The organism is Macrococcus bovicus (genome assembly GCF_030376725.1).
Lineage (GTDB): Bacteria > Bacillota > Bacilli > Staphylococcales > Staphylococcaceae > Macrococcus > Macrococcus bovicus.
The window spans coordinates 690,857-806,199 of the sequence record NZ_CP128470.1; the positions used below are offsets into that span (position 1 = coordinate 690,857).

At 44.6% G+C, this 115,343-nt stretch carries 117 protein-coding genes (2 of these 117 running past the window's edge); 94 read left to right on the plus strand and 23 right to left on the minus strand.

The window, feature by feature from the left end:
- Positions 1 to 207, plus strand: partial view of an ABC transporter ATP-binding protein gene (locus tag QSV55_RS04000; RefSeq protein ID WP_424960675.1) — the end only. 696 nt of this gene lie to the left of the window's left edge; only the last 207 of its 903 coding nucleotides appear in the window; its start codon lies beyond the left edge, outside the window; it ends in the stop codon at positions 205 to 207.
- Between the two features lie 29 nt (positions 208 to 236).
- On the opposite strand, the gene QSV55_RS04005 is transcribed toward QSV55_RS04000, so the two are convergent.
- The gene (locus QSV55_RS04005; RefSeq protein ID WP_289650793.1) at positions 237 to 1,046 is read right to left on the minus strand and encodes a glycosyl transferase; all 810 of its coding nucleotides are present in this window, start codon (positions 1,044 to 1,046) and stop codon (positions 237 to 239) included.
- Between the two features lie 139 nt (positions 1,047 to 1,185).
- Here QSV55_RS04005 and QSV55_RS04010 point away from each other — a divergent pair, with 139 nt between their 5' ends.
- Positions 1,186 to 2,319, plus strand: coding sequence for a YVTN family beta-propeller repeat protein (locus QSV55_RS04010; RefSeq protein ID WP_289650794.1), 1,134 nt, complete (start codon positions 1,186 to 1,188; stop codon positions 2,317 to 2,319).
- 56 nt (positions 2,320 to 2,375) lie between these two features.
- A complete protein-coding gene (locus QSV55_RS04015) occupies positions 2,376 to 3,551 on the plus strand; it encodes a glycosyltransferase family 4 protein (protein WP_289650795.1) in 1,176 nt (391 codons plus the stop codon).
- Between the two features lie 32 nt (positions 3,552 to 3,583).
- Here the strand turns inward: QSV55_RS04015 and galU are convergent, their stop codons facing one another.
- Positions 3,584 to 4,456 carry a UTP--glucose-1-phosphate uridylyltransferase GalU gene (gene galU, locus QSV55_RS04020; protein WP_239035454.1) on the minus strand — a complete coding sequence of 291 codons (873 nt, stop codon included), beginning with the start codon at positions 4,454 to 4,456 and terminating at the stop codon, positions 3,584 to 3,586.
- A gap of 228 nt (positions 4,457 to 4,684) precedes the next feature.
- Here galU and QSV55_RS04025 point away from each other — a divergent pair, with 228 nt between their 5' ends.
- From QSV55_RS04025 to QSV55_RS04075, 11 genes are all read left to right on the plus strand, one after another.
- On the plus strand, positions 4,685 to 5,362 hold the full coding sequence (locus QSV55_RS04025) for a YveK family protein (RefSeq protein ID WP_289650796.1): 678 nt from the start codon (positions 4,685 to 4,687) through the stop codon (positions 5,360 to 5,362).
- A gap of 9 nt (positions 5,363 to 5,371) precedes the next feature.
- Positions 5,372 to 6,046, plus strand: coding sequence for a CpsD/CapB family tyrosine-protein kinase (locus tag QSV55_RS04030; RefSeq protein WP_289650797.1), 675 nt, complete (start codon positions 5,372 to 5,374; stop codon positions 6,044 to 6,046).
- 16 nt (positions 6,047 to 6,062) lie between these two features.
- Complete coding sequence (locus QSV55_RS04035; protein ID WP_289650798.1) at positions 6,063 to 6,992, plus strand: SDR family NAD(P)-dependent oxidoreductase; 930 nt, start codon at positions 6,063 to 6,065, stop codon at positions 6,990 to 6,992.
- Between the two features lie 21 nt (positions 6,993 to 7,013).
- On the plus strand, positions 7,014 to 8,105 hold the full coding sequence (locus QSV55_RS04040) for a glycosyltransferase family 4 protein (protein WP_289650799.1): 1,092 nt from the start codon (positions 7,014 to 7,016) through the stop codon (positions 8,103 to 8,105).
- Positions 8,095 to 9,333, plus strand: a complete 1,239-nt coding sequence (locus QSV55_RS04045; RefSeq protein WP_289650800.1) for an O-antigen ligase family protein — start codon at positions 8,095 to 8,097, stop codon at positions 9,331 to 9,333. The genes QSV55_RS04040 and QSV55_RS04045 overlap by 11 nt, the downstream gene beginning before the upstream one ends.
- Positions 9,330 to 10,754 (plus strand): lipopolysaccharide biosynthesis protein, encoded by a 1,425-nt coding sequence (locus tag QSV55_RS04050; protein ID WP_289650801.1) that lies wholly within the window; start codon positions 9,330 to 9,332, stop codon positions 10,752 to 10,754. Before QSV55_RS04045 ends, QSV55_RS04050 begins: the two co-directional genes overlap by 4 nt.
- A gap of 21 nt (positions 10,755 to 10,775) precedes the next feature.
- A complete protein-coding gene (locus QSV55_RS04055) occupies positions 10,776 to 11,435 on the plus strand; it encodes a sugar transferase (protein ID WP_289650802.1) in 660 nt (219 codons plus the stop codon).
- Between the two features lie 39 nt (positions 11,436 to 11,474).
- Positions 11,475 to 12,269: a glycosyltransferase family 2 protein gene (locus QSV55_RS04060; RefSeq protein WP_289650803.1), complete on the plus strand. Its 795-nt coding sequence runs from the start codon at positions 11,475 to 11,477 to the stop codon at positions 12,267 to 12,269.
- 62 nt (positions 12,270 to 12,331) lie between these two features.
- Entirely contained in the window at positions 12,332 to 13,129 is a 798-nt protein-coding gene (locus QSV55_RS04065) for a tyrosine-protein phosphatase (RefSeq protein WP_289650804.1), read from the plus strand.
- 1 nt (position 13,130) lies between these two features.
- Positions 13,131 to 13,310 (plus strand): hypothetical protein, encoded by a 180-nt coding sequence (locus tag QSV55_RS04070; protein ID WP_289650805.1) that lies wholly within the window; start codon positions 13,131 to 13,133, stop codon positions 13,308 to 13,310.
- A gap of 42 nt (positions 13,311 to 13,352) precedes the next feature.
- Positions 13,353 to 13,703 (plus strand): YdcF family protein, encoded by a 351-nt coding sequence (locus QSV55_RS04075; RefSeq protein ID WP_289650806.1) that lies wholly within the window; start codon positions 13,353 to 13,355, stop codon positions 13,701 to 13,703.
- A gap of 72 nt (positions 13,704 to 13,775) precedes the next feature.
- Here QSV55_RS04075 and QSV55_RS04080 read toward each other — a convergent pair whose 3' ends face one another.
- Complete coding sequence (locus QSV55_RS04080; protein ID WP_289650807.1) at positions 13,776 to 14,600, minus strand: S1 family peptidase; 825 nt, start codon at positions 14,598 to 14,600, stop codon at positions 13,776 to 13,778.
- Between the two features lie 468 nt (positions 14,601 to 15,068).
- Here QSV55_RS04080 and QSV55_RS04085 point away from each other — a divergent pair, with 468 nt between their 5' ends.
- The 7 genes from QSV55_RS04085 (at position 15,069) to QSV55_RS04115 (ending at position 28,042) form a co-directional block, all read left to right on the plus strand.
- A complete protein-coding gene (locus QSV55_RS04085) occupies positions 15,069 to 15,776 on the plus strand; it encodes a WxL domain-containing protein (RefSeq protein WP_289650808.1) in 708 nt (235 codons plus the stop codon).
- A gap of 60 nt (positions 15,777 to 15,836) precedes the next feature.
- Positions 15,837 to 16,817 (plus strand): DUF916 and DUF3324 domain-containing protein, encoded by a 981-nt coding sequence (locus QSV55_RS04090; RefSeq protein WP_289650809.1) that lies wholly within the window; start codon positions 15,837 to 15,839, stop codon positions 16,815 to 16,817.
- Positions 16,818 to 16,823: 6 nt separating this feature from the next.
- Positions 16,824 to 19,646: an Ig-like domain-containing protein gene (locus QSV55_RS04095; RefSeq protein WP_289650810.1), complete on the plus strand. Its 2,823-nt coding sequence runs from the start codon at positions 16,824 to 16,826 to the stop codon at positions 19,644 to 19,646.
- 828 nt (positions 19,647 to 20,474) lie between these two features.
- Complete coding sequence (locus tag QSV55_RS04100) at positions 20,475 to 24,761, plus strand: SpaA isopeptide-forming pilin-related protein (protein ID WP_289650811.1); 4,287 nt, start codon at positions 20,475 to 20,477, stop codon at positions 24,759 to 24,761.
- A 57-nt stretch (positions 24,762 to 24,818) separates the two neighbouring features.
- Positions 24,819 to 26,285 (plus strand): SpaH/EbpB family LPXTG-anchored major pilin, encoded by a 1,467-nt coding sequence (locus QSV55_RS04105; protein ID WP_289650812.1) that lies wholly within the window; start codon positions 24,819 to 24,821, stop codon positions 26,283 to 26,285.
- A gap of 66 nt (positions 26,286 to 26,351) precedes the next feature.
- Positions 26,352 to 27,224: a class C sortase gene (locus tag QSV55_RS04110; protein WP_289650813.1), complete on the plus strand. Its 873-nt coding sequence runs from the start codon at positions 26,352 to 26,354 to the stop codon at positions 27,222 to 27,224.
- The gene (locus tag QSV55_RS04115; protein WP_289650814.1) at positions 27,221 to 28,042 is read left to right on the plus strand and encodes a class C sortase; all 822 of its coding nucleotides are present in this window, start codon (positions 27,221 to 27,223) and stop codon (positions 28,040 to 28,042) included. Before QSV55_RS04110 ends, QSV55_RS04115 begins: the two co-directional genes overlap by 4 nt.
- Before the next feature lie 45 nt (positions 28,043 to 28,087).
- Here QSV55_RS04115 and QSV55_RS04120 read toward each other — a convergent pair whose 3' ends face one another.
- Positions 28,088 to 28,501: an RrF2 family transcriptional regulator gene (locus tag QSV55_RS04120; protein WP_289650815.1), complete on the minus strand. Its 414-nt coding sequence runs from the start codon at positions 28,499 to 28,501 to the stop codon at positions 28,088 to 28,090.
- Between the two features lie 175 nt (positions 28,502 to 28,676).
- Here QSV55_RS04120 and QSV55_RS04125 point away from each other — a divergent pair, with 175 nt between their 5' ends.
- The 3 genes from QSV55_RS04125 to QSV55_RS04135 all read left to right on the plus strand — a co-directional run bounded on the left by QSV55_RS04125 (position 28,677) and on the right by QSV55_RS04135 (position 31,201).
- Positions 28,677 to 29,825: a globin domain-containing protein gene (locus QSV55_RS04125; protein ID WP_289650816.1), complete on the plus strand. Its 1,149-nt coding sequence runs from the start codon at positions 28,677 to 28,679 to the stop codon at positions 29,823 to 29,825.
- A 182-nt stretch (positions 29,826 to 30,007) separates the two neighbouring features.
- Complete coding sequence (locus QSV55_RS04130) at positions 30,008 to 30,313, plus strand: DUF3243 domain-containing protein (protein WP_289650817.1); 306 nt, start codon at positions 30,008 to 30,010, stop codon at positions 30,311 to 30,313.
- Between the two features lie 60 nt (positions 30,314 to 30,373).
- Positions 30,374 to 31,201 (plus strand): manganese catalase, encoded by an 828-nt coding sequence (locus QSV55_RS04135; protein ID WP_289650818.1) that lies wholly within the window; start codon positions 30,374 to 30,376, stop codon positions 31,199 to 31,201.
- Positions 31,202 to 31,355: 154 nt separating this feature from the next.
- Here the strand turns inward: QSV55_RS04135 and folD are convergent, their stop codons facing one another.
- A complete protein-coding gene (gene folD, locus QSV55_RS04140; protein WP_289650819.1) occupies positions 31,356 to 32,204 on the minus strand; it encodes a bifunctional methylenetetrahydrofolate dehydrogenase/methenyltetrahydrofolate cyclohydrolase FolD in 849 nt (282 codons plus the stop codon).
- Between the two features lie 203 nt (positions 32,205 to 32,407).
- On the opposite strand from folD, the gene purE reads away from it, so the two are divergent.
- The 11 genes from purE to purD are packed head-to-tail and all read left to right on the plus strand — an operon-like array spanning position 32,408 to position 43,504.
- The gene (gene purE / locus QSV55_RS04145) at positions 32,408 to 32,890 is read left to right on the plus strand and encodes a 5-(carboxyamino)imidazole ribonucleotide mutase (RefSeq protein ID WP_289650820.1); all 483 of its coding nucleotides are present in this window, start codon (positions 32,408 to 32,410) and stop codon (positions 32,888 to 32,890) included.
- Positions 32,877 to 33,986, plus strand: a complete 1,110-nt coding sequence (gene purK / locus QSV55_RS04150; protein ID WP_289650821.1) for a 5-(carboxyamino)imidazole ribonucleotide synthase — start codon at positions 32,877 to 32,879, stop codon at positions 33,984 to 33,986. Before purE ends, purK begins: the two co-directional genes overlap by 14 nt.
- Positions 33,987 to 34,685 (plus strand): phosphoribosylaminoimidazolesuccinocarboxamide synthase, encoded by a 699-nt coding sequence (gene purC, locus QSV55_RS04155; protein ID WP_289650822.1) that lies wholly within the window; start codon positions 33,987 to 33,989, stop codon positions 34,683 to 34,685.
- Positions 34,686 to 34,687: 2 nt separating this feature from the next.
- Positions 34,688 to 34,939 carry a phosphoribosylformylglycinamidine synthase subunit PurS gene (gene purS, locus QSV55_RS04160; protein ID WP_133451140.1) on the plus strand — a complete coding sequence of 84 codons (252 nt, stop codon included), beginning with the start codon at positions 34,688 to 34,690 and terminating at the stop codon, positions 34,937 to 34,939.
- Positions 34,939 to 35,601 (plus strand): phosphoribosylformylglycinamidine synthase subunit PurQ, encoded by a 663-nt coding sequence (gene purQ, locus QSV55_RS04165; RefSeq protein ID WP_289650823.1) that lies wholly within the window; start codon positions 34,939 to 34,941, stop codon positions 35,599 to 35,601. The genes purS and purQ overlap by 1 nt, the downstream gene beginning before the upstream one ends.
- Positions 35,602 to 35,604: 3 nt before the next feature.
- Complete coding sequence (purL, locus tag QSV55_RS04170; protein ID WP_289650824.1) at positions 35,605 to 37,782, plus strand: phosphoribosylformylglycinamidine synthase subunit PurL; 2,178 nt, start codon at positions 35,605 to 35,607, stop codon at positions 37,780 to 37,782.
- A complete protein-coding gene (gene purF / locus QSV55_RS04175) occupies positions 37,761 to 39,179 on the plus strand; it encodes an amidophosphoribosyltransferase (RefSeq protein ID WP_289650825.1) in 1,419 nt (472 codons plus the stop codon). The genes purL and purF overlap by 22 nt, the downstream gene beginning before the upstream one ends.
- Positions 39,180 to 39,181: 2 nt before the next feature.
- Positions 39,182 to 40,207, plus strand: coding sequence for a phosphoribosylformylglycinamidine cyclo-ligase (purM, locus tag QSV55_RS04180; protein ID WP_289650826.1), 1,026 nt, complete (start codon positions 39,182 to 39,184; stop codon positions 40,205 to 40,207).
- A gap of 2 nt (positions 40,208 to 40,209) precedes the next feature.
- Complete coding sequence (gene purN / locus QSV55_RS04185; RefSeq protein WP_289651047.1) at positions 40,210 to 40,773, plus strand: phosphoribosylglycinamide formyltransferase; 564 nt, start codon at positions 40,210 to 40,212, stop codon at positions 40,771 to 40,773.
- Between the two features lie 10 nt (positions 40,774 to 40,783).
- Positions 40,784 to 42,262 carry a bifunctional phosphoribosylaminoimidazolecarboxamide formyltransferase/IMP cyclohydrolase gene (purH, locus tag QSV55_RS04190; protein WP_289650827.1) on the plus strand — a complete coding sequence of 493 codons (1,479 nt, stop codon included), beginning with the start codon at positions 40,784 to 40,786 and terminating at the stop codon, positions 42,260 to 42,262.
- 9 nt (positions 42,263 to 42,271) lie between these two features.
- Positions 42,272 to 43,504 carry a phosphoribosylamine--glycine ligase gene (gene purD / locus QSV55_RS04195; RefSeq protein ID WP_289650828.1) on the plus strand — a complete coding sequence of 411 codons (1,233 nt, stop codon included), beginning with the start codon at positions 42,272 to 42,274 and terminating at the stop codon, positions 43,502 to 43,504.
- A 263-nt stretch (positions 43,505 to 43,767) separates the two neighbouring features.
- Here the strand turns inward: purD and QSV55_RS04200 are convergent, their stop codons facing one another.
- Positions 43,768 to 43,896 carry a hypothetical protein gene (locus tag QSV55_RS04200; RefSeq protein ID WP_289650829.1) on the minus strand — a complete coding sequence of 43 codons (129 nt, stop codon included), beginning with the start codon at positions 43,894 to 43,896 and terminating at the stop codon, positions 43,768 to 43,770.
- 139 nt (positions 43,897 to 44,035) lie between these two features.
- Here QSV55_RS04200 and auxA point away from each other — a divergent pair, with 139 nt between their 5' ends.
- The 5 genes from auxA to ptsP all read left to right on the plus strand — a co-directional run bounded on the left by auxA (position 44,036) and on the right by ptsP (position 49,304).
- The gene (gene auxA, locus QSV55_RS04205; protein WP_289650830.1) at positions 44,036 to 45,313 is read left to right on the plus strand and encodes a lipoteichoic acid stability factor AuxA; all 1,278 of its coding nucleotides are present in this window, start codon (positions 44,036 to 44,038) and stop codon (positions 45,311 to 45,313) included.
- Positions 45,314 to 45,481: 168 nt separating this feature from the next.
- Positions 45,482 to 46,642: a class I SAM-dependent rRNA methyltransferase gene (locus tag QSV55_RS04210; RefSeq protein ID WP_289650831.1), complete on the plus strand. Its 1,161-nt coding sequence runs from the start codon at positions 45,482 to 45,484 to the stop codon at positions 46,640 to 46,642.
- Positions 46,643 to 46,697: 55 nt separating this feature from the next.
- Complete coding sequence (locus tag QSV55_RS04215; RefSeq protein ID WP_289650832.1) at positions 46,698 to 47,225, plus strand: DUF697 domain-containing protein; 528 nt, start codon at positions 46,698 to 46,700, stop codon at positions 47,223 to 47,225.
- 103 nt (positions 47,226 to 47,328) lie between these two features.
- On the plus strand, positions 47,329 to 47,595 hold the full coding sequence (locus tag QSV55_RS04220) for a phosphocarrier protein HPr (protein WP_133451149.1): 267 nt from the start codon (positions 47,329 to 47,331) through the stop codon (positions 47,593 to 47,595).
- Positions 47,595 to 49,304 (plus strand): phosphoenolpyruvate--protein phosphotransferase, encoded by a 1,710-nt coding sequence (gene ptsP, locus QSV55_RS04225; protein ID WP_289650833.1) that lies wholly within the window; start codon positions 47,595 to 47,597, stop codon positions 49,302 to 49,304. The genes QSV55_RS04220 and ptsP overlap by 1 nt, the downstream gene beginning before the upstream one ends.
- A 482-nt stretch (positions 49,305 to 49,786) precedes the next feature.
- On the opposite strand, the gene QSV55_RS04230 is transcribed toward ptsP, so the two are convergent.
- Both QSV55_RS04230 and QSV55_RS04235 read right to left on the minus strand, forming a co-directional pair.
- Positions 49,787 to 50,560: a metallophosphoesterase gene (locus QSV55_RS04230; RefSeq protein ID WP_289650834.1), complete on the minus strand. Its 774-nt coding sequence runs from the start codon at positions 50,558 to 50,560 to the stop codon at positions 49,787 to 49,789.
- Complete coding sequence (locus QSV55_RS04235) at positions 50,553 to 50,777, minus strand: glutaredoxin family protein (RefSeq protein ID WP_289650835.1); 225 nt, start codon at positions 50,775 to 50,777, stop codon at positions 50,553 to 50,555. Before QSV55_RS04235 ends, QSV55_RS04230 begins: the two co-directional genes overlap by 8 nt.
- Before the next feature lie 173 nt (positions 50,778 to 50,950).
- Between QSV55_RS04235 and QSV55_RS04240 the strand changes: the two genes are divergently transcribed.
- From QSV55_RS04240 to QSV55_RS04250, 3 genes are read left to right on the plus strand one after another with little or no spacing between them, the layout of a single operon-like run.
- Positions 50,951 to 52,300, plus strand: a complete 1,350-nt coding sequence (locus QSV55_RS04240) for a cytochrome ubiquinol oxidase subunit I (protein ID WP_289650836.1) — start codon at positions 50,951 to 50,953, stop codon at positions 52,298 to 52,300.
- Positions 52,300 to 53,319, plus strand: coding sequence for a cytochrome d ubiquinol oxidase subunit II (locus QSV55_RS04245; protein WP_133451154.1), 1,020 nt, complete (start codon positions 52,300 to 52,302; stop codon positions 53,317 to 53,319). The genes QSV55_RS04240 and QSV55_RS04245 overlap by 1 nt, the downstream gene beginning before the upstream one ends.
- Before the next feature lie 3 nt (positions 53,320 to 53,322).
- On the plus strand, positions 53,323 to 53,985 hold the full coding sequence (locus tag QSV55_RS04250) for a potassium channel family protein (protein WP_289650837.1): 663 nt from the start codon (positions 53,323 to 53,325) through the stop codon (positions 53,983 to 53,985).
- A 34-nt stretch (positions 53,986 to 54,019) separates the two neighbouring features.
- Here QSV55_RS04250 and rnjA read toward each other — a convergent pair whose 3' ends face one another.
- Positions 54,020 to 55,696, minus strand: coding sequence for a ribonuclease J1 (rnjA, locus tag QSV55_RS04255; protein ID WP_133451156.1), 1,677 nt, complete (start codon positions 55,694 to 55,696; stop codon positions 54,020 to 54,022).
- Positions 55,696 to 55,908: a DNA-dependent RNA polymerase subunit epsilon gene (locus QSV55_RS04260; RefSeq protein WP_133451157.1), complete on the minus strand. Its 213-nt coding sequence runs from the start codon at positions 55,906 to 55,908 to the stop codon at positions 55,696 to 55,698. Before QSV55_RS04260 ends, rnjA begins: the two co-directional genes overlap by 1 nt.
- A 176-nt stretch (positions 55,909 to 56,084) precedes the next feature.
- On the opposite strand from QSV55_RS04260, the gene QSV55_RS04265 reads away from it, so the two are divergent.
- The gene (locus tag QSV55_RS04265; protein ID WP_133451158.1) at positions 56,085 to 56,861 is read left to right on the plus strand and encodes a Cof-type HAD-IIB family hydrolase; all 777 of its coding nucleotides are present in this window, start codon (positions 56,085 to 56,087) and stop codon (positions 56,859 to 56,861) included.
- A gap of 433 nt (positions 56,862 to 57,294) precedes the next feature.
- On the opposite strand, the gene def is transcribed toward QSV55_RS04265, so the two are convergent.
- Entirely contained in the window at positions 57,295 to 57,849 is a 555-nt protein-coding gene (def, locus tag QSV55_RS04270; protein ID WP_133451159.1) for a peptide deformylase, read from the minus strand.
- Between the two features lie 111 nt (positions 57,850 to 57,960).
- Here def and QSV55_RS04275 point away from each other — a divergent pair, with 111 nt between their 5' ends.
- From QSV55_RS04275 to QSV55_RS04335, 13 genes are all read left to right on the plus strand, one after another.
- Complete coding sequence (locus tag QSV55_RS04275; RefSeq protein ID WP_289650838.1) at positions 57,961 to 58,596, plus strand: YkyA family protein; 636 nt, start codon at positions 57,961 to 57,963, stop codon at positions 58,594 to 58,596.
- Positions 58,597 to 58,767: 171 nt separating this feature from the next.
- Positions 58,768 to 59,883: a pyruvate dehydrogenase (acetyl-transferring) E1 component subunit alpha gene (gene pdhA / locus QSV55_RS04280; RefSeq protein WP_133451161.1), complete on the plus strand. Its 1,116-nt coding sequence runs from the start codon at positions 58,768 to 58,770 to the stop codon at positions 59,881 to 59,883.
- A 3-nt stretch (positions 59,884 to 59,886) separates the two neighbouring features.
- Positions 59,887 to 60,864: an alpha-ketoacid dehydrogenase subunit beta gene (locus QSV55_RS04285; protein ID WP_133451162.1), complete on the plus strand. Its 978-nt coding sequence runs from the start codon at positions 59,887 to 59,889 to the stop codon at positions 60,862 to 60,864.
- Between the two features lie 69 nt (positions 60,865 to 60,933).
- Positions 60,934 to 62,235: a dihydrolipoamide acetyltransferase family protein gene (locus tag QSV55_RS04290; RefSeq protein WP_289650839.1), complete on the plus strand. Its 1,302-nt coding sequence runs from the start codon at positions 60,934 to 60,936 to the stop codon at positions 62,233 to 62,235.
- A gap of 3 nt (positions 62,236 to 62,238) precedes the next feature.
- Positions 62,239 to 63,645, plus strand: a complete 1,407-nt coding sequence (lpdA, locus tag QSV55_RS04295; RefSeq protein WP_289650840.1) for a dihydrolipoyl dehydrogenase — start codon at positions 62,239 to 62,241, stop codon at positions 63,643 to 63,645.
- Positions 63,646 to 63,711: 66 nt separating this feature from the next.
- A complete protein-coding gene (locus tag QSV55_RS04300; protein ID WP_133451165.1) occupies positions 63,712 to 63,996 on the plus strand; it encodes a UPF0223 family protein in 285 nt (94 codons plus the stop codon).
- A 103-nt stretch (positions 63,997 to 64,099) separates the two neighbouring features.
- Positions 64,100 to 64,642, plus strand: a complete 543-nt coding sequence (locus tag QSV55_RS04305; RefSeq protein ID WP_289650841.1) for a helix-turn-helix domain-containing protein — start codon at positions 64,100 to 64,102, stop codon at positions 64,640 to 64,642.
- Positions 64,643 to 64,651: 9 nt separating this feature from the next.
- Entirely contained in the window at positions 64,652 to 65,740 is a 1,089-nt protein-coding gene (locus tag QSV55_RS04310; protein ID WP_133451168.1) for an ABC transporter ATP-binding protein, read from the plus strand.
- Positions 65,737 to 66,540, plus strand: a complete 804-nt coding sequence (locus tag QSV55_RS04315; protein WP_289650842.1) for an ABC transporter permease — start codon at positions 65,737 to 65,739, stop codon at positions 66,538 to 66,540. The genes QSV55_RS04310 and QSV55_RS04315 overlap by 4 nt, the downstream gene beginning before the upstream one ends.
- The gene (locus tag QSV55_RS04320; protein WP_289650843.1) at positions 66,540 to 67,340 is read left to right on the plus strand and encodes an ABC transporter permease; all 801 of its coding nucleotides are present in this window, start codon (positions 66,540 to 66,542) and stop codon (positions 67,338 to 67,340) included. The genes QSV55_RS04315 and QSV55_RS04320 overlap by 1 nt, the downstream gene beginning before the upstream one ends.
- A complete protein-coding gene (locus tag QSV55_RS04325) occupies positions 67,340 to 68,413 on the plus strand; it encodes an ABC transporter substrate-binding protein (RefSeq protein WP_289650844.1) in 1,074 nt (357 codons plus the stop codon). The genes QSV55_RS04320 and QSV55_RS04325 overlap by 1 nt, the downstream gene beginning before the upstream one ends.
- Before the next feature lie 73 nt (positions 68,414 to 68,486).
- Positions 68,487 to 69,302, plus strand: a complete 816-nt coding sequence (locus tag QSV55_RS04330) for a DUF4064 domain-containing protein (protein ID WP_289650845.1) — start codon at positions 68,487 to 68,489, stop codon at positions 69,300 to 69,302.
- Between the two features lie 29 nt (positions 69,303 to 69,331).
- Entirely contained in the window at positions 69,332 to 69,742 is a 411-nt protein-coding gene (locus QSV55_RS04335; protein WP_289650846.1) for a hypothetical protein, read from the plus strand.
- Between the two features lie 35 nt (positions 69,743 to 69,777).
- On the opposite strand, the gene QSV55_RS04340 is transcribed toward QSV55_RS04335, so the two are convergent.
- Positions 69,778 to 70,368: a YktB family protein gene (locus QSV55_RS04340; RefSeq protein WP_289650847.1), complete on the minus strand. Its 591-nt coding sequence runs from the start codon at positions 70,366 to 70,368 to the stop codon at positions 69,778 to 69,780.
- Positions 70,369 to 70,453: 85 nt separating this feature from the next.
- Between QSV55_RS04340 and QSV55_RS04345 the strand changes: the two genes are divergently transcribed.
- On the plus strand, positions 70,454 to 71,275 hold the full coding sequence (locus tag QSV55_RS04345; RefSeq protein WP_133451176.1) for an inositol monophosphatase family protein: 822 nt from the start codon (positions 70,454 to 70,456) through the stop codon (positions 71,273 to 71,275).
- Here QSV55_RS04345 and QSV55_RS04350 read toward each other — a convergent pair.
- Both QSV55_RS04350 and QSV55_RS04355 read right to left on the minus strand, forming a co-directional pair.
- Positions 71,257 to 72,135: a hypothetical protein gene (locus tag QSV55_RS04350; protein ID WP_289650848.1), complete on the minus strand. Its 879-nt coding sequence runs from the start codon at positions 72,133 to 72,135 to the stop codon at positions 71,257 to 71,259. The genes QSV55_RS04345 and QSV55_RS04350 overlap by 19 nt on opposite strands.
- Positions 72,136 to 72,287: 152 nt before the next feature.
- A complete protein-coding gene (locus tag QSV55_RS04355) occupies positions 72,288 to 72,473 on the minus strand; it encodes a DUF5325 family protein (RefSeq protein ID WP_289650849.1) in 186 nt (61 codons plus the stop codon).
- Between the two features lie 95 nt (positions 72,474 to 72,568).
- Here QSV55_RS04355 and typA point away from each other — a divergent pair, with 95 nt between their 5' ends.
- Together typA and QSV55_RS04365 are read left to right on the plus strand one after the other, a co-directional pair.
- Positions 72,569 to 74,413: a translational GTPase TypA gene (gene typA, locus QSV55_RS04360; RefSeq protein WP_133451182.1), complete on the plus strand. Its 1,845-nt coding sequence runs from the start codon at positions 72,569 to 72,571 to the stop codon at positions 74,411 to 74,413.
- 1 nt (position 74,414) lies between these two features.
- The gene (locus QSV55_RS04365; RefSeq protein ID WP_133451183.1) at positions 74,415 to 74,744 is read left to right on the plus strand and encodes a YlaH-like family protein; all 330 of its coding nucleotides are present in this window, start codon (positions 74,415 to 74,417) and stop codon (positions 74,742 to 74,744) included.
- A 31-nt stretch (positions 74,745 to 74,775) separates the two neighbouring features.
- Here QSV55_RS04365 and QSV55_RS04370 read toward each other — a convergent pair whose 3' ends face one another.
- Positions 74,776 to 75,252 (minus strand): hypothetical protein, encoded by a 477-nt coding sequence (locus QSV55_RS04370; protein WP_289651048.1) that lies wholly within the window; start codon positions 75,250 to 75,252, stop codon positions 74,776 to 74,778.
- Between the two features lie 122 nt (positions 75,253 to 75,374).
- On the opposite strand from QSV55_RS04370, the gene QSV55_RS04375 reads away from it, so the two are divergent.
- The 3 genes from QSV55_RS04375 (at position 75,375) to QSV55_RS04385 (ending at position 80,411) form a co-directional block, all read left to right on the plus strand.
- Positions 75,375 to 75,647: an Fpa/YlaN family protein gene (locus tag QSV55_RS04375; RefSeq protein ID WP_133451185.1), complete on the plus strand. Its 273-nt coding sequence runs from the start codon at positions 75,375 to 75,377 to the stop codon at positions 75,645 to 75,647.
- A gap of 46 nt (positions 75,648 to 75,693) precedes the next feature.
- Entirely contained in the window at positions 75,694 to 76,884 is a 1,191-nt protein-coding gene (locus tag QSV55_RS04380) for an FtsW/RodA/SpoVE family cell cycle protein (RefSeq protein WP_289650850.1), read from the plus strand.
- A 101-nt stretch (positions 76,885 to 76,985) separates the two neighbouring features.
- Positions 76,986 to 80,411 carry a pyruvate carboxylase gene (locus QSV55_RS04385; protein ID WP_289650851.1) on the plus strand — a complete coding sequence of 1,142 codons (3,426 nt, stop codon included), beginning with the start codon at positions 76,986 to 76,988 and terminating at the stop codon, positions 80,409 to 80,411.
- A gap of 33 nt (positions 80,412 to 80,444) precedes the next feature.
- Here the strand turns inward: QSV55_RS04385 and QSV55_RS04390 are convergent, their stop codons facing one another.
- On the minus strand, positions 80,445 to 81,356 hold the full coding sequence (locus tag QSV55_RS04390; protein ID WP_133451272.1) for a COX15/CtaA family protein: 912 nt from the start codon (positions 81,354 to 81,356) through the stop codon (positions 80,445 to 80,447).
- Between the two features lie 276 nt (positions 81,357 to 81,632).
- Here QSV55_RS04390 and cyoE point away from each other — a divergent pair, with 276 nt between their 5' ends.
- From cyoE to QSV55_RS04425, 7 genes are all read left to right on the plus strand, one after another.
- Positions 81,633 to 82,544: a heme o synthase gene (gene cyoE / locus QSV55_RS04395; RefSeq protein ID WP_424960677.1), complete on the plus strand. Its 912-nt coding sequence runs from the start codon at positions 81,633 to 81,635 to the stop codon at positions 82,542 to 82,544.
- Positions 82,545 to 82,575: 31 nt separating this feature from the next.
- Positions 82,576 to 83,640, plus strand: coding sequence for a cytochrome c oxidase subunit II (coxB, locus tag QSV55_RS04400; protein WP_289650852.1), 1,065 nt, complete (start codon positions 82,576 to 82,578; stop codon positions 83,638 to 83,640).
- A gap of 22 nt (positions 83,641 to 83,662) precedes the next feature.
- Positions 83,663 to 85,564: a cytochrome c oxidase subunit I gene (ctaD, locus tag QSV55_RS04405; protein ID WP_133451191.1), complete on the plus strand. Its 1,902-nt coding sequence runs from the start codon at positions 83,663 to 83,665 to the stop codon at positions 85,562 to 85,564.
- Positions 85,564 to 86,193 (plus strand): cytochrome c oxidase subunit 3, encoded by a 630-nt coding sequence (locus QSV55_RS04410; protein WP_289650853.1) that lies wholly within the window; start codon positions 85,564 to 85,566, stop codon positions 86,191 to 86,193. Before ctaD ends, QSV55_RS04410 begins: the two co-directional genes overlap by 1 nt.
- A gap of 1 nt (position 86,194) precedes the next feature.
- Complete coding sequence (locus tag QSV55_RS04415) at positions 86,195 to 86,614, plus strand: cytochrome C oxidase subunit IV family protein (protein WP_289650854.1); 420 nt, start codon at positions 86,195 to 86,197, stop codon at positions 86,612 to 86,614.
- Between the two features lie 128 nt (positions 86,615 to 86,742).
- Positions 86,743 to 87,696: a cytochrome c oxidase assembly factor CtaG gene (gene ctaG / locus QSV55_RS04420; protein WP_133451194.1), complete on the plus strand. Its 954-nt coding sequence runs from the start codon at positions 86,743 to 86,745 to the stop codon at positions 87,694 to 87,696.
- A 9-nt stretch (positions 87,697 to 87,705) separates the two neighbouring features.
- Positions 87,706 to 88,167: a DUF420 domain-containing protein gene (locus QSV55_RS04425; protein ID WP_289650855.1), complete on the plus strand. Its 462-nt coding sequence runs from the start codon at positions 87,706 to 87,708 to the stop codon at positions 88,165 to 88,167.
- A 66-nt stretch (positions 88,168 to 88,233) separates the two neighbouring features.
- Here QSV55_RS04425 and ytvI read toward each other — a convergent pair whose 3' ends face one another.
- Entirely contained in the window at positions 88,234 to 89,283 is a 1,050-nt protein-coding gene (ytvI, locus tag QSV55_RS04430) for a sporulation integral membrane protein YtvI (RefSeq protein WP_289650856.1), read from the minus strand.
- Positions 89,284 to 89,333: 50 nt separating this feature from the next.
- Positions 89,334 to 89,693 (minus strand): YugN family protein, encoded by a 360-nt coding sequence (locus QSV55_RS04435; RefSeq protein WP_133451200.1) that lies wholly within the window; start codon positions 89,691 to 89,693, stop codon positions 89,334 to 89,336.
- 119 nt (positions 89,694 to 89,812) lie between these two features.
- Between QSV55_RS04435 and QSV55_RS04440 the strand changes: the two genes are divergently transcribed.
- From QSV55_RS04440 to QSV55_RS04455, 4 genes are all read left to right on the plus strand, one after another.
- Positions 89,813 to 90,715: a CAP-associated domain-containing protein gene (locus QSV55_RS04440; RefSeq protein WP_289650857.1), complete on the plus strand. Its 903-nt coding sequence runs from the start codon at positions 89,813 to 89,815 to the stop codon at positions 90,713 to 90,715.
- Between the two features lie 13 nt (positions 90,716 to 90,728).
- A complete protein-coding gene (locus QSV55_RS04445; protein ID WP_289650858.1) occupies positions 90,729 to 91,157 on the plus strand; it encodes a YlbF/YmcA family competence regulator in 429 nt (142 codons plus the stop codon).
- Positions 91,158 to 91,168: 11 nt separating this feature from the next.
- The gene (locus QSV55_RS04450; RefSeq protein ID WP_133451202.1) at positions 91,169 to 91,705 is read left to right on the plus strand and encodes a methyltransferase domain-containing protein; all 537 of its coding nucleotides are present in this window, start codon (positions 91,169 to 91,171) and stop codon (positions 91,703 to 91,705) included.
- A gap of 262 nt (positions 91,706 to 91,967) precedes the next feature.
- Entirely contained in the window at positions 91,968 to 93,305 is a 1,338-nt protein-coding gene (locus tag QSV55_RS04455; protein ID WP_289650859.1) for a sodium-dependent transporter, read from the plus strand.
- Positions 93,306 to 93,560: 255 nt separating this feature from the next.
- Here the strand turns inward: QSV55_RS04455 and mprF are convergent, their stop codons facing one another.
- The 3 genes from mprF to QSV55_RS04470 form a co-directional block, all read right to left on the minus strand.
- Positions 93,561 to 96,056 (minus strand): bifunctional lysylphosphatidylglycerol flippase/synthetase MprF, encoded by a 2,496-nt coding sequence (gene mprF / locus QSV55_RS04460; protein ID WP_289650860.1) that lies wholly within the window; start codon positions 96,054 to 96,056, stop codon positions 93,561 to 93,563.
- Complete coding sequence (locus QSV55_RS04465) at positions 96,056 to 96,655, minus strand: C39 family peptidase (RefSeq protein WP_289650861.1); 600 nt, start codon at positions 96,653 to 96,655, stop codon at positions 96,056 to 96,058. The genes mprF and QSV55_RS04465 overlap by 1 nt, the downstream gene beginning before the upstream one ends.
- Positions 96,656 to 96,742: 87 nt before the next feature.
- The gene (locus tag QSV55_RS04470) at positions 96,743 to 97,651 is read right to left on the minus strand and encodes a glycerophosphodiester phosphodiesterase (protein ID WP_289650862.1); all 909 of its coding nucleotides are present in this window, start codon (positions 97,649 to 97,651) and stop codon (positions 96,743 to 96,745) included.
- 85 nt (positions 97,652 to 97,736) lie between these two features.
- Here QSV55_RS04470 and QSV55_RS04475 point away from each other — a divergent pair, with 85 nt between their 5' ends.
- Positions 97,737 to 97,973 (plus strand): YlbG family protein, encoded by a 237-nt coding sequence (locus tag QSV55_RS04475; protein WP_289650863.1) that lies wholly within the window; start codon positions 97,737 to 97,739, stop codon positions 97,971 to 97,973.
- On the opposite strand, the gene QSV55_RS04480 is transcribed toward QSV55_RS04475, so the two are convergent.
- Complete coding sequence (locus QSV55_RS04480) at positions 97,968 to 98,354, minus strand: DUF7147 family protein (protein ID WP_133451208.1); 387 nt, start codon at positions 98,352 to 98,354, stop codon at positions 97,968 to 97,970. The genes QSV55_RS04475 and QSV55_RS04480 overlap by 6 nt on opposite strands.
- Positions 98,355 to 98,383: 29 nt before the next feature.
- Here QSV55_RS04480 and rsmD point away from each other — a divergent pair, with 29 nt between their 5' ends.
- A complete protein-coding gene (gene rsmD / locus QSV55_RS04485; protein WP_289650864.1) occupies positions 98,384 to 98,929 on the plus strand; it encodes a 16S rRNA (guanine(966)-N(2))-methyltransferase RsmD in 546 nt (181 codons plus the stop codon).
- Positions 98,919 to 99,407, plus strand: a complete 489-nt coding sequence (gene coaD, locus QSV55_RS04490) for a pantetheine-phosphate adenylyltransferase (RefSeq protein ID WP_133451210.1) — start codon at positions 98,919 to 98,921, stop codon at positions 99,405 to 99,407. Before rsmD ends, coaD begins: the two co-directional genes overlap by 11 nt.
- Here coaD and QSV55_RS04495 read toward each other — a convergent pair.
- A complete protein-coding gene (locus QSV55_RS04495; protein WP_289650865.1) occupies positions 99,382 to 100,437 on the minus strand; it encodes a tRNA(Met) cytidine acetate ligase in 1,056 nt (351 codons plus the stop codon). The two genes, coaD and QSV55_RS04495, sit on opposite strands and share 26 nt — an antisense overlap.
- A gap of 123 nt (positions 100,438 to 100,560) precedes the next feature.
- Here QSV55_RS04495 and QSV55_RS04500 point away from each other — a divergent pair, with 123 nt between their 5' ends.
- The 17 genes from QSV55_RS04500 to QSV55_RS04580 all read left to right on the plus strand — a co-directional run.
- Positions 100,561 to 101,055 (plus strand): YceD family protein, encoded by a 495-nt coding sequence (locus QSV55_RS04500; protein ID WP_289650866.1) that lies wholly within the window; start codon positions 100,561 to 100,563, stop codon positions 101,053 to 101,055.
- 21 nt (positions 101,056 to 101,076) lie between these two features.
- Positions 101,077 to 101,250 (plus strand): 50S ribosomal protein L32, encoded by a 174-nt coding sequence (gene rpmF, locus QSV55_RS04505; protein WP_133431044.1) that lies wholly within the window; start codon positions 101,077 to 101,079, stop codon positions 101,248 to 101,250.
- Positions 101,251 to 101,368: 118 nt separating this feature from the next.
- A complete protein-coding gene (gene bshC, locus QSV55_RS04510) occupies positions 101,369 to 102,943 on the plus strand; it encodes a bacillithiol biosynthesis cysteine-adding enzyme BshC (protein WP_289650867.1) in 1,575 nt (524 codons plus the stop codon).
- Positions 102,944 to 103,080: 137 nt separating this feature from the next.
- Entirely contained in the window at positions 103,081 to 103,512 is a 432-nt protein-coding gene (gene mraZ / locus QSV55_RS04515) for a division/cell wall cluster transcriptional repressor MraZ (RefSeq protein WP_133451214.1), read from the plus strand.
- 10 nt (positions 103,513 to 103,522) lie between these two features.
- Positions 103,523 to 104,458 (plus strand): 16S rRNA (cytosine(1402)-N(4))-methyltransferase RsmH, encoded by a 936-nt coding sequence (gene rsmH, locus QSV55_RS04520; protein WP_289650868.1) that lies wholly within the window; start codon positions 103,523 to 103,525, stop codon positions 104,456 to 104,458.
- Positions 104,459 to 104,469: 11 nt separating this feature from the next.
- Positions 104,470 to 104,847 (plus strand): cell division protein FtsL, encoded by a 378-nt coding sequence (gene ftsL / locus QSV55_RS04525; RefSeq protein WP_133451216.1) that lies wholly within the window; start codon positions 104,470 to 104,472, stop codon positions 104,845 to 104,847.
- Positions 104,834 to 107,134 (plus strand): penicillin-binding transpeptidase domain-containing protein, encoded by a 2,301-nt coding sequence (locus QSV55_RS04530; protein ID WP_289650869.1) that lies wholly within the window; start codon positions 104,834 to 104,836, stop codon positions 107,132 to 107,134. The genes ftsL and QSV55_RS04530 overlap by 14 nt, the downstream gene beginning before the upstream one ends.
- A 15-nt stretch (positions 107,135 to 107,149) precedes the next feature.
- Positions 107,150 to 108,118, plus strand: coding sequence for a phospho-N-acetylmuramoyl-pentapeptide-transferase (mraY, locus tag QSV55_RS04535; RefSeq protein WP_133451218.1), 969 nt, complete (start codon positions 107,150 to 107,152; stop codon positions 108,116 to 108,118).
- A gap of 1 nt (position 108,119) precedes the next feature.
- Complete coding sequence (gene murD / locus QSV55_RS04540) at positions 108,120 to 109,472, plus strand: UDP-N-acetylmuramoyl-L-alanine--D-glutamate ligase (protein ID WP_289650870.1); 1,353 nt, start codon at positions 108,120 to 108,122, stop codon at positions 109,470 to 109,472.
- Entirely contained in the window at positions 109,454 to 110,344 is an 891-nt protein-coding gene (locus QSV55_RS04545) for a cell division protein FtsQ/DivIB (protein WP_289650871.1), read from the plus strand. Before murD ends, QSV55_RS04545 begins: the two co-directional genes overlap by 19 nt.
- A gap of 101 nt (positions 110,345 to 110,445) precedes the next feature.
- Positions 110,446 to 111,795, plus strand: coding sequence for a cell division protein FtsA (gene ftsA, locus QSV55_RS04550; RefSeq protein WP_289650872.1), 1,350 nt, complete (start codon positions 110,446 to 110,448; stop codon positions 111,793 to 111,795).
- Between the two features lie 29 nt (positions 111,796 to 111,824).
- A complete protein-coding gene (ftsZ, locus tag QSV55_RS04555; protein ID WP_289650873.1) occupies positions 111,825 to 112,988 on the plus strand; it encodes a cell division protein FtsZ in 1,164 nt (387 codons plus the stop codon).
- Positions 112,989 to 113,055: 67 nt separating this feature from the next.
- The gene (pgeF, locus tag QSV55_RS04560) at positions 113,056 to 113,808 is read left to right on the plus strand and encodes a peptidoglycan editing factor PgeF (protein ID WP_289650874.1); all 753 of its coding nucleotides are present in this window, start codon (positions 113,056 to 113,058) and stop codon (positions 113,806 to 113,808) included.
- Positions 113,808 to 114,458 (plus strand): YggS family pyridoxal phosphate-dependent enzyme, encoded by a 651-nt coding sequence (locus QSV55_RS04565; protein ID WP_289651049.1) that lies wholly within the window; start codon positions 113,808 to 113,810, stop codon positions 114,456 to 114,458. The genes pgeF and QSV55_RS04565 overlap by 1 nt, the downstream gene beginning before the upstream one ends.
- Before the next feature lie 9 nt (positions 114,459 to 114,467).
- Positions 114,468 to 114,956: a cell division protein SepF gene (locus tag QSV55_RS04570; protein WP_133451224.1), complete on the plus strand. Its 489-nt coding sequence runs from the start codon at positions 114,468 to 114,470 to the stop codon at positions 114,954 to 114,956.
- Positions 114,953 to 115,246, plus strand: a complete 294-nt coding sequence (locus QSV55_RS04575) for a YggT family protein (RefSeq protein WP_133451225.1) — start codon at positions 114,953 to 114,955, stop codon at positions 115,244 to 115,246. Before QSV55_RS04570 ends, QSV55_RS04575 begins: the two co-directional genes overlap by 4 nt.
- A gap of 58 nt (positions 115,247 to 115,304) precedes the next feature.
- On the plus strand, positions 115,305 to 115,343 hold the beginning of the coding sequence (locus QSV55_RS04580) for a YlmH family RNA-binding protein (protein ID WP_133451226.1). 732 nt of this gene lie beyond the right edge of the window; the window shows 39 of its 771 coding nt (coding positions 1-39); its start codon is at positions 115,305 to 115,307; its stop codon lies off the right edge, out of view.

Sequence of the window (115,343 nt, forward strand, 5' to 3'; positions counted from 1 at the left end):
GACAGCTACGCGAAATATATGCGTGTCTACAGACATAAGCCGAAAGAAGAGCAGCTGGCCTATAAGAAAGAGATGATCGCAAGACAGCAGGAACGCGGTGAGGCCTTCCTGAAAGATAAAGAGAAGAAGAGTCCGGTCGATTACCTCATCGGCTTTGCGCTGACCGGCCTGCTTGCAGCGGGCACCTATTTCCAGCTCTTCCACTAAAAAAGACTCCCATACATATGGGAGTCTTTTTATAATGGCATCTTCTTCTGGATGGTTTCATTGAGAATCTTCAGTGTATCCTCTTTACCGAGCGGGTTATGGCCCTGCTGCTTGTTGTGATACATCAAGTATTTGATGGAGCTCATGGCCATCTTGTATTTGCGGAGGTTCGCCACAAACGGCGTGAAGTGATTGTCAACATCAGATTTACATTCTAAGTTCTGCATATAGTAGATATTCGGCACGCCGTATTTCTTGAAGAAGGCGGTCGCAGATAGGCGTTCACCGTACTGTTTATTCGCTTCCACCTTATCATCGGTTCCAAGGAGCCGCTCCAGCATCTTCATCACTGCACTCTCGTGATAGCGGAGCACATAAGTCTGCGGGTTATTGACGAGGGCCATGCTGCCCGTATCCAGACTGGCAAGTAGCAGGGACATATAACCGCCGGCAGAAGAACCGAAATAGATCGTATGGGCACTGTCCAGGTTCAGCAGTGCTCTGAACTTCAGCGCGATGGCGGAATAATCCTGGAGATAATGACGGTCAGGTGTGCCGACCCCCCAGCCCAGTCTCAGGCCGTTATCGTGGAGTGAACGGTCATCCACAAAGAGACAGTTCGCCTGGATATCTTCAGACCAGGAATACCGGTTGAACGTCGGCAGCTGGCTTTTGGACGGGTCATAGGCACCGTTTGAGAAGATTACCAGTTCATCGTTGTCTGTCTTAAAGTGGGTTCTGAAATAGAAATCAAGTCCATCTTTCATCACCTGAATCGTTTCCACTGCATCAAACGTCAGGTCTTCAAGTGTCATCGTGTCATAGTGAAGAGTTTTCATCGTATAAATCCTTTCAGTCTTTTCTTTAATTTATCATCTTTCAGTGATTAGTCAAGAAATGACGTTAACCGCTTACATCATTCATTTAAACTGGAAAATCCTATGGTATAATGAAGCATCAACATTAAGGGGAATGCATATGAAAAAATCACTGTTATTAGCCGGGCTGCTCATGCTGGCCGGCTGCAGTCAGCAGGACAAGATAACAGCAGAACCGGCACCAAAGGAGACGGTAGAGACGACAACGGAAGCACCATCATCAGAAAAGCCGTCAACTGAAACTGCAGCATCCGATACGACCCGGATGAAGCACCTCGCCAGTCTGGCTGAAGGACCTATCACACCGAAGTCGGTGGTCGCGAACGGCCACGGTCAGCTGATTGCGAACAATATGATGTATCAGCATACCGTTACGCTTTATGATGCCAAATCCCGCAGGCTGACCCAGACACTCAGTGACAAGACGGATCTGTCTGCCATCGGTATCCATCAAGAAGTCAGCGGCGCACCTGTTGAAGCCGTGTGGACGAGAGACGGCAAGTATGCCTATGTGTCTCAGTACCAGCTGACAGGGCTCGGTGCTGAGGCGGAAGACGAATGTACAGCAGGCACGGGTATCCAGCCGTCAGCTGTCTATCGCTATTCCCTTGATAAGAAAGACTGGGATCAGGTCATTCAGGTCGGCCGGGTGCCGAAATATGTCGCACTGACCCCGGACAACAAGCAGCTGCTCGTCTCCAACTGGTGTGACAAGTCGCTGTCTGTCGTCGATACGAAGACCGCAAAGGAAAGAAAGAGAATCCCGCTGAACTCGATGCCCCGCGGTATCGTCACGCTGAAAGACAATCATACGGCCTACGTGACAGCGATGTACGCCGATGAAATCTACCGCGTCAACCTGACCACCGGTAAAAGTGAAGTCGCACTGAAGACAGGCAGCCGTCCGCGTCACCTGGTCATTGATGACCAGGAGCATATCTATCTCACCGTCGCCGGTGCCAATGAACTCATCAAGATGGACAGGAATGCGCGCATACTCGCGAGGACACAGACCGGGCAGGAACCGCGGTCGATGGCGCTAGCACAGGACAACAAATCCTTATATGTCGTCAACTACAACGAAGACACGGCATCCAAATTTGATGCAGCGACACTTAAGCCGCTGCAGAAAGTAAGGACCGGCCATATGCCGATCGGTATTACCTACGAACCGGTGACGCACACTGTCTGGGTGGCCAATTACAGCGGCTCACTGGATGTCTACAGCCAATAGAAGTATCCGTCCTGAAATGCTATAATAGACGGACTATACTAAAAGGTGAGAGAAATATGAAGATACTACTCGTAACACAGAACTTCTATCCGGAAATCGGCTCCGGCGCGAACCGCTTCAGAAATCTGTACAAGCATTTATCGGGACACCATCAGGTCGACGTGCTGACGACAGAGCCGAGCTATCCGAATGAGAGGATGTATCAGGACCAGAAGTTCTGGTACGATGAACAGATCAACCGGTCGGCTGACATCAAGCGCATCAAGATGCGGACATCCAAGCAGAGCAGATCCATGGCGATGCGTCTCCTCTATTACTTTGAGCTCGGGCTTAAAGTCAGACGGACCATCAGGAAGCAGCAGGCGGCCTATGATGTCCTCTATGTCACGACACCGAATATCTTTATGCCGTGGGCGGCGTTCTTCGGCCAGAGACATGAGACGAAAAGAGTGCTCGAGGTCCGGGACCTGTGGCCGGATTCACTGATCGGCATTGACAAGCTCAAGTCATTCAAGTTCATCTTCCCGGTCCTGAAATATCTCGAGAAGCGGATGTACCGCGTGTCAGACACGATCATCATCAACAACGAAGGCTTCAGGGCCCATATAGAGCAGCTGGCACCACAAGTCAAGCAGTATTACTTCCCGAATGCCTTCAATCAGGAGGAGCTTGCCTTCAGTGAGGTGACCGAGGACTTCAAGGTCATCTACACCGGCAATATCGGCTTCGCCCAGAGCTATGACCAGCTGATTGAAGTAGCAGAAGGCCTGGAAGAAAGAGGCATCTACTTCAATGCCGTCGTCTATGGGATGAATGCCCATAACTTCTTCAACTATATTCAGGATCATGACTTCAAATATGTGACCGCCTATCATGAGAAAAGCCGGCAGGAATGCCTCGAGATGATCCGCACACATAATATCCAGCTCTCCCTCTTAAAGGAGACAGATACCTTCCTGACGGTCCTGCCCGGTAAGATCATCGACGGCATCGGCTGCGGTGTACCGGTCGTCACGAACCTCGGCGGCTATGCCAATCAGCTGATCAACGACAACCAGGTCGGTTACGCGAAAGAACGTGCGACAACAACAGAGATACTCGATGCGATTGAACGGATTAAAAGTAACCATGCACTCGAACAGCAGATGCGGGAAAATGCACGGACGCTCGTACAGGAGGAGTTTCTGTGGGAGAAGAATATTAAGAAGCTGGAAGAAGTATTGAAACGATAAAAAAAGCGATCCGCCGAGTGCGGATCGCTTTTTTATTGATGACGTTTAATTAAATCCTCCATAAAGGGAAGCAGTTCATCTTTTAAATCTGACCGCATCGCATACTCCAGTGTCGTTGTTACAAATCCTAGTTTATCACCGACATCATAACGGTTGCCCTCGAAGTCATAAGCATAGACGCTTGTGGCTTCATTGACTTTCTGGATGGCGTCCGTCAGCTGGATTTCTCCGCCTGTGCCGATTTCCTGTGCATCCAGATAGTCGAAGATATCCGGTGTCAGGACGTATCTGCCCATGATGGCGAGCCGGGAATCTGTCGTGCCGAGTTTCGGTTTCTCGATCAGGCGGTCCACTTTGTACATGCGGCCTTCCTGTTCTGAACTCTCGATAATACCGTAACGCTCAGTATCCTCCCTGGTGACCGTTTTGGCGCCAATCACTGAAGTACCCGTCTGCTCGTAGACATCCATCAGCTGCTTGATGGCAGGGACCTCAGCGTCCACAATATCATCACCGAGCAGTACAGCGAACGGTTCATCACCGATAAACTGTTTAGCAGTCCAGATGGCATGGCCCAATCCGCGCGGTGATTTCTGTCTGACGTAGAAGATGTTCGCTAAATGCGTTGAATGTTCAACCTTCTCAAGCAGATCAGTCTTATTCTTCTCCTTCAAGTTCAGTTCGAGTTCCAGCTGAGAATCGAAATGGTCTTCAATGGCACGCTTATGTTTGCCGGTGACGATAATGATGTCTTCAATACCGGCAGCGACTGCTTCTTCGACAATGTACTGAATGGTCGGTGTATCGAGTATCGGCAGCATCTCCTTCGGCATCGCTTTAGTGGCAGGCAGAAAGCGCGAGCCGAGGCCTGCTGCAGGAATAATGGCTTTCGTAATTTTTTTCATAGTATACCTCACATTTTGGTTTTCTTAATCATAACAAACTTTAATGCTAAAAAAATATTTTATCCGAGAAATGTAAATGTTTTATTACAAGTTGCATATAAATATTATTTTCTATTGATAAAATTACTATCTTTAGCAATAATAAGATTATACATAAAAGAATAATATCTTTAAAGTTTATATCTTTTAGTTAACTAAAAAGAAAATTTTTGAAGGAAGAGGTCAAATATGGAAAATATTAGCGATTTAAGAGATGTGTTTAAAATATTGAGAAACCATTGGAAAGCGATCCTTGCGATAGTAGTGACGGCAATCTTATTGACAATGGCTGTCTCTATATATTTAATCAAACCCGTGTATCAAGCTGAGGCTCAAGTAATTATAAATCAAAAAAATAAAAATGATAGTGTTTATAATCCAAATGAAGTTCAAACAAATTTGCAATTAATTAATACATACTCCCAAATGATTAATTCAGGTATTGTAAGAGAAAAAGTTATTAATCAATTAAATTTAAAGATTTCTGAAGGTGAACTTCAACAAAATATAAATGTTATAAGTAGCGATACTTCTCAAATTATTAAGATTGTAGTTAATGCGAATTCTTCAGATGATGCTGCTAAAATAGCCAACAGTTTAGCTCATGTAGCTCAAACTGAAGTAGAAAGGGTAATGGGAGTAGATAATTTATCAATTTTTTCTGAAGCTAAATCAGATGAAAACATTAATCCTATTAAGCCTAAACCAATTTTATATTCTATAATTGCAGCATTTCTATCATTTTTTTTAGGGTTACTTTGGTTGCTTTTAAAAGAACTATATAATACAAAAATTGATTCCGAAGAAAAAGTGGAGACATATTTGAACTTACCAACTATAGGAAAAATAAGTAATATTTATAAATAGGAGATTGTTATGGAAGAAAAAAGACAAGCAATTAATTTACCTGTAATTGATGATCCAAAATCTATTATTTCAGAGCAATTTAAAACTCTAAGAACTAATATTCTTTTTACAGCATCTGATGAAAAAATGAAAAAAATTCTTGTTACTTCAACTGTACCTGGCGAAGGGAAAACAACAATTTCAAGTAATCTAGCGTTATCATTTGCAGTTTCAAATTATAAAACTCTTCTTATAGATTGTGATTTAAGAAAATCAAAAATCCATAAAATATTTGAATTGATGAATAATACAGGATTATCAAATGTTATAGCTGGTCAAACTACTTATGAAAATGCTATTAGGAAAAATATTTATAAAAATTTTGATATACTGACTGCTGGACCTACTCCGCCTAATCCGACTGAAATTCTATCTTCTCAAACTATGGAAAAATTACTAGAACGTTTAGAAGAAGATTATGAAATTATAATAATTGATGCACCTCCATTATTAGCAGTTGCAGATTCACAGATCCTTAGCAATTCAGTAGATGGGGCTGTATTAGTAGTTAATAGTTTGGCAAAAAATAGAAATGAGATTATTAAAGCTAAGAATATATTAGATAAAGGTAAATGCAAAATTTGTGGGGCTGTTCTAAATAAAATGAATAAAAATGTAGAAAATGAATACTATTATGGTAACTAAATAAAGGGAGAAATTTATGGATATTTTAATTACTGGAGGTTCCGGATTTATAGGTTCTCATGTATGTGAATATTTCTATGAAAAAAACACGAGGCTTTATGTTATAGATAATCTTTCTACCGGTTCTTTTGAAAATATTAAAAAATTTAAAAAAATTAACTTCTTACAAGGTGATATAACTGATAAGGAGTTTATGGAAGATATTTTTAAAAAATATCAATTTGATTATGTAATACATTTAGCCGCATTGGTAAGTGTAGCTGAATCTGTTCTGAAACCTGATGAATCTTTAAAAATTAATCTAGAAGCTACTTTAAATTTATTAATGCTTCTTAAAAAATACAATAAACAGCTTAAAAAATTTGTTTTTGCATCTTCAGCAGCTGTTTATGGAAATCTTGAAAAACTTCCAAAGAATACTAATGATCCAGTGTTACCTCAATCTCCTTATGCTGTGGATAAATATGCAGCTGAAAGACAGTGTATTAATTTCAGTGAGTTATTCGGTCTACCTACTACAGCATTAAGATTTTTTAATGTTTATGGTGAAAGGCAAAATGCAAATTCACCCTATTCTGGAGTTATTTCAATTATGGAAAATTGTTTTCGCAACAATAAACCCTTTACTTTTTATGGTGATGGTATGCAGACAAGAGACTTTGTTTATGTTAAAGATGTAGTGCAAGCTATAAATACTGTTCTATTTTCGGAAAAAGCCAATGGAAAAGTATTTAACGTTGGTACAGGTAAACAAATTAGTCTTCAAGAAATATACGATATATTTAAAGAGTTATCTCATAACGAAATTCAATATGAATATGCCCCAGAAAGAGTAGGTGATATAAAGTACTCTTATGCGGATATTGAAGATATTACAAAACTAGGATATAAGCCTCATTACGATGTTATAGAGGGTCTTCGTATTTATTATGAAAATAACAATTAATTATGGTTAAAAGGTGAAAATATGAAAATACTATATGGTATAACTAAGAGTGATATAGGTGGAGCTCAAACCCATTTAATCCAAATAATTAATCATTATTCGCTAAAACATGATGTTGCTGTTATGGTTGGAAGCCATGGTCCGTTGGTAGAGATGTTAGCTAAAAATGTTAAAGTTTTTATAATACCTTCTTTAATTGGATCCATTAATATTAAACAGGATATTAAAACAATTTATAAAATGAAAAAAATTATAAATGAATTTCAACCTGATTTAATACATTTGCATTCTTCAAAAGCAGGCACTTTAGGAAGGATAGCAGCAAAACTTTCGAAACGTAAGTCTCATAAAGTAATTTTTACTGCTCATGGATGGGCTTACACTGAGGGAGTTGACCGTAAAAAAAGAGTATTATATAAATTAATTGAGAAACAAATGTGTAAACTTAGTGATAGAATTATTTGTGTTTCTGACTATGATAAAGAACTGGCTATTCTTAATGGTTTCGAGTCATCAAAATTAGTGACAATTCATAATAGTGTGAGAGCTGATAGACCAAATATAACTAATAAAAATCGAAGTTTAAATGAAGTTAGATTTGTTATGGTTGCAAGGTTTAATCATCCTAAAAATCAAGAAGCGGTTATAAGAGCTCTAAATATTCTCCAAAAAAATACTAATAAAAAGTATAGCCTAACGTTCATTGGAGATGGAAATAAATTGTACGAGTGTAAAAAACTGGTAAATAAGTTGGATGTAAAAAATGTTGAATTTACTGGTGCAATAAAAAATGTAAATCATATTCTTAATCAATATGATGTCTTTATATTAATTAGTAAATACGAAGGATTACCTATAAGTATTATTGAAGCTATGGAAAAAGGATTAGCAGTTATAGCTAGTGATGTAGGAGGAATCTCAGAATTAATAGATAATCGCAATGGAATACTTATAGATAAAAATAATGATATAAATGCAATTTCTCAAGCTATGAGCAAGATGCTAAACCGAAAAATAATTGAGAATTTAGGTTTAAATTCTAAAAAGAAGTATATGGAACTGTTTAATGAAGAAATTATGTTTAAAAAGCTGGATCAAGTATATGGAATTTAAACATGTAACACAACGTAGTCATAACGATTTTCTATTTGTTCTTTTAGGTTTTGCGTTGCATCAATCGACAGTTATTAAAGGAATAAACTTTTCGTTTTCGGATTTTGTAGTTATATTAATAGTTTCACAAATTGTTTTTTTAAAACAAAGTTTTAAGCTAAAAAAAATAGAGTTATTTTTTATAATATCTTTAATAGTGTATCGGCTGATTATAACATTCTACTTTATAATATTTAAAAATGATTTTATATTTGATTTTAACGATATCATGTCGAACTTTTTTAAATTTGTAATAGTATGTTTTTATTTTCTCATAGCTAACGTTCTATTCTATAAACAGCAAGCATTGATTTCTCTAATTAAGAGTTTTGTTATAACAAGTAGTATAATAGGATTTTTATGTATATTAGCTAGTTTAATAAAAATAAGCTTTCTGAAACAAATATTGTTTTTCGATGAAATAAGAGCACAAGGATTAATGAATGATCCAAACTATTTTGCTCTACTACAATTATCTGCCTTAGTTTTATTGATGACATTATCCAAAGAAAGTCTAATAAAATATTTAACGGCTTTTGTATTGATTGGATCTATATTTACCTCAGGCTCTAAAACGGCTTTATTGATACTAATATTTATATCATTAGCATATTTAATTTTTAATATGTTTTCTTCTAAAAATGGAAAGTTTATTGTCTCAAGTTTAGTTACTATTTTGATTAGTATATTTAGTTTCACATACTTGTATATATATACAAGTATGTTTGAAAAAATACTAGCTATACCATCAATTAATAGAATGTTATCAGTTTTTGTAGAAAAATCTCAAGCATTAAATGAAGGGGGATCAACTAGAACTTTAGTCTGGGAAAATGGTATCGACATCATTATCTATTCTAAAACACTGGGAATTGGATTTGTAGAATTTACTAAAGTGGGTCAAATTTTAAATGGAATTTCATTAGTTTCGCATAATACTTATATTCAAATATTAAGTGAATGGGGTCTATTTTTTGGACTTATCTATTTTGGTTTTCTGATTTTTCTATTTTTAACCTCTATAAAAAGATATACATATAAAAACGGAGTAATATTTTATTTAATGCTTACTTTTTTACTATACTTTATATCTGTTTCTTTTATAAATTCTCGCTTTGTAGCTCTCTCTCTTGCAATTATATGGCTTATAAGTAATAAGAGTTTTATGAGGGATGGTGCTAGAGCGTGAAAGAAAAATCATTAAAAACAAATTTCATTTATCAAAATCTCTATCAATTAGTTAGAATTATGACTCCACTAATAACCATTCCGATCATTTCTGATTCATTTGGTCCTTCTGGGATAGGATTAATATCATATTCTAGTACAATAATGCAATATTTTTTGTTGTTTGTAACTTTAGGAGTACAGCTATATTACAATAGAATAATAGCTAATTCTAGAAATAGTGAAGAAAATTTAGCTAGAGATTTTTGGAGTATATTATATTCCAAAATAATATTTGGTATATTTGTGTTAATGGTTTATATCATAGTAATAATTGTTTTTATTAAAGAAAACCAAATTATTTATTACATACAAGGTATATATATTATAGGAGCGATGATTGATATATCATGGTTTTACGCTGGTTTGGAAGATTTTAAACTAACCAGTTTAAGTAATGTTTTAGCTTCTATAGGTGTTTTAATAGTAGTAATAGTATTTATTAATGATAGCTCAGACTTGCTAATATATGTATTTATAATAAATATTGTTACAGTCTGTAATCAGATTCCTTTATATATTAGGTTAAGAAGATATAATTTAAAAAATACATTTGATAAAGCATTAATTCTTCTCTACTTCAAAAACTCTTTTCAATATCTACTCCCTACAGGAAGTTTCTTATTTTGTAATATGATAACTATTACTCTTTTAAGAGTTTTTGCAGATTACTTTGAAGTTGGAATTATAAGTAACGGCTTTAATTTAGTTTCAATAATTGTAACATTAGTAACAACTATAGACTTAGTTCTTATTCCAAAGCTTTCAAGAGTTACATCCAATTATAATTATGATAAATTAATAAAATTTCTATTTAAAAATATAAATATCCAACTATTTTTAACTATACCTCTTGCTTTTGGTCTAACAGCTATAATGCCAATCTTTCATTTATGGTTTTTTGGTGAAAAGTTTAATGAACTTGTTAATATATCTCCTTACTTATCTATTTTAATAATTATTATTCCTCTCAATACATTAATAAGCAGACAGTTTATTTTAGTAACTAATCAAATGAGATACTACAACTTAACTATAATTTATAGTTGTTTAATAAATTTTATTTTAGGATTAATTTTTATACCACATCTTGGACTTATTGGTGCCTTAATTATAAGAATAATAGCAGAAATATATATAATGATTAGTAGATTTAAGAAAATAAGAAGTTTTTCACAATTTGAGTTTGATTTTAGTTCTATAATAAAAGCTACAATTTCTTCATTAATAATGTATATATCAGTAATATATATTAACTTTCCTATAGAAAATTTATTTATAGTTACTATATTCCAATTAATAGTAGGAGTGATAATATTTGTTATTACTTCATTATTATTAAAAAATAAATTATTTATTAACTTATTATCTTATCTAAACTAAAAATTTATAGGAGGCTTGAACATGATCAAAGTTCAAAAAAATTTTAGCTACAGATGCATAGAATTAGATAAAATTAAAAGAATGGTTGATATTATAGGCAGTTTAACAGGATTAATTATATTTTCACCTATCTTTCTAGGTGTGAGTTATCTTATATATAAAGAAGATAAAGGACCTGTTTTTTTTGTTCAAGAGCGTAGTGGAAAAGATAATATTTCATTTAAAATTTACAAATTTAGATCTATGAAAGTGGATAATAAAATAATTGGAGATAGTGTGTCACCTTATGAAAAATGGAAAGACAAAGTTCCAGATGATTTTATTTTTAAAACTGCTGAAAATAATAATCCGAACATAACAAAAATAGGGTCTTTTATAAGAAAAACTTCTATAGATGAGTTACCACAATTGTATAATGTGTTAATAGGAAATATGAGTTTAATAGGACCTAGGCCGGAAATAATTGAGATTACAAAAAAATACGATTCTGAACAACTAAGAAGACTTGAAGTAAAACCGGGTATAACTGGATGGGCACAAGTAAATGGAAGAAGCGATATTAATCACGGGCAAAAAATAAAATATGATTTAGAATATATTGATAATAGAAATTTAAAATTAGAAATTGAAATTTTTATAAAAACTATTGTTCAAGTCTTAAAGAAAAAGGGATCTGTTTAAAATGTTAAAAATTACCAAAATTAATAATGGAGGTAAAATATGAAAAATATTAGTTGCACAGTAATTATACCGACTTATAATTGTAGCAAAACTATAAATAGGGCAGTACAGTCAGTTTTAAATCAATCGGTACTTCCAGAAAAAATTATAATAATTGATGATTGTAGTAACGAAAAAGAATTAATTGACTATCTTAATGAGTTAGATAAAAATCCGCTTATACAAGTTATATTCAAAAAAAAGAATATGGGTCCAGGAGCCGCTCGAAATGAAGGGATGAAAGTAGCCACTTCAAAATATATCGCTTTTTTAGATGCTGATGATACTTGGTCTGTTAATAAGCTAGAGCTGCAATATTATATAATGGAAAAAAATGACTATTATTTAACTTGTCATAAAACAACTTATTTTGCTGATTATCATTATGAAAACTTAGACTATGCTGATATAAGATATAAAGATTTTAATAAGAAAAATTTATTTAAAAGTAATATCATTGCTACAAGAAGTGTTATGATGAAAAACGATAAACGATACTTTTTTTATAATAAAAGATACTCAGAAGATTATCTTTTATGGTTGTTGATAGCTCTCAATGATGAGAAAATGGCTATACTTAATCATGATTTAGCTTTATATTATGATAAATTTTATTTTGAAAAAGGTCTATCTTCAAATATGAAAGAAATGTTTAAAGGGGAAAAGCAAAATTTAAAGATATTATATGATTTAAAATATCTTACGAAGGTAAATTATATTTTACTATCATTTTATTTTAGAGGTAAGTACATTAGAAGATTATTTTTAAAAAATATTTCATATTTTTTAAAATAAATATTATCATTAAAATAAAGTTTAAAAGTTAATTACATCTCAAAAAATATCGAGGTTTTATTATGATAGACATCCACAACCATTTACTTATCGGTGTCGACGACGGACCGAAGTCTGAACAGGATGTGATTGAATTATTACGTCAGGCTGAGGGACAGGGCATCACTGATATTATTGTTACACCGCATCACTATTCGGGTGACTGGCTGAATCCAAAGGAAACAGTCCTGCTGAATATTAAAGATATTGAAAGGATTATTAATGAACGGCAGATCAATATCAAGGTTTACCCTGGACACGAGATCCGCGTCAATGAGAAGATTATCGACGAACTGAAGTCAGACTATAATATGCCGCTGAATGACTCTAAGTATGTCCTGATTGAGTTTCCGTTCTCTGATTATCCGCATTTCGCTGAACAGCTGCTGTACCAGCTTCAGATGAATGGTTATGTGCCGCTGATTGCGCATCCTGAACGCTGTAAGCCGCTGATCAAGAATCCCGATAAGTTATTCGATGCGATTGAGAAGGGAGCCATTGCGCAGGTGACATCAGCGTCTGTGACCGGTGATCTGGGTGACAATCTCCAGGAGACGTCGCTTGAGATGATCAAGCATAATCTCGTTCATATTATCGGTAGCGATGCGCATCATGCTGAGACGCGTCCGTTTCTCCTTAAGGAAGCATATGATGTTGTTGAACGGGAACTAGGGCTGGAATATGTTGAGCGTCTGAAGGCTAACGCGGAGGCGATTCTCCATAATAAAGACATTCGAGTGAAGCCCCCACAGAAGATGGAAACGCATTATACGAAGAAGGCCAGCTCAAAAAAGAGAAAAAAATTTCTGGGATTGTTCTAATATGATGAAGACGACCAAGCAGGCTGTGTTGATTATCCTTACACTCCTCATGTTGTTCTCATCGTTCGTGTTAATGGAGAGTTTGCAGACCACTAAAAGTGATGTGCCTATTAAGAGTGACGTCATTGTCGTATTGAACGGAGATTCCGGACGAATTGAGGAGGCGGCTGAACTTTATTAGCAGGGGCTTGCACCTTATTTAATTCTGTCACCAGCAGATACTATGAAGTCTGATGATATTTATCAGCAGGCTATCCGTCTCGGCGTTCCGGCTGATCGTCTGCTTGTTGACAGCGTAGCGACGAGCACCTACAAAAACAGTACGCTTGTAAATGGCCTGATGGACAGTCATCAGATGCGCTCAGGCATCGTCGTGACCAGTGATTATCATCTAAAACGGGCGAAGGAGATTTTTGAACGCTATAAAGGCAATAAATACTTCTTCTATGTCGGTGCGCCTGATACTGAGGGAAGAAAGTGGATTGAAAGACTGGATGCAATCAATCTTTGGTGTTCTGAACTGAAGAATAATATCGGCTACCGGCTCGGCTTATTCAGATGGATAGATGAATAAATGGAGATTTATAGAATATATACAATGTACAAAAAGAGCCATGATTAGTCATTTTCTAATCATGGCTCTTTTTTAATAGCTATATTGCAGTACTTTAGCACCTGAATAGCCATAAAGTGACTCGGCACCTGCAAGTTCCACGTAGCCATATTTATCATCATTGACATTATAGAGTTTATGACTGTATGTTCTGACCCCGTAGACATTGAAATTGCTGTCTACAAGTGGAGAGCCTGAGGCACCTGCTCTGAACTTATCTTTCATGATCAATTCAGTTTTATTGGCACTTTGCGCCAGGAACATAGCCTGATTCCAGTAGCGTTGTGTATAATCATCTCTGCCATGATAAGGATAGCCCACTGAGTAAAGAGGGGTGCCTTTCTTCAAGCTCATAATCTTCCAGTCAGGCGCCAGGGGAAGCGGTCGGACGTAATTCGAGAGCTTCGTATAAGTATGGAGGACAGCGAGATCGGCATAAGGAATCTTAACGATATCTTTGATCTTGAAGTTATAAGGGATATTGGCACCGTCCCGGTTCATCATGAAGCGGACATAACTGACATTAGATTTTGTGCCGTTTTTATTATCAATGACGTGCGCATTGGTCAGAATTGTGTAGTCGTCAATGACGAAACCGGTACCCATCGACTCAATGCCGCGACCAGCCCAGCCATCTTTATTGGAGATATAACCGACAGCTTTGTAACGGGATGTATTGCTATTCGTTGTCCTTTTCATGATGACTGATGAATTAGGGATGGACTTTGCCAGCGTATAGCCAGTTGTGATATTTGCCGGTTCTAAGCCGTCGTAGTAGTACTGAGTTTCTACTGCATGTGCTTGAGCTGAGAATAGAAGAGTGGATAGTGCCAGACTTACCGTTAATTTTTTAATCATAGGTTCCTCACCATTATATTATTTAATTACTTTTATTATATAGGGTGAATTGAAAATAAAATAGTGTTTTTAGTAAGCTTGTTCGCTGATTATTTTGTTTTGTAAAACTCTATCGGTATCAGTTAACAGTTTTCTCTGAAAATCTCGAATATGTTAATATTTTTGTTAAATAGAAATAAACATCTTAGAAAATATAAATTTATTTCATTCTTTATAATGTTATATGTTAATATCATTAATTCAAGTTTAGTTCATTAACAAATTGTTTACAATCAAAAAATATGCAGTATGAATGCTTTGAAAAAGTTATATAAATATAATATTAGGAGTAGTATAATAAATATTTTTTTAAATAGACTTAGATTTAATCTTGGAATATTATAGCGGAATATTTATTAATATGATATTTTATTAAATGTTCTAAGAATCTTCCGCAGAGTTGATTCACTATGGAGAGGAGAAATTAAAATGAAAACAAATAAACTACTCGTTGCTTCTGCTGCTGCAACTATGATGATGACAGGACTTACAACAAATGCATATGCAGTGGGCGCAACTGGAACCTCAAAAGCGACAGTCCATTTTGACTTACCGAAAGACGCTGTGCCGGTCAAAGATCCTACTGCTCCAGAGAAGGACATGGAGCGTTCTACTGACGGTGGTACAGTCGACAACGCAACCAGCGCCGGTTTATCTCTTGACTATGTGACGAACCTTAATTTTGGTGAAAATAAGTCTATTGAAGGTAAAGATCAGACTTTCGAGACAACAACGACAGAGCCTTTCATTCAAGTCTCTGACCGTCGGGGTACAGGTGACGGTTGGAATGTGACAGCGAAAGTCGACCATTTCAAACAGGGTGAGACTGAGACGCTTGACGGCGCTAAAATCGTGTTGACACAAGGTGTTGCGAAAGATGCGGTGGGTCATCCTGTGGAACCGGATGTCAATCCTGATATCGAACTGATGGCAGGTGGAGATGCAGCTCCTGTCGTGATTGCGAAGGCAAAGACTGATGACAAGCTGGCAAGTGCAGCAGGTCTAGGAACATGGATCATTAGCTGGTTAAAGTCTAATAATGCAGCGTCTAAAGCTGAACTGGTCGTACCTGCGAATGCTGCGTCAGAGGGTACACATAACGCTGATATCACCTGGACATTGACTTCTGGTGTATAATAGTAATGACTTCTGCTCTGGACAAGCTGTCCGGAGCATTTATTGTAAAGGAGACTGACATTGAGAAAATTATTGACTATTTTATTGCTGCTCACTTCCATAAATGTTTACAGGGCAGATGCTGCTGACAATCAGGTACCTTTTTCTGTTGAACCTATCCTGCCTGCTAACCAGAACAGTGACGTCAGCGGATACTATGATATCAACTTAAAACCAGGAGCCGCGCAAGTTCTACAGGCTAAGCTCTTCAACCCCACAGACCGTCCGATTACTATTGAGGTATCAGCAAACCGTGCAGCGACCAACAACAATGGTCTGATTGTCTATGATGGCTCTGAAAAGGTATCGGATCTTGGTCAAGTGGCCACTGTACAAGAGAAGTCTATCACGCTGCAAGCCGGTGAGACTAAAGTGACTGATGTGAAGATCAAGATGCCTAGCGATTTCAAAAAGGGTGAAATTCTGGGGGGACTCTATTTTCTGCAGCGCCCGGAGAAGAATGATGACAACCAGGCGATGCTGACTAATAACTATGCTTATGCCATTGCAGTCAGACTGCATAGGGAGAATAAGCAGGCTGTTAAACCCGCTCTATCACTTGACAAGGTGACCCCGGAGCTCATTAATTACCGGACGGGTATTGATACCAAGTATGTCAATGCTGCCCCTGTCACATTAACTAAAATGAAGTTTCATGCTGAGGTGCTGAAGAAGAATGGCACTGAAGCACTTTATACAAGTGACATAGAGGACTTCGCGATTGCACCTGACGCACCGTTCAACGTGCCGCTCATGTTCGATAACAAGCCGCTTGAACCAGGTGAATATGTCTATCGCTCATCATTTACGAAGGGCAAAGAGAAATATGAGTTTGAAAAGGCGTTCACTATTACTGCTGAACAGGCTGACAAAATCAATGGAGAAGCAGTGGAACTGGATAAAAGTTCGAACTGGTGGATGTATGCGATAGGCATTCTTCTTCTGATTATTGCCGGTTTAGTTTATTATGTAGTGAGGTTAAATAAAAAAGTAAAGGAGTAGGTCAGGATGATGAATAGAATATTAAAAGGTCTGATGATCATGCTGCTATTCATCACACTGCTACCCACTCAAGCTCTGGCGGTGGTGACACCATGTATCGATACAGTGTTCAAGCTGACAGCACCTGTGCCTGGTGATGTTAAACTGACAGGTGAAGCGCTCAGCGACAATGAACTGACGATTAAGATTGATGATCAACTCCATAAGCTGACTGTTAAGCCTGACGGTAAGTATGAACTTGAGCTGCCGACAGCACTGACAGGTGATGAGAAGATAGAAGTGCAGCAAGGACTGAACAAACTGGAAGCGTCAGTGGAAGAGGAACCTGCTGAAAAAGAGCTATTACTCGAAACGCCGTTTGACTGTACAGGTCTCGTTGCACCGTCTACAGAAGAACAGACGACTGAAGAACCATTGTCTGAAGATGTCTCGACAGAAGCGCCATCGACCGAAAAGGCGACAACAGAAAAGCCGTCGACTGAAGCAGCGACAACGGAGCAACAGTCGACAGAAAAGACCACAACAGAGGCACCGACAACTAAAGATGTTACAACAGAGGAACCATCGACAGAGCAAGTGACCACGGAGGTGCCTGTATCTGATGAACTGACAACAGAGGATGTAACAACAGAGGATGTAACAACAGAGGATGTAACAACAGAAGAACCATCCACCGAAGCGCTGCAGTCTGAAAAAGTGGAAGAGCCTGTAACAGAGGACCCTTCGAGTGAACAGGTCACCACTGAGCGGCCGACGACAGAAGCACCCATCTCTGAGATAATGACAACTGAAGCTCCATTCAAATCACTAACGACTTTCAGAAGGACCTTTTCGCTTATGAGTCCTGCAGCGAACTCTACACTTACTTCGTGCCGACCGCTCTCAGACTACAGCATTGGTAAGTTAGGAGGGGCAATTACGAAAAGTGTGAATGGTACTATTAAGTGTGTCAGTAATGCTGCAGACTTTTCGACTGCTGTGCAAGATGACAGTATTGAAGTGATTGTACTGACAGCGGATATTACGTCAACAGTTGCTAATGTCCCGAAATCATCAACAGGTCAGAAAATCATTGATGTCAATAACTATAGTCTGACACTTACTCATCAAGATGGCTTAAGAATTACAAGTGCGTCAAATATCAGTGATCTGATTATAGCAAATGCGCAGAACTTGTTAACGACGGCAAATGACTATCAACGTGGGTTTGTTAGTGTTGCGGCTGAGAAATCTGCCCACATTAGATATTATAATGTGAAATACAACAGTGGGACGTTAACAGCTGGACATATAGGCAAAGCTATTAACAGCACGCTGCATTTTTATGGTAATGATACACTGAATATAGCAGGTGCAGATACTGTTACAAATTATCAATATGTTATTGTGCACAGTGGGGCTAACGTAACGATGACTAATAATAATCAAGGACTCAATCAATATGGTTTACTATTTAATGACACCACTAATGATAAATCGGGTCTTCAACTAGAAGCCAATGCTACCTTGACCATCAACGCCCCGAATGCTGACGGTGTTCATTTCAATACTAATAAGCCTTATGAAGTGAAAGTAGGGACGAATAGTTCTTTAGTGATTAATGCTAATAAAGGTATTTATCTGAGTCCGGGTCCAGGCGGCGAAATGACATTTGAGGAGGGATCAAATGTAAAGATTGAAACGCGTTTAAATGCAATTCGTTTTAATGATCACTCACATATTTTAAATATTCAGAGAAACGCTAAAGTGGAAATGAAATCAACCGATGAAGTTTTTACTGCCTTGGATCTTTCAGGTGTTTCGGTCACAGTAAATGTAATGGAAAATGCAACTCTATCTATTGAAAGGACAGGATCAGGGAATTCTCCGGCTTTTACAATTGATAGACCTATTACCTATAATATAAACAATAGTGCAAAAGTAAATTTCATTAATACAGACGGTAGTTTTTTTGATGGGAGTGAGCATCAAACTTTCCGCATTAAAAACATGGTGGTAAGCGGATGGACACTTGCTAACAAGACAGATAAACCTGATAAACAGACGCCTTTAATCAGTGATAATTACTTTACCATGGCACCGACTACCACCTCGGGTCCAGGCATGCTTCCTACAACCTTTAATACTGATTTTAGTACCACTAAGATAAGACGGCTTCAAATAGCAGCAGCTGCTGCCCAGCCTGTTCCGGATAAAGTTTATGATGATTCAACTGTTGTAACAGGAACGGCTCAGCCAGGCGCAACCGTAATGATGCTTATTAAACGGTCAAATGTTGTGATAAGCGCAGTAGCTAATAATGGGACATTTAGTATCCCAGTAAAAGTTGGTCAGCTGCAGGCGGGTGATATACTTGAGTTCAGCTCTACTTTAAATAATACCAATTCACCTATAGTAACAAGAACAGTTATCGGGACAGTGCTGGAACTTTTGCAGCCACCTGACATTACTTTTAAGACCACAGCTATCGACAATAAACCGGGTCTTATCATCAACCGTGCATCACCTGTTGATTATGCAGTACGTGTGAAGGATACGAAAACGACGGGTAGCTGGAATCTGGCGGTACAGGCTACCACACAGATGACCAGTTCAAAGAGAGATGTGCTCGACGATGCACTGATCTTCAAGGATGGAACGACTATAAGTTCACTAAAATCTGCGATCAAGGTAACGGATAAATCGAAAGTCACGGCTACATCTACGAGTGGGGAATTCGAGCAGAAGTGGTCAAGTGACAATGGCATCCTCCTTAAAATGAATCCGATTAAAGCGGCTGCCGACACTTATACCGGTACCTTAACGTGGACTTTAACATCTGGGCCATAAAATTGCTTTAGGATGATTAAAAGATCGTTTTGTTTGATTTCTGTAAAATCAATTGAAGATAGATTAGTTAAAAGGCAGGATCTCTGAACTGAGAGATCCTGCCTTTATATTTAGTAACTATAATAGAACACTTTAGTATTTAAATACCCATATAATGACTAGGCATCAGACAATTCCACATGACCTTCTTTGTCATCATGTACATTATAGAGTTTATGACTGTATGTTCATTTACCGTCGCATTAAAGTTACTATCTACAAATGGAGAGTCTGAGGCCCCTCCTCTGAATTTAACTTTCTAAATCACTTTTATCTTATTTACACTCTATACGAGAAAAATTGACTGAAATCAGTATCTTAAAATCTGATCATTCGTTCCGTAATAAGTATAGTCTACTAAATAAAAAAGGATGCCGTCTTTAAACTTATAAATTTAGAATTTGTCACAAATAAAGAAAAGTAACCTGAAAATCAGGTTACTTTTTTTCATTAAGAAGGTTCCATCTTCAGTAAGTTAACAGAAAAATATGAATGTTAACTTATATTTCGTATAACGAATGATTTTATTGGAAAATTTATTCAATTATTATTGTTTAAGAACGTTTAGTAAACTATAAATTTAAAAACCATTATATTTAGAGGACAACTGGAAATCAGATAAAAATACTAAGATTTAAAAATTCTATTTTAAAATAACTTTTTTAAAGTTAAAAAATGTTATTTTAAATTTAAAATAAAAAATGATTTATTAAATAAAAAAAATAAGTATTGCAAGAGTTAAATATCAAATGCTAATATATAGAAGTTAACACGCAAGGGGAGGGTATTATGGGTAAAAAAGTAACAATATTCTTTTCTATTTTACTTCTGATGAATATGCTGTTTATAGACAGTTGGCAGAACCTGGTATCCGCTAATACGAGTACTCAATACTCTGATCGCCCGGAAATTATATCAGTACAGGAAAAAGGGAGATCTGGAAGTAGAATCAAATGGAAATTAGACTTTAATCAGCAAGGAAGTTCGTTAAATGAACTAAATGTCAGAATGAAACTGGAAGGCCATCATCAAATCAGTGATGATGAACTCAAAACTATCTTCACTGATAAAGGGATAGAGGCGGTTAAATCTGATTCTGCTGAAAACGAATATCTGATCAAGCTTACTCATCTTGATAAACCTTTAAGTGTGGAGTTGGTCTCAGAAGTTGTCGATGAGGATGAGAACTTCAAACTTAGCCTTACTGCTGACGTAGCGGGAGCTGGAATCAGAGCGAGCGACATAGTGTATCAACTGACAGAGCAAAAAGGTCAAATCAGCTATCAGGATGTACCTGAAGCGGTCACAGCACCGCCCACAGTCATCTCACTTATTGATAAGGCAACTGGAACAGTTGTCCAGCAGCAGACCGTTCAGCCGAATCAGACTTCCTACGGCTTCACTGATGTCAGAAAGCTGAATGATGACAATATACCGGTTGACTATGAAGTGAAGACAGAACCACTCGGTAATTATAAGACCACTATAACAGGTGGTAATATTGAGCAGCGCTATTTATCAGCTGAAATAAAAGGAACTATTACCAATGATTCCGGTCAGCCTCTGACGCTGCAGTTCATCGATAAAGCGACACAGGCAGTCATCGACTCACTGACAGTAGAGAAAGATGCCGAAACTTATATGACAGACACCCTCCCGCTGAACAATCAAGACGGACAGAAGATTGACTATGAAGTACGGGCAGCGGACGTTGACGGCTATGTCGTAGAGCTGAATGATGTCAATATTACTGTGACAAAATCGCCGGATGAGGCGACAACAGAAGAAGCCACAACGGAAGAGACGACAACAGAAGAAGCGAAGACCGATGAAGTGACGACGGAAGAGACGTCAACAGAAGAGTCGAAGAGCGATGATGTGACGACAGAAGAAACGAAGACGGAAGAATTGCCGACTGATGAGGCGATTACCGAAGAGACGACGTCTGAAGAAATGACAACAGAAGAGGCAACGACTGAAAAGCCGGCAGAAGAAGTCAAAACAGAAGAGATGACGACTGAAAAACCGGCAACGACGGAAGCACAACCCGTTGAGAGTTCTGTGGTCTACACAGCACCTAAGCTCCGGTCATTCCGCACGATGAGTCTAGCGCCAGCACCTGTTACAACACTTGCAGCAGCCACCGCTTATTCTGCAAGTGATTATACGTACACAAGTAATACTTATACAAGTAACTATTACGACGGGAAACTAGAAGGTGTAATGGCATCAGATCAAAGTAAAATTGACTGGACTTTCACATTTTCTAATTCTTATGGAGCTACCAACAATGTTAGTCTTAAAAATCTTAGTGGCACTAATATTTCACTGCCAACGACTATGGCATATAGCTACTCGAACTCCTTAACTACTGGAAATCTAACCTATAGTAACGGAACAAGTCAAACTTTTACAGCAAGACTATATGACACGATCCTGAAATTTTCCACACCTATTACAGCAACTAATAAAGAGTCTTATACACTGACTATCCCAAGCATATCTGGACCTAGTATTAATCATAATCTGAACCTAACAGGCACTTTTACATTGAAAGCGAAATCTGCAGCTCCTATTGTAAAACCTGTATCTATATTAGATTCATCAGTAACAGGAACTGCAGCGCCAAATGCTGTGATTAAAGTGATGGCTGGTTCTACTGAACTAGGAACGACGACTTCTGATAGTTCAGGTAATTACTCAGTGACAATCCCTAAGCAGACAGCTGGAACAGTTTTAAGCGTCACATCAACTGAAGCGAACAAACGGGTCAGTGACGCAACAAATGTTACAGTAACAAGTTCAGTGCCCCTCAAGATAAATAGTGTCTATAGCAATCAGACTTATGTGACCGGGACTGCCGAACCTGGCGCAATGGTTACGATCAAAAATTCAATGGGAACTGTCCTTGGCAGCACTAAAACATCTCCTGAGGGTCTTTACTTTGTTGAACTTTATCGCCCGTTAAGTGCTGGGACTATCATTACTGGCGAAGCGGTTTCTACTTCGGGAACGAAAACGGCAACTACAACCGTCCTTGCTGCTACTAATACAGGAACACCGGGAAGCGGCGTAACCATTATTGAGCCGAGTCCGACACAGAAATGGCCATATCCTAATGATTCTTGGGACGAACGTGGTTTATACCGTAATAGAGTGCCTCAACCGGTTGAATACAACGAATCATTCCAGTGGAAAGCGGCTCAACCTACAAGTACACCGAATGAATATGCAATCGATCTGAAAACTCAGGGAAGGGAATATACAAAAGTAGTACCTTTAGATATCGTATTTGTTATTGACAACTCTCAAAGTATGAGTACAACAAATGCTAACGGAGTGAGTCGTTGGAGGAATATGAAGCAAAGTGTTGAGAAATTTATTGATCAGATGACAGTAAGTGGTAATACTAATATCGCAATCGTAAACTATGCATCTGATATAGTGAGCAATTCATCATTCTCAAATAATGCTGCAACAATCAAATCTAATATTCCTGCAACTTACCAAACTAACATCGCTCGATTTACCGGAACAGGGCATACAAATACTCAAATCGGAATTAATAAAGGGGCAGCAATTTTAAAAGATTCTAAGAATCCTAATAAAGTTATGATTGTTCTTACAGACGGGGCACCGACATTTAGTTATAAAGGCGAAACCGCTACTGACGCTGAGAATATCACAAGTTTTAATTACAACACTAGAGTCGGAGATGGCGCAGTCTATCCTTTATCTTATTCATACGGTTATAGTACGTACGACTACAGATATACAATTAATAATACTGTCACAATTACGAACCATGGACAACCGACTATATCAGAAGCTAAAATCATCAAAAAAGACAATCCAACATTTAATATTTTCTCGATTGGTCTAGATACTAATAAGGAAACTGATTTTGCTTCGCCTGATGAAATGAATAAAGTTCTTTACAATATTGCATCAAAAGATAGTAATGCATTCGTAACCACTGACACAGCTAAAGATTTGCCGAATATTTTGAATAACATTGCTCAGAGAACGGTAAAAAGCATAGATAATGGGGTCGTTACAGATCCTATAGGTCCTATGTACGACCTGAATCTAGGTAGCAATAATGTGTTTGATCCTTCAGATTATGTATTAACAGCGTCTGATCCTGCCTTAATCTCTAATGACAAAGTAGTACCTGTTTATGACCCATCAAAACGTACAATTACTATTCCTAATCTGTACTTAGGTAAAGGCGAATGGATCAATATCAACTATAAAGTCAAATTGCGGGTGACTGATGACAGTTTTAAAGAGAATCAGTGGTATCCGATGAATGATCGAACTACCCTTCGTGCAACTCCGACAACAGTTGATAATGATTTAAGAGATTATCCGATTCCCGAAGCAAGAGCTGCTAGTCCTGTATACAGTTTCACTTTCAATAAATTAAGTGATTCTAATACATCACTAGGCGGTGCTACTTTCGAACTGAAAGATTCAACTGGAAAGATTATGACACAGACTTCCAGTACAAACGGTCTGGTAAAATTCGATAGCCTAAAAAAAGGAACGTATACATTAACCGAGACTGCAGCACCGTCGAACTACAGCAAAGATCCAAAGACGTATACGGTTGTTATTGCAAGTAACGGCGACATCAAGGTCGATGGTGTGTCTTACTCGGGTACGAATGTCTTCAAGGTTATCAATAAGAAAGTGCTCGGTTCTATTGAGGTCATCAAACATCAGAGTGGTGATGAAAGCAAGGTACTTGCTGGAGCTACATTTGAACTGCGGGATTCGGCAGGTACAGTAATAAAAATAATGACGACTGGTACAGATGGTAAGGCACTATTCAGTGCACTGCCGCTTGGCACATATTCGCTTGTGGAGACAAAGGCACCTGCCGGCTACCAGCTGAAGTCCACACCTGTAAAGGTTGAGGTGACATCTGCCACTAAAGTGGTCGTTAAAATCGCCAACCAAAGTACTGCGTCAGTCCTGCCGAATACAGGTGGCATAGGTACTTGGCTGTTCACACTCTTCGGTCTAGTGATGATTTCAGTTTCACTTTTCATCAGAAAAAAGCTTGCTTAAATTAAGCCGCATCTGCGGATTAATATAAATAAATTATAAAAATATGAGGAGGCATTTATGTCTAAATTATTCAAACGTTTGCCGCTACTTCTGGTCTTTGCGTTATTGGTAAGTGTATTTTTACCTGTAGGTCAGGCTTTTGCAGCCAACGAAACAACGTTAACGATTCACAAGATTGATGGAACAGGTGTCGACACACATCCTGCAACTGATGGAGAATTAAAGGGTGAAGGGCAAAACTATAAAGGGATCCAGAATATTAGTTTCACTTATTGGAGCATCAGTAAAGAACAATTTGACGCGATGAAAAATGATTCTGCAAATTATAAAACATCAGACATGGTTGAAGGTAAGTATGGTGACTTAAAAGGAAAAGGTATAAATACGGGCGTTACTGATGTAAAGGGTGAAGTTAAAATTCCGAATTTAGCAGAAGGTTACTACTGGTTCGTAGAAAATACACCGACAACGGTTGCATCGTCAGCAGCAGTCCCATTCGGCTTAAGTCTGCCGCTTTCAAATAAAGAGGGTACGGGTTATATCACTGATTTACATGTATATCCTAAAAACATTCTTGAAACTACCACACCGACAATCGATAAAGATGTGAAAGCTGATGGGACTAAAGAAGCGAACTACAATGTAGGGGATGAATTCAATTGGTTCATTCAACCGACAATCGTTAAAGGTATTGCTGATTACGCGAAATTTACAGTGACTGATAAAATCGATACAAAGTTAGATTTTAATGATGCCAGCAAAGTTGTTGTTGAGTTAAACGGTCAAGCTATGCTAGCTGGAACTGACTATGTTGCAGAGTATGATGCTGCAACCCGAGTATTAAAAGTAGACTTCACTAGCGAAGGACGCAAAAAGTTAGGAACAGCCATTGGCGGTAAATTAAACATCAAAGTACCTACTAAAATCAACAAAACAGCAATCATGGGTCAGGCAATTAAGAATAATGCAACATTGACATTTGATAATAACCACGGTACGAGTGGGACTCCTTCTGTACCAGAAACGGATATCCCTAAAGTCTACACAGGTGGTAAGAATTACGTAAAAGTAGGCGACGGTAGCGATGCTCCAAAACTTAATGGTGCTGAATTTGTTATTAAAAATTCAGCGGGTGAGTTTGTTGCCATTGATGATAATGGGGTTGTGACTTATGTTAAAGATCAATCAAATGCAGAAATCTTTACTTCAAAAGCTGACGGAACATTTGAGGTAAAAGGTTTAGCTTATGGAAGTTATACTTTAGTAGAGATTAAAGCGCCTAAAGAATATACATTACCTACTAATCCTGTAACATCTTTTGATGTGACTCAGACTTCTTATTATGAAAATCCAGTAAACATAACAGCTACATCTGATGCCCCAACAGCAGTACCTACAACTATCGTTAACAAACAGACGTTTATTCCTGACACAGGGGGTATCGGTACAGTCATCTTCACGGTTGTCGGTCTTGCACTGATGGTTCTGGCATTCGTGATGTTAAGAAGAAGACAACAGGCTTAAAGAGTCCTGTATAATGATAAGGTGGACTTTGGTCTGCCTTATTTTTTTATAAGGAGGAGAGCATGATTGAACTCCGGTAAAAAGAAAAAGAATCATTTTGTTTCTAACTTATTATTTGCCCTGATTTTTCTTATGGGGCTCGGTATTCTCGCTTATCCCATGATCAGTGCCGTCTACTATGATTATGAATCCGGGACGGAAGTAAATGACTTCAACAAAGAAGTGGAGCTTTTGTCCGACAAGGAGATTGACAGTCGTATTGAGAAGGCGAAAGCATATAATGAGTCACTGAACGGCAATGAAGTGCTCCATGATGCTTACAGTCAGGAAGAAGAAGCAGCAGGGAAAAGGGAATATGCGAAGATGCTGGAAGTGCACGAGAAAATAGGACACGTGGAGATTCCGAGGATTCATCAGGATCTGCCGCTGTATGCGGGGACAACTGAACGTTTGCTGCAGCAAGGTCTCGGTCATCTGGAAAATACCTCACTGCCAGTAGGTGGCAAGTCGACGCATAGTGTCATCACCGGCCATCGCGGTCTGCCCGACAAGAAGCTGTTTACAGACTTGGATAAGATGAAGGTCGGCGATATGATTTATGTACATAATATCAAAGAGATCCTGGCCTATAAGGTGGACCGTATTAAAGTGATCGATCCGAATGACTTCAGCAAGCTGAAGATTGTCAAGGATAAGGACCAGCTGACACTGCTGACCTGTACACCTTATATGATCAATTCCCATCGTCTGATTGTGACGGGTCATCGTGTTCCTTATACCCCTGAGGAAGCGAAGAAACATGAGGCAGCACAGGAACCTTGGTGGTACAAGTTCCTGTACGTCTACAAGAACTACCTGATCGGTCTGGCTGTCGCACTGGTGCTGTTCATGCTATACCGTCTATGGAAGAACAGTAAGAAGAAGCGTGCAGGGCAATGAAGAAATGGATGATTGTTCTCATATTCCTGCTAGGTGTTGTCATCTGTCTGTATCCTCAGTTCACTAAGGTCTATTATAACTATGAAATGTCTCGTGAGGCTGATCAGCTGGACAGACGATTTCAGGTTGATTCTGATGACCAGAAACAGAGGTACGTCCAGTTCGAAGCCTATAACCGTCAGATGAATGGCAATCAGCATATAGAAGCCCCTGCTGTGCAGGTCAAAAAGGACGATAAAGTAAGTGAACAGGTCTTTGCTGATGATGTCATCGCGACGGTGAAGATTCCGAAGCTGAAGTTACATTATCCGGTCTATGACAAGGCGACACCGGCAAACTTGAACCGTGGTGTCTCGCGGGTGGAGGGCACAAGTTATCCTGTCGGCGGCTGGTCAACGAACAGTGTGCTTGCCGCCCATAGTTATTCGCCTTATCATGAATGGTTCACCCATATTGACCGTCTGAGTAATGGTGATTTAATCATTATCAACAATTTCAAGGAGACACTGTACTATAAAGTGTATGACCGGGTCATTGTAACGCCTGATAAAGTAGAGGCGATGGCAGTGAAGAAGGGGAAGGATCTTATCACCCTGCTGACCTGTACACCTTCCGGTCAGGAGCGACTGCTGATTTATGCCGAGCGGACGACAAAAGAAGGCCATAAGCTCATCCCGAAAGCGAGTACGCCCACGCAGGAAGAGCCGCAGTCCTTCTTTGAGAAGATGAAAGTGCTGTCAGATTCCTGGCTGCTCCTGCTGCTTGTCGCCCTGCTGTCACTTCTCTTTATCGGTCGGCTGATTCATAGTAGAAGCTAAGAGAGAGCACTCAGAATCTCAGAATATTGCAAAGACACCTGTCTGTCAGACAGGTGTCTTTATTTGTGGGGTGATATCCTTCAGCGTGTACTGGTCCAGCACGTTGAGATAGGCAAATAATGCCTGGCCCAGCACGGACTGCAGGCCGCACTTGCCGATGATGGGACAGGTGTTCGTCTCGGGATTGAAGCATTCAACGAGATTGAAATGCTCCTCAGTCTTACGCACTAGCTCGCCGATATTGATATCCTCCGGTTTCTTGTTCAGTTTGATGCCGCCGCCGCGTCCTCTGACAGATAAGATATAGCCTTCCAGTGCCAGGTTGTGGACGACTTTGGTGAGATGATTCTTCGAGATATTATAGAAGCGGGCGATTTCATCGATCTGGGTCAGTTGTGACTGCGGGGCCAGATACATCAGGACGCGAAGCGAATAGTCTGAATACAAGGTCAGTTTCATTGGGCAGACCTCCTTTATCCTTATTATAAATCACATTCTCCTATTATGCCTTGACAATTTCAGTAAATGCAAATGTGACAACTTTTCAAAGTTATTTCATTTATATTTGTGCAAGGACAGAAATAAGGGTAGAATAAAGGTGTATTTTAAATGTATCTTTTAGGGGGATTTATTTATGTTATCACAGGAAACGAGAGAAATCATCAAAGCAACAGTGCCTGTTCTCGAACAGCATGGTACAGAGATCACATCCGTCTTCTATGCCCATATGTTTGAAGAACATCCGGAACTGCTCAATGTCTTCAATAAAACAAACCAGAAACTCGGCCGTCAGCAGACTGCACTGGCTCAGACCGTCCTGGCAGCTGCGAAGCATATTGATCATTTAGAAGCGATTATTCCGAACGTCAATCAGATCGCGCATAAACATAGAGCGCTGGAAATCAAGCCTGAACACTACCCGATTGTCGGGGAGAACCTGATCTATGCCATCAAAAAAGTATTGGGCGAAGCGGCGACACCGGAAATCATCAATGCCTGGACTGAAGCATACGGTGTCATTGCCGATGTCTTTATTCAGATGGAAGCGGCCCTCTATCAAGAAGCGGAATGGCAAGGCTTCAAAGCATTCAAAGTGGTACGTGTGAAGGACGAATCTGCGCATATCAAGTCATTTGTTGTGGAACCTGTGGACGGTACGCAGTTGAAACCGGTCGTGGCGGGCCAGTATATTACGGTCAAAGTCCATCCGGAAGGTGATACGAATGATATGCTGCGTCACTATTCCATCTGTCATACCGATGTATCACAAGGGCTTGAATTTGCAGTGAAACGCGATGTGCAGGGTGACGTCAAAGGTGCAGTATCTAACTATCTGCATGACTGTGTGAAAGTCGGGGACGAGATTCTGTTATCAGCACCGGCAGGCGAATTTGTCGTTGCTGACACCGACCGTCCGCTTGCTTTCATCAGCGGTGGTGTCGGCATGACACCTGTTATGGCGATGCTGCACGAACAGGCGGCTGAAGGAAAGGACATCAAATTCATTCACTCGGCATATAACCGTGATGAAGTGCCGTTTAAGGATGAGATCATCTCTTTCCATAATAAGGAGAATGTACAGTTCTACTTCAATTATTCAGAGAGTGCAGGTCGTCTGACGAAAGAGAAGCTTGAGAAAATCTTGACAGGTGAAGAAGAGATCTATATGTGCGGCAGCGTCGGTTTCATGGAGAGTCTGCTAGCTATCTTTGATGACATGGGCGTTTCTCGTGACCATATTCATTTTGAGCCGTTCGGTCCGAAGATGAGTATCACAGCTTAATAGGAGGATTGATATGCCGGAAGCCGTGCTGCGCTTCCGGCATTTTTATGATTTAAACAGGTAAACCATTACCGGACAAAAGTATTTAACTTAAATGTTTATTTCATAATATTTCCGGTAATATAAAGAATGTAACCATCACGGTTATAAAAGGACTTCGGTCTTAAAAAGGAGCTATGATCATGTCAAATCTTAATCCAGAACAAGCGCTTAACAACATGAGCAACGAGGACAAGGAACAGATTTTAGCAAGCTTCAATCAATTCAAAAGTTTTTTAGGCGATAAAGTCGAAAAAGCTGAGAACATGGGTTTCAGTGATGAGGCAATTGCGAAAGCAGCAGAAAAGTTAGCTGACCAGTTAGCGAAACATCAGGAACCTAAGAACCGTGAAGAGAAAGTATTGAACGAATTATGGGATAGTGCTGAAGGCGAAGAGAAATCAGCGATTGCCCGCGCATTAGTAAGAATGGTACAAAAAGAAGCATAATATAGTGCAGACTGCATCAGCGGTCTGTTTTTTACTGACTAAAATCTGAGGAGGTATCCTATGTTTTTACATGATAAACATCTGCAGTTTGAAGCTAAACCGGTGAAGCCGGATCCCCTTATGGCTAAGCGCGTCCAGGAATTGATTGGCGGACAGTATGGTGAGATGAGTGTCGCTATGCAGTATCTGTTTCAAGGATGGGGCGTCAGAAAAGGCAATGAACAGTATAAAGACCTGCTGCTTGATGTCGGGACAGAGGAACTCGGTCATATCGAGATGCTGGCTACAATGGTAGGGCGTCTCCTGGACGGCACGTCAATTGAGCATCAGGAAGCAGCGATGAAGGACCCTGCGACCGCTGCTATTCTCAGCGGTATGAATCCGCAGCATGCGATTGTGGCGGGGATGAATGCACGGCCGGCTGACAGTGTGGGTAATCCTTGGAGCGGCAGCTATATCATCTCCAGCGGTAATCTGCTCGCTGACTTCCGTGCGAACTTAAATGCGGAATCACAGGGCCGCACGCAGGCCATCCGTATTTATGAAATGACGGATGATCCAGGCCTCAAAGATATGCTTGCAGTATTGATTGCCCGCGATTCATATCACCAGAATCTGTGGCTGCAGGCGATCGCGGAACTTGAAGAGGTAGAAGGCAAGATCACCCCAGGTTCCTTCGACCGTAAACTGGAACGTGAAGATATCGCCTTCTCGCTCTATAATCACTCAGCAAGCTCAGAAGAAAGCGCTAAAGGTTCATGGGCGAAAGGCAAGACACCTGCAGGCGACGGGAAATTCAAATATGAATCAAAAGTCCTGGTAGAAGGGGCAGTCCCTGAACTTGAAAATCCGCATCCATCGCTTCATTCAACGAAACCAAAGAAATAATTAATAACCCCGGGAGCTCTGAGAGCTTGCCGGGGTTATTGTCTGTATGGTGATAAAAAGGAGTCCGTTATTCCTTAAATGGCGGACACATCCTACTGCTATCTACATAAAATAACCACTTCCAGTTATCCGGAAGTGGTTATTTGTCATCCCATTATTTGACGGAACGCTGTGCTGCCAGCAAGGTGTTGTTCAGAACCATGGTAATGGTCAGCGGTCCTACACCACCAGGTACAGGTGTAATGGCGCCGGCTACTTCTGAGACTTCGTCGTAGTTCACGTCGCCTGTCAGCTTGCCGTCAACCACTGTGTTTCCGACGTCTACGATGACTGCGCCCGGCTTCACATCGTCTTTTGTGACAAGGCCAGGTTTACCGACTGCAGAGACGATGACGTCTGAACGTTTCAATGTTTCTTTCATATTCGTGCTGCGTGAGTGAAGCAGGGTCACTGTTGCATTCGCATCAGTCAGCAGTTTGGCAACAGGCTGACCGACGATGTGTGAACGGCCGATGACGGCAACTTCTTTACCGGTCAGATCGATGTCCGCGTTCTTCAGGATTTCCATGATACCGAGTGGTGTACAAGGAATGAATGTTTCCATCCCTGCATACAGGCGGCCGATGTTGATCGGATTGAAACCGTCCACGTCTTTTTTAGGGTCGATTGCTTCCAGTACTTTTTCTTCAGAGATTTGTTGCGGCAGCGGGACCTGTACCAAGATGCCGTGGACAGCCGGATCTTCATTCAGGCGCTTGATTTCTGCTAGGACTTCTTCTTCTGTCGCAGTTTCGTCCATCTTGACGATTTCCGATGACATGCCGATCTTCTCTGCTGATTTCTTCTTGTTGTTGACATAACTCTGGCTCGCACCGTCGTTACCGACAAGGATAACGGTCAAGTTAGGTGTCGTGCCTTGTTCCTTCAGTTGTTCCACTTCTCTCTGCAGGCCTGCACGGTATTCCTGTGCGATTGCCTTACCGTCTAACACTTTTGCTGTCATGCTGTCTCCTCCTGTAAATCGAACGTTTTTAATTAATTTCAACTTGATTATCACTAGAAACCGAACTAATTTCGAATAATTTACTTAAAATTAATTAAAATGTTCGTTTATTCGATTGAAATCTGATAGCACTACTGGTATGCTACTACTGTAATCATCTCAATTTATGAAACGGTTTTCAATAGATATGGAGGTAATTTTTGATGAAAGTTGCTGTAGTTATGGGGTCGTCATCTGACTGGCCGACGATGAAGGAAGCCGTCACTGTTCTGGAGTCATTCGGCATTGTCGCTGAGGCTTCAGTGGTGTCTGCCCACCGCACGCCGCTGCAGATGGTCGACTTCGCACGCGAGGCGAGAACGCAGGGGATTGACGTCATTATCGCTGGTGCTGGAGGCGCCGCTCATTTACCGGGTATGATCGCCTCTATGACGACACTGCCTGTCATCGGTGTACCGATTGAGACTAAGACATTAAAAGGATTGGATTCACTGCTATCCATCGTCCAGATGCCCGGCGGTATACCTGTTGCCACAACGGCCATCGGTTCAGCCGGTGCGAAGAATGCGGGGATTCTGGCCGCACGTATCTTAAGTCTGAAGGACGAGGCTTTAGTTGAGAAGCTGGATGACTACGAAGCGTCACTTGTCGAGAAAGTGGAGGCGATGCAGCATGACTTACACTAAACTGGCGGTCGGCTCAACGATCGGCATCATCGGCGGGGGACAGCTCGGCAAGATGATGGCACAAAGTGCGCAGGCACGCGGCTTTAAAGTCGCTGTCCTCGATCCGGATGACACGTGTCCCGCACGCTACGTCAGCCATCATTTCATTCAGGCGCCTTATAACGACAGTGAAGCCCTGCAGCAGCTGGGGGCACTGTCTGACGTCATCACGTATGAATTTGAGAATATCAGCGGCGAGGCCCTCAGCAAGATCACCTCACAGTTCAACGTGCCGCAAGGGGCAGAGACAGTCGTCACCCTGCAGAACCGCCTCGCTGAAAAAACAGCACTTAAAGAAGCGGGTGCAGCGGTAGTGCCGTTTGTCTCTGTGACGCATCAGGAGGAACTGCAGGAGGCTGCTGACACACTCGGTTTTCCGTTTATGCTGAAGACAACGTTCGGCGGTTATGACGGTAAAGGCCAGCTGGTCATCGAAAGTGCTGAGGACTTCAAGCAGGCGGATGAACTCCTCGCGGTCCGTCCTTGTGTCGCTGAAAAACGCATCAGCTTAAAATCAGAGATCTCCATCACCGCTACAGCTGCCGTGGACGGCCAGGTGGTCTTCTTCCCGGTACAGGAGAACATACATCGCAACCAGATTCTCTATAAAACGACGGTGACCGGTGAGCATCCGTATCAGGCGCAGGCGGTGGATGAAGTGAAGAAAATCATGCAGGCCATTTATTTTGTCGGCACTTTTACGGTCGAGTTCTTCATCGACCAGGATGACACGCTCTATGTCAATGAAATTGCGCCACGTCCCCATAATTCCGGACATTACTCAATCGAAGCATGTGATTATTCGCAGTTCGATACCCATATTCTCAGCGTCGCCGGCTGGCAGCTGCCGGAGCGGATTGAATTGCTGAAGCCTGCTGTGATGTTCAACTTGCTCGGTCAGGACCTTGACACGATGGAGGATGTCTTCAGCGACCATGCTGACTGGCATGTCCATGTCTACGGCAAGGAAACCCGTAAGGACAACCGTAAGATGGGTCACGTGACGATTCTTGACCTGAATAACGACTATGAAGCGATTTATAAGGAGAGAATGTAGATGTTAGTGTATGAAGGTAAAGCTAAACGCGTCTTTTCAACAGATGATGAGCAGGTCTACCGTATCGAGTACAAGGATGAAGTGACGGCCGGGAACGGTGCGAAGAAGGATGCCATGGAAGGAAAAGGACGACTGAACAACCTGATCACAAGCCGTTTCTTCGAATTATTGACGGATGCGGGCTATCCATCACATTTCATTGAACGTCTGTCAGACACTGAACAGCTGGTCAGAAAAGTCGATATCATCCCCCTCGAAGTCGTCGTGCGTAACATCGCAGCAGGCTCCATCACGAAGCGTCTCGGTTTCACAAAAGGTGAAAGCTTCAGACAGCCGCTCGTTGAGTTCTACTACAAGAAAGATGAGCTGAACGATCCGCTTGTCACAGATGACCATGTCAAGCTGCTTGGTATTGCGGACGATGTTGAGATTGCTGAACTGAAACGTCAGGCACTTGCCATCAACGACCACCTGATCGAGCTCATGAACCGTATGCATCTCGATCTTGTCGACTTCAAGATTGAGTTCGGTAAGGATAAGGACGGTCATATCCTACTTGCTGATGAAATATCACCTGACACGTGCCGCATCTGGGACAAGGAGACAAAAGAGAATTTTGATAAAGATGTATACAGGGAAGAGACAGGCTCACTGATTGATACGTACACTCACTTCTACAATAAAATGGAGGCTTTATAATCATGAAAAACATCGAACTTTACATCACATTACAGAAACAGGTTTTAGATACGCAAGGACAGACATTGACGCGTGCCGTGCATGATTTAGGTTACAGCGGGGTCAATGATATCCGGGTCGGCAAAGTCCTGTATATGACAGTGGACGAAGCGACAGATGCAGCAGTGGATAATGTTGTACGCACACTCAGCGAGAAGTTATTCGCGAATACGGTCATTGAAGAGTACAGCTACAAAGTCGTGGAGGCGGAATAATGAAGTTTGCGGTCATTGAATTTCCGGGGTCAAACTGTGACCGGGATATGCTGAATGCAGCGCTCATCACAGGTATGGAGGCTGAATATGTGGACTACCGCAAGACGTCACTGGACGGTTATGACGGTGTGCTGATTCCGGGCGGATTCTCGTTCGGTGATTACCTGCGCTGCGGTGCGATGGCACGAGTCGCACCGATTGTTGATGAAGTCAGACGTCTCGCTGATGAAGGGAAGCCCGTCCTTGGTGTCTGTAACGGCTTCCAGATCCTGACGGAGATCGGTTTACTGCCGGGCGCGCTGCTCCATAACGAAAGCCACCGTTTTATCTGTCGTGATGAGCACCTGACCATCGTCAACCATGAGACGCGGTTCACGCATCTATATGACGAAAATGAAACAGTGATCTACCCGATCGCCCACGGTGAAGGGTCCTACTACTGTTCAGAAGAGACTTTACAGGAACTGAAGGCTAATAGGCAGATTATATTATCCTATTCCGAGAATCCGAACGGTTCTTTAGAAGATATCGCCGGCATCATCAACAAGGCAGGCAATGTCTGTGGCATGATGCCTCATCCAGAGCGTGCGATGGATACGCTGCTCGGTTCTGACGACGGTAAACGTTTATTCCAAGGTATTCTAGAAAGCTGGGGGAAATAACAGATGAGATTTTTAGAGCCAACGATTGATGAGATCAAGATCAACAGATTATATGCGGATATGGGGCTGTCAGATGCTGAGTACGACAAAGTGTGTGATATTTTAGGCCGCATGCCGAACTATACAGAGATCGGCATCTTCTCCGTGATGTGGAGTGAACACTGTTCCTATAAGCATTCAAAGCCGTTCTTAAAGCAGTTCCCGACGTCCGGTGAGCGTGTCCTGATGGGGCCGGGTGAAGGCGCGGGAGTTGTCGACATCGGTGACAACCAGGCTGTCGTCTTCAAAGTGGAATCCCATAACCATCCGAGTGCGATTGAACCTTATCAGGGCGCAGCGACAGGTGTCGGCGGTATCGTCCGTGACATCGTCTCTATCGGTGCACGGCCGGTTCAGCTCTTGAACAGTCTGCGTTTCGGTGAACTGGATGCCAAGCAGAACCAGCGTCTCTTCTCCGGGGTCGTTGCCGGTATCGGCGGTTACGGCAACTGTATCGGTATCCCGACAGTCGCAGGCGAGATTGAATTTGACTCACAGTATGACGGCAATCCGCTGGTCAATGCGATGTGTGTCGGTGTCATCGACCACGACAAGATCCAGAAGGGGACAGCGAAAGGGACCGGTAACCCGGTTATCTATGTCGGTCTGAAGACAGGACGCGACGGTATCCACGGTGCGACGTTTGCATCAGAGGAGCTGAACGAGGAATCTGAATCCAAGCGGCCGTCTGTTCAGATCGGTGATCCATTTGTCGGCAAGAAGCTGATGGAAGCGACACTTGAAGCCATCACTTATCCGGAGCTTGTCGGCATCCAGGATATGGGTGCAGCTGGTCTGACGTCCTCTTCATCTGAGATGGCAACAAAAGGCGGTTCAGGCATCCATCTGCACCTTGAGAAGGTACCGACGCGTGAGCCGGGCATCTCCCCTTATGAGATGATGTTATCAGAGACGCAGGAGCGCATGCTGCTCGTCGTTCAGAAAGGGACGGAACAGAAGTTCCTTGATCTGTTCGATCATCATGAGCTGGACAGTGCCGTGATCGGTGAAGTGACGGATACAGACCGCTTCGTCCTGAGCTATGAGGGTGAGGTCTATGCAGATATTCCGGTGCAGCCGTTAAGTGACGAGGCGCCTGTCTATGTACTTGAAGGCAAGGCCGCTGACTATCAGGCAGTTGACCATGACTACTCCCGTATCGATGCACAGGACGTCTTTGACCGTCTGCTGAAGCATCCGACCCTGGCCTCTAAAACATGGGCCTACTCCCAGTATGACCAGCAGGTCGGGGCGAACACCATCATCAAGCCGGGCCTGTCAGCCGGCGTGACCCGTGTCGAAGGGACGACTAAGGCCATTGCGTCAACGATTGACGGCGAAGCACGCTACGTCTTTAACCATCCTTACCAGGGCGGTAAGATGGTCGTTGCTGAAGCGTACCGCAACTTGATCGCGGTCGGCAGCCTGCCGCTTGCGATGACGGACTGTCTGAACTACGGTAACCCGGAGAAACCGGAGATCTACCAGCAGCTTGCGGATTCAACGCGGGGGATGGCTGAAGCCTGCCGCGCGCTTAATACACCGGTCGTCTCAGGGAATGTCTCCCTCTATAATGAGACAAAAGGTGAAGCCATCTTCCCGACACCGGTCGTCGGTATGGTCGGCTTAATAGAGGATATTGAATATTTACGTGACTTCACACCGACAGAAGGTGAGTCGATCTACTTAGTCGGCTCAACAGGCGCAGACTTCAGCGGCTCGCAGATCGAGAAGTTACTCTTTGATGAAGTGGCGCACGAAGAAGTAGCGATTGATCTGGCACTTGAAGCTGAACGCGGTGAAGCCATCCGTGAACTGATCACAGGCGGCAAGCTGTCTCATGTCCAGGCAGTCGGTAAGGGCGGCGTCGCCATCAAGCTCGCGCAGATGGCTGCCTATCTGGAAACCGGGATTGAAGCGAAGATCGATATTCCTGTCGAGCAGCTCTTCAGTGAGACCCAGGGGCGTTATCTCCTGATCGCCAAGGAAGACATTGAACTGCAGGATGCGGTTAAAATCGGTACGTTCGGCACTGAGCGCTTCAGAGTTGAAGCGAATAACGGCGTGGTTGAACAGGATGTGAACAGTATCATCAGTACGTGGAGAGGAGCAATCGACCAATGTATGACATCCGCGGTCTAAACGAGGAATGCGGGGTATTCGGTATCTGGAATCACCCGAACGCAGCGGAACTGACTTATATGGCGCTCCACAGCCTCCAGCACCGTGGCCAGGAAGGCGCAGGGATTGTCTGTTCAAACGGCGACAATCTCTTCGGTGCGCGTGGTATGGGGCTGTTACCTGAAGCGATCAGTCAGGTGCAGCTGGATTCGCTGCGAGACTACCGCAGTGCGATCGGTCACGTACGCTATGCGACGACAGGGGCGTCTGAGCTGTCGAATGTCCAGCCTTTCTTGTTCAAGCATTCTAAAGGAGATCTTGGTCTTGCGCATAACGGTAACTTGACGAACGCACGTCAGATCCGCCTGGCGCTTGAAGCTGAAGGTGCTATCTTCCAGACGTCTTCTGACTCTGAAGTTCTGGGTCATCTGCTCTTCAAGGCGAAGTCGCCGAGCTTCAAGTCGAACCTGAAGGCCGCGCTCAACCAGATTAAAGGGGCCTTCGCTTATCTGGTCCTGCAGAAGGACAGTCTGACAGCGGCACTGGACAGTCACGGGGTCAGACCGCTGATGCTCGGTCAGATAGACGGAGCCTACTGTGTGGCCAGTGAATCCTGCGCACTCATGGCGATCGGCGCGGAATATATCCGTGACGTCGAGCCGGGGGAAGTCCTGACATTTAATGATGACGGGATGGACGAAGATTTCTATGCGCTTGAGACCAAGCATCGCATGTGCTCGATGGAATATGTCTATTTCGCGCGTCCCGATTCCGAGTTCCGTCATCACTCCATCTATAATGTACGTAAGGCGCTCGGTGAACAGCTGGCGAAGGAAATGAACATCGAGGCGGATATCGTCATCGGCGTACCGGATTCCTCTCTGCAGGCCGCTAAAGGCTTCTCGAGCTACTCGGGCATCCCGAATGAACAGGGACTGCTGAAGAACCGCTACGTCGGCCGGACGTTCATCACGCCGGACCAGAAGATGCGTGAACGCGCTGTACGAATGAAGCATGCGCCGATCCGTGATGTCGTGGAAGGTAAACGCGTCATCGTCATTGATGACTCCATCGTCCGCGGTACGACGAGCAAGTATATCGTCAAGGCCCTGCGTTCAGCAGGTGCCAGAGAAGTGCACATGGGTATCTCGTCGCCGCCGCTGAAGCATCCCTGCTATTACGGCATTGACGTCTCGACTCATGCGGAACTCATCGCTGCGTATCAGACAGTGGAGGAAATCCGTCAGGAGATAGAGGTCGATTCACTGACGTATCTGTCTGTCGAAGGGATGCATGACGTCTACCGCCGCTTCGAATCGAAGGGTGAGTGTGATGCCTGCTTCACGGGCAACTATCCGATTGAAATCGTCGATCACCTGTTACCGCAAGAAAAAGAGAAGAAGACGAAGGGAGTCTAATCATGTCAGAAGCATATAAATCGTCAGGCGTGGATATCCATGCGGGATATGAATCGGTGGAACGTATGAAAAAACACGTAGCGCGTACCATGCGTCAGGAAGTACTTGGAGGTCTCGGCGGATTCGGTGCCGCATTCGACCTCTCACAGCTGAATATGAAGGCACCGGTCCTGGTGTCAGGAACAGACGGAGTCGGTACGAAGCTGCGTCTTGCCATAGACGCAGACCGTCACGACACTATCGGCATTGATGCCGTCGCGATGTGCGTCAACGATATTCTGACCACGGGCGCACTGCCCCTCTACTTCCTCGATTATCTCGCCCTGAACAAAGTCGACCCCGCGATCGTCGAACAGATTGTCAAAGGTGTCGCTGAAGGCTGCGTGCAGTCCGAGTGTGCACTGATCGGCGGTGAGACGGCGGAGATGGGCGATATGTATCATGCTGGAGACTACGATATCGCTGGCTTCGCGGTCGGTGCTGTTGAGAAGGAAGACTATATCACCGGTGAGAAGATTCAGCCGGGCGACGTCATCATCGGCCTGCAGTCAAGCGGTATCCATAGTAACGGCTACAGTTTAGTAAGAAAAATTATCCGGGATAATAATATTGACTTAGAAAGCAGAATCGGTGACAGGACAGTGCTTGATACCGTCATTGAACCGACCCGGCTCTATGTGAGAGCGGTCAAGGAAATCATCCAGTCGAAAAAAGTGCACGGCATGTGCCATATCACAGGCGGCGGCTTCATTGAGAACATCCCGCGCGTGCTGCCGGCAGGCCTGTCAGCGCAGATTGATGTCTCAGCTATCCCGGAGCAGCCGGTCTTCAGATGGCTCGAAGAACAAGGGCAGCTTGACCGCCTGGAGATGTACAATGTCTTCAATATGGGTATCGGCTTCGTCATTATCACAGCTCAAGAGGACAAGGCGGCAGTCCTTGAGATGCTGCAGGCGGCCGGAGAAGAAGGGATTGTGATGGGGACGATTGCAGCGCATCAGGACCCGATCACCATCACAGGTCTTTAATGATGAAAAAAGTGGCGATATTTGCGTCAGGCAGCGGCTCAAACTTTGAGAGGATCATGGCCAATATAGCGTCGGGCTATCTGGATCATATTCAGGTGACAGGTCTTTATGTCGACCAGGCGGACGCATACGCCATTGAACGGGCAAAGCGCTACGCGGTGCCCGTTCATCTATTCGAATTGAGCGCATTTGACTCTAAAGCAGCATATGAACAGGCGATACTGGACAGACTGGTGGCCGATGAAGCCGAGTGGCTGATTCTGGCCGGCTATATGAAGCTCATCGGTCCGACACTGCTTGAACCTTATGAAGGACGCATCCTGAATATCCATCCTTCTCTCTTGCCGAGCTTTCCGGGGAAGGATGCAATTGGTCAGGCAGTCCGTTACGGCTGCCGCGTCTCCGGTGTGACGGTTCATTATGTTGATGCCGGCATGGATACCGGACAGATTATCGATCAGGTGGCCTGCCCGGTCTATGCGGACGATACAGTTGAGACCTTACAGCCCCGTATCCAGGCGATAGAATACGAACTTTATTCCCGAGTCATCAAAACTATCATATAAGGAGTCCATCATGAAAAAAGCATTGTTAAGTGTATCAAATAAAACAGGAATCACTGCATTTGCCGAGCAGCTGATCGAACAGGGGTTTGAGATTTTTTCAACAGGCGGCACGAAGAAAACGTTGGTCGATCACGGCATCCGCGTGCAGTCAGTCAGTGAACTGACCCACTTCCCGGAAATCATGGACGGCCGCGTCAAAACACTGCACCCTCATATCCACGGCGGTATACTGGCGGACCGTGACAATCATAAGCACCTGGATGCACTCAGTGAGCATGGCATCGAGCTGATAGACCTTGTCGCAGTCAATCTCTATCCGTTTGAAGAGACGGTGGCGCAGCCGGATGTCACTGAAAAAGAAGCGATTGAAAATATTGATATCGGTGGTCCGACGATGCTCCGTGCGAGTGCGAAGAACTTCAAGCATGTGCTGACAGTGGTGGACCCTGCTGACTATCCACGCATCATTGCGCACCTGAAGGCCGGCGAGACAGACGAAGCGTTCCGAAAAGAGCTGATGGTTAAGACCTTCCGTCATACCGCTGAGTACGATGCGGCGATTGTCGAGTTTTTCAGTGAGGCAAGCACAGCTCTTCGCTACGGCGAAAACCCGCAGCAAAAAGCGAAGTTCGTCAAGACATCTGATGCACCGAATACAATCGCAGGTGCCAAGCAGCTGCACGGGAAGGAACTCAGCTATAACAACATCAAGGACGCGGACGCGACACTGCAGCTCGTGAAGAAATTCAGCGAGCCGGCAGCAGTGGCGGTGAAGCACATGAATCCGTGCGGGGTAGGTGTCGGTGAGACGATTGAAGAGGCCTTCAGCAACGCTTACGCCGCAGACAGCCAGTCCATCTTCGGCGGGATTGTCGCGTTGAACCGTCAAGTTGACGCGGCAACTGCAAGAGCGCTCAGCGAGATTTTCCTCGAAGTCATGATTGCGCCGGGCTACAGTGAAGAGGCACTTGGGATTCTGACGCAGAAGAAGAATATCCGTCTCCTTGAAATACAGATGGATGCGGATGAAGAGACAGAAGAATTTGTCTCGGTATCTGGCGGCTATCTAGTACAGGATAAAGACAATGCCGTCCTGAGCCGTGACGAGATGACTGTCGTGACAGAAGCACAGCCGACTGAAGCGCAGTGGCAGGCGATGGCACTCGGCTGGACAGTCGTGAAAAGCGTGAAAAGTAACGCCATCGTGCTGGCGAATCCGAAACAGACGGTCGGTATCGGTGCCGGTCAGATGAACCGCGTCGGGGCAGCGAAGATCGCGATTGAACGTGCGATTGAAATAAATGACGATGTGATTTTAGCGAGTGATGGCTTCTTCCCGATGAGTGATACCGTGGAGACTGCTGCAGCGGCAGGCATCAAATGTATCATTCAGCCGGGAGGATCTATCAAGGATCAGGATTCCATTGATGCAGCGAATCAGCTGGGCATTGCCATGGTGATGACCGGCATGCGTCACTTTAAACATTAGGAGGTTGTCATGAAGGTACTTGTAATCGGTTCAGGCGGTCGTGAGCATGCACTCTGCCATAAGCTTAAGCAGTCCGCGCGCGTCGACGAAGTCTTCGTCATACCGGGCAATGATGCGATGGTCAATGTCGCGACCGTCGTCAGCGCAATCAAAGAGACAGAACAGGATAAGATTCAGGCATTTGCGTTAGAGCACGGCGTGGACTGGGTGGTCATCGGTCCGGAACAGCCGCTGACAGAGGGACTGGCCGATGTGCTGACAGCAGCGGGCATCAAAGTGTTCGGCCCGAACAAGCGGGCAGCGCAGATAGAAGGCTCCAAGTCTTTCGCCAAGGAACTGATGGCGAAATACGGTATTCCGACAGCGGCCTATCAGGTTGTGACGACAAAAGAGGAGGCACTGGACTATCTGGCCAGCCATCCCGCACCGATTGTCCTGAAGCAGGACGGTCTCGCTGCAGGTAAAGGGGTTATTGTGGCGATGACACATGAAGAAGCGGTCGGCGCCATCGAGTTTTTCTATCAGGACGGCGATGCTGAAGTGGTCTTTGAGGAGTTCCTGGCAGGTGAAGAGTTCTCGCTGATGGTCCTTGTCAATGATGACTTCATCATACCCTTTGACGTCATCGCACAGGATCATAAGCGCGCCTATGACGGTGACCTCGGCCCTAACACAGGCGGCATGGGTGCCTACTGTCCGGTGTCACATATAGGTGATGATGTGTTAGAAATGACGAATGAGACAATCGCTTATCCGGTCGCGCGGGCGATGCATGAGGAAGGGCTGAATTATTTCGGCTTACTCTACATCGGTGCGATCATCACTGAAGACGGTCCGAAAGTCATCGAGTTCAACGCGCGCTTCGGCGACCCGGAATGTCAGGTGCTGCTGACGAAAATGGAGAGTGACCTGATTGAGGTGCTGGAAGCCCTTGACAACAAGGAGGCGATTCAGCTTCAGTGGTCTGATGAGTCAGTCGTCGGTGTGGTACTCGCTTCAGAAGACTATCCTGGGAGCTACGATAAAGGCCATAAAGTCTACGGCTATGACGGTTCACTTGACTACTACATCAGTGGCCTGAAAAAAGAGGAGGACTGGGTGACGGACGGTGGTCGCGTCATGCTCGCGATCGGCACAGGGGCATCGATTGAAGAAGCCGTCAAAAGCAGTTATGACAAAGTCGGACAGATTACGAGCGACGGTCTGTTTCATCGTAAAGATATCGCACATCGTGCATTATAAGAACGGACGGAACCTGTGGTAACAGGTTCCGTTTTTATATTACAGGGGGCGCATGTGGCTGTAACGTTCCGCAAAGTGGAATAGCGGGACGTTACCCGACATCAAATAGAGTTATGAGCGATAAATGATAAATATCGCTCATAACTCATGGTTTATCTTCAACTGCACACGGTTATGAGCGGTAAACGCGATTTATCGCTCATAACGGCCAGCTAATCCCGAACAAAAAAAGCGAGGCGGCTGCCTCGCTTCCGATCTCTATATTATTCAAACGTTTTCTGTACGTCTTCGTGAGTCGCTTCTTTACCTGTTTCGTTCTGCTCGTTCTGTTCTACTGGTTCTTTCGCTTTTTCAGCATCTTCTTTATGCTGTTCGATTTTATCGTTAGTCATGATTGATTCCTCCTAAATGATGATAGTCTGTTATTCCCTTTAAAAATCAGTTCTAAACATCTAATACTTAAGTCTGATATTTCCATTTAAATGGGACAAATCCCTATGTTTTCACTATAATAAGGCGTGAGGTGAAATCATGAAATGGTTTAAAAATAACATTGAAGTCCTGATCGGCTATCTGCTCGGCACCTTGCTTCTCGGCATGGGTCTTTTTATATTTTTCAATGCCGATGAGATTGTTCATTTCAAGGAGATAGCCATCAACCGCCTGCACATGGCCCGGCTCTCTGACTTCATCAATATTTATAGTTACGCGTTCATCGAGCTGCTTAGTCATTACATCACCGCTTACCCGTATATGTATAGCCTGATATTTGTTCTCTACGGGCTGGGGCTCTTCTATATCAGCCGCACGCTCAAGAAGACAACGGCCCATGACCCGCAGATTTCGCTCTTTTATCTGATGACGGCGATTTTCCTGTTTCTCCTGACGGCGCTTTTCATGTTCAAGGTCTATCATATATATGCGCTCTTCTATTTTGTCGCGTTTCTGCTGCTTGTCTTCTACGTGCTGAACCGCCGCCATCTAAACAGTGAGTTCCGTAAGCTGCATTATCTCATTCTGATCTTCATTTTTGGCGTGGCCTATATCGTCACACAGAATCACGTCTATGACCAGCTCGTGGATGAGAAGGTGACACCGCTCGATCTGATGGCCCTCAACTTCTTCTTTATTCTGTTTTCTGCCATGGGGGCTCTGGCACTCGGCAACTATATCTTCCTCTACCGAGCGAAGAAGATAGATCCTGAAGTCCATGCGATGCGACGGGCAAATAAACGTAAGCGTGACCATAAGTTCAGCCGCGTCATCAATCATCAGACCAACGATGCACTGCAGCAGCTCTCTAAACAGTCGATGAAGATTGACGAGCGGCTGATGCTGAGCTGGAATCGTTTCAAGGCCGGCATCCGGCGCAGAATCGATCTGCAGGATGAGGATATTCCGCGCTGGATGCGTAAACCGAAATGGTTCAGTTTCTTCCAGATTGAAGTGCTTTTCGGTGTGCTGATTCTCTTGCTGACGATTATAGAGCTGAACAACCGCAACATACTCTTTAATGTCAGCAAGTTTAACGTCGTCAAGATGCAGTATTTCTATGAATGGCTGAGTCTCTTTGCTCTGTTTGTCGTAGTGATTCTCTATCTGGTGTTCACCATCACCATTCATTTACGCAACCGCGGCTACTTCGGTCAGCTGTTTACGATTTCGATTCTTTTCATTGAGATCATGACGAGCTTCTATCTGATGCTCTTCAAAGGGATTTCAGTCTCACTGTTTATTCCTCCTGTTATAGTACTGCTTGTTATCCTTGTCACGCCGCTGTTTTTCAATCATCTGCGTAAAAATTACTAATTGCTATTGTATAACAGTTGCGGGTGTTCTATAATAAGGGAGTACAGTGATGGGAGAATAGCACTTTGGGGAAAGTGCTGTGATAAAACAAGAACGTTGCATAAAGGGTGCCTGGGGGGGCACTCTTTTTGTGTTATAGTGGAGAAAACAGAAAAAGAAGGTGCAGTAATGAAGAAAGTAGTATTAAAGCACAAGCATGACAAGAAATATCGCGACGGCTATCTCGTGCTTGAAGAAGCTGATATTTTTGATATGGATACGATGAACGAGGGTGAGCGCTTTGTGCTGAAGGCGTCAGACGGGACTGACCTCGGGCTTTTTTATTTTGGCCGTCAGAACCGCGGTGCAGGCTATAAGATCAGTGACAGTCTGGAGACAAAACTAGATGAGCGTTTCTTTAAGCTGCTCTTTGAAGCGGCGAAAGAAGAACGCGCATCCCTCTATAATTCAGGTCATACGAATGCGTTCCGCGTGTACAACGGAGAAGGAGACGGGCTTGGGGGCTTTACCGTCGATGATTATGATGGTCATTTCCTGATTCAATGGTATTCCAAAGGCATCTATCACTACAAGGAAGCGATTATCCGCAGCCTGCAAGCGGTATTCGACTGCAAAACGCTTTATGAGAAGCTGAGATTCGATAAAAATGTCCCGACACACCGTATCAGTGAGGAAGCGGTCGAGTTTCCAATCATCATCACAGAGAATGACCTCTTTTATACGATCAACTTCGAGGAGGGTCCGATGACCGGTATCTTCCTCGACCAGCGTGATGTCCGCAACAAAATCATGTCTCTTGATCTGAAGAAGCCGATGCTGAACTTGTTCGCTTATTCAGGCGGCTTCAGCGTGGCGGCCGCAAAGAATGGCCAGGAGACGGTCAGCGTGGATATCGCTAAACGCTCACTCGAACTGATCGAGCAGAACTTCGCTTTAAATGAGATCAATATCGACAAACAGCTGCTCTATACGATGGACGTCTTTGATATGCTGAAATACTGTGCGCGGAAGAAGATGACTTTTGACCTGATTGTCATTGATCCGCCTAGTTTCTCGCGTTCCAAGAAGAAGCGCTTCAGCGTCAAGGACAACTACCATGAACTGATTGAAGGTGCACTGCCCATCCTGAATCGCGGCGGCTACCTGGTGCTCAGTACAAATGCGAGCAATTACGCGCTGTCTCAGTTCAAGAAAATGATTCAGCAGACACTGGCAGGCAGAGACTATGAAATCACTGACGTAATGGGACTGCCTAAAGATTTCAGGACGACGCATTTATACAAGCCTTCCAAATATCTGAAAGTGGTCTTCGTCAAAATCCTTGATTAACAGGAAGGATTTCCGGGAATAAAACATTAACTTTATAAAAAAGGACGTGTCATTAATGGGAATTCTAGATACAGTAATCAATCAAGTCGGCAAAAACTTAAATACAGGCAACCAGACGACCTTGCATTCTCTGCCCGCTACTGAAACGGAACTGATAGAACGTCGCCAGCAGGCAGACAAGATCATTCAGAATAAATCGCTGATGAGTTCAGCAGCAACTGTTGTGCCGATTCCGGGTATCGATGTCGGGGTCGACCTTAAGCTCATGAAAGATATCATAGAAGACATCAATAAAGTCTACGGGCTGAGTCACAAACAGGTCAATAATATGGCTGCTGATATGAAACAGCAGGTAATGTTCACTGCGGCGAAGAAAGGCAGCGACTTCATCGGCCGGAATATCACGACGAAACTGCTGACGGTCGTCCTCAAAGCTTTCGCGAAACGTGAAGCAGCGAAACAAGTCAGATGGATTCCGGTGGTAGGTCAGGCAGTGGCGGCTGGCATCAGTTATAGATTGATGAAGAAATTAGGCGAGGATCATGCGAGGAAATGTGAGCAGGTCGCGCGCAGTTTAATGTAGCCGTCTAAAAAATTTGAAGTATCCGCCATGTTTTGCTATTCTAAAGCTGTATAGACATAAGGTTTATATATAAAATTATGCATCCTAAAGGAGAAGATGAACGATGGAACAACAAAGCTATGTCATTATCGACGAAACAGGTATTCACGCACGCCCGGCTACTATGCTGGTTCAGACTGCAAGCAAATTTGATTCAGATGTGCAATTAGAATACAACGGTAAAAAAGTGAATCTTAAATCTATTATGGGCGTAATGAGTTTAGGTGTCGGCAAAGACGCTGAAATCACTGTATATGCTGAAGGTACTGATGAGAAAGAAGCGATTCAGGCTATCAGCGATGTACTGTCTAAAGAAGGTCTGACTAAGTAATGTCAATGACTTTAAAAGGAATCGGCGCTTCAGATGGCGTTGCGATAGCAGAAGCTTATCTGTTGATCGAGCCCGATTTATCTTATAGCGATCAGAAAATCACAGATACTGAAGCAGAAGTAGCAAAGTTTAAAGCGGCGATTAATGAATCTAAAGTAGAACTGACGCAGATTAGAAACAACGCGGAAGTCGCATTAGGTCCGGATAAAGCGGCTATCTTTGATGCCCATCTACTTGTGCTTGAAGACCCTGAACTTATCAATCCGATTGAAGAGAATATTCGCACTAACCAGACCAATGCACCAAGTGCGCTGATGGAAGTCGCAAATAACTTCATCACTATTTTTGAATCGATGGACAATGAATACATGAAAGAACGCGCTGCGGATATCCGTGACGTTTCTAAACGTGTTCTTGCTCATTTATTAGGTGTGACTTTGCCGAGTCCGAGTACCATTGATAAAAATGTGATCATTATCTCTCATGACTTGACACCGTCAGATACTGCCCAGCTGAACAAGCAGTTTGTCAAAGGTTTTGCGACGAATATCGGTGGACGTACAAGCCACTCTGCCATTATGAGCCGTTCTTTGGAAATTCCAGCTGTAGTGGGAACAAAAGATGTGACGAAGTCTATCAAACAAGGCGATATCGTTATCATCGATGGTTCAACAGGTGACGTCATCATCAATCCTGATGAGAACATGATCTTTGCTTATAAGGATAAGCAGGCCAAGTTCATTCAGGACAAAGAAGAGCTGAAAAAGCTTGTCAATGATAAAACGGAATCAGCAGACGGCGTTCACGTCGAACTCGCTGCGAATATCGGTACACCTGACGACTTAGAAGGTGTCATCAATAACGGCGCTGAAGGTATCGGTCTTTACCGTACTGAGTTCCTTTATATGGGGCGTGAGTCTATGCCGACTGAAGATGAGCAGTATGAAGCTTATAAACGTGTGCTGTCAGCAATGAAAGGCAAACGTGTCGTGGTTCGTACTCTCGATATCGGTGGCGATAAAGAGCTGCCATACCTGAACCTGCCGCATGAAATGAATCCATTCCTCGGCTACCGTGCGATTCGTCTGTGCTTAGATCAGCAGGATATCTTCAGAACACAGCTCCGTGCTTTACTGCGCGCATCCACTGAAGGTCATTTAAGCATCATGTTCCCGATGATCGCGACCATCAATGAATTCCGTCAGGCGAAAGCGATTCTGGAAGAAGAAAAAGCGAAATTGACAGATGCCAAAGTTAAAGTAGCTGATGATATTGAAGTCGGTATCATGGTTGAAATTCCTTCTACAGCGGCGATGGCTGATATCTTCGCCAAGGAAGTCGATTTCTTCAGCATCGGTACGAATGACCTGATTCAATACACAATGGCTGCTGACCGTATGTCAGAACGCGTCTCATATCTGTATCAGCCATACAATCCGGCCATTCTGCGTCTAGTGAAGCAAGTCATTGACGCCAGCCATAAAGAAGGCAAGTGGACAGGTATGTGCGGCGAAATGGCCGGCGATACCACTGCTATTCCTCTGTTACTGGGTCTTGGCTTAGATGAGTTCTCGATGAGTGCGACAAGCATTCTGAAAGCACGTCGTCAGATCAAGAACTTAAATCGCGGCCAGATGCAAAAACTGGCAGAGCAGGCGCTGAACTGTGCGACACAGGAAGAAGTCGTCCATCTTGTCAACAACCAGTAAAATAAACAATGAAACAGCGAAAGCTTCTGATTAAATTCAGAAGTTATCGCTGTTTTTTTATTAGTAGGGAGGATATCGTCCCGCAAACGGAATCTGCGGGACGATACGCAGCATCGGACCAGCAGAAACGAGGAGCAACGTCCCGCAAACAGGATCTGCGGGACGATACGCAGCATCGGACCAGTGAAAACGAGGAGCAACGTCCCGCAAACAGGATCTGCGGGACGATACGCAGCTTCGGACCAGCAGAAACGAGGAGTAACGTCCCGCAAACGGAATCTATGGGACGATACGCAGCATTGGACCAGCGGAAACGAGGAGTAACGTCCCGCAAACAGGATCTGCGGGACGATACGCAGCATCGGACCAGCGGAAACGAGGAGCAACGTCCCGCAAACAGGATCTGCGGGACGATACGCAGATTCATCTCAATCATTCATGATAGTATAAAAGCCATACCCTTTTCAGGATATGGCTTATTTTTAGTGGATATTGAATAAGGTGATCTCCGGCGGACAGAAGAGACGGATGGGCAGATGGGTCGTGCCGAGGCCGGGGGAGACATGAAGGGTCATTGCCCCGATCCGGTAGAGCCCTTTGACATATTTACGTCCGAGCTGCGGCTTGACTGGCGCACCCACTAGAGGGAGGCGGATCTGACCACCATGACTATGCCCGGAGAACTGCACATCGACTTTAAACTGTTCGACGAAGTCCGCATAGTCCGGCTCATGGACAATCATCATCGTCAACATATCATCCGGCCGGTTCTTCAGCGCCTGATACATATTGCCTTTACTATTGAGAATATCGTCCAGACCACCCAGGAAGATAGGTTCCTGATCAAAGTCGAGGACGACCCCTGTATTCGTCAGCAGCTGGATGTTGCTTGCACTGAGTATACGACTGATACGGGGTGTCTGATGAATACGCTGATCATGGTTGCCATATGAAAAGAAGACGCCAAGCGGTGCTGTCATCGTCTTAAGAAGCGGAATCAGATGCTCCGGATTGTGGTAGTGGTCGATATTATCAAAGAGGTCACCTGAAATGATAATAATATCCGGCTGCAGATCGTTGATGAGCTGGATATGATATATAAGGTCATCATAACTATAGTGAAAGCCGAGATGCAGATCTGAAATATGGATGACTTTAAGAGGTGCTGCATGCGGCTGTCTCAACAGATTCAGTGTATGTCTTTTAATGACAACATCCTCTTTTTTGGATTTAAAAGGCAGCCAGTTCTTATTCATGGATCAAGGCTTCTATTCTATCCATATCAACTGAACGGAGGACTTCACCGTTAATAATGATCAGCGGCGTACTGAATGCATCCATCTCCATCATTTCCTGACGATACGCACTGTGCTTGATATTCTTCTCGGTGAAGGGAAGATTCTGTTCATTGAAATAGTTCTTGATATATTGACAGGGCGGACAGCTGTCCTGGGTATAAAGGGTAATATTCATTCAATCATCTCCAAATTAGAATCTTTATCATCGTAGCGTTTTCTGCATGAAATTTCAAACTTTGTTCACTAAATCTTTACAAAATAAATGAGCCTTCTATTAGAATAATAGGGAATGGTCTAGTATAATAAAGCTATCAAATTTGTGATAAAAATCACATAAGGAGGAAATTAATGGATGCTGTTGTTATCAGCAGATTACTGACAGGTATGACGCTGGCATTTCATATTATTTTTGCAACGATAGGTGTTGCACTACCATTTATGTTTATGATTGCTGAAGGTCTCGGACTTTACAAGAAAGACCCTGCGTATCTAGCTATGGCCAAACGCTGGGCCAAAGGTTTTACCATCACAGTCGCAGTCGGCGTTGTAACCGGTACGATCATTGGGCTGCAGTTATCGCTCTTATGGCCGTCGTTTATGCGTATCGGCGGGCAGGTCATCGCGCTGCCGCTTTTCATGGAGACATTCGCGTTCTTCTTTGAGGCGATTTTCTTAAGTATCTATCTCTATACGTGGGACCGTTTCAAAAACCGCTGGCTGCACTGGCTGCTGACAATTCCTATCATCATCGGCTCGACGATGAGTGCGCTTTTCATTACAAGTGTGAACTCATTCATGAATACACCGGAAGGCTTTGATATGGTCAAAGGTCAGCTGGTCAATATTGATCCAGTGGGGGCCATGCTGAACAGTTCATTCTTTGTGCGTGCATTCCACGTTGTCACAACGGGCGGTATGACGATTGCATTTATGCTGGCGAGTATCGCAGCTGTTAAATTATTACGTAATAAGTTTGACAGCGACCGTGCTTATCACATCAAGGGCTTAAAAGTGACCGTACTGACGGGTCTTATCTTCTCGCTCTTTGCGATGATGGCAGGTCACGCTTCAGCGCAGTTCCTTCACCACGAACAACCCGAGAAATTAGCGGCTATGGAATGGCATTTTGATACAAGCAGCCGTGCTGATCTCGTGCTATTCGGTACGGTAGATGAAAAAGCCCAGGAAATCAAAGGGGCTATCAAGATTCCAGGTATGCTGAGCTTCCTGGCTGATAACAGTATTGATACGGAGATCAAAGGACTGAATGACATACCGGTTGATGAACGTCCGCCGCTAGTGATTCATTATTTCTTTGATTTAATGGTATTTTTCGGTGTCTTCTCGTTCACTATTTCTGTGCTGTACTTCATTATGAAGAAGTTCAAGAAAGACTGGGCGCACCATTCCTTTATGCTCTATATGATTGCATTGACCGGTCCGATGAGCATGCTCGCCATCGAATTCGGCTGGTTCCTGGCAGAAATGGGCCGTCAGCCTTGGATTTTAAGAGGCTATATGAAAGTAGCGGAAGGTGTGACACAGGCTAACGGTGTCTCACTGACACTGGCAGCTTTTGCACTGCTGTACCTCATCCTCGGCTTCTCATGCGTCTATGTACTGATCCGCATCTTTAAGGATAAACCTGCGGCGATTGACATCGAAAATAACCGTGCGAATGTAGGAGGAGAAGCTTAATGGATTATCAGCACATAGGAATCACTGTACTGTGGACATTCCTCTATGGTTACATCATTGTGGGCGCCGTCGATTTTGGCGCCGGTTTCTTTATGCTTTATGCTAAAATCATCAAAAAAGATCATATTATCAACGAACTGATCTCGCGCTACTTGAATCCGGTATGGGAAGTGACGAATGTCTTCCTCGTCTTCTTCTTTGTCGGTATCGTCGGATTCTTTCCGGACACAGCCTATTATTTCGGGACGACATTGCTGATTCCGGCATCAATCGCGCTGATATTACTGACGATTCGCGGTGCATTCTACGCCTTTGAGACATATGGTAAAGACACGAAGTTCCAGTGGGTCTTCCTGTATGGGATGACGGGTCTCTTGATTCCCGCATCATTCTCCACTGTCCTGACCATTTCTGAAGGCGGATTTATTGAGAAGACAAAGAACGGGGTCTCACTGGATTATTTTGAACTGCTGATGAGTCCCTATGCCTGGGCGGTTGTGTTCTTATCCATCATCTCGGTCCTGTACATTTCATCTGCTTTCCTGACCTACTATGCGCATAAAGCAGAAGATCATCCTGCCTATGAGCTGCTGAGAACATGGTTCATGATCTGGGCAGGGCCGATGATTGTCATCTGTCAGTTTGTGTTCCTGAGCTTAAGACAGCATAATGCTGAACACTTTAATATAGCCGTTACACATTACTGGTGGCTCTTCGGCTTAAGTATCATCTTCTTCGTGATCGGCTTTGTCCTGATATGGCAGCGTCGTCATCATGGCATCGCTTTTATTGCGATTATGATCCAGTTCGCTTTAGCGTTCTACGGTTACGGAATCAGTAAGATGCCTTATATTCTGTACCCTTATATCGATCTCAACCATGCGGTCGTCAATGATTCAATGGCCCTGGCCCTGGTGATTGTGTTTATTGCAGGTTTACTTTTACTTGTTCCTTCTTTAGTATTATTACTGAGATTATTCATCTTTGATGCAGATTACGTCTCAGGAAAACGGAGGTAGAGAATGGAAAAGGAATTTGTAGTCATCGGGCTTGGTCGCTTCGGCGGCAGTATTGTCCGAGAACTGAATAAACTGGATATCGATGTCATGGCCATTGACAGTGATGAAGCACGTGTCAATGAATATGCAGATATTGCCACCCATGCAGTGATCGCAGACTCAACAGATGAGACCGTGCTGAAGAGTCTGGGTATCCGGAACTTCGACCATGTGGTCGTGGCGATCGGAGATAATATACAGGCGAGTATTCTGACGACATTGATCCTGAAGGATTTAGGGGTTGCGAAGGTGACCGCGAAAGCGCAGAACGACTACCATGCTAAAGTACTGGATAAGATTGGAGCTGACGTCGTCATCCACCCTGAACGGGATATGGGCCGACGTCTTGCTCACAAACTGTCCAATTCATCCATTATGGATTATCTGGAGCTGGCAGATGAGCATTCTATCGTTGAGATCATTGCAGGTCCTAAACTGCAAGGGACCTCATTACTTGATTTAGATCTACGTGCGAACTATGGTCTGAATATCATTGCGATCAAACGGAACGGTCATATTACCGTATCGCCGGATCCGGGCGAGTACATCCAGCAGGGTGACATCCTTATCGTCATCGGTCATGACAACGACCTCGGCCGATTTGAGAGCAAACTGGAGGATAACTAAAAAAGCTGAACAGCAAGTTGCTGTTCAGCTTTTTTTAGTTGTCGACATTCATGATCATCGGCAGGATCATCGGACGGCGTGCAGTCTTATCATAAAGATAAGGGGAGAGGCTTTCCGTGATCGCATTTTTGATATGATGCCATTCAACATTTTCTGTATGGTTCAGTTTATCGATGACTGTTTTCTTGATCATGCGCTGTGCGTCATAGATCAGATGACCGGATTCGCGCATATAGACGAATCCGCGTGAGATGATGTCAGGACCGGCTAATAGCTGACCTGTTCTGAAGTCGATACTGACGACGACGATGACCAGCCCATCTTCAGAAAGAATCTTACGGTCCTTGATCACGACGTTACCGATGTCACCGATACCGCTGCCATCGACCAGGATATTGCCGGACTGAATCTTACCTGCATAACGTGCAGAGTCACGCGTCAGTGCCAGTACATCACCGTTTTCATGGATAAAGACGTTGTCAGGATCAACACCGCAGTCTATCCCTAACTGACCGTGCAGTTTCTGCATCCGGTATTCCCCGTGAATCGGCATGAAGAATTTCGGTTTAATCAGGCGGAGCATCAGTTTCTGTTCTTCCTGAGAACCGTGTCCTGATGTATGGATATTGGACAGTTTGCCGTGGATGACATCTGCGCCGGCTTTATAGAGTGCATTGATCGTGCGGTTTACACTCTTCGTGTTACCCGGGATAGGGGAACTTGAGAAGATGACTGTGTCATCCGGGATGATGCTGACCTGACGGTGCGTACCGTTTGCGATACGCGACAGGGCAGCCATCGGTTCACCTTGAGAACCTGTACACAGGATAAGCAGTTTATGCTTCGGAATACTGTTGATCTTGTTCGCTTCGACAAACGTCTCAGGCGGCACCTTGATATAGCCGAGCTCTGTCCCGATCTTGATGTTGTTCTCCATCGAGCGGCCGAAGATGACGATCTTGCGGTCAAACTTCACGGCCGCTTCAATCGCCTGCTGTACACGGTAGATATTAGAAGCGAAAGTCGCAAAGATAATACGGCCTGTGCATTTACGGAAAATCTGCTCCACACTCTGACCGACCGCACGTTCACTGATCGTAAAGTTCGGTACTTCTGCATTTGTCGAGTCAGAAAGCAGGCAGAGCACACCTTCTTCACCTAGTCCGGCCATACGTGCGATATTCGCCGGCTCACCGACAGGCGTGAAATCAAATTTAAAGTCGCCGGTATGAACGATTTTACCTTCTGGTGTATGCACGACGACACCGTACGCTTCCGGAATGGAGTGCGTCGTCAAATAAAATGTGACTTTCAGGTTATCAAACTCAAAGACACTGTCTTCTGTGATCGGGTTCAGTGAAGCAGTGCGCAGGAGATGATGTTCTTCCAGCTTGTTGCGGATCAGCCCCAGTGCTAACGGCCCACCGTAAATAGGTACATTCAGTTGTTTGAGCAGGAAAGGGACACCACCAATATGGTCTTCGTGACCATGAGTGATGAAGAGACCTTTGATCTTGTGCTGGTTCTGCACGAGATAAGTATAGTCCGGAATCACATAATCTATTCCGAGTAAGTCATCATCCGGGAATTTAATCCCCGCATCAATGACGATAATTTCGTCCTTGTATTCCACAGCATAGGTGTTTTTACCGATTTCGCCCATTCCACCCAGCGCGAATACGCCGACTTCATTTTTTTGCAGGAGATTCATTAGATAGTCTCCACTTTGAACGCAGGTGATTTCTCTTCGTATGCGAGGTGTGCACCTTCAAGTTTCTGAACGAATTCAATGTTGTAAGGGCGATCTGCTAATGATTTACGGACTTGTTCTTCCGTCTCAGCTTCAACATATAGAACTTTCGTGTTTTCGCGAATGATAACTTCGCTTCTGTCTTCCTGATAAAATACTTTAAAAATTGCCATATATATATCCTCCTAAATGAATAATTAACATAAATAAGGCCCTAGCTGCTCTAGGGCTCTTCACCGTACAGATTGTATGAGTATCTTTATTTTACATGAAGTTAAGAAGGAGTGCAAAGTAAAAACTAGAGTTTAGCAATAAAGTGAGATATGGTTAAGGAAAAGGAGGAATCAATTTGACTCAGAAACTGATATTTTTCGATATAGATGGCACGCTGTATGACAGACAGCATCACATTCCGGAGACGACCCATGCTGCGATACGTCAGCTGCAGGAAGCGGGGCACACCCTTGCTATTGCTACAGGTCGTGCGCCCTATAACATACAGGAAGTGATAGCGGATACCGGCATTACGAATTTTGTTGCTTTTAACGGGCAATATGTGGTCTATAACGCTGAGGTGATATACCGTAACCCGTTGGATGTACACACCTTGACCAAACTGGAAGCCTTAGCAAGGGAGAAGGATCACCCGATGGTCTTTCTCGGTGAAAAAGAGGCCGTATCCAATATCAGGCATCACGATCACATCACAGAAAGTATGGGTTCCATCAAACTGGATCATCCACGATTCGAAGATGAGTATTTCAAGCATCATGATATTTTTCAGGCGCTGCTGTTTCAGGACAGCGAAACGGATGATGTGTATGACGATCAGTATCCGCTCATTAAGTTCTACCGCTGGCATGAGTTCAGCCGTGATGTCGTGCCGTCCAACGGTTCAAAGGCAGAAGGCATCAGAAAATTTGCGGAGAAACTAGGTTTCAGTCAGCAGGATGTCATAGCAGTCGGTGACGGCAACAATGACTTTGAGATGATTGAATGGGCCGGAACAGGTATCGCGATGGGCAATGCAGTAGAGGGACTCAAGCAAATTGCCGATTTTGTCACGACGGATGTAGAAGATAATGGTATCCAGAATGCCTTCAAGAAGCTGGCCCTTATTGAGTAAGAGTTGTGGAGGTATGAAAGAGTGGTGGAGAAACGTCCCGCAAAAGGTATCTGCGGGACGATACGCCGGTGAACACGCGGAAATATGAGGAGAAACGTCCCGCAAAATAGATCTGCGGGACGATACGCCGGTGAACACGCGGAAATATGGGAGAAACGTCCCGCAAAATAGATCTGCGGGACGATACGCCGGTGAACACGCGGAAATATGAGAGAAACGTCCCGCAAAATAGATCTGCGGGACGATACGCCGGCGAACACGCGGAAATATGGGAGAAACGTCCCGCAAAATAGATCTGCGGGACGATACGCCGGTGAATTTGCGGAAATATGAGGAGAAACGTCCCGCAAAATAGATCTGCGGGACGATACGCGGATACAGGAGCGTAAGCCTATATAAAAAGAGTTGCCAGCGAAAGATCTGGCAACTCTTTTTATTCTACTGCTGTCGCATTCTCTTCAGGTTTAAATGGATCTGCCTGATTGATGTGATCATAGAACATGACACCATTCAGATGGTCAATTTCATGCTGCACAACGATTGCAGCGAAGCGGTTCAGGCGGAGTTTGACTTCTTCACCTTCACGGTTAACAGCTTTTACTGTGATGCGGGCATAGCGGTGTACAAGCCCGGGTATATTCTCATCAACACTCAGGCAGCCTTCACCTTGAGGCAGATAAGCTTTCTCCACACTATGGCTGACAATTTTCGGATTGAACAGCTGATGCGTGATATAGTCTTCTGTCTGCTCATCATAGAAATGAATGACGAGAAGACGTTTACTGATGTTTAATTGAGGGGCAGCTAATCCGACCCCGCTTCTCAGTTTATATTTCTTAGCTATCTTGTCGTCCTGACTGTTCTTCAGGAACTCAAGCATCTCATCAGCCAGCTTTACATCCTCCTGTGATAATGGGAGGCTGACTTCCTGCGCTTTCTCTCTCAGCGTCGGATGTCCGTCTCTGATGATGTCTTTCATGGTTAACATGTAATCACTCCTTTTTTATAATATAGCAGAAACGACACCTAAGGATAAACATTGAATCACTATTTAAAAAAGGCTACTATAAAACTGAATGAAAAAGGAGGAACAATCAATATGAAGAAACTAATCATCGCTGGCCTGTCCGTCATCCTACTTGCCGGCTGCGGAAATAAGACTGAGCAGCTGGAGAAATTCTACACCCAGATTGATGCGGTCAACGCAAAAGAGAAACCAGTGGTCGCAGTCAACAAGGAACTCCAGAAGCTTGAATCTGAGAAGGTGGAGCTGTTCAATAAAATCAGTAAAGCAAAAAAACAGGATATTAACCTCATCAACAGCGCGGCAACAAAACTTGTTCAGAATGCTTCTGCCAGAAGTACGGCAATCAATAAGGAAATCAAAGCCTATGATGAATCAGAGAACGAATTCAACAAGGCGAAAGATTTAGCCAGTGAAATTAAAGATAAGGATCAGAAAAAAGAAGCATCAGATCTGACCGAGGCTCTGGAAAAAAAGTACAGCCAGCATGATGGACTGATGACAGCCTACCAGGATGTCCTGAAAAAAGAAAATGATTTATTCAAGTACTTACAGGGTAAAAGTCCAGAGACGAGCGGCGTCAATGCTAAGATTGAAAGTCTGAACAAATCAACGAGTGCTTTCCAGAAAAAAATGACGGTTTTCAATCAGACAATGGAGCAAGTTCAGAAGGAATCCGGCGATATTGTCAAGTTATTGAACAACAAATAATTGTACTATAACAGCAAAAGTTATATCGGTATAACAGAGTGTCCGATTCCTATTGTTTCAACAAATAAAACCCTTTAATTGTTGCGGAATTTTTTTGTTTAACACTAGAACAGTTTTATGTTAGAATAATTCAAGTAAATATAAATATATCCGAAAGGTTTGGTGAATTGAATGGCTTCGAAGAAACAAGCACCATTCGATGCAGTATCAGTACTCAATGAAATTGAATCTAAGTTTGAAGTAGTTCAAGTTTTAGATTTAGATGGTAATGTCGTAAATGACGCATATATGCCTGATTTAACTGATGAACAGTTAGTAGAATTAATGGAGAGAATGGTTTGGACTCGTGTCCTTGATCAGCGTTCGATCTCATTAAACCGTCAAGGTCGTTTAGGTTTCTATGCACCAACAGCAGGTCAGGAAGCTTCTCAGTTAGCATCTCAATACGCCCTTGAAAAAGAAGACTGGATTCTTCCAGGTTACCGTGATGTACCACAATTAATCTGGCATGGTCTTCCATTGACAAAAGCATTCTTATGGTCTCGTGGTCACTTTACAGGCAGCCAGTTCCCAGAAGGCATGAACGCACTTGCACCTCAGATCATCATCGGTGCTCAGTATGTGCAGACAGCTGGGGTTGCGCTTGGTCTTAAGAAAAAAGGCAAACAGAATGTGGCGATCACTTATACAGGTGACGGCGGTTCTTCACAAGGTGACTTCTATGAAGGTATCAACTTTGCCTCTGCATTCAAAGCACCTGCTATCTTCGTCATCCAGAACAATAACTATGCAATCTCTACACCACGTGAAAAACAGACAGCTGCTAAAACTTTAGCACAGAAAGCTGTTGCAGCAGGTATCCCAGGTACTGTTGTAGATGGTATGGACGCACTTGCTGTTTATTTCGTGACGAAACAAGCACGTGAACGCGCGATCGCTGGTGACGGTCCTTCATTAATTGAAACAATGACTTACCGTTATGGTCCACATACGATGGCAGGGGATGACCCGACACGTTACAGAACATCTGATGAAGACTCTGAATGGGTTAAAAAAGATCCGCTTGTACGTTTCCGTAAATTCCTTGAAAACAAAGGTCTTTGGACTGAAGAGAAAGAAAACGAAGTAATGGAACGTGCTAAAGAAGAAATCAAGACTGCTCTTAAAGAAGCAGACGGCACGCCTAAACAGACTGTTTCTCAATTAGCAGAAATCATGTATTCAGGCGACATGCCTCAAAACTTAAAAGAACAATATGAAATCTACAAAGAGAAGGAGTCGAAGTAAGTCATGGCACAAATGACGATGATTCAAGCAATAACAAATGCACTGCAGACAGAACTTAAAAATGACGAAAACGTCGTAGTTTTCGGTGAAGACGTTGGTGTCAACGGTGGTGTATTCCGTGCGACTGAAGGACTTCAGAAAGAATTCGGTGAAGACCGCGTCTTCGATACGCCGCTTGCGGAATCAGGTATCGGTGGTCTGGCAATCGGTTTATCATTAACAGGTTTCCGTCCAGTCATGGAAATCCAGTTCTTCGGCTTCGTCTTCGAAGTATTCGATTCAATCGCTGCTCAAATTTCACGTCAGAGCTTCCGTTCAGGCGGCACTAAGCCTGCACCGATTGTAATCCGTTCACCATTCGGTGGTGGTGTTCATACACCTGAACTTCACGCAGATAACTTAGAGGGCTTAATGGCTCAGACACCGGGTATCAAAGTTGTTATCCCGTCTAACCCATATGATGCTAAAGGTCTCCTGATCTCAGCTATCCGTGACAACGATCCAGTTGTCTTCCTTGAGCACATGAAGTTATATCGTTCATTCCGTGAAGAAGTACCTGAAGAAGAATATACAGTTGAAATCGGTAAAGCAGCAGTGAAACAGGAAGGGACAGACCTTTCTATCATCACATACGGTGCAATGGTACAGGAATCTATGAAAGCAGCTGAAGAGCTTGCTAAAGAGGGTCATTCAGTTGAAGTCGTTGACCTCCGCACAGTTCAACCTCTTGATATCGATACAATCATTGCTTCTGTCGAAAAAACTGGCCGTGTAGTCGTAGTTCAAGAAGCACAAAAACAAGCAGGTGTAGGCGCAAACGTCGTTTCTGAAATCTCAGAACGTGCTGTGCTGAGCCTTGAAGCACCGATTGCTCGTGTCTATGCACCTGATACTGCATATCCATTCACACAAGCTGAGAATGTCTGGTTACCAAACAAAGACGGCATCGTGGAAGCAGCAAAACGTACTTTAGAATTTTAATATCCGTGAAAAGTACGCTTGTACTTTTCACTTTCCCTATAAAAAAAGATATTCTAGGAGGAACTTAAAGTGGCATTTGAATTTAAATTACCGGCACTTGGTGAAGGTATTTTCGAAGGTGAAATCGTTAAGTGGTTCTTTAAAGAAGGCGACACAGTTAACGAAGACGATATTTTATGTGAAGTACAGAATGATAAATCTGTAGTTGAAATCCCATCACCAGTATCTGGTACGGTTACAGAAGTAGTAGCAGAAGAAGGTACTGTTGCTAACCTCGGTGATGTCATCATCAAAATTGACTCTCCTGATGCACCTGCGGACTCTCACGCTGAAGAAGCTAAAGAAGAGCCTCAAGCAGAAGCAAAAGAGGAAGCTCAAACAGAGGCACCAGCGCCTGCTGCTGCTACACAAGCAACAGATGTTGAAGTGGATGAGAACCGCCGCGTCATCGCTATGCCTTCTGTCCGCAAATTTGCGCGTGAACAAGGCGTTAACATCAAAGCTGTTCAAGGAACAGGGAAAAACGGCCGTGTCTTAAAAGAAGACATCGAAGCATACAAAAACGGTGGCGCTGCTTCAGCTGCCCCAGAAGTTGCAGCAGCTCCAGCAGCCCAAGCGACAGAAGCAGCTGTGACACCAGCTCAACCTATCGCTGCTCCAGAAGGTGACTTCCCAGAGACACGCGAGAAAATTCCTGCGATGCGTAAAGCAATTGCTAAAGCAATGGTTAACTCTAAACACACTGCGCCTCACGTAACATTAATGGACGAAATCGATGTTCAAGCATTATGGGATCACCGTAAAAAATTCAAAGAAGTGGCTGCTGAGCAAGGCACTAAACTGACATTCTTACCTTACGTGGTAAAAGCTTTAGTATCAGCTCTTAAAGCTTATCCAGCACTGAACACTTCTCTTGATGATGCAACTGAAGAAGTCGTACACAAACATTACTACAACATCGGTATCGCAGCTGATACAGAACGCGGCTTACTTGTACCTGTCGTGAAACACGCTGACCGCAAATCAATCTTTGCGATTTCTGATGAAATCAACGAACTTGCTGTTAAAGCTCGTGACGGTAAACTTGCGCCTGCTGAAATGAAAGGTGCTTCATGTACAATCAGTAATATCGGTTCTGCTGGTGGTCAGTGGTTCACACCAGTTATCAACCACCCAGAAGTAGCGATCTTAGGTATTGGCCGTATCGCTCAGAAACCAATCGTTAAAGACGGCGAAATCATTGCAGCGCCAGTTCTTGCTTTATCACTTAGCTTTGACCACCGTCAAATCGATGGTGCAACAGGTCAAGCAGCTATGAACCATATCAAACGTTTATTAAATAATCCAGAATTATTATTAATGGAGGGGTAAAGAATGGTAGTAGGAGATTTCCCAATTGAAACAGATACTATTGTAATCGGTGCAGGTCCTGGGGGTTATGTTGCAGCTATTCGTGCAGCACAGCTCGGACAAAAAGTAACAATCGTTGAGAAAGGCGCTCTTGGTGGCGTATGTCTTAACGTCGGCTGTATCCCATCTAAAGCGTTACTCGCGGCTTCTCACCGTTATGAAGTTGCAAAACATTCAGAAGATATGGGTATTACAACTGAAGGCGTTAAAGTTGATTTCTCTAAAGTTCAAGAATTCAAGAACAGCGTTGTTAATAAATTAACAGGCGGTGTCGGTTCTTTACTTAAAGGCCGTAAAGTAGAAATCGCAGAAGGCGAAGCTTACTTTGTGGATGCCAACAACTTAAAAGTGATGACTGATAAAGCGTCACAAACTTATACTTTCAAAAACGCGATCATTGCTACTGGTTCTCGCCCGATTGAAATCCCTAACTTTAAATTCGGTAAACGCATCATCGATTCTACTGGTGCTTTAGCGTTACCAGAAGTGCCTAAAAAGTTAGTCGTTGTCGGCGGCGGTTATATCGGTTCTGAGCTCGGAACAGCTTACGCTAACTTCGGTACTGAAGTCACTATTTTAGAAGGCGCTAAAGATATCTTAGGCGGATTCGAAAAACAAATGACTCAGATCGTTAAAAAAGGCTTAAAAGCTAAAGGCGTGACTATCGAAACAGAAGCGATGGCTAAATCAGCTGAAGAGACAGACAACGGCGTAACTGTAACATACGAAGTAAAAGGTGAAACGAAGACAGTTGAAGCAGACTACTGCTTAGTGACTGTAGGACGTCGTCCAAATACCAATGATATCGGATTAGAAGAATTAGGTGTTAAACTGACAGACCGTGGTTTAATCGAAGTCGACAAACAAGGTCGTACATCTGTTGACAACATCTTCGCTATCGGTGATATCGTTGCAGGACCACCACTTGCGCACAAAGCATCTTATGAAGCGAAAGTTGCGGCTGAAGCGATCTCAGGTGAAAAATCAGAAGTGGATTACCTGGCGATCCCAGCGGTATGTTTCACTGAACCTGAACTTGCGACAGTGGGTTACACTGAAGCAATGGCGAAAGAAGAAGGTCTTGAATATAAAGCTTCTAAATTCCCATTCGCAGCAAATGGCCGTGCATTATCAATCAATGCATCTGAAGGTTTCGTGAAATTAATCTCTCTTAAAGAAGATGGATTACTGATCGGCGCACAAGTTGCAGGTTCTGGTGCATCTGACATTATCGCTGAACTTGGTTTAGCCATTGAGACAGGTATGACTGCTGAAGATATGGCGATGACTATCCACGCTCACCCAACTTTAGGTGAGATTTCAATGGAAGCAGCTGAAGTTGCGATCGGTCACCCTATCCACACAATGTAATACTTTTCAATCACTATTAAAAACGCTATTCTATTTATAGAATAGCGTTTTTTTATGGAGGTCAATATGGAGTACAGTTATCCGTTAGATTTAGATTGGACACCTGACGAAATGGTAGCGGTCGTCAATTTTCTGGCAGCTATCGAACAGAGTTATGAAAGTAAGATCAATATTGATGAACTGAAGATGAAATACGATCAGTTCAAGAAGGTCTGCCCAGGTAAAGCCCAGGAAAATAATATCTACAAGGATTTCAAGAAAGCCTCAGGATATGATGGCTATCCGGTTATCAAGAAAATGCGTGAAGCACTGGGTTCAGAGACTAAAGTGATCTCAATGACAAAAATATAATGAATTGCCCCCTTCATATTGTTTAATAGTCCTAATTTTGATAAATTATAAGTAATGATATTAAACTTATTGTTTATTATTTTTAAACAGAAGGGGGTTAGTTATGGATATTGGAAAGAAGATTAAAGATCTTCGACGTCAGAAAAATCTGACCCAGGAAGAACTGGGTGAACGGACCGATCTATCAAAAGGCTACATCTCACAGCTGGAGCGCAATCTCAGCTCGCCATCAATGGAGACGTTCTTTAATATACTGGAAGTGCTGGGTGCTAAGCCTGCAGAATTCTTCAGTGATGCCCTCTATCAGCAGCAGATACATTATCCCCTGTCAGAACAGACCTTATATGATGAATATGACAATGGCTACCTGATCAACTGGCTTGTTCCGGAATCAAACGATTATGATATGGAGCCTGTGATCATCACTTTAAAGCCGGGGGCTGAATATAAGAAGTTTGAGCCTTCTCCGTCAGAGAGTTTTATGTATGTCATGGAAGGTCGTGCTTCCATCAGAATAGGGCGGAAAGTCTATACAGCTGACCAGCATGAATGTTTTTATTTCAAGGCGAATGAATCCCATCAGTTGTTTAATCAGGAAAAAGTAGAGGCGAAAATTCTCATTGTCGCAACGGAATCTTATTTATAGGAGGAATATATGGACAAGTTTATTGCATTTAACGATGTGACGAAAGTATATGACGGTAACCCGGTATTAAAGGGCGTTAACTTTGAAATAGAGGAAGGTAAGTTCTACACCTTACTGGGTCCTTCCGGCTGTGGTAAGACGACCATTCTGCGGCTGATTGCGGGCTTTGAGAAGCCGACATCAGGGGATGTGTATTTCGCAGGTCAGCGCATCAATGATGTGCCGGCCAATAAACGTCAGGTCAATACCGTCTTTCAGGATTATGCGCTCTTTCCGCATCTGGATGTCTTTGAGAATGTGGCGTTCGGTCTGCGCATCAAGAAGATGGACAAAGCACTTGTCGAGTCAAAGGTGAACGAAGCATTGAGACTGGTGAAGCTTGAAGGCTACGGCAAACGCCGGATCGCTGAGATGAGTGGAGGCCAGCGTCAGCGTGTGGCTATTGCGCGTGCCATTGTCAATGAGCCGGAAGTGATCCTGCTTGACGAGCCGCTCAGTGCACTGGACTTGAAACTGCGTACAGAGATGCAGTATGAGCTGCGTGAACTGCAGCAGCGTCTCGGTATTACATTTATCTTTGTGACACACGACCAGGAAGAGGCGCTCGCGATGAGTGACTATATCTTTGTCATGCGTGATGGTCATATCGAACAGAGCGGGACACCGCTTGATATATACGATGAGCCGGTCAATCGTTATGTCGCTGATTTCATCGGTGAGTCGAATATTATTCCGGGACGCATGGTACGCGATTATGTCGTTCAGATCTATGGCAAGGAATATGCCTGTGTCGACAGAGGGTTCAAGCCGAATGCTGAAGTCGATGTGGTCATCCGGCCGGAGGACCTGGCGGTCACAGCAGCAGCTGAAGGGAAGCTGCAGGCCCGTGTCGATTCCCAGCTCTTCCGCGGGGTGCACTATGAAATCTGTCTCTTTGATGCGGAGGGCAACGAGTGGATCTGCCACACGACAAAACCGGCACCTGTCGGAGAAGTCGTCGGCTTAACTTTCTCTGAGCAGGCGATTCATATCATGCTGCCGGGAGAAACTGAAGACGAGTTTGATGCCCGCATTGAATCCTATGAGGTACAGACATGAGAGAAGCAAAGAAATATTTTCTGATTCCGTATCTGATATGGATTATCTTTTTCATCGTTCTGCCTCTTGTCTCCATTTTTTATTCAAGCTTTATCAGTCTGGATGGCAAATTCACATTGGAGAACTATGCTGATTTCTTTAGCGGCACCTATCTGCAGATGACACTGACATCATTTCTCTATGCGCTGATCATCACGTTGTTCTGCCTGGTTATTTCATACCCGGTCGCACTCGCTATACGGAATACACGAAATAAACAGTTCTGGCTGCTGCTGATTATTCTGCCGACATGGATCAATCTGCTGCTTAAAACTTATGCGTTCATCGGTATATTAAGCAAAGAAGGCACTGTCAATGATGTGCTGTCCTTTCTGCACCTGCCGCATACGCAGCTGCTGTTCACGAATACAGCCTTTATCATCGTCTCTATCTATATTTACATTCCGTTCATGATTCTGCCGATCTTCAACAGTATGGATGCTATTCCGGAGAACCTGATCCAGGCTTCACGGGATCTCGGAGCAGACAGATGGACGACATTCAGAAAGGTCATCATGCCCCTGTCATGGGAAGGTGTCAAGACAGGCATTCAGATTACCTTTATTCCCGCACTGAGTCTCTTCATGATCACGCGTCTGATTGCCGGAAATAAGGTCGTCAACCTCGGTACAGCTATTGAAGAGCAGTTTCTTGTCACACAGAACTACGGGATGGGCTCCACTATCGCAGTCTTCCTGATTCTTTCCATGGCACTCGTCATGATCCTGACTAAACAACGCGAGAGCGAGGGCAGAAGTTAATGAAAGTGCAATCAAAAATAGTTTTAGCCATTACTATGCTGCTTCTTTACTTTCCGATATTCTTTCTAATGTTCTATTCTTTCAACAGTGCAGGTAACATGAACCGTTTTGAAGGATTTACACTGGATCACTACAAAGCCGTCTTTCAGAACAAGCGGCTCATGGTCATCATATTGAATACCATTGCAGTGGCGCTGATTGCAGCCAGCATCTCGACCTTGATCGGTGTCTTCGGCGCCCTCGGTATTCATTATATGCGCAACAAGAAGATCAAGATTGGTTTACTGACCTTGAATAATATTCTGATGGTCAGCAGTGATGTCGTCATCGGCTCGTCCTTCTTGATTCTCTTCACTATCATCGGACATTTTACGGGCCTCGGCCTCGGCTTCTGGTCCGTCCTGATCTCTCATATCGCTTTCTGCGTGCCGATTGTCGTCCTGATGGTGCTCCCGAAACTCTACGATATGAATGAATCATTGATCAATGCGGCGACGGATCTCGGCGCTTCGACGTATCAGACGCTCTCGCGTGTCGTCATACCGCATCTGATGCCTGGCGCTGTAGCAGGATTCTTTATGGCATTGACCTATTCGCTCGATGACTTCACTGTCAGCTTCTTTGTGACGGGCAATGGTTTCAGCGTGCTCTCTGTTGAGATTTACTCTATGGCACGTAAAGGGATTTCTATGGAGATCAATGCGCTGTCGACGATCCTGTTTGTTGTGGTCATGGCGATTATTGCGGTCTATTACTTCATCACGAATAAAAGTGAAAATAAACGGAGAGGAGCAATCTGATGAAAAGATTATTGCAGTTGATCGGTGTCTCTCTTCTCGTTGCGATACTCCTCCTGGTGTCGACCCGTTTTATCGATCCCCCGCCAGAAGCGGGTAAAGGTAATGTGCTCTATGTCTATAACTGGGGAGAATATATAGATCCTGACTTGCTCAAGAAGTTCGAGAAGGAGACAGGGATCCGTGTGATTTATGAGACGTTCGACTCGAATGAATCCATGCTTGCCAAGATCAAGAACGGGGGCACGCACTATGATATAGCGGTGCCCAGTGAGTACGCGATTCAGAAGATGAAGTCTGACCATCTGCTGATTCCGATCGATCACAGCAAGCTGCCGAACCTGAAAAATCTGGATCCGGATTTTCTTGATAAAGACTTCGATCCAGGCAATCGATATTCGATTCCTTATTTCTGGGGGACGGTCGGCATCCTTTTTAATCCCGACCATACGAAAGACATCGATTTTTCAAGCTGGGACAGTCTGTGGGATAAGCGTCTGAAGAACAATGTGCTGATTGTAGACGGTGCACGTGAAGGAATGGGTTTCGCGCTTAACAGCATGGGTGAGTCTCTGAACGAAAATGATTCCGCTAAGCTCAGTCAGGCAGAAGCGAAGCTGAAATCCCTTGCGCCGAATGTCCGCGGCGTCGTCGGTGATGAAATCAATACGATGATGGTGCAGAAGGAAGCGGATGTGGCAGTGGTCTGGAGCGGGATGGGCGCTGACATCATGACGGAAAATGAAGACCTTGATTTTGTCGTGCCGAAAGAAGGCTCGAATCTCTGGTTTGATAATATCGTCATTCCTAAGACCGCCCAGAATGTGGAAGGGGCTCATCAATTCATCAATTTCCTGTTAGACGCAAAAAACGGCAAACAGAATACGGAATGGGTAGGCTATGCGACACCGAACAAGGCCAGTTATCAGTTACTTGACCAAGAAACACGGGAAGACGAGCGGTTTTACCCAAGTCCTGCTGTCAGAGAGAAACTGGAGGTCTATGAGGATTTAGGCCCTGAAAAAATTGCAGAATACAATGAAAGGTTTCTGCGTTTCAAGATGTCACTTAAGTAGTCCACCATTTTAAATGATTATCACGGCTTCATCAGGGTATTGAACTATTAACTACAGTTAAGGAGATGAAAATATGGCGAGAAGAGAATACACACAGACAGTGAAACCTGTCAGCAGAATTCCGGAGAAAATCTTTGGCTGGTTAGGCTGGTTATCATTGCTCGGATTATTAGGACTCGGTCTTTATTCATTACTTGTATCTGGTAATGATCCGAACTTTATGAATGAGATGGAACGTCAGCTGAATGAAAATCCGCAGCTGTCAGATTTCCGTGATCTCATGGCACAGAACAACATGACTGTACCTGAATTTGTCAGCTATATCATGAAAATCGCCTGGGGTATCCTGGCATACTTGGCACTGCCGCTTATTTTAGGGCTCATCGGTCTGTTATCGATGAAGAAACGTATATTAGCAGGTGTAATGCTACTCCTTGCTGGTCTACTGACGGCTCCATTATTTTTGACAATCGCTTTATTCTGGATTCCTTTATTCTTCTTCATTGCAGCTATTCTGCTGTTTGCACGTAAAGATAAAGTCATTCGTAATGAAGACTACTATCACGACCATGAAACAGTCTCTTATGACCGCGACCGTCAGCCGGCGCCTGTCTATGTAGAACGGGATGCAGATATTGAACGTGAACGCGTTGATGACTTCAAGCATGACGCCTATGTGGATCGCACAGCAGATGTGGAACGTGACCATGCACCGCAGGAGACGGTGGTGACTGAGGAACGGACTGTTGATGCGACACCTGTTGATACAGACGAGACCGTGACCTATCATCGTTCAGAAGGTGACCGTGTGAAGTATGTCGACAAAACTGTTGATGCGACTGAAGAGCGTCGCCAGAACTATAATAACCGTATGAACCGCAATGATTAAAAAGAGCTGACAAGCTCTTTTTTTTAAATATGAAGAAAACTTTACTGGTTCTCTCACTCATCATGACTGGAGCGGCACTGCTCTTCCCGCTCAAGCTCATGATTCTGACTTTTGACCCTGATTTCATCAGCGAGTTCACCGGGGGCTGGAATCACCGTATTCGAGAGATGATTCAAGAAGAACGGCTCTCTTATTCACAGGGTATGCTGCTGATTTTTAATGCGGAGATGACGGTCAGTGTCATGCGACGTGCGGTCCTCGGTCTCAGCATCTGGCTGCTCAGTCTGGCTGCTGTCCTGATGACAAGCCTGAATGTGAGCGGCAAGCGTCTGCTGAATATGCTGCTTGCTGCAGCTATTATTATATCGCTGCCTCTCGTCGTGGTACCGGTGCTGCTGCTCGTGGTTCTTATCCTGATAAATACGCAGAAAAGTCTCTGACCGGTGCGGTCAGAGACTTTTTAGGTAGGGGATAGTCAGCGCAGTTCAATCAGCTTGAGAAAAGTGTCTTCCACTTCTTGCAGGAAGGCCTGGTCTGATTGCAGTGCCGGGTGGCCGGGCTCGTATCTTTTGCCGAAGAGAAGCTCACCTTTTTTGACGTTCTTAAGACGCAGGAGATTGTCACGAAGCGCCTCTTCTTCAATGGCTTCACTTGCTTCTTTCATATGGTCGCGCTTCATGATAAAGTCATCGAGCGCTAAGATGGTCTGTTCTTTTTTCATGAAGGTCTCTGCTACTCCTTCTTTCTCGGGAGACTCATAGATGACGCCGTATAACACAAAGACATGGGAGCCGAAGAGACCGATCTGAAAATGAGGCAGCATCTTATAGCCGCGTTTATGGGTGGAAAATGCCACCCATGTATCGTCAGGCGGATTCGTTGTCCGCCGTAAATGTTTGGCCACATGTGGATAATAGGTCTCGCCGGTCTGAGCGGTCAGAAAATCACTGAAATAGTCACCCAGCTTCTCCAGTTTCGGCCGCGTGGTTTCAATGAGCGCTGTCATCCGGTTCTCCAGGCCCTCTATTTCAAAAACCTTGAAATCTTCATCTGTAAAGTGATACATCTTATCCTCCTGCTGTTGTAAAATCAATTCATTTTGATTGAATAGTGACTCATGTATAATAGAATTAAATCAAGGAGGAACGCTTATGTCAATTTATCAATTTGCAAAGTCAATCGTGCTTCTTGCAGGACAGCGAATCAGAGAGGAGCTGTCTCAGGAACTGATTATAGAAACAAAGTCCAATCCGAACGATTTAGTGACCAATATGGATAAAGAGACAGAAGCTTTTCTGGTCTCACAGATCAACGAGCACTATCCGGAGCACCGGATTATCGGTGAGGAAGGTCATGGCCAGGATGTGACCGATACTGAAGGATACCTCTGGGTCATCGATCCGATAGATGGCACGCTGAATTTTGTGCATCAGCAACAGAACTTCGCTATTTCCATCGGTATTTTTCATGACGGCAAAAAATATGCGGGTGTCATCTATGACGTCATGAACGACAAACTTTATCATGCTGAAGCGGGGCACGGCGCCTACTTAAACGATCAGCCGCTGCCGGTCTTAAAGGACACAGAGCTTGTGACCTCCATCATCTCCATGAACCCGAACTGGCTGACCAAGGAGCGGACTCGGGACATGTATGCACCGATTGTCCAGGCGGCACGCAGCGCGCGCAGTTACGGCTCAGCAGCACTTGATTTTGCCTATGTGGCAACGGGGATTATTGACAGCTACATCACGCTCAGACTGCATCCGTGGGATTTCAGCGGCGGTATGATCATCGCTGAGGAAGTAGGTGCAGTTGTCTCGAACCAGTTAGGTGAGAAGCTTGATCCCCTGCATTCAAGCTCCATTCTGGTGGCGAATCCTGCTCTGCATCAGGAACTGCTGAATGATTACCTCAGTCCATATCGCGCCAGATTAAATGAAATACATCAAGGTCAGTTTTCCAGAAGATAATAAGTCCCTTTTGTTTTACCTGCTGTATGAAAGTGCTTCTTTAGCAGCGAAGCCACTTTTGCAGCAGGTATTTTTTTGTTGCACCATTTATACATGATATCTTTTGTCAGTCTGTTCTCCGGAAAGAGTGACATGTATTCGTGTGCAGCACGGATGAATGCCTGGTCAAGCTGTGAAATTTCACGGCACTTCAGGCAGAGGATGAGATGGTGATGATAATTGAATTCTGATAGCTGGTCACAGTGGGGACAGCGCAGTCCGTTTTTGACGCCTGCCTTTACTTGATAGGGTGCATCTGTCGTTTCAGCGAGCTGGATGGTAGAAGGCGCAAGATTGAGTTTCGGTGCCGTCATCTGAGCCAGATAAGCGGGGAGTGTGGCTGCCGTCAGAATCATGCTGCTGTGACTCAGCGCATTCAGTTCAAAGTCCGGGCTGAGACAGACCGCTCTGATCTCAATGTTGAGCGACCGGTCCAGCAAGTACTGTAGCCCTAGTTTCACACTCATCAGCTGGGCCAAGTCTTCATGAACTCTGCCCGTGAAAAACGCTGTCAGCATGCCCTGGTCGTTCAGGGTATGAATCCCTTGATAACTGTTCAGTTTCAGCAGATGGATGGTGTCGGATTCCACAAGAATGACGTTCAGACCGATTGTCCGGTGGTAATCCTGATAAGTGTAATGCCAGATGATGTCGACTTGAGCGGTGATTCCCGGCGTCAAAAATGTTTCAAACTGCTCTTCTATGAGCTTCTGGTGCGTAAGAGACTGCAGCATGTTCAGCTCTTCATCAGACAGTGTGGAACGATGGCGCAGGGCTTCCAGGCGGGCAAGGGCAGGATAGGTTCTTTTTTTGATGATCATGACTTCACTCCTTTCCCTCATAATTTATTACGGCAGGACCGAAGACACAAATGACAGAAAATGCTGAATAACGATAAAAGACCAGCAGTTTTTGATAAACTGCTGGTCTTTCATCATTTTTTGTGGTGAAACTGACTGCTTTTGAAGAAAAATTACAGCCAGTCATTTTCCCGGTATTTTTTCTTCAACGTAAATCCGAAGCCCATTATGGCGATAAAAAGCAGGATACTGATTGATATGATGAGCAGGCTGCCTTCTGCCATCCCGACACTGATGCCGATCAGACAGACGACTGCCAGAAATGCAAGAAGCAGAAAAATGGCTTTACTTTTTTTCATAGGGTTCCCTTCGTACAGCTTTATAGTATATCTTTCTGATATATGCTATAATATCACAGTTACATAATAAACTGTAGATGTGAAAGGGACATAACATGACAAATTACAGAGAAGATGTGCGTAACATTGCCATCATCGCCCACGTTGACCATGGTAAAACAACATTAGTAGACGAATTATTAAAACAATCAGGTATTTTCCGTGCCAATGAACATGTTGAAGAACGTGCGATGGATTCCAACGCGCTTGAAAAAGAGCGTGGAATCACGATTTTAGCGAAAAATACAGCTATTGACTATAAAGGAACACGTATCAATATCCTGGATACACCAGGCCACGCCGATTTCGGTGGAGAAGTAGAACGTATCATGAAAATGGTAGATGGTGTGGTGCTTGTCGTAGATGCCTACGAAGGCACGATGCCTCAGACGCGTTTCGTACTGAAAAAAGCACTGGAACAGAACCTGAAGCCGGTTGTCGTTGTCAATAAAATTGATAAACCATCTGCGCGTCCGGAAGAAGTCCTTGATGAAGTGTATGACTTATTCATTGAACTGGATGCCAATGACGATCAGCTGGATTTCCCTGTGGTATATGCGAGTGCCATCAACGGGACTGCGAGTCTTGATGCAAGTACACAGGATGATAACATGCAGTGCTTGTATGAAACCATTCTTGAATATGTACCGGCACCGGTTGATAACCGTGATGAGCCGCTGCAGTTCCAGACAGCGCTTCTTGATTACAACGACTATGTGGGACGTATCGGTATCGGCCGTGTCTTCCGCGGTACGATGGAAGTCGGCCAGCAGGTTGCCCTGATCAAAATCGACGGCACGGTGAAAAACTTCCGTGTGACAAAAATCTTCGGTTTCTTCGGTTTATCACGTGTGGAAATCGACAAAGCATACCCAGGTGATTTGATCGCCGTATCAGGTATGGAAGATATCAACGTCGGTGAGACAGTAACACCTGTCGACCACCAGGAAGCATTACCAGTTCTGCGTATCGATGAGCCGACACTGCAGATGACATTCTCAGTCAATAACTCACCGTTCGCGGGTAAAGAAGGGAAATTCGTGACGGCCCGTAATATCCAGGACCGTCTAGAGTCTCAGCTTGAAACAGACGTTTCATTACGCGTTGAATCAGTTGGACCGGATTCATGGACCGTATCAGGGCGTGGTGAACTTCATCTTTCTATCCTGATCGAGAACATGCGTCGTGAAGGCTTCGAACTGCAGGTCTCTAAGCCGGAAGTTATCATCAAGGAAATTGACGGTAAGAAATATGAGCCTTACGAACGCGTACAGATCGATGTACCGGAAGAGAATACAGGTTCCGTCATCGAATCTCTTGGCACGCGTAAAGGTGAAATGGTCGATATGAGCACATCTAACGGCCAGACCCGACTGATCTTCAATGTGCCTGCACGTGGCTTGATCGGCTACCGTACCGAATTCATGTCGATGACACGAGGCTATGGTATCTTAAACCATACCTTTGATGAATACCGTCCGTACCTTCGTGGCCGAATCGGTGGCCGTCATAACGGTGTATTAGTCTCTATGGATAAAGGGGTGGCGAGTACGTATGCCATCTTAGCATTAGAGGACCGTGGGGTTAACTTCATGGAGCCGGGGACAGAAGTTTACGAAGGTATGATTGTCGGTGAAAACTCTCGTGACAATGACCTGACCGTTAATATCACGAAGGTCAAAGCAGCGAACAACATCCGTTCTGCGACGAAAGAACAGACAACGACTATGAAGAAACCAAGAATCATGACGCTTGAAGAGGCGCTTGAATACATCAATGACGATGAGTTACTGGAAGTCACACCTGAGTCTATCCGTCTCAGAAAGAAAACTTTAGATAAAGCTCAGCGTGAACGTGAACAGAAAAAAGCGAAAGCTGCTGCTTTAGCAGAAGAGGAATAAGATGCTCGGCTTAAGTAAAGGTGTCAGCACAAATCCTTCCGAACGTCTTTCTTTCCTTGCGAAGCTTTTCCAGGTGGATACACATCCACAGCAAGGTATGTGGATGCTGTTGATCGCCATCTTTATCTTAAGTGCTATCGTCTATCACCTCGGTTTTGCCCGTAAGCTGAAGCTGTGGCAGAATATCGTCATCTATATCCTGCTCTTCTTAGGCTGTATTCTACTGACATTCCTCGCAGTCTTTCTGCCGGTCGGAGAAAGTCTGATTCTTGCGGCCATCGTCTTCGGTCTCTATCGACTGCGGCTTCATAACGAACGTCAACAAAAATAAGAACCCGCACAGCTTGGCTGTGCGGGTTTCTTTATATCACTTCAATGGCATTGACGTGGTCAATCTTCTGGCTATATTCACCGTTATATATGAAGGCATCAACCATGCCGTCCTCGTACAGACGTTTACCGTTTTTAGAGAACTGGAAATACAGCTGGGATACATCTTCCAGCCTGATATCTTCGTGCTCGTTACCGTTCGATAGTCTGATGGCCGCTGCATCTGCCTCGGGTTCTGTAATCGCGAAAAAAGGTGCCATATTGATCACATAGGTCCCTTCAAGTAGTTGCTGCTTCTTGAACTTCTTCTCAGAGTTCAAGGTCGGCGGTTTTGCGCCGCCTTCCAATATATCCCGGTTCCAGGCCTTATTATCTTTAAATGAGATCGGTTCTACCCCTGTCGTTTTCCCTGCTTCCATCTCTTCAATCGTGATTTTGCGGTCATCGAAAATCCACGTCGATGGATCAAGTGTAATCTTAAATTTAACTTTCCCTTGTATTTGGATAATCAAGTGTCTCACTCCTTTCATTTAATTCTATCACAAGCCCTGGCTGTCATGTACTTTTGCTTGATTTTTATACAGCCCTACTATAAACTTTTAAAGTATAGAAGAAAAAGGGGTGTATGTCTATGGAACCAGTCGATTACAAACAACAGGCATATGACCAGCTTAATCAGGATGCAGAGAAGATACTGCAGCTGATTAAAGTTCAGATGGATAACTTAACGATGCCCCAATGTCCGCTTTATGAAGAAGTCCTCGATACGCAGATGTATGGTCTGGGTAAAGAAGTGGAGTTCGCCGCAAAGATTGGATTGATAGATAGAGAATTTGGAAAAACTCTGTTATCCGGCCTGGAAAAAGAACTTTCCAAGTTACATGATGCATTTACCAACGTCTAGAGCAGATGCTTTAGACTATTTTTTATTAGAATTGAGTGATTGAGTTGTGAATCAGTTAAGAAGGTTCTTCAAATACATAAAAGATTATTCCAAGTATGTCGATTTTTCGCTTATGATCACCTATATCGTGCTGTGTATGATGGGGCTTGTCATGATCTACAGTGCGAGTATGGTCGGCGGGCCACGCGGGATGCTGTCGGGTGCAGGTCCAGTCAGTTCGACCTATTTCTATAAGAGGCAGCTCTTTGCGATCATCCTGAGCTTTGGTATTGTCTTTTTCATGACTTATTTCATGCATATCAATATCATCAAAAATAAGCGTGTCCAGCAGAGCTCGATTATCGGTGTCCTCATTCTGCTCATCGCGACGATGCTCTTCGGGACGGAAGTCAACGGCTCGAAAAGTTGGCTGAATACCGGTATCATGATGATTCAGCCGGCAGAGTTTCTGAAGATAGTGACGATCATCTACCTGGCTTATATCTATGATAAAAAGAAAAATCTCAATCATTTCAGCTGGGATCTCTTTGCGCCGATTATGCTGATCGGCTTCTGTTCAGGACTTGTTCTTTTACAGCCTGATATGGGGTCCACCTTGCTGATCTTTATGATCATCATCAGCATCCTGCTCTACTCAGGGATTGCCTTCGGAACGATAATCAAGACGTCAGCGGTTATTTTCGGGGTCGCCTGTCTGGCACTGGTTTTTAACTTCGTGACGACCGGTAACCTGTTATCGCCTCACCAGGTGGCGCGCTTTGAGGTACTGAAGAATCCCTTCAAAGAGGAGAGCGGGATCGGTTATCATCTGTCCAATTCATTAATGGCCATCGGAAACGGCGGACTGTTCGGTCGCGGACTCGGTAACGGCATCATGAAGCTCGGCTACTTGCCGGAACCGCATACGGATTTCATCTTTGCGGTCATCGCTGAAGAACTGGGATTAACAGGTGTAGTCGTCATCATTTCACTGCTGTTCTTTATCGTTTATAAGGGATTTATGTATGCAGCCCTTGCCACTTCCATGTTCTACCGTCTGATCTGTATCGGTGTGGCAAGTTATATCGGCATTCAGACCTTCATTAATCTCGGCGGTGTCGTCGGGCTGATTCCGTTGACAGGTGTGCCGCTTCCTTTCTTAAGTTACGGAGGCTCTAGTATGCTCAGTCTTTCCATAGCTGTTGGCTTGCTGCTTATGGCTTCTAAGCATGTCAAACAGGAGCGTCTGAACCGCTAAATAACGAGATCGTCACATCTTGAATGTCAGAGTCATCATTCATATTGTATAATGAACATGTCAGCAGGGCTGGCATGTTTTTTTATTTGAGGAGGATGATTATGCGCCAAATTACCAAACTTTTAGCAGCAAACCGCGGAGAAATTGCCATCCGTATTTTCAGAGCAGCGACTGAACTAGGTATTCCTACAGTTGCCATCTATTCCAAAGAAGACAGCCGGTCCCTGCACCGTTATAAAGCGGATGAAGCTTATCTCGTCGGTGAGCATTTAAGTCCGACTGACAGTTATCTCGATATTGAAGGGATCATCAGTATCGCTAAGCAGTGCGGCGCTGATGCGATTCACCCGGGTTATGGTTTCCTGAGTGAGAATGAAACATTTGCACGCAGATGTCTGGAAGAGGGCATCATCTTTATCGGGCCTGAGCTGCGTCACCTTGACATGTTCGGCGATAAAGTGAAGGCGCGGAGTCAGGCCACTGCCGCTGATCTGCCGGTCATCCCGGGCACAAAAGAAGCAGTCCGCTCATTTGAGGAAGTGGCAGCATTTGTCGAAACGCATGGTTACCCGATCATCATCAAAGCTATCTCTGGCGGCGGCGGGAAAGGGATGCGTATCGTTGAACAGGCAGACGAACTTGAAGAGGCCTATACGAGAGCGCAGTCTGAAGCGCAGAAATCATTCGGCAACAGGGAAGTCTATCTCGAGAAACTCATCAGGAATCCGAAGCATATTGAAGTCCAGATTCTAGGGGACCAGCATGGTAACCTCGTTCATCTGTTTGAGCGGGATTGCTCTGTGCAGCGGCGCCATCAGAAGATTGTGGAGGTCGCGCCATCAGTCGGCCTCTCTGAGGATATGCGCAGGAATATCTGTGATGCCGCTGTTAAACTGATGAAGAAAGTCGGCTACGTCAATGCCGGCACAGTCGAATTTTTAGTCGCAGAAGATGCCTTCTATTTCATCGAAGTGAACCCGCGTGTCCAGGTGGAGCATACGATCACTGAGATGGTCACAGGTGTGGACATCGTCAAGACACAGATTCTGATTGCTGACGGCGAAGCACTGCACGATGCCCGTATCGAAATGCCGCAGCAGGAGGAGATTCAGACGTTAGGCTATGCCATTCAGTGCCGGATTACGACAGAAGACCCGCTGAATCACTTCATGCCAGACTCCGGTACGATCATGGCTTACCGCTCGAGCGGTGGTTTCGGCGTCAGACTGGATGCAGGAGACGGCTTCCAGGGCGCTGAGATTTCGCCTTACTATGATTCACTGCTGGTCAAAGTCTCCACACAGGCGCTCACTTTCAAGCAGGCAGAGGAAAAGATGATCCGCTCGCTGAAAGAAATGCGTATCCGGGGTATTAAAACCAATATCCAGTTCCTGATCAATGTGGTGCAGCATCCCGTCTTTGTCAGCGGGGCATACAACACGAACTTCATAGATGCGACACCTGAACTGTTTGATATCAAGGAACCGAGAGACCGTGGAACGAAGACGCTGGAATATATCGCTTCAGTCAGTGTGAATGGTTTCCCTGGCGTAGCCAATGCCAGACCGGATGTGCTGATTCCGAAGCTGAACTACGAGAAGTCACTGACAGGTTCAAGGCAGCTGCTTCTGGACGAAGGACCGGAAGCAGTAGCGAAGTGGCTGCAAAGTCAGAAGGATGTGCTGATCACGGATACGACTTTCCGCGATGCCCACCAGTCTCTTCTTGCGACACGTGTCCGCACTAAGGATATGATGGACGTTGCACCTGCGACGAGCAGACTGCTGAAAGAGGCGTTCTCACTTGAGATGTGGGGGGGTGCCACATTTGATGTGGCCTATAACTTCCTGAAGGAAAGCCCGTGGAAGCGGCTGGAGAATCTCAGAGCAGCGATTCCGAATGTTCTGTTCCAGATGCTGCTGCGGGCATCGAATGCAGTGGGCTACAAAAATTATGCAGATAATGTGATTGAGAAATTTGTGGCTGAAAGTGCCGCGGCAGGTATCGACGTCTTCCGCATATTTGACTCACTCAACTGGCTGGATCAGATGAAGGTCGCTAATGAAGCCGTCCAGCGGGCAGGCAAGATTTCAGAAGGTGCTATCTGCTATACAGGGGATATATTAAATCCACAGCGTTCTGATGTCTACACACTTGACTACTATATCAAGATGGCGCGTGACATGGAACGTGCGGGCTTCCATATTCTAGCGATCAAAGATATGGCAGGACTTCTGAAGCCGGAAGCGGCCTATCAGCTGGTCGGTGAACTGAAAGCGGCAGTCGATATGCCGATTCATCTTCATACACACGATACGAGTGGTAACGGTATAGCCACTTATTCGAGAGCGATTGATGCGGGTGTGGATGTCGTGGATACAGCTATCGGGGCGATGAGCGGTCTGACGAGTCAGCCGAATGCCGGCACCCTTTATCATGCAAGGCTCGGCACAGCGCGCGAGCTCGCTGTTGATATAGCGGGACTTGACGAACTGTCCCATTACTGGGAAGCGGTCCGTCCCATCTATGCAAGTTTTGAGAGTGATATAAAAGCACCGAGTGCTGAAGTCTATGCGCATGAGATGCCTGGCGGCCAGTATTCGAACTTGAGACAGCAGGCGGTCGGTGTGGGACTGGGCGAACGTTTCAGTGACGTCAAGGATATGTACCGTCGTGTCAATCTGATGTTCGGTGATATCGTCAAGGTGACGCCGTCGTCCAAAGTAGTCGGCGATATGGCACTTTATATGGTGCAGAATGACCTGGACGAGATATCTATTTATGAGAAAGGGGCGTCCCTCGACTTCCCGGCATCTGTCGTCCAGTTCTTTAAAGGTGAGATCGGTCAGCCAGCCAGCGGTTTTCCAGAGAAACTGCAGCAGTTGATCTTAAAAGGACAGCCTGCACTGACCGGTCGACCAGGTCTGAGCATTCCGGATGTAGACTTTGCAAAGCTTGAAGAAGAGCTGCAGGCGCTGCTGAAGACAGAAGTCTCAGCACAGGATGTCATCAGTTATGCCCTCTACCCGAAAGTATTCCTTAACTATAAAGAGACCGAGAAGATGTTCGGGGATATCTCTAAGCTCGATTCACAACTCTTCTTCTATGGCATGGAGAAAGGGGATATTGTGGCGATTGAGATTGATAAAGGTAAGACATTGATCGTCAAACTGATCAATATCGGTCATGTTCATGCGGATGGCCATCGCTGGGTTTATTTCGAGATGAACGGTATGCCGCGTAAAGTTTATGTAAAAGATGCCGCAGTTGAAGTGACATCAGCCGCTGTCCGTAAAGCAGACCCTTCAGATTCCTCGCATATCGGTGCACAGATGCCGGGGACAGTAGGAGAGGTGAAGGTCAAAGCGGGCGATACAGTCGTCAAAGGACAGGTCCTCCTCGTCACAGAAGCGATGAAGATGGAAACGTCCGTGCAGGCACCTTACGCGGGAACGATCAAGGAAATCAATGTTGAGACAGGAAATGCGGTTAAGACGGGTGATCTATTAGCCGTACTTGAACCATAAAAAGAAGGAAGGTCAGCTGACCTTCCTTCTTTATTATTGTCTTAATTTAGCTCTGGAGATAAGTAAGATGAAATAGCAGAGTAAGCCGAAGAGCAGGGTGATAAATAGGGCGTGCAGCAGAGCGATATAAAGGTTGAGACCGCTGAATATGGTAAGCGCGCCCGTTGTCACCTGCAGACAGATAAGAATGAAGGCGGTCAGATAACCATATTTGATGACGCGATACTGCGCATAATTTTTCACGGCATGATAAGTGATATAGGCGAGCCAGATAAAGAGAAGCAGCGCCAGTGTGCGGTGGCTCATCTGGACCCATTCGTAGAAATTCTGGGGCAGCTGGAACTGGCCAGGCTGACAGAGTGGCCATGTAGAGCAGGCCAAGCTTGCTTTCGTATGTCTGACCAGTGCACCGCTATAGATAACGAAGTAGATAAAGCTTGTCAGTCCGACTGTATGGTAGCGCAGCGGATTCTTGATAATCAGCTTTGTCGCATCAAATTTCTGGTCCACTTCAAAGATCAGGAGCATGAGCAGAAAGACAGAACTGTAGCTGATAAGAGAAATGCCGAAGTGCAGCGCCAGGATAAAACTGTTCTGCTGCCAGACCACAGCCGCAGCACCGATTAACGCCTGGGCAAAAATAAATGCCATGCTCATAAAGCAGAGCAGTTTAGTTTCTCTTTTATGGCCGATATGTTTCATGCTGAGTATGACGAGCCAGGTGACAGACAACAGTGCAAGACCGGAAACCCCTCGGTGGGCGAGCTCGATCAATGTTTCCTTCGGTATAGAAGTCGGCATGAGTTTACCATGACAGAGCGGCCAGCTTCTGCCGCAGCCATCAGCTGAACCTGTCTTCGTGACAAGTGCGCCTCCAATCTGAACGAAGAGCATCAAGACAGTCGTAAAGACTGACAGCCATTTTAAGTTTTTTTCATTTAACAACATGTTCACCTCTGAAGTTCTTGTGGTCGTGAATTTCGAAAACAATTCTTTCAATATATATGTTAAAATATTTCCGGATTATCATTTTATGTTCGAATCCCTATGTTATAGTATAACAATGTTTGGTAACTGTAAATGTGTCACATATGTGAATACTCTTTCTTGTCGCTTACAGTAAAATGTTATCATTTTATTTCTGAAATATATAGAATTTGTGTCAATTTTGATTTATTATTGTTAATATATGCGTCAGGTGAGTAAAGGAGGTTGGAAATGCTGAATGAAAATGTCATCATTCCGATTGATGAGAGCAGGCTAACAGCGAAAGATATTAAAGCTGTGATTAAACTCGGACTGGTGCAAGGTAACTTAATCCCGACATTCGTCGGAGGCTGGCTGGCGATTATTCTGACAGGTCAGTCGTTCCTCGGCAGTATGCCGGAATTGATTGCAATGCTGTTAGGCTCTGTATTAATAATGGGTGGTAGTTGTGCATTAAATAATTTTTACGACCAGGATATTGATGCTCTGATGCCGAGCAAGATGAACCGGCCGAGCGTGACAGGTAAAATCAGCACTAAGCAGTTGCTGATGCTCAGTCTGATACTGATCGTCATCGGACAGGCGCTTCTGTTCTCTATTAATATGACAACAGGTATCATTGGTTTCCTTGGCGTGTTCGGTTATGTCATTCTCTATTCTGTATGGTCTAAACGTCATTTAGTGTCAAACACGATAATAGGGAGTTTTCCGGGTGCAGTTCCACCGCTTATCGGGTGGGCAAGTATCAATCCTGACTTGTCGACAACAGCCTGGATGCTGTTTATCATCATGTTTGCCTGGCAACCCGCTCATTTTTATGCACTTGCAATCAAGCGTAAGGATGAATACGGTTTAGCTCATATCCCGATGCTGCCGACTGTCAAAGGCTTCGAACGCACGAGACTGGGCATGCTGCTATGGGTGATGGTCTTGTTGCCGACGCCGTTCTTCATGGCGGAGCTTGGGTCTGTCTTTATGATACTGGCCACGTTACTGAATATCGGCTGGCTGCTTCTTGCTCTATCAGGCTTTCGGACCGGTGTCAAGGAAGCGAAATGGGCAATGCAAATGTTTATCTATTCTTTAAACTATTTGATGATATTTTTTGTTATGATAGTAGTAGTTACTTTAATTCAAATGATTTAATTATGAATGAGTGAAAGAGGGGTTATTTTTAATGAACAAATTGAAGAACACAAAATTGTTTGGCCTGTTTTTTGTTCTGGCAATGACTTTAGCTGGTTGCGGTAAGCCGTACTTATCAGTACTTCGTCCGGCCGGTGAAGTGGCACAGGAGCAGTTCAATCTGATGATGCTTGCTGTCTATATCATGATCGGTGTTATTTTAGTCGTTCTCATTATCTTCATCTTAGCTGTGCTTAAGTTCAGACGCGGTAAAGTCGGCGAAAACTTCATGCCAAAACAAGTAGCAGGTAATCATAAACTTGAAATTATCTGGACAACCATTCCGATTATCTTACTTCTTATCTTAGCGATTCCTACTGTGTCTCTGACATTCAAGTTAGCAGATACTAAGGCGATGGATAAAGTGGATGAAAAAGGTAAGAACAAAGAAATGATTGTCAACGTTACAGCGAATCAATACTGGTGGGAATTTGAATATCCGAACCAGGAAGTTGTCACTTCACAGGAGTTAGTGGTTCCAACTGATACAAAGGTTTATTTCCGACTTCATTCAGCTGATGTTAAACACTCATTCTGGATTCCGGCTGTCGGCGGTAAAATGGATACAAACGTTGAAAATATCAACAAGTTCTATTTAATCTTTGATTCTAAGAAAGCGAAAGAAGCAGATAATGTCTTCTATGGTAAATGTGCAGAGTTATGTGGACCTTCACACGCACTGATGGACTTCAAAGTTAAAGCATTGGACAAAGCAGACTTCGATACTTGGATCAAAGATATGCAAGGTACTAAAAAAGCAGTAGCAGCAACAAGTGATCAAGCTAAAGAAGGGGAAAAAGTCTTTCAGCAATCATGTATCGGCTGTCACGCAGTTACACCAACAGGTAAAGGGGCTAAAGGTCCTAACTTAACGACATTCGGTGAGCGTACACGTATCGCTGGTGTGTTAGAGCATAATGAAGAGAACCTTAAAAAATGGATCAAAGACCCTGACAGTGTTAAACCAGGTAACAAGATGGCAGGTCAGTACAAAGTATCTGACAGCGACATCGATGCACTTGCTGCATACTTAATGGAACGTAAAGTCGAGAACTAAAGTTTAAAGGGAGGTTACACAATTGTCTACACAAGCTAAAAGAGGTTTTGGTGCAACAATTAAGGAATATTTAACGACTGTTGACCATAAAAAAATCGCGATTCTTTACTTGATTATGGGTGGTCTGTTCTTCGCAATGGGTGGTCTCGAAGCGATGTTCATCCGTATCCAGCTCGCTGTACCTGAAAATGATTTCTTATCAGCGGGTCTCTATAACCAAGTACTGACCATGCACGGTACTACGATGATTTTCCTGGCAGCGATGCCGCTGTTATTCGCATTTATGAATGCAGTTGTGCCATTACAGATCGGCGCACGTGACGTCGCGTTCCCATTCTTAAACGCACTTGGTTTCTGGTTATTCTTCTTCGGAGGAATCTTCCTGAACTTATCATGGATCCTAGGCGGGGCACCTGATGCCGGTTGGACGTCTTATGCATCATTATCACTTGCTTCAACAGGTCACGGCATTGACTTCTACGCACTTGGACTTCAGATTTCCGGTGCAGGTACATTAATTGCCGGTATCAACTTCCTAGTCACAATCATCAATATGCGTGCACCTGGTATGACATACATGCGTATGCCGTTAATGACATGGACAACATTCGTTGCTTCAGCATTAATCGTCTTCGCATTCCCACCACTGACTATCGGTTTATTCTTACTCATCTTTGATAGAATGTTCGGTACTGGATTCTTTATCGTCTCTCAAGGTGGTAATACGATCATCTGGGAACATTTATTCTGGATCTTCGGTCACCCGGAAGTATATATCTTAGTCTTACCAGCGTTCGGTATCTTCTCTGAAATCATCCCGACATTCTCAAGAAAACGTCTGTTCGGTTATTCAGCGATGGTATTCGCAACAGTATTAATCGGTTTCTTAGGCTTCATGGTATGGGCTCACCATATGTTCACAGTCGGTCTTGGACCAACAGCGAACGCGATCTTCGCGATTGCGACAATGGCGATTGCCGTACCAACAGGTATTAAAATCTTCAACTGGTTACTGACTATCTGGGGTGGTAGTATTGAATTTACAACACCGATGCTTTATTCTTTAGCCTTCATTCCATCATTCGTTATGGGTGGTGTGACAGGGGTTATGCAGGCATCAGCACCAGCTGACTATCAGTACCATGATTCTTATTTCATCGTTGCGCATTTCCACTACGTCATCGTCGGCGGGGTTGTCTTCGCATTACTTGCAGCACTTCATTTCTACTGGCCGCTGATGTTCGGTAAGATCTTAAGTGAAAAATTAGGTAAGATTGCATTCTGGATCTTCTTCTTCGGTTTCCACTTAACATTCTTTATCCAGCATTTCCTTGGTTTAATGGGTATGCCGCGTCGTATCGCGACTTACTTACCAGGTCAAGGCTATGACACTTTCAACTTAGTATCTACAATCGGTGCTTTACTCATGGCTGTAGCGGTTATTATTACAGTGATCAACGTCATCTTGACGACTGCTAAAGCTCCTAAAGTGGGACGCGATGCATGGGGCGATGGACGTACGCTTGAGTGGTCTTTACCACAGCCTGTTCCATTCTATAACTTTGCTCAGACGCCACTTGTACGCGGCTTAGATGCATTCTGGTTAGAAAAAACGAAAGGCAATGGCGAAATTTTACCAGCTGAATCTTTAGGTGATGTTCATATGCCTAACAATTCAATTCTGCCATTCATCCAATCTTTAGGTTTGTTCGTCGCAGCATTCGGTGCTCTCTACTTTGCAGATGGTAAAGAATGGGCGATCGATGCTGTGAAAGATTTACCTGTTCAAGCTTGGTCACCATTTGTTCTTGGATTAGGTCTCCTGATTACTGTAGGTGCTATGATGGCACGTTCACTGAAAGATGACCATGGTTACCACATCACTAAAGAAGAGTTGATTGAGTACGAAAGAGGTGTGAAATAATGGCACATGTTGAAGAAAAAATGACAGTTGAAAGATGGCCAAGTCACCCTGAGACTGCATCACTTGAAGGTAAAAACAAGTTAACCGGCTTCTGGATTTTCCTGGGCGGTGAGACAGCGCTCTTTGCTTCATTATTTGCAACTTACTTAGCACTTAAAGATCATGTGCCAAGTGAAGAGCACTTAAAAGCAGAACAGTTATTCCATTTACCGCTGGCATTTGTCATGACGATGTTACTTTTAACATCATCACTCACAAGTGTCTATGCGATGTACCACATGAAAAATTATGATTTCAAGAAAATGCTTACTTGGATTGTGGTCACTATCTTACTTGGCCTGTGTTTCTTGGGGCTTGAGATTTACGAGTTTACAGAGTATGTCCATCAAGGTCATACCTTCCGCTCAAGCGCATTTGGTAGTGCATTCTACTTCCTGGTAGGAACGCACGGACTTCACGTTTTAATCGGTCTTGGCTGGGCAACCCTGCTTGTCATCCGTAACATGAAGCGTGGATTATCAGTCTACAATGCAGCGAAGTTCAATACTTTCTCGTTATACTGGCACTTTATTGACGTAGTCTGGGTATTCATCTTTACAGTAGTTTACTTGTTAGGGGTGTTAGGATAATATGGCTAAAACGAATGAACATTACGTATCAGAACATGTTAAAGTGAGAGAAGTAGGCGCTGTAGAAACACATGAAGTTCATCAAGCTCACGCACCACGTTTCAACCGTGCGAGATTTGACTATGATCGTCGTAATCGTACATTAGAGATGAGACAACAGGTGACGACGTTTGCAGTGATGATCTTCCTGACATTCATCGCCTTCGGTATGGTCGCAGCAGGATTAGATAAGGCAGTGGTTTTACCGCTCCTAATCCTGCTGGCATTCGTACAGGTTATTCTGCAGTTCTTCTACTTCATGCATATGAGTCATGACGGTCACGGTGTAGCGAAGATTTTTATGTTATCAGGTATCTTCCTGGCCTTATCGTTTGTTGTGATGGCACTCTACCTGGCTTGGTTAGGTGACCCACTTAAATAATGAAGACACCACTGACGCAGTTCAGTGGTGTTTTTTTTAAAAAGACATAAAACGTTCGTTATTGTAAGGTCCGTCCTTTTCCATTGTATTTTATAATTAAACTAAGATTATATTTTTGGAGTGATTATATGCATAGTCTCAGTTCGGTCTCTATATTTGGTTTCTTTGCGAACTGGAGTCCGTTTTATATCGTCACACTTCTGTTTGTGACGGCTGTCTATTTTTTATCAGTGACCAAGTGGCGGCATGAGATTCCGGGTAACCGACCGTTGAAAAGAAGAGAAGTCATCCTCTTCATTATCAGCATGATCCTCATCTACATTGTAAAGGGCAGTCCGATTGATTTACTCAGTCACATTATTTTCAGCTTCCATATGCTGCAGATGGCTGTACTCTATCTGATGATTGTGCCGATGCTGTTCTTTGCGGTACCTAGCTATCTGATTGATTACATCGTTTCACGTCCTTATATAAAGCCTGTGTTTGATGTGGTATCGCGTCCTGTCTTTGCCATCATTGTCTTCAATGGACTGTTCAGTATCTACCATCTGCCGGTTGTACTCGACTTCCTGAAACAGAGTGCGACATTACATTCACTGTTCACGGTCCTGCTCTCTGTCGCTGCATTTAATATGTGGTATCCGGTATTCAACCGCACTGAGCTGCCCCGTAAACAGCTGACAGGTCTGATGAAGCTTGTTTATATCTTTATGATCGGGGTGCTTCTGACGCCGAGCTGTGGACTGATTATCTTCTCCCAGCACCCGATGTACCGCACCTATACCGATCCGAAAGCCTGGCTTGGGGCGATGGCGCTCTGTGTTCCGCAAGGTACGCTGGATAGCGTCATGAGTGCCACTAATATATCTGGTCCGCAGTACTTCACGAATATGTCGTCACTTGAAGATCAGCAGACGGGTGGCGTCATCATGAAAGTGCTGCAGGAGGTCTTCTTCGGCTTTATGCTGTTCTATGTCTTCTTTAACTGGCGTTGGTCAGAGGGCAGGAATGAGGAAGAGACGACACAGCGCAGCCTGGAAGCTCGTCAGAGAGAACAAGCTTACTTTAATCAATTCAGATAGGAGAATAACATGAATTTACCGATCTTACCGACTATCAGTACATCCTTTATTGTTATCAGTGCGATCCTTGTCGCTATCGGCTGGTATAAAATTGCGAAGAGAGACTTGGAAGGCCATAAGAAAGTGATGCTCGCAGCTGGGGCGAGTGCGCTGACGTTCTTTATCATCTACGTCTCTCGTACCTTATTCATCGGCAATACCTCTTTTGGCGGACCGGACAGTATTAAACTGTATTACACGATATTCCTGGTCTTCCATATCACACTCGCTACAACAGGCGGTGTGCTGGGCCTGATCATGATTGTGTCAGGACTGAAGGACAGATTGAATATCCATAGAAAACTAGGTCCGACGACTTCCATCATCTGGTTTTTTACAGCTATCACCGGCGTAGCGGTTTATTTACTGCTTTATGTATTTTATAAGGGCGGCGAGACCACGTCAGTATTCAAGGCAATCCTAGGTATTTAAGCATCAGCAGCGGATTATCCGCTGCTTTTTTCATTAAAAAACACACTTACTGATGTAAGTGTGTTGTCAGATTTTGAAGTTCATCTTGATGGCACCCGATTCAATGAAGGTCACGATGATCAGAAGGATGATCGGGCCGATAAAGAAGCCGATAAAGCCCATCAGTTTCAAGCCGATGTACATGGAAATCAAGGTGGCAAGCGGACTCAGTCCGACACCGTTACCCATAATCTTCGGTTCCAGTACTTTGCGCTGCACGAGCAGGAAGACTGAAAGAAGCGCGAGCTTGATGGCTGTTACATTGTCGCCTGTAATCAGCTCATACAGCGTCCACGGAATGGTGATGCCGGTAGCGCCGATAATGGGCAGTAAGTCGACGATACAGATGATCAGGCTGAGGATGAGCGCATTTTCCGGCACGATAAATAACAGACCGATAAATGTGAAGACCCAGGTGATAAATGATAAGATGACGGCCGCTCTGAGCATGCCAAAGACAGAGGTAGAGACCTTCTGCCAGATCAGCAGACCCCGCGAGTAGGTTTTTTCATATGTATGCTTGCGTATCAGCTGCTTCATGCGCGGGACTTCCAGCATAAAGAGGAACAGAGCAACCAGGAACACCAGACCGGAAATAATCAGCTCAGGCAGCATGGAGACAAAATTGGTGATGTTCTGGACGCTGAAATAGTCAGCGATACCATCACGCATAGAAAGAAGGAACTTCTGCACTTCATCATTGAGTGAGGCGGTTACGCTTGACGGGAGCAGCTGGTTCAGTTTCACTTCGACACTCGACCAGGCCGCGATCAAGGTGTCTGCTTTAGCCGGCAGATTCCTGGCGAAATCGAATAAGGCTTCAATCACTTTCGTCAGTATCAGGTAAAGCAGCACTAATAAAATGAGCAGAATACCTGAATAGAGGGCTGTCACACTCCATTTACGACTGCCGAATTTGAACTCCAGCTTTCTGACAGCGGGTTCCAGCACTAAGGCAAGTATCAGTGCGCTGACAATCGGAATTGATATGGGTAAGATGAAATAAAAGAATAAAACGGTGAGAACAATAAAGACCGCTAAGGTCACATTCTTTTTAGTTAAAAGTCGCTTGAACACATTCTGGCCTCCTCATGGCTATTAAAAAAGACGCGGCATATGCCCACGTCTTAAGCAAGGATTTCTCTGAGATCGTTACTGATACTGATGATTGTACGTTTGCAATGTTCAACCACTGCTGGCGGAAAATATTCATCCTCACCATATTCGATACCGGTTGGATAATAGTGCTTACCTAAGTACGGATCCATCATCTGTAGTTTAGCGTTACGAGCGCCTACATCACCTTCAACGGCGTAACCTGGAATGCGAAGGTAGTAAACACCTTCTTCAATCTGATATTTCAAGTCGTATGTGACACGTTCGTAATCCCAGTGGCCACCCAGATTAAGGCCATGTTTATTCATGACGTGCTGAATCACATTCTGATCAGCTACGATGTTTTCAATACCTGAATTGTCGAATACCATTTCATTTACCTCCCTCAATATGCTCAACTCTAATTTTATGACAAAAAGAGGATTGTTGCAATCAGTTATTTATTCAAGTGCAAATAATGTATAATATGAAAAAACAGACGGAGAAGCTGATGAAGACTATAATATTTAAAATGCTGTTAGTTCTAATAGCGCTACTAGGACTCTTTCTGCTGTTCTATGCTCTCGGAGATTTTAATCGCCTGGAGGAAACCAAGCAGAATGATCAGCCAGAAGAAAGACCGAGGAATGCAGCGCTCACTGAGGGGCCGGGGACCTACATCGGAGAATCAATTGACAGCTGGACAGCAGTCCATGGTTATCCGGACCGCATCTATCAGGCTGATAATAAATATCAGCACTACATCTATCACGACAAGAACGCATTTTATGATGTCCGGGTAAGAGAGAATCAAATCGGCATGATCTATGCGACAGGTCCGGAAGCTGATATTGAACCGTTCACTGTAAACCAGCAGGCATCAGACATTTTCAGAGGTACTTCTATCGACACTGAACCGAGCGTGACGTCTGAGGACGGGGATTATCATTTTGAGTTGACTGAAGTTGACCTTAAGACACAGCTGCTTATTCAGTATGATGATGTCTATACTCAGGTCTATATCGACCGAGAGACAGGCAAAGTGATGGCCGCAAGATTTATGTCGGCGCCGCTGCTCGTTCAGATGCTGCCCTATACGGCTCACTTGAACGGTCAGCCTATAGAGCGTACAATGAGGATAGAGCAATCTATTCTGCAGGAACAGAATGCTCAGCAGACATTGATCGAAATAATCAATATGATGCGTGCAAATTACGAAATACATCCGCTGCGCAAGATAGAGAACAATGAGTCTCTGTGTCAGCAGGAGAACAGTACGACAGCTTATGACTCAGCTGAAGCAGTTAATCAGTGGCTGAATGGGCATGAGCGTGGAATGATGCTTAACAATCACTACGACAGCATTGTAGCCTCAGTGAGTGATTGTTACGGTGTCCGCTATATCAAGAATTAAATGGGGTATGAGGATGATTTATGATGACCAGCTGTTCACTGTGCTGGACCGGGCAGATGAACTGAACAGCATGATTCTGACAAGTGAATGCTACAATCAATATAGACTAGACCAGCTGGCTTTAGAACAGAACACAGAAGTCGCGGCCATGAAGACGAACTTACTCAAACTGAAGGAACGATACGACGAAGTGATGCGGTTCGGCCGCTATCATCCGGATTATATGGAGACATTACTCACGACAAGAAGAGCGAAGAAGGCGTATGACCTTCATCCTGTCGTCGCAGCCGCGAAGAGAAGCGAGGTGGCCCTTCAGACCTTACTCGATGAAGTCCTTGTCATTATTGCCGGTGCTGTTTCCGAAGAAGTGAAAGTAGAAAGCGGGAATCCATTTTTTACTACTGACCACAGTTGCAGCGGCGGCTGCTCCTGTTCAGCATAAGAGGTGCGGATGTGGGTAACAAGAAAGAACGTAAACTGAGAAAAGACTGGCAGAAACGCTATACTTTTTTTGAGCAGCCAGTAGAACAGGTCTACCGTACAGGTTTTATGACTTCCTTTTATTTCAGGCAATATGCACGATTCATCTATCGTTTACCCGCCCGGAAAAAAGTGCTGGCTATCGGCTGTTTCAATGGTGTCCTGCTGAGTACAATCGACCGCGAGACGGCGATAAAAGGTTATTATATCGATCAGGCGCCAAAGGATATGGAACAGGCCATCCATCTTTATCCGCACTTTTCCTATAAGCAACTGAAGCGTACACGCATCCCCTATAAAGACAAGAAATTTGATGTGATCTACGTCAGTATTCCGTTTCATCTCTTCTATGAGCCGGAAATCCTTATAGCGGAGCTGATCCGTACCGGCCATTCTTTTGTTCTGTTTGATATCAGGCGTCATGACTGGCTTCCTATGCTGGTGGATGCCGGACTGTTACCGACTGTAACGATTGAGCGGGCCCTTAAATATTATCATATCGAACTGTAGAAAATGGTTGTCTATTATCAGAATATTTGATAAAGTATAGTTATTCTAAAAAGAGGTGCTTAACCATGAAGAATCCAATGACGCAACTGAATAGCTGGCAGCTGTCATAGGACTTATATCCGTCATAGATATAAGTCATCTATGACGGTCTCTTCAGGTTTTAATTTACTGAGGCCGTGTCGCGTACATCGGCTTCTTTTTTTCGGCCGATGTCTGCACATCGGCCGTTTTTTTTAGGAAAAAAATAAAAGGAGGCAATAATATGGAAACACGTGCATCATGGAATTCTAAATTAGGTTTTATATTAGCAAGTGCTGGGTCAGCGATAGGGCTGGGTGCCATATGGAAGTTTCCCTATGTGATGGCTGCCAATGGGGGCGGCGCATTTTTAACGGTCTTTATTGTTTTTACGCTGTTGATTGGACTGCCGCTTCTTTTATCCGAGTTTGTGATCGGCCGACATGCACAGACGAACAGTACGAATGCCTTCAGTAAAATGACAGGTCGGAAAATGTTTGACGGCATCGGTCATCTCGGCAATATCGGTGTCTTTCTGCTCCTCAGCTTTTATAGTGTCATCGGTGGCTGGATCATCATTTATTTTGTGCGTACGCTCTATTCACTGCTTACAGGCAGTCATCACGCACAATATGATGAGCTCTTTGGCATGCTGATCAGCCACCCGCTATACGCTTTGGCCGGTCAGTTCATCTTTATCGCCCTGACTGCGCTGATTGTCGCTGCCGGGGTCGAGAAGGGGATAGAACGCGCATCAAAAGTCATGATGCCGCTGCTCTTTATCTTCTTTATGGTCATCATTATCCGTTCTGTCACCCTTGACGGAAGCATGGCAGGGATCGTGTATTTCCTGAAGCCTGATTTTCATGCACTGAACAGGGACAGTATCCTATTCGCATTAGGCCAGTCCTTCTTTTCACTGTCAGTAGGGTTTGGCGGCATGCTGACCTATGCTTCTTATTTAAAGAAAGAGACTGATCTCGTCCAGTCCGGTCTGTCTATCGTCGGCCTTAATATTTTAGTGACTATACTTGCAGGGCTCGCCATATTTCCGGCGACGACAGCGCTTCATATCGACAACGCGGAAGGGCCGGGGCTTCTGTTCGTCGTTCTGCCCTATGTCTTTGATCAACTGGCATTCGGCCAGCTGTTCTATCTGATCTTTCTGCTGCTCTTTCTGTTTGCGACAATCACGTCATCGATCAATCTGATGGAAATCAATGTCGCAAATATGATCAAAGGAAATGATGCCAGACGCGGGCGGGCTGTTATCCTGCTGACTATCTTGCTGTTTGTTGTAGGCGTCCCTTCTGCCTTATCCTTCGGCGTCCTTGGGGATGTAAAGTTTTTAGCAGGTACATTTTTTGATAATATGGATTATCTCGTATCCAATATCATGCTGCCGATAGGTGCCCTTGCTTTCTCCTTGTTCTCAGGTTATGTAATGGACAGACGCATTGCTGAAGAAGAACTCGTAATAGGCGCGCGCTACCAAGGGCTGTTTAAGATTTGGGTCATGCTGCTGAAGTATCTCATTCCAGTCATTATCATACTAGTTATGGGGTCCTTGTTATTTAAGTAAGGAGGTTATGGGCGATAAACAGGAAATATCGCTCGTAACTGGAGAGTAAGGAGAGAAAACAGTGAGTTATGAGCGATAAACGAGGAATATCGCTCGTATCTGAAGAATAAGGACAAAAAACAGTGAGTTATGAGCGATAAACAGTAAATATCGCTCGTAACTGAAGAATAAGGATAAAAAACCGCGAGTTATGAGCGATAAACAGGAAATATCGCGCGTAACTCGTAGTAAAAGGGCCACCCACGTGGCCCCTTTTTATTTCTTATTAATAGTCAGTCCGATGCGCACCAGATTCCAGACAAGTGAAGTATAGGTTCTATAGACAACGAATCGCTCGTTCCATTCAGGATTATATTTCTGTTTATATTTCCGCAAGCCCTGGAAACTGTACAAGTTATTAAAATGATTGAAGACATGTCCCGCGACGCGTTCACGCGCATAGCCATAACGATTCTGACCGACGTTAGATAATGTGGCCATTCCCATATTGAAGTAGTCATAGCCTTGCTCTTTTGAATACAGCAGCATATTTAAGTACAGGGCATCCATGGCGGGAATATCGAGATCCGGCAGCCAGCGTATTAAATCAACTGACAAGGTGCTGTTATAATTTGTCGGCATGAGTGTAGAGAATGCAACGATGCGTTGATTCGCGTCTTTTAAGACAGCTATAGGTGCCTGCTCGAGATAATGTCTGGTAAATGATCCGACAGAAAACTGCATCTCCTGTTTGCCGTTTAACCACGCATCGCTCACTGTCTTCAGTTCATCAATCAATTCATCATCAAAAGGTGCTTCTACAATCGAGAAGAGATACCCCTCTTTTTCAAGTTTGTTCAGCGTGGCGCGAAAGGCACGCTGTTTTTTACCGCTGACGGTAAAGTCCTGCAGCGGAATCAGGGCTTCTTCGCCGATCTTGAAGAAATGATTGCCGAAGCCGTGGTAGAGCGGTAAATATTTTGACTGCACCTGATAAAAGATGACGTCACTGCCGAGGAAAAAGGCCTTGTCGTAGAAGTCCATCAGGAGCTGTTCGAAGTGCTCGCGGTTACCGACCGGATCGCCCATGACGATGAGCGCATTCTTCGTCTTATGGAACATCAGGAAGGCATCGCGTGCCTCATTCAAGAAAAATGATTTATCACCCGTGAAAGCCAGGTGACTGACGTAGCTGCCTTCGATGTCAATGATTGATTTCAGTTCTTCCTCAGTGACAGTATCCGCCAGCAGATGACGATATTTTCTCGAGTAATAATAAGTGATCAGTGCACTGACAACGGCGAATATCAGGACTGTCCCCCACATCAGTGCACCGAGCAGCTGATCATCGAAATGAGTGGCTTTATGAGGATAAATCTCCAGCATATCGATGGTCACCCAGTGATTGACGGCTAGCATCAGCAGAATCAGCGCTGTGCTGATGATCATTTTGAGCGGGGTCAGGCTGCGCTTAATCATGGTTGTCTTACGATATCTAAATATCAGGAGCAGCAGGATGGTCGTCAACCAGACGTAGGAGACGATCGTCCCGTACGAGAGAAAAGTCGTGACCAGCAGCATGGCGGTCGATAGGATACTGAGCATGGTCGCACGCTTTGTGCCGTGCATGACGCCGTTTGCGCTGATCAGAAGCGTCAGACTGGCAGCGACGTGGAAGATGATGATGACTGAGTAATAAGTGTAACGTTTCTCAGCTATCGCATCATAGACAATCAGAAAATAATTGAAGTAGTAGACAAGACTGGTGATGATGGTCAGCAGCGCGACAATCAACCCGGAAAACTGATAAGGTGAGGATTTCTGCAGTGCGCGGATAAAGGAGCCGGTCATTGCCGCTGAACTCAACAGCTTATTATCCTCGATATAAGTCTTGGCGCTCTCTTTGTATTCAAAGACTGACAACAGCAGCGCGACAAGAAGCGGAAAGAAATAGTAGACGGTGCGGTAGAGCAGTAACGCAAGGAGCGCTTTCTCCTCGCTGACGCCCAGTGTGCCGAGCCCTGTTAACATCACCAGGTCAAAGGCACCTAAGCCACCTGGAATCATGCTGATGATACCGGACAGTGACGCTATGATGAAAAGGCCTGCTACCGCCGGCAACGCCACCGCTATATTTAATTCATGCAGAATGAAATAGAAGAGGACAATCGCTGCCAGCCAGTCAATGATGGAAACGAGTGTGAAATTGACGCCGAGTAACCGCTGCTCCTTGCTGATCGGCTTGATGATGGTAAAGATGAGATAAGCAGGCGCATAGATACAGGCAAAAAGAACAATCCAGTTGCCATACGGGACTGCTTTAATATCAATCAGTCCATAAGCGATATAGCACAGGACGCTGAGACCGCTGATGGTGGATAATAACAGCAGACTGATGGCCCGCTTGAGCGGCGCATGAGCAGGTGCTTTAGGCTCGTACTGAAATATGCGGAGACCAGCGCCAAATAAGCCGCCGAGGCCCAGAATATTGTTAAATGCATTCGTTATAAAACTGACCGGCAATAAGTGACGGAGAGAGATATTCACATTTAACTGGCGCGTCAGCACATAATCATAGAGAGAGAGCGACAGAACAGCGGTCAGACCTGCAGCGATGATCAGGATAAAGTTGAGGGTCGGCAGCTGGCGGAACAGGTGAATGGTTTCTTTGAAGTTGACCTGGGACAGTTCACGCGTCAGGATGACCATCGCTGCTGTAAAGAATATCAGAATCAAACTGGTTTTCAAATAAGATAAAGTACGGGAGTTCATCATACACCTTCTTTTTTAAAGATACAGAGACGTCCTGGCGACTCATAGCTTTTCCTGAACCGTCTTTTAGACATTTTCATGATCTGTCTGCGGGACGGCAGGAGAGCCGGCAAGAGGATAGGCCCGATCTTCATCCAGAGCGGGTCGATATAGTAATAATAGTTGCGGTCATAACCGATAAGCAGAGTGATATGGATGTTGCTGACCCAGTGTTTCTTGCCATCTGAGGTATGGAAGATACGCTCAAGAGCAGTAAATCCAAGATGCGTGTGATAGATGAGAACCGGCTGATTGTGATCGAGCAGTTTTTCCAGTTCAGGGAGAGTAGCGCCTGTGCCATCCACTATACGGGCATCAAACTGCTTTAAATAAGGGACAAATGCGGACGGAAAAATGGTCTGATGACTGTTCAGACTGATGAAGGAAGGATGACCGACATAGCCTTTCTCTGGATTAGAGTCATGTTTCGGCCAGTATTTCATCAGTTTCTCAGGCGCGACCGCCCCGCCAAGCAGCATGCTTGCCGCCACACCTTCACATCCCATGATCATCGGTTTCGGATACCACTGACTCTGGGGTCTGACCGGGATAAGTTTCATTTGATGCGCCTCACTTTATAATATAGTAGATTTGTTAATAAATGGCAAATGATTAAAAAATCGTGCAGATGATCTGCACGATTTTCCTTATTTACGATAACGTTCTTTGATTAAGTGGTAAGCCAGGTCCGGCCGGTCAGTGACGATGGTATGAGCACCTTTCTGAAGGAGGTCATCCATCTCGTCGATACTGTTGATGACCCAGTAGCCGACCGCAATATTATGGCTGGCAAGGAAGCTCATCCAGCGGGCTGAATCCAGGCGGATGCCGCGGAATGACACCGGTATCTGGAATGTATCGGCTTCGGGCTGATAGAGATGACCATAGCCGCTCGTGTATAACGCATATGCTTTTCTGACTTCGTTGACGCCGGCGCCTGTAGCAACGGCTTGATTAAGTGACTTAAAACGTGCTGTCTGCTCATCATGGAAGCTTGTCACCAGGACGCGGTCTGCGGCACCCAGTCGTGTAATCAGCTGGTTCAGAAGTTCCGGTGCCTTAGCGCCTGCCACGGTCTCCGGCCGGTCTTTGATGTCAATATTGATGCGTTTATCCGGGAACTTTGTGATCAGTTCTTCCAGTGTGACGATACGCGCATCTTTGCCTCTGAATGGATAATCTCCATTGATATCCTTGAAATAGTAGCCGAAATCAAGTTGCTGCAGTTCGCTGAGTGTCTGGTCAGCGATAAGACCAGTCCCGTTGGAGACGCGGTCGACATAAGCATCATGGAAGACCACAATCACGTCATCCTTTGTCACGCGGATATCAATTTCAAAGCCATCCACTTCAAGACGTGCCGCTTCGTTAAATGCGGGCATTGTACTTTCCGGTGCCAGTTTCATCCCGCCGCGGTGCGCGAAGATGTAGGGTGCCCGGCCTGTGAAGTAAGGGCGGATGGCACGTTTTTCATTTTTAGCGAGCTGCTTTGAAACAGCAATACTTGTCCCGTAGGCAGCGAGGAGCATGGCGCCTGTTTTCACTGTTTTATTCATATAGTTGCCTCCAGTCATTTTGATACATTTTATTTTACCAAATAACATGATACTATAAAAGAAACTGTAATAATGAGGTTGAACGATGACTTTAACGCCTAGAACAAATTTAATTATTTATATGAAGAGCAGCAAGAATGAGCGCCAGCTGAGAAAATATGGCCATATCGCTTATTTCAACCGCAGGGATAAATGGTTGTCGCTCTATATCGATACAGACAGAGTCGATGAAGTACTCGAGCAGCTCTCCCGTCTGAAATATGTGCTGAAGGTGGAAATCTCGCCCTATCAGACACTGGAAACAGACTACGAATCCTTATAGAGGCGGCAGCTGCCTCTGCAGTCTTAGGACACCGATCAGATAATTGTAGAACAGCGCCCGTTCATGGAAATGGTGCATCGCTTTAGTCTCAAACTCCAGGAAAGGTAAGTGGTAGTCCTCAGCCCAGCTTCTGATGAGATCAAAACGCTTGTTGGATGCCGGATAAGGATAGGGAATGGATTCAAATGTAGCATAAATGCCCTGGAAATGGCCCTGGGTGGTCGGCTTCATGATAACGAGGATGCTCGTCATCGGTGTCTCTTCAAGTGTGGTGTGCAGAGCGACGACACTTCTGATGCGGTCGTGATTATAACGGATCAGCTCCTCGAATTCAAAGAAATCGCTGAGGCCAGGCCCCAGTTCGATAAATGATTGTGACATAATTAATCTCCTTTTAGGTAGGTGTAAACGTGCGTGTAATAGCAGGTAAATATAAGAAACTCAAGATTGAAGCGGCACCCGGCATGACCTCGAGACCGACGACAGATAAGATCAAAGAGAACATCTTCAATATTCTAGGACCGCTTGATGGTATGGGCCTGGATCTCTTTGCAGGCAGCGGCGGCCTGGGTATTGAAGGCTTGAGCCGCGGCCTTGAGTCTGTTATATTCGTAGATGGCTCGAAAGAAGCAGTCACCGCCATCCGTAAGAATATTGAAGCGATCGATGAACAAGTAGAAGTATATCGCAATGACGCTTTCCGTGCATTAAAAGCACTGAAGAAACGTGATATTAAGTTCGATATCATCTTTCTGGATCCGCCGTATCAGAAAGGGCTGCTGAATCAAGCACTGGAACAGATAGAGGCATTCCAGCTGCTCAAGCCGGATGGGCTCATTATGTGCGAATGTGGCAAAGATGAAAGGGTGAACCCGCGTTCTTTCTCGCTTATTAAAGAAGAGATATACGGGACAGTTAAAATAAGTATATTAAAAGGAGTTCAACATGACGATTAGACGAGCAGTCGTACCTGGCAGCTTTGATCCCATTACCCTCGGCCATCTGGATATCATCGAAAGAAGCGCGAAGATCTTTGATGAGGTCCATGTCTCCGTTTTGCATAATTCTAGTAAAGCAGGACTGTTTTCAATGGATGAGCGCCTGGCACTCATCAAGGAAGCGACTGCTGCCTGGCCGAACGTCCAGGTTCACTACTTCTCAGGTCTTCTTATCACGCACTGTGAGAATATAGGGGCTCAGACGATTGTCCGAGGTCTGCGTGCTGTCAGTGACTTTGAGTACGAGATGCAGCTGACAAGTATGAACAAGAAACTGAATGATGATATAGAGACGCTTTATATGATGACGAATAACCATTACTCTTTTATCAGTTCAAGCATCGTGAAAGAAGTCGCTAAATACGGTGGCAGTGTAAGTGAAATTGTCCCGCCGCATGTTGAAGAAGCGCTTAAAAAGAAGTTCGCTGATAAATAACAGGTGTGTTGAAATCATTTCTTCTGTCGCCTGATACGAGATTATAGATCTGCGTCGCTCGGATTTCCAGTGGGAAGAGCGATGCATTTTTTTTATTGATGTTGGTGTGTACATGGGGAAGTCCCTTGATATAGGCCCGGCCCTTGTCATTCATCGCCAGAACCCGTATATCAGTGATGGCCTGCCTGCCTGTAATATTGAGCAGCGTGCAGGCGAGGAGACGCTGCAGACGTGTATACGTATAGCGCTTCGTCTTGATGGCCTGCATATAGCTCTCGAAGTCCTGTGACGCATTGATACGGGATTTCAGTCTGTTCTCCAGGCCTTCAGTCATCATATAAATATTTCTCAGCTCTTCAGCCGTGTGACTGATGATTTTATATTTCAGCAGCGGAAAGAAATCCTCCCAGCTGACTGCAAGAGATGCATCGATAGCTGCGGGTACTGCCATAGAGAAATCATGTCCTGCTGCGATTGCCCGGCGTATAGCGGTAGCACTGGCAATACGCCCCGTCAGCTGAGTGTCATGATAATGGTTCTCTATACGCTTGACCGGTATCAGCTCCAGTCTGCTGTCAGCTGCTTTGATATATTGCATGGCAAGGATGTTGTTCGGCTGCGAGAAAGCTTGATCCCCCGTCATCTGCGCATAGCTTCTCCCGCTTTTAACATCGACTGTTTTTACACGGTACGCCTCAGCTGTGAGCATTTCAAGGTCATCACATTCTGCGCCGAACGCCAGGGCGTCACAGCCCAGAAGCTCAGCCGTCCTGATTCCACCATAGGCGAAGTCGTCAGCATAGCTGAGCGCATAGAACTGGGGCAGCTCCACAACGAGATCGCAGCCCTTAAGTGCTGACTCTGCACGGGCGAACTTACTGAAGATCGCAGGTGCGCCGCGCTGTGTGAACTGTCCGCTCATAATGGCGATCACAATGTCCGCCTGACTTTTCTGACGCGCCATTTCCGCATGGTACTGATGCCCGTTATGATAGGGATTATATTCAGCGATGATAGCGACTGACTTCATTGATATTCACTCCTGTTGTCGTTATAATGAACATTGTATCAGAATATACTGTTAAGAAAAAATCTTGACAAAGTATATAGTTTGAAGTTAAAATAAATTTTGTGTTTGTAAGAGGTGAAACCTATGAAATGGTCTATTAATCAACTTCGTAAACACCAGGATGCACCACTTCAGTTTGAGAATGATGTCGAATTTCCGCATCTTATTGATAATCTTCAGTTGATTGACTTATCACCGATTCATGTAGAAGGTACTTTGACCACTAAGTCGAAGGAAGTCTATGCAGATATTCTGATCACAGGTCATTTTGTGATGGAAGATGCTAGAACCCTTGACCCTGTTGAAGTTCCTATTCATATTGAGTCGCTGGAAGTATTCGATATGAATGATTTTGATCTAGACGAGGAATTGAACCGTCATGAAATCATCAACGGCATGATCGATCTGAGACCTGTCGTTGAAGAATTGGTTGTACTCGAAAAGCCTGTCCGTGCCGTTAAAGAAGACTCTGAAATGTCTCTGACGGAAGGAAAAGGCTGGGAAGTTGTTAACGAGGATCAGCTTCAGCAGAAACCTGCTGTCGATCCGCGTCTCGCTAAATTGCAGGATCTGCTTTAATATGTAGAGGAGGAGAAAAACATGGCAGTACCAAAAAGAAGAACATCTAAAACAGCAAAAAGAAAACGTCGTACGCACTTCAAAATTTCAGTACCAGGTATGGTAGAATGCTCAAGCTGTGGCGAAATGAAATTATCACACCGTGTATGCCCATCATGTGGCGCTTACAACGGTAAAGAAGTAGTCGCTAAGTAATACATTCCCTTATTTCTGAAGAGAAATAAGGGCTTTTTTTATGTTTAAGCAACTACATTGTAATATGGATTTTAAATCTTTATAATTGTGAACAGAATAATATGAAGGAGTTCGACTCATGAAGATATCAACCGTTCAAGATGACCGACAGAGTTTTCTAGGTAAATATGCAGCAGGTGACTTCCACAGTTATGATTATGCGCTGCAGGAACCTGGCATCTATGAGAAGCGTCATCAGATTGCGCCTCATCCACATTCTGAAAAGCTTGGCCAGGTCATTGAAAACTATATGTCTGACCTTGAGCTGTCCGTTTCCCAGCGTGACAATCTCAGCGCACTACGCGCAGGTCATCAAGTGGTCGTCGGGGGACAGCAGGCAGGCTTGTTTATCAGTCCGCTCTACACCATACATAAAATCATCTCAATCATCGTACTGGCAGAAGAACAGTCTCAAGCGCTGGGCACTCAAATTGTTCCGGTCTTCTGGATAGCAGGTGAGGACCATGATTTCAGTGAAGTCAATCATGCTTATCTCTACAATGAAAGTCAGCGTCGTATGGAGAAATTGAAAGTGGCTACCAAGCGTGAAGCAGAAGATTCCGTCTCGCATTTCGACTTGACTGAAGAGGAGATGGCAGCCACAGTTACAGCCTTCATCAGTCAGCTGCATGAAACAGAACGCACGCAGACGCTCTACAATCAATTGATGCAGCTGCCGTTAAACTGGACGGCTCATTTCAAGCACTTAATTCATGAACTGTTTAAAAACTATGGCCTGATCCTGATTGACAGTGCAGATGCTGAACTGAGACAGCTGGAAAAAGATCAGCTGCTCTGGATGTTTGATCATCATGCAGAGATTGATGCTGCTTTCCAGGAAGGTCAGCGCAAGATGGATTCCTACTCCATTGAGACGACGACAAATGTGCACTTGTTCATGTCTGTAGATGGTAAACGTCAGCTGCTGAATGAAGTAGACGGCCGTTATTATCTAAGTAAATCAGATGACAGTTTCACGAAAGAAGAGATCCGTTCACTGATTGAGCATTCACCTGAACGCTTCAGCAATAACGTGGTAACAAGACCCCTGATGGAAGAACAGTTGTTCAACACCCTGGCTTTTATCGGCGGACCTGCTGAAGTCAGATACTGGGGCGAACTGCATTCAGTCTTCCGCTTTGCAGAGCGCGAGATGCCGATTGTCATGCCTCGTCTGCGCATCACTTATCTGGATGCACGTATGCGTAAACTGCTGGAGCGTTATGAACTGCCTCTAGCAGAAGTCGTCACGCACGGCTTGCAGGAGCAGAGCGACCATTTTCTGCAGCAGGATGCGAACACAGCGTTGTTTGAGACACTTTACCAGACAACTCAGGATTTAGAGTCCTCTTATGAGGAGATGATGCAACTTGCTGAGAGTGAGCAGGTCAGCCGTCTGATCGCAGCTAATTTAAAGCATCATCTGAAGCAAGTGGATTACTTGAAAAAGGCCTATAATAAAGAGCTCCATCAACGCAATAAAACCGTTCTGCAGCACTATAATGAAATCGACGCACATCTTCATCCAAGAGGCGGTCTGCAGGAACGCACGTGGCATCCGTTAGTCATGCTGAATAATTATTCACTTGCGCTTTTTGATGACGTCATTGAAAGCGTTCACTATACTTTAGACCATCAGGTTCTAGAAATCTAATAGGCTTGTATAAACCATTTTACATATATGTAAAATGGTTTTTTTATTTTTTTTAAAATAGTTGTGGGATTTTTTATATAATTTGTGGTGAAAAGTGGGGACGTATGGTAAATTATTAGGGAGACGAGGTGATAGCGATGTTCATGGGAGAATATTCACACCAGATGGACGCGAAGGGACGACTCATTGTCCCGGCCAAATTCCGTGATGAATTATCAGAACATTTCGTGATTACACGTGGTCTTGATCGCTGTCTGTTCGGTTATACACTTGCTGAATGGCAGAAGATCGAAGAGAAGCTTACCTCTCTCCCGATTACGAAAAAAGACGCTCGTAAATTTATGAGGTTGTTTTTCTCAGGAGCAGTTGAAGTTGAACTGGACAAACAGGGACGCATCAATATCCCGGCTAACCTGAGAGAGTATGCGGGTCTATCTAAAGAATGTATCGTCGTCGGCGTCTCGACCCGGATTGAAGTGTGGGACCGCGCTGAATGGCAGAAATTCTATGAGGAAACTGAACCCCATTATTCAGAAATTGCTGAAGAGCTGATTGATATAGATTTTTAGGAGGTAGAATATGTTCCATCACATCACCGTATTATTAAATGAAACAGTCGATATGCTGGATATCAAGAAAGACGGCGTTTATGTCGATTGTACATTAGGTGGTGCAGGCCATAGTCTCTATCTGGTTCAGCAGCTATCGGATTCAGGCAGACTGATTGCAATCGATCAGGATGATACTGCACTGGATAATGCCAAAGAAGTACTTAAAGAACATTTACATAAGGTTACACTCGTTAAAAATAATTTCCGTCATTTACGGACGGTTCTTGATGAACTGAATATCGATAAAGTAGACGGCATTCTCTATGACCTTGGTGTATCAAGTCCGCAGCTGGATGATGCTGAGCGAGGCTTCAGCTATCATCAGGACGCACGACTGGATATGCGTATGGACCGCACCCAGGACTTATCAGCTTATGAAGTGGTCAATGAATGGCCGTACGAAAAACTCGTATCCATCTTTTATCGTTACGGAGAAGAAAAGTTTTCTAAACAAATAGCAAGAAATATTGAAAAAACAAGAGAAACACAACCGATTGAAACGACAGCACAGCTTGTTGATCTCATCAAAGAAAGTATTCCGGCCCCTGCACGACGTAAGGGCGGACACCCGGCGAAAAGAGTCTTTCAGGCCATCCGGATAGCTGTCAATGACGAACTAGGTGCATTTGAATCATCAATTGAACAGGCGATTGATTCAGTTAAAGTAGGCGGACGTATCTCCGTCATCACGTTCCATTCCTTGGAGGACCGGATGTGTAAACAGATTTTCCGCGAATATGGAAAGGGGCCTGATGTGCCGCGAGGATTGCCGGTTATACCGGAGGAATTCAAGCCGAAGCTGAAACTTGTCAACCGCAAACCTGTTGAATCTTCTGCAGAAGAATTGACTGCCAATAATAGAGCGAGAAGTGCGAAGCTCAGAGTAGTGGAAGTATTAAAATAAGAGGTGACAACATGGCAGCTGAATATGTAAACAGAAATGTCTTTGACCAAGCGTATGACACACCCGTTAAAACTAAAACCAAAACGGCAACAAAAACCCATGTTGTTTCATTATCCAAATTAGAAAAAATGGTCTACTTAGTCCTTGTGGCATTGATTGCACTGGTCAGTAGTTATATGCTATCTTTAAAGTATGATGCGTATGATATGAATAGCAAAATTGCAACAACACAGTCTGAAATTATTCACCAGAAAGATATCAACGGCGAATTAAAATCTGAAGCAATGAAGCAATCATCTTACGAACGTATCTATAGTAAAGCACAAGGTTACGGCCTGAGCTTGAAAAATGATAACGTAAAGGTCGTGCAAAAAGATGGCAGCAATTAAAATAAAGAAAAATAAAATAGGAGCAGTCCTTCTGGTTTTGTTATTCGGACTGCTCTTTTTTCTGTTGATTTTTAGATATTCCTTTGTGATGCTGACAGGCACATCATCCGGACAGGATCTTGTGCTTAAAGCGAGTGAGAAATATGCGAGAAGTATCATCAACCAGCCTAGACGCGGCAATATTTATGACCGCAACGGGCAAATCCTTGCCCAGGATGTCAACTCCTACAAACTGATTGCAGTCCTGGATAAAAATATGAAGAACACCGATCAGTCGCCTGCGCATGTGGTGGATGTCAAGAAGACGTCTCATGCCCTGGCGAAAATCATCGACATGCCGGAGAAGGAGATACGTGCTAAGCTATCAACAAAGAAAGCGTTCCAGGTTGAATTCGGCAAAGCAGGCAGAGATCTGACCTATGCACAGAAGAAGAAGATCGAGGCATTGAAATTGCCCGGCCTGACGTTCTTCGCAGAGAAGAAGCGTTTCTATCCGAACGGCAACTTTGCCTCACACACGATAGGATTCGCAGAAAAAAATCCGGATACAGGGCAGATTGAAGGGATGCTCGGGATTGAGAAGGTCTTTAATACTTATCTGTCCGGACAGCCCGGCAGGACCTCATTCAACCAGGATATCTGGCAATACGTGCTGCCTAACTCAGGGAATGTCAAGCCGGCAGTCGACGGCGATGATGTGCATCTGACCATCGATAAGAATATCCAGATATTTGTTGAAGATGCGATGGATAAAATGGTGAAGCGCTATAAACCGAAGGATGTCTTTGCGGTCGTAGCTGATGCGAAGACAGGAGAAATACTGGGCTTCAGTCAGCGTCCGACATTTAATCCTGAGACAAGAGAAGGTTTTGGTGATAAATGGCAGAATGATTTATTCCAGAATACCTATGAGCCCGGCTCAACATTCAAGACATTCGGACTTGCTGCAGCTATCCAAGAAGGTAAGTATGAGCGTCAGAAGAAATATATGTCAGGGACAAGGAAGATTGAAGGCCACGAGATTTCCGACTGGAACGATGTCGGCTGGGGCAAGATTTCCATGAATCAAGGCTTTCAGCTGTCCTCGAACGTCCTGATGATGAAACTGCAGGACGAAGTCGGCATTGATAAAATGAAGAAGTACTATGAAAAATTCGGCTTCGGTAAGAAGACCGGCGTGCTCTTTGACGGCGAACCGGCAGGGAATATTTCGTGGGGAGACCCGCTGAGCCAGAAAGTTTCGGCTTTCGGTCAGTCCACGACAGTGACGCCTGTACAGATGGTTCAGGCGGAGTCCGCTATCCTGAATGAAGGTCAGATGTTGAAACCTTATATCGTTCAGTCTGTGACTTCTCCCGACCGCTCAGTCGTTATAAAAGGTAAGAGAGAAGTGGTCGGTCAGCCGATCACAGCCGATACAGCTAAAAAAACAATGCGGGAATTAAAAGATGTTGTTTACGGTTCTGAGATGCATGCGTTTAATTACCGGATAGATGATTATCAGATCGCCGGGAAGACCGGGACAGCACAAGTCGCTGACACAGAAAACGGCGGCTACGTGCAGGGACCGAACCCGTATTTCGTCAGCTTCATGGGTTATGCGCCCGCAGACAAGCCGAGAGTCATCGTCTATATGGGGATGTCTTTAGCCCAGAAAAACGACGCAGAAGCGTATAATATAGGTGTCTCACAAGGCTACAAGCCATTGATGGAGAATACGCTGAAATACCTCGATGTCTCGTCCGGTTCAAAGAAAAACGATAAGGTGACGACGGCTGAGGTGCCGGTTGTTCTCAATGACAGCACGGATAAAGCGGTATCTGAAATCGAAGCGAGAAACCTGAAGCCGGTGGTACTGGGTACGGGTGACCAGGTGGTGGCGACACAGCCCGCATCCGGCCACATGCTTGAAGGAAGCAAGGTACTGCTCCTGACTTCAGGTGATATCACCCTGCCTGATCTCTCCGGCTGGTCTAAACGTGAACTTAATGCACTTGAGACATTGACGGGCGCCTCGATTAAGTTTGACGGCAGCGGCTATGTCATTAAGCAATCCGTTCCTGCCGGTACAGCTGTTAAAAAAGGTCAGGAGATCGTCGTTAATATGGATTCACTGGACCCGTTGAAACAGTCACCGGCTTATGACCAGATAATTGATGCCGAACGTAAAGATGAAGAAAACGCCTTGCAGAAAGAAGTCGACCAGTCGAAGAAACAGTCTGAAGAACAGACATCTGCACAGGCCAAGGAGTCAAAAACTACAAAGGAGAAAGCGGCTACCGACTAGCCGCCTAAAACTAATATGAAGACAATTATTTTTGCACTGAGTGCTTTTATTCTGACCGCTATCCTCGTGCCGATCTTTATCCCCTTACTGAAACGCTTGAAGTTCGGCCAGTCCATTCGCCAGGAAGGACCTCAAAGCCATATGAAGAAAAGTGGAACACCGACTATGGGAGGGCTGACTTTTCTGCTGAGCACTTTACTGCTGAGCCTGATCGCCCTGCTGTTTGTGGAAGACCGTGGTCCCATCATACTGCTGATATTAGTGACACTTGGTTTCGGGCTTATCGGTTTTATCGATGACTATATCATTGTGGTGAAAAAGCATAATCAGGGTCTGACATCAAAGCAGAAGTTTCTCTTGCAGATTCTGATTGCTGTATTGTTCTATTCTGTCAGCCGTTTTCTAGGGCTGCTTGAAATCAGTACAACAGTCAACATTCCATTCACTGATGCAGGGTTACCGTTAGGTATTCTGTATATTGTGTTCATCATTTTCTGGCAGGTCGGTTTCTCTAACGCGGTCAACCTGACAGACGGTGTTGATGGTCTGGCGACCGGGCTGTCCATCATTGCTTTCGGCTGCTATGCCTATCTGGCTGCTGTACAGCAGCAGGCAGGCATCATGCTCTTCACACTGATTCTGATCGGCAGCTTGGCAGGGTTTCTCCTCTACAATAAAAATAAAGCCAAGCTTTTTATGGGAGACACCGGATCCCTTGCCCTCGGCGGCATCATCGCCACTGTCTCAATTATGCTGAACCAGGAACTGACGCTTCTTTTCATCGGCCTGATGTTCGTAGCAGAAACATTATCAGTGATGCTGCAGGTGGCCTCATTCAAGTTAACCGGCAAACGTATTTTCCGTATGAGCCCGCTTCATCACCATTTTGAACTGGGCGGCTGGAGCGAGTGGAAGATTGTCCTCGTCTTCTGGGCAGTCGGCTTAATCAGCGGCTTGATCGGTATTTATTTAGGAGTGAACTAATATGAAAAACGTGACAGATTATCAAGGTCAGCACGTCCTTGTGCTCGGCCTTGCGAAAAGTGGTTATGAGACGGCTAAACTATTATTGAAATTAGGGGCGACTGTGGTCGTCAATGACGGGGGCTCACTTGAAACGAGTGAGGATGCGCAGGCGCTGCGGACGCTTGGTGTGCGCGTCATTGATCAAGGCCATCCGCTTTCGCTGCTGGATGACACTGACCTGATCGTCAAAAATCCGGGCATCCCTTACCAGATAGAAATTCTGCAGGAGGCTAGCAGACGCAGCATTCCGATTATCACTGAAGTGGAACTCGCTTATCGCATCCATGAGGGACGCACGATAGCCATCACAGGGACCAACGGTAAAACGACGGTCACTTCACTTATCGGCGATATGTTCAAGCAGAGTGACGTGAAAGGGCATCTGAGCGGTAATATCGGATACGTCGCCTCAAAAGTGGCGCAGGAAACAGCACCGGAGGACTATATGCTGACGGAGCTCTCATCCTTCCAGCTGATGGGGATTCAGACCTACCGGCCGCACATCGCCATCATCACGAATATTTATTCCGCGCATCTGGATTATCATGGCACGCAGGATGAATATGTCCGCGCCAAAATGAATATCTTTAAAAACCAGAGAGCTGAAGATTTCCTCATCTTCAATTCTGACCAGAAGGCCTTATTGGATGACAGCGACATAAAAAGTCAGGTTATTTACTTCTCGACGTCACAAGAGACCAACGGCAGCTATATTAAAGCGGACAAAGTTTATTTCAGAAATGAATTCATCATTGATGTAAAGGATATTGTTCTGCCAGGTAAGCATAACCTCGAGAATGTGCTGGTCAGTGTAGCAGCCTGTAAACTCGCAGGGCTCCACAACGAAGCGATCATTAAGACGCTGACAACATTCAAAGGCATCAGCCATCGACTGGAGTTTGTGACAGCACATAACGGGGTGCGCTACTACAATGACTCCAAAGCGACCAATACACTCGCTGCGTCATTTGCCCTTGACGCCTTTAATGAACCGGTACACTGGATCTGCGGCGGGCTCGACCGGGGCAATGGCTTTGAAGATTTAGACCGGCATGTCGAGCGGGTGAAACGGATGTATATTGTCGGTGAGACCACTGAGAAGTTGAAGTTATTTGCTGAACAGCACGGCATTATGTATACCATCTGTCAGGACGTGAAAGATGCGGTCAATCAGACGGCAGACTATACGAAGGCCGGAGAGGTAGTCCTGCTTAGTCCGGCCTGTGCCAGCTGGGATCAATACAAGACATTTGAAGTGCGCGGTGATGAGTTCATCAGACAGGTCGGTGTCATATGTCAGATGAACGATTAAAGCAGCTGAAACAAGGTGGACGTCAGAAAAGAAAAAGAAAACATAGAATCCAGTTCGCTATTTTTATGGCGGTGATCTGTATGGTCACGTTAGTCCTTCTGTATATGTTTACAGGCATCAGCTATGTCAAAGACGTGAAGATTGCAGGCAATCATCTGATTACTGATAAGAATGTCAGCGAAATACTGGATATAGGGAAGAACAGCCGCATCTATACACTGCCCGTCACTGAGATGGAGCAGAACCTCCGGCTGCAGGACGGCGTGAAAAACGTAGAGATTCAGCGTCATTTCCCGAATCAGGTCGATGTGAACATACAGGAATATGCGGTGCGTGCCATCGTCGCTGATGGCAGCACCTATCATCCGGTGCTCGAAAACGGCCAGATCCTGAAAAATCAGCAGGCTGATAAATCGGGTCCGATCTTGAATGACTTTGAAGGCAGTGACAGGGTAAGGATGATTGATATCCTCAACCGGACAGAAGAGTCCATCCGCAATAACATGTCTGAAATCAACTTTCTGCCTAATCGTGAGGCTTCTGCCCGTGTTCAGATCTTTATGAACGATGGGCTGGAAGTGATCGGTGATTTACGAACGATGGGCGACAAGCTCAACTATTATCCGGGTATGATGAAGGATATTCCTCGAGACTCTAACGGCAATCTGATCAAACCAGGTATCATTGATCTGGAGATAGGGGCCGTCTTTATTCCATATGAATCAAAAAAAGCGGAAGAGAAGCGGCTTGAAATTGAAAGTGAAATAGAAGCGAAGAAAGAACGGGACAAGAAAAAACACGATGATAAAATGCAGTCTCTCAAAAAGAAACTGGAACGGCAGAAAGAGAGCAAGACTGCTGAACAAGGATGAAGCAATATATGAGGTGTAAAACCGTTTTTTTGTTCACAATGACGTATGAATCATGTAAACTTAAAATAGTGTAAAAATTAGAAAAAAGGGGTGCCTATAGAATGGAAGAACATTACTATGTAGCCATAGATATCGGCTCAGCGAGTGTAAAGGTGGTTGTTGGCGAGAAGTTTCATAACGGAATTAACGTCATAGGCACAGGCCAGACATTCACAGATGGGATCAAACGTGGCGTCATCGATGATTTTGATGTCGCGAAGCAAGCGATTTCAGATGCACTTAAAAAAGCCAAGATTGCTTCTGGTGTCGACATTAAAGAAGTCTTTGTCAAGATGCCGGTTATTCATACAGAGATCCTTGATATTGAGAATGCGATTCAGTTCAACGGCGAATCGACTGAGATCACAGGCCAGCATATAGAAGATGTCCTTGATTCAGTTCGTGATAAATATCAGGCAGACAACACAGAGATCATCGGTGTCTATCCGAAACTCTTCATCGTCGACGATATTCATGAAGTCAGCGATCCGAAAGAGATGGTAGCCACTCAGAGTCTCGCTGTTGATGCAGGTGTGATCACCATCAATCGCTCTCTGCTCGTCAATACTTTAAGATGTGTGGAAGCATGTGGTGTCGAAGTGCTGGATGTCTATTCAGATGCCTTCAACTATACCCATATTCTGACACCGACTGAAGTTGAACTCGGTGCCTGCGTCATTGATATCGGTGACCAGCTGACGCAGGTCGCCTTCTATGAGCGGGGTGCATTATTTGATGCGGACAGCATTCCGGTCGCAGGCAGCCACATTACAAACGATGTCGCGCAGGCCCTGAACACTTCCTACGATAAAGCGGAGCGCATCAAAGAGCAGTACGGTCATGCGTTTTATGATAACGCAAGCGAACAGGACGTATTTCATGTCACTCAGAACGATAAAGAGGAAGAAGCGGCTTTCAATCAGAAAGAACTCAGCGATTTCATCGAAGCGCGTGTCGAAGAAATCTATGAGGAAGTATTCGAGCTGCTGCAGGAAATGGGCATTGATAAAGTGAACGGCGGTTTTGTCATCACCGGCGGCACGGCCAATATGCTCGGCATCAAAGACCTGCTGCAGGACATGGTGAATGAGAAGGTCCGCGTCCATATACCGACTCAGATGGGCATCAGAAAGCCTGAATTCTCCTCAGCAATCGCGACCATCTCAAGTGGTATTAACTTTGATGAACTTCTTGATTATGTTACAATTAATAATCATGAAACACCTGTGGAAGAACAGTACACAGTTTCCGAGGAAAAATCCAAACCAGCTAAAGGTTTATTTAAACGAAAAAGTCAGGTCAATGTCGAATCAGGTGAAACAGTGACTGTTAAATCTGACGATATTGATGAAGAAGTAAAAGAAGAACAACCAGGATTAATGAAAAAAATCATGAAATCATTATTTGAATAATGGCCATTACAGTATAGGAGGAAAAGGGAATGTTGGAATTTGAACAAGGATTTAATCATCTGGCTACATTAAAAGTCATTGGTGTCGGTGGAGGCGGTAATAACGCAGTCAACCGAATGATTGAACACGGTATGAACAATGTTGAATTCATCGCAATTAATACTGATGGCCAAGCATTAAACTTATCAAAAGCCTCATCAAAAATTCAGATCGGTGAGAAATTAACGCGTGGATTAGGAGCGGGTGCCAATCCTGAGATCGGTAAAAAAGCCGCTGAAGAATCACGCGAACAGATAGAAGATGCCATCCAAGGTGCGGATATGGTATTCGTCACTGCTGGTATGGGCGGTGGTACAGGTACGGGTGCAGCGCCGGTCGTGGCCAAGATTGCTAAAGAAATGGGCGCGCTGACAGTCGGTGTCGTGACTCGTCCATTCTCATTTGAAGGCCGTAAACGTCAGACACAGGCAGCAGCTGGTGTAGAGGCGATGAAAGCAGCTGTCGATACACTGATCGTTATCCCGAATGACCGTTTACTTGATATCGTCGATAAATCAACACCGATGATGGAAGCCTTCAAAGAGGCAGACAATGTCTTACGCCAAGGGGTACAAGGTATCTCTGACTTGATCGCAGTATCCGGTGAAGTCAACCTGGACTTCGCTGACGTTAAAACGATCATGTCCAACCAAGGTTCAGCATTGATGGGTATCGGTGTCGCTTCGGGTGAGAACCGTGCAATGGAAGCCGCTAAGAAAGCCATCTCTTCACCTCTTCTTGAGACTTCAATCGTCGGTGCACAAGGTGTCCTGATGAATATCACAGGCGGCGAATCGCTGTCACTGTTCGAAGCACAGGAAGCTGCCAACATCGTTCAGGATGCAGCAGATGAAGATGTCAACATGATTTTCGGTACAGTCATCAACCCTGAACTGCAGGATGAAATCGTTGTCACTGTGATTGCGACAGGATTCAATGATAAGCCGGTCCGTCCGACGACGAGTGCGCCGGTAAGAGAAACGCCAAGAGAAGAGCGCTATGAGTCACAGCAGACTTCATACGTACAGCCTTCTTATTCGCAGTCACAACCACAGACTCAATCCCAGCCTAAACAGACTGAATCACGTGACAGTGACCTCGATGTACCAAGCTTTTTACGTGACCGTTCTCGCTCACGCCGTACAAGAAGATAACCAGACTATTCAATCGGTCCTATCGTCACTCAGGTGATCGTGGGGCCTTTTTTGTTAGGAGAAGCTGATGTATACAGAACTTAAACGAGTTGATAATAAAGTGATCGGTATCACAGAGAGACAAGGCGGAGTCAGTCCTTATCCGTCAGATGCGATGAATATGGCGCTCTATATCGATGATGAAGCTGAAAATGTCATGCTGAATCAGCAGCGTCTCGCTGAAGCGATCGATTTCAGTCGTGAGAACTGGGTTTTTCCGATCCAGACGCATGGCAACAAGATAGCGGAAGTGACGCGGGCTGACAGAGGAACGAATATCAGCGAACTGACAGAAAGTCTGCATGGGATCGATGGCTTATACACGTATGACCAGGGTGTGCTCCTGACGATGTGTTTTGCCGACTGTGTCCCTGTCTATCTTTACTCGGACCGGGATGGATTTATTGCACTCGGACATGCAGGCTGGCGCGGGACACAAGGTGAGATCGTCAAGAAACTGATCGCAGCCTATCCGTCACCTGAGCACTTACACTGTGTCATCGGCCCGTCAATCTGTGCGCACTGCTACGAAGTGAATGCAGACATTAAAGGACAGTTCAGCGCGGATACTGAACGCTATTTTGAGCTGAAAGACAACGGCAACTACAAAATCGACCTGCAAGGTATCAATAAAATGCTGGCGGTACAGGCAGGCATACCCAGCGATCAAATTGTCATCAGCGGCATCTGTACAGCAGAGGACGACCGTTTCTTTTCTTATCGCACTGAAAAAGGAAAGACAGGCCGCATGCTAGCTTTTATAGGAACGAGGGAACAATGATGGATGTAAAAGACAATCTGAAGGCGATCAATGAGGAAATCGAGGCAGTGACAGCGCACCCTCCCACTGTTATCGCCGTGACAAAATATGTTACAATAGACCGAGCACAAGAAGCATATGATGCGGGTCTCAGACATTTCGGTGAGAACCGGATTGAAGGGTTTCTTGAAAAGAAAGCAGCCCTGCCGCAGGATGCGACATTTCATTTTATCGGCTCTTTGCAGACACGAAAAGTGAAAGAGGTCATCAATGAAGTCGACTACCTGCATTCACTGGACCGCCAGTCGCTTGCTGATGAGATAGAGAAGCGCGCAGTGCATACGATCAGATGTTTTGTCCAGGTCAACGTCGCAGGTGAAGACTCCAAACATGGTTTTGCACCTGAGGAGGTCATGTCCTTTGTCGAAGGCCTGAAGGATTTTGAGAAGATAGAGGTCGTCGGTTTAATGACGATGGCACCACATATTGAAGATCAGACCCAGCTCCGTACATACTTCGCTGAACTGAAGCAACTGCAGCAGAAGGTCGCTGCACTCGGCCAGCTGAATGCGCCGTGTACAGAACTGTCGATGGGGATGAGTAATGATTACTTGTCTGCCATCAGTGAAGGGTCAACATTTATTAGAATTGGGACTAAGTTAGTCGGATAGGAGGCTGTCATGGCGATTAAAGATGTATTTAAGGGATTCTTTGTCATTGATGATGAAGACAATGAAAACGAAGTTTATAGCAGTGAGGATACAAGAGAAGAGCGGTTGCGTGCACAATCTGTCCAGAAGCAGTCAGCACCTGCACCTGTGAAACAGATCAAGACGACTGAAAAACGTGTCGTTAAACCTAATGTGGTCAACATCAAACCGGAGCCTGTATCTGCCAGTTCAAAGATGTGCCTCTTTGAACCACGAGTATTTTCAGATACACAGGATATTGCAGATGAGCTAAAAAACAGAAGGGCGACCCTGGTCAACCTTCAGCGCATTGATAAGATCTCTGCGAAGCGTATCATCGATTTTCTGAGCGGAACGGTCTATGCCATAGGGGGCGATATACAGCGTATCGGCCAGGATATATTCTTATGCACACCAGATAATGTAGAGGTGGCAGGCAGCATCACTGAGATGCTGGATGCGCCAGAGGAGGAAGAATGAGCTTAGGGGTTATTGCAGCTATCTTAAATGGCATCTTATTTTTACTGACGGTTTATTTCTACGCCATTATTATCTATATCTTTATGTCGTGGATACCGGGCTTAAGAGAATCATTCATCGGCGAATGGATCAGCAGATTTGTTGAGCCTTATCTTGAGATCTTCAGAAAGATCATCCCGCCGCTCGGCATGTTCGATTTTTCACCGATCGTAGCGATCTTTGTCCTGCAGATGTTCCAGCGAGGGCTTGTCGCTATCTTTAATCAGTTTATCGTACCGATGTTTATGTAATTTGAGGAAATAATCTCATGCAGGTGAGGTTATTTTTTTATCTGAAAGGACAGTTAGAATGAATATCATGCAGCATTTCAGAAACGAGGAGCAGGCT

Bases quoted from the DNA above. Each gene is read 5' to 3' on its own strand.
- QSV55_RS04005 (WP_289650793.1), bottom strand. From the start codon at position 1,046: ATGAAAACTCTTCACTATGACACGATGACACTTGAAGACCTGACGTTT.
- QSV55_RS04010 (WP_289650794.1), top strand. From the start codon at position 1,186: ATGAAAAAATCACTGTTATTAGCCGGGCTGCTCATGCTGGCCGGCTGC.
- QSV55_RS04015 (WP_289650795.1), top strand. From the start codon at position 2,376: ATGAAGATACTACTCGTAACACAGAACTTCTATCCGGAAATCGGCTCC.
- galU (WP_239035454.1), bottom strand. From the start codon at position 4,456: ATGAAAAAAATTACGAAAGCCATTATTCCTGCAGCAGGCCTCGGCTCG.
- QSV55_RS04025 (WP_289650796.1), top strand. From the start codon at position 4,685: ATGGAAAATATTAGCGATTTAAGAGATGTGTTTAAAATATTGAGAAAC.
- QSV55_RS04030 (WP_289650797.1), top strand. From the start codon at position 5,372: ATGGAAGAAAAAAGACAAGCAATTAATTTACCTGTAATTGATGATCCA.
- QSV55_RS04035 (WP_289650798.1), top strand. From the start codon at position 6,063: ATGGATATTTTAATTACTGGAGGTTCCGGATTTATAGGTTCTCATGTA.
- QSV55_RS04040 (WP_289650799.1), top strand. From the start codon at position 7,014: ATGAAAATACTATATGGTATAACTAAGAGTGATATAGGTGGAGCTCAA.
- QSV55_RS04045 (WP_289650800.1), top strand. From the start codon at position 8,095: ATGGAATTTAAACATGTAACACAACGTAGTCATAACGATTTTCTATTT.
- QSV55_RS04055 (WP_289650802.1), top strand. From the start codon at position 10,776: ATGATCAAAGTTCAAAAAAATTTTAGCTACAGATGCATAGAATTAGAT.
- QSV55_RS04060 (WP_289650803.1), top strand. From the start codon at position 11,475: ATGAAAAATATTAGTTGCACAGTAATTATACCGACTTATAATTGTAGC.
- QSV55_RS04065 (WP_289650804.1), top strand. From the start codon at position 12,332: ATGATAGACATCCACAACCATTTACTTATCGGTGTCGACGACGGACCG.
- QSV55_RS04070 (WP_289650805.1), top strand. From the start codon at position 13,131: ATGATGAAGACGACCAAGCAGGCTGTGTTGATTATCCTTACACTCCTC.
- QSV55_RS04075 (WP_289650806.1), top strand. From the start codon at position 13,353: ATGAAGTCTGATGATATTTATCAGCAGGCTATCCGTCTCGGCGTTCCG.
- QSV55_RS04080 (WP_289650807.1), bottom strand. From the start codon at position 14,600: ATGATTAAAAAATTAACGGTAAGTCTGGCACTATCCACTCTTCTATTC.
- QSV55_RS04085 (WP_289650808.1), top strand. From the start codon at position 15,069: ATGAAAACAAATAAACTACTCGTTGCTTCTGCTGCTGCAACTATGATG.
- QSV55_RS04095 (WP_289650810.1), top strand. From the start codon at position 16,824: ATGATGAATAGAATATTAAAAGGTCTGATGATCATGCTGCTATTCATC.
- QSV55_RS04100 (WP_289650811.1), top strand. From the start codon at position 20,475: ATGGGTAAAAAAGTAACAATATTCTTTTCTATTTTACTTCTGATGAAT.
- QSV55_RS04105 (WP_289650812.1), top strand. From the start codon at position 24,819: ATGTCTAAATTATTCAAACGTTTGCCGCTACTTCTGGTCTTTGCGTTA.
- QSV55_RS04115 (WP_289650814.1), top strand. From the start codon at position 27,221: ATGAAGAAATGGATGATTGTTCTCATATTCCTGCTAGGTGTTGTCATC.
- QSV55_RS04120 (WP_289650815.1), bottom strand. From the start codon at position 28,501: ATGAAACTGACCTTGTATTCAGACTATTCGCTTCGCGTCCTGATGTAT.
- QSV55_RS04125 (WP_289650816.1), top strand. From the start codon at position 28,677: ATGTTATCACAGGAAACGAGAGAAATCATCAAAGCAACAGTGCCTGTT.
- QSV55_RS04130 (WP_289650817.1), top strand. From the start codon at position 30,008: ATGTCAAATCTTAATCCAGAACAAGCGCTTAACAACATGAGCAACGAG.
- QSV55_RS04135 (WP_289650818.1), top strand. From the start codon at position 30,374: ATGTTTTTACATGATAAACATCTGCAGTTTGAAGCTAAACCGGTGAAG.
- folD (WP_289650819.1), bottom strand. From the start codon at position 32,204: ATGACAGCAAAAGTGTTAGACGGTAAGGCAATCGCACAGGAATACCGT.
- purE (WP_289650820.1), top strand. From the start codon at position 32,408: ATGAAAGTTGCTGTAGTTATGGGGTCGTCATCTGACTGGCCGACGATG.
- purK (WP_289650821.1), top strand. From the start codon at position 32,877: ATGACTTACACTAAACTGGCGGTCGGCTCAACGATCGGCATCATCGGC.
- purC (WP_289650822.1), top strand. From the start codon at position 33,987: ATGTTAGTGTATGAAGGTAAAGCTAAACGCGTCTTTTCAACAGATGAT.
- purS (WP_133451140.1), top strand. From the start codon at position 34,688: ATGAAAAACATCGAACTTTACATCACATTACAGAAACAGGTTTTAGAT.
- purQ (WP_289650823.1), top strand. From the start codon at position 34,939: ATGAAGTTTGCGGTCATTGAATTTCCGGGGTCAAACTGTGACCGGGAT.
- purL (WP_289650824.1), top strand. From the start codon at position 35,605: ATGAGATTTTTAGAGCCAACGATTGATGAGATCAAGATCAACAGATTA.
- purF (WP_289650825.1), top strand. From the start codon at position 37,761: ATGTATGACATCCGCGGTCTAAACGAGGAATGCGGGGTATTCGGTATC.
- purM (WP_289650826.1), top strand. From the start codon at position 39,182: ATGTCAGAAGCATATAAATCGTCAGGCGTGGATATCCATGCGGGATAT.
- purN (WP_289651047.1), top strand. From the start codon at position 40,210: ATGAAAAAAGTGGCGATATTTGCGTCAGGCAGCGGCTCAAACTTTGAG.
- purH (WP_289650827.1), top strand. From the start codon at position 40,784: ATGAAAAAAGCATTGTTAAGTGTATCAAATAAAACAGGAATCACTGCA.
- purD (WP_289650828.1), top strand. From the start codon at position 42,272: ATGAAGGTACTTGTAATCGGTTCAGGCGGTCGTGAGCATGCACTCTGC.
- QSV55_RS04200 (WP_289650829.1), bottom strand. From the start codon at position 43,896: ATGACTAACGATAAAATCGAACAGCATAAAGAAGATGCTGAAAAAGCG.
- auxA (WP_289650830.1), top strand. From the start codon at position 44,036: ATGAAATGGTTTAAAAATAACATTGAAGTCCTGATCGGCTATCTGCTC.
- QSV55_RS04210 (WP_289650831.1), top strand. From the start codon at position 45,482: ATGAAGAAAGTAGTATTAAAGCACAAGCATGACAAGAAATATCGCGAC.
- QSV55_RS04215 (WP_289650832.1), top strand. From the start codon at position 46,698: ATGGGAATTCTAGATACAGTAATCAATCAAGTCGGCAAAAACTTAAAT.
- QSV55_RS04220 (WP_133451149.1), top strand. From the start codon at position 47,329: ATGGAACAACAAAGCTATGTCATTATCGACGAAACAGGTATTCACGCA.
- ptsP (WP_289650833.1), top strand. From the start codon at position 47,595: ATGTCAATGACTTTAAAAGGAATCGGCGCTTCAGATGGCGTTGCGATA.
- QSV55_RS04230 (WP_289650834.1), bottom strand. From the start codon at position 50,560: ATGAATAAGAACTGGCTGCCTTTTAAATCCAAAAAAGAGGATGTTGTC.
- QSV55_RS04235 (WP_289650835.1), bottom strand. From the start codon at position 50,777: ATGAATATTACCCTTTATACCCAGGACAGCTGTCCGCCCTGTCAATAT.
- QSV55_RS04240 (WP_289650836.1), top strand. From the start codon at position 50,951: ATGGATGCTGTTGTTATCAGCAGATTACTGACAGGTATGACGCTGGCA.
- QSV55_RS04245 (WP_133451154.1), top strand. From the start codon at position 52,300: ATGGATTATCAGCACATAGGAATCACTGTACTGTGGACATTCCTCTAT.
- QSV55_RS04250 (WP_289650837.1), top strand. From the start codon at position 53,323: ATGGAAAAGGAATTTGTAGTCATCGGGCTTGGTCGCTTCGGCGGCAGT.
- rnjA (WP_133451156.1), bottom strand. From the start codon at position 55,696: ATGAATCTCCTGCAAAAAAATGAAGTCGGCGTATTCGCGCTGGGTGGA.
- QSV55_RS04260 (WP_133451157.1), bottom strand. From the start codon at position 55,908: ATGGCAATTTTTAAAGTATTTTATCAGGAAGACAGAAGCGAAGTTATC.
- def (WP_133451159.1), bottom strand. From the start codon at position 57,849: ATGTTAACCATGAAAGACATCATCAGAGACGGACATCCGACGCTGAGA.
- QSV55_RS04275 (WP_289650838.1), top strand. From the start codon at position 57,961: ATGAAGAAACTAATCATCGCTGGCCTGTCCGTCATCCTACTTGCCGGC.
- pdhA (WP_133451161.1), top strand. From the start codon at position 58,768: ATGGCTTCGAAGAAACAAGCACCATTCGATGCAGTATCAGTACTCAAT.
- QSV55_RS04285 (WP_133451162.1), top strand. From the start codon at position 59,887: ATGGCACAAATGACGATGATTCAAGCAATAACAAATGCACTGCAGACA.
- lpdA (WP_289650840.1), top strand. From the start codon at position 62,239: ATGGTAGTAGGAGATTTCCCAATTGAAACAGATACTATTGTAATCGGT.
- QSV55_RS04300 (WP_133451165.1), top strand. From the start codon at position 63,712: ATGGAGTACAGTTATCCGTTAGATTTAGATTGGACACCTGACGAAATG.
- QSV55_RS04305 (WP_289650841.1), top strand. From the start codon at position 64,100: ATGGATATTGGAAAGAAGATTAAAGATCTTCGACGTCAGAAAAATCTG.
- QSV55_RS04310 (WP_133451168.1), top strand. From the start codon at position 64,652: ATGGACAAGTTTATTGCATTTAACGATGTGACGAAAGTATATGACGGT.
- QSV55_RS04315 (WP_289650842.1), top strand. From the start codon at position 65,737: ATGAGAGAAGCAAAGAAATATTTTCTGATTCCGTATCTGATATGGATT.
- QSV55_RS04320 (WP_289650843.1), top strand. From the start codon at position 66,540: ATGAAAGTGCAATCAAAAATAGTTTTAGCCATTACTATGCTGCTTCTT.
- QSV55_RS04325 (WP_289650844.1), top strand. From the start codon at position 67,340: ATGAAAAGATTATTGCAGTTGATCGGTGTCTCTCTTCTCGTTGCGATA.
- QSV55_RS04330 (WP_289650845.1), top strand. From the start codon at position 68,487: ATGGCGAGAAGAGAATACACACAGACAGTGAAACCTGTCAGCAGAATT.
- QSV55_RS04335 (WP_289650846.1), top strand. From the start codon at position 69,332: ATGAAGAAAACTTTACTGGTTCTCTCACTCATCATGACTGGAGCGGCA.
- QSV55_RS04340 (WP_289650847.1), bottom strand. From the start codon at position 70,368: ATGTATCACTTTACAGATGAAGATTTCAAGGTTTTTGAAATAGAGGGC.
- QSV55_RS04345 (WP_133451176.1), top strand. From the start codon at position 70,454: ATGTCAATTTATCAATTTGCAAAGTCAATCGTGCTTCTTGCAGGACAG.
- QSV55_RS04350 (WP_289650848.1), bottom strand. From the start codon at position 72,135: ATGATCATCAAAAAAAGAACCTATCCTGCCCTTGCCCGCCTGGAAGCC.
- QSV55_RS04355 (WP_289650849.1), bottom strand. From the start codon at position 72,473: ATGAAAAAAAGTAAAGCCATTTTTCTGCTTCTTGCATTTCTGGCAGTC.
- typA (WP_133451182.1), top strand. From the start codon at position 72,569: ATGACAAATTACAGAGAAGATGTGCGTAACATTGCCATCATCGCCCAC.
- QSV55_RS04365 (WP_133451183.1), top strand. From the start codon at position 74,415: ATGCTCGGCTTAAGTAAAGGTGTCAGCACAAATCCTTCCGAACGTCTT.
- QSV55_RS04375 (WP_133451185.1), top strand. From the start codon at position 75,375: ATGGAACCAGTCGATTACAAACAACAGGCATATGACCAGCTTAATCAG.
- QSV55_RS04385 (WP_289650851.1), top strand. From the start codon at position 76,986: ATGCGCCAAATTACCAAACTTTTAGCAGCAAACCGCGGAGAAATTGCC.
- coxB (WP_289650852.1), top strand. From the start codon at position 82,576: ATGAACAAATTGAAGAACACAAAATTGTTTGGCCTGTTTTTTGTTCTG.
- QSV55_RS04410 (WP_289650853.1), top strand. From the start codon at position 85,564: ATGGCACATGTTGAAGAAAAAATGACAGTTGAAAGATGGCCAAGTCAC.
- QSV55_RS04415 (WP_289650854.1), top strand. From the start codon at position 86,195: ATGGCTAAAACGAATGAACATTACGTATCAGAACATGTTAAAGTGAGA.
- ctaG (WP_133451194.1), top strand. From the start codon at position 86,743: ATGCATAGTCTCAGTTCGGTCTCTATATTTGGTTTCTTTGCGAACTGG.
- QSV55_RS04425 (WP_289650855.1), top strand. From the start codon at position 87,706: ATGAATTTACCGATCTTACCGACTATCAGTACATCCTTTATTGTTATC.
- QSV55_RS04435 (WP_133451200.1), bottom strand. From the start codon at position 89,693: ATGGTATTCGACAATTCAGGTATTGAAAACATCGTAGCTGATCAGAAT.
- QSV55_RS04440 (WP_289650857.1), top strand. From the start codon at position 89,813: ATGAAGACTATAATATTTAAAATGCTGTTAGTTCTAATAGCGCTACTA.
- QSV55_RS04445 (WP_289650858.1), top strand. From the start codon at position 90,729: ATGATTTATGATGACCAGCTGTTCACTGTGCTGGACCGGGCAGATGAA.
- QSV55_RS04455 (WP_289650859.1), top strand. From the start codon at position 91,968: ATGGAAACACGTGCATCATGGAATTCTAAATTAGGTTTTATATTAGCA.
- mprF (WP_289650860.1), bottom strand. From the start codon at position 96,056: ATGAACTCCCGTACTTTATCTTATTTGAAAACCAGTTTGATTCTGATA.
- QSV55_RS04465 (WP_289650861.1), bottom strand. From the start codon at position 96,655: ATGAAACTTATCCCGGTCAGACCCCAGAGTCAGTGGTATCCGAAACCG.
- QSV55_RS04470 (WP_289650862.1), bottom strand. From the start codon at position 97,651: ATGAATAAAACAGTGAAAACAGGCGCCATGCTCCTCGCTGCCTACGGG.
- QSV55_RS04475 (WP_289650863.1), top strand. From the start codon at position 97,737: ATGACTTTAACGCCTAGAACAAATTTAATTATTTATATGAAGAGCAGC.
- QSV55_RS04480 (WP_133451208.1), bottom strand. From the start codon at position 98,354: ATGTCACAATCATTTATCGAACTGGGGCCTGGCCTCAGCGATTTCTTT.
- coaD (WP_133451210.1), top strand. From the start codon at position 98,919: ATGACGATTAGACGAGCAGTCGTACCTGGCAGCTTTGATCCCATTACC.
- QSV55_RS04495 (WP_289650865.1), bottom strand. From the start codon at position 100,437: ATGAAGTCAGTCGCTATCATCGCTGAATATAATCCCTATCATAACGGG.
- QSV55_RS04500 (WP_289650866.1), top strand. From the start codon at position 100,561: ATGAAATGGTCTATTAATCAACTTCGTAAACACCAGGATGCACCACTT.
- rpmF (WP_133431044.1), top strand. From the start codon at position 101,077: ATGGCAGTACCAAAAAGAAGAACATCTAAAACAGCAAAAAGAAAACGT.
- bshC (WP_289650867.1), top strand. From the start codon at position 101,369: ATGAAGATATCAACCGTTCAAGATGACCGACAGAGTTTTCTAGGTAAA.
- mraZ (WP_133451214.1), top strand. From the start codon at position 103,081: ATGTTCATGGGAGAATATTCACACCAGATGGACGCGAAGGGACGACTC.
- rsmH (WP_289650868.1), top strand. From the start codon at position 103,523: ATGTTCCATCACATCACCGTATTATTAAATGAAACAGTCGATATGCTG.
- ftsL (WP_133451216.1), top strand. From the start codon at position 104,470: ATGGCAGCTGAATATGTAAACAGAAATGTCTTTGACCAAGCGTATGAC.
- QSV55_RS04530 (WP_289650869.1), top strand. From the start codon at position 104,834: ATGGCAGCAATTAAAATAAAGAAAAATAAAATAGGAGCAGTCCTTCTG.
- mraY (WP_133451218.1), top strand. From the start codon at position 107,150: ATGAAGACAATTATTTTTGCACTGAGTGCTTTTATTCTGACCGCTATC.
- murD (WP_289650870.1), top strand. From the start codon at position 108,120: ATGAAAAACGTGACAGATTATCAAGGTCAGCACGTCCTTGTGCTCGGC.
- QSV55_RS04545 (WP_289650871.1), top strand. From the start codon at position 109,454: ATGTCAGATGAACGATTAAAGCAGCTGAAACAAGGTGGACGTCAGAAA.
- ftsA (WP_289650872.1), top strand. From the start codon at position 110,446: ATGGAAGAACATTACTATGTAGCCATAGATATCGGCTCAGCGAGTGTA.
- ftsZ (WP_289650873.1), top strand. From the start codon at position 111,825: ATGTTGGAATTTGAACAAGGATTTAATCATCTGGCTACATTAAAAGTC.
- pgeF (WP_289650874.1), top strand. From the start codon at position 113,056: ATGTATACAGAACTTAAACGAGTTGATAATAAAGTGATCGGTATCACA.
- QSV55_RS04565 (WP_289651049.1), top strand. From the start codon at position 113,808: ATGGATGTAAAAGACAATCTGAAGGCGATCAATGAGGAAATCGAGGCA.
- QSV55_RS04570 (WP_133451224.1), top strand. From the start codon at position 114,468: ATGGCGATTAAAGATGTATTTAAGGGATTCTTTGTCATTGATGATGAA.
- QSV55_RS04575 (WP_133451225.1), top strand. From the start codon at position 114,953: ATGAGCTTAGGGGTTATTGCAGCTATCTTAAATGGCATCTTATTTTTA.